106 protein-coding genes and 1 tRNA gene (2 of these 107 running past the window's edge) are annotated in these 112,485 nt (G+C 73.3%); 52 read left to right on the forward strand and 55 right to left on the reverse strand.

The genetic code is table 11. From position 1 onward, the window contains the following. The 4 genes from AC4H2S_RS01360 to kdgD all read right to left on the reverse strand — a co-directional run. Positions 1-918, reverse strand: partial view of a YihY/virulence factor BrkB family protein gene (locus AC4H2S_RS01360; RefSeq protein ID WP_491495157.1) — the 5' portion only. 159 nt of this gene lie to the left of the window's left edge; 918 of the gene's 1,077 nt are visible here — the first part of the coding sequence; it begins with the start codon at positions 916-918; its stop codon lies off the left edge, out of view. 112 nt (positions 919-1,030) lie between these two features. After that, positions 1,031-2,359 carry an enolase C-terminal domain-like protein gene (locus AC4H2S_RS01365; RefSeq protein WP_491495158.1) on the reverse strand — a complete coding sequence of 443 codons (1,329 nt, stop codon included), beginning with the start codon at positions 2,357-2,359 and terminating at the stop codon, positions 1,031-1,033. Beyond that, positions 2,356-3,864 carry an aldehyde dehydrogenase (NADP(+)) gene (locus AC4H2S_RS01370; protein WP_491495159.1) on the reverse strand — a complete coding sequence of 503 codons (1,509 nt, stop codon included), beginning with the start codon at positions 3,862-3,864 and terminating at the stop codon, positions 2,356-2,358. The genes AC4H2S_RS01365 and AC4H2S_RS01370 overlap by 4 nt, the downstream gene beginning before the upstream one ends. A 56-nt stretch (positions 3,865-3,920) precedes the next feature. Beyond that, the gene (gene kdgD, locus AC4H2S_RS01375; protein ID WP_491495160.1) at positions 3,921-4,847 is read right to left on the reverse strand and encodes a 5-dehydro-4-deoxyglucarate dehydratase; all 927 of its coding nucleotides are present in this window, start codon (positions 4,845-4,847) and stop codon (positions 3,921-3,923) included. A 145-nt stretch (positions 4,848-4,992) separates the two neighbouring features. On the opposite strand from kdgD, the gene AC4H2S_RS01380 reads away from it, so the two are divergent. Further along, on the forward strand, positions 4,993-5,802 hold the full coding sequence (locus AC4H2S_RS01380; RefSeq protein WP_491495161.1) for an NAD-dependent epimerase/dehydratase family protein: 810 nt from the start codon (positions 4,993-4,995) through the stop codon (positions 5,800-5,802). A gap of 194 nt (positions 5,803-5,996) precedes the next feature. On the opposite strand, the gene AC4H2S_RS01385 is transcribed toward AC4H2S_RS01380, so the two are convergent. Then, the gene (locus AC4H2S_RS01385; RefSeq protein WP_491495162.1) at positions 5,997-6,917 is read right to left on the reverse strand and encodes a glucose 1-dehydrogenase; all 921 of its coding nucleotides are present in this window, start codon (positions 6,915-6,917) and stop codon (positions 5,997-5,999) included. Between the two features lie 88 nt (positions 6,918-7,005). On the opposite strand from AC4H2S_RS01385, the gene AC4H2S_RS01390 reads away from it, so the two are divergent. The 3 genes from AC4H2S_RS01390 to AC4H2S_RS01400 all read left to right on the forward strand — a co-directional run bounded on the left by AC4H2S_RS01390 (position 7,006) and on the right by AC4H2S_RS01400 (position 9,251). Beyond that, on the forward strand, positions 7,006-7,299 hold the full coding sequence (locus tag AC4H2S_RS01390) for a hypothetical protein (RefSeq protein ID WP_491495163.1): 294 nt from the start codon (positions 7,006-7,008) through the stop codon (positions 7,297-7,299). A gap of 214 nt (positions 7,300-7,513) precedes the next feature. Then, positions 7,514-8,620, forward strand: a complete 1,107-nt coding sequence (locus AC4H2S_RS01395; RefSeq protein ID WP_491495164.1) for a M14 family zinc carboxypeptidase — start codon at positions 7,514-7,516, stop codon at positions 8,618-8,620. Positions 8,621-8,786: 166 nt separating this feature from the next. Next, positions 8,787-9,251, forward strand: a complete 465-nt coding sequence (locus AC4H2S_RS01400) for a GNAT family N-acetyltransferase (RefSeq protein WP_491495165.1) — start codon at positions 8,787-8,789, stop codon at positions 9,249-9,251. Here AC4H2S_RS01400 and AC4H2S_RS01405 read toward each other — a convergent pair. Further along, on the reverse strand, positions 9,223-11,028 hold the full coding sequence (locus tag AC4H2S_RS01405) for a sensor histidine kinase (RefSeq protein WP_491495166.1): 1,806 nt from the start codon (positions 11,026-11,028) through the stop codon (positions 9,223-9,225). The genes AC4H2S_RS01400 and AC4H2S_RS01405 overlap by 29 nt on opposite strands. Before the next feature lie 94 nt (positions 11,029-11,122). Further along, complete coding sequence (locus tag AC4H2S_RS01410) at positions 11,123-12,028, reverse strand: LysR substrate-binding domain-containing protein (RefSeq protein ID WP_491495167.1); 906 nt, start codon at positions 12,026-12,028, stop codon at positions 11,123-11,125. A 112-nt stretch (positions 12,029-12,140) separates the two neighbouring features. Between AC4H2S_RS01410 and AC4H2S_RS01415 the strand changes: the two genes are divergently transcribed. The 7 genes from AC4H2S_RS01415 (at position 12,141) to AC4H2S_RS01445 (ending at position 18,188) form a co-directional block, all read left to right on the forward strand. After that, entirely contained in the window at positions 12,141-13,142 is a 1,002-nt protein-coding gene (locus AC4H2S_RS01415; protein WP_491495168.1) for a Bug family tripartite tricarboxylate transporter substrate binding protein, read from the forward strand. A gap of 118 nt (positions 13,143-13,260) precedes the next feature. Then, the gene (locus tag AC4H2S_RS01420; protein ID WP_491495169.1) at positions 13,261-13,824 is read left to right on the forward strand and encodes a tripartite tricarboxylate transporter TctB family protein; all 564 of its coding nucleotides are present in this window, start codon (positions 13,261-13,263) and stop codon (positions 13,822-13,824) included. Between the two features lie 25 nt (positions 13,825-13,849). After that, positions 13,850-15,385, forward strand: a complete 1,536-nt coding sequence (locus AC4H2S_RS01425; protein ID WP_491495170.1) for a tripartite tricarboxylate transporter permease — start codon at positions 13,850-13,852, stop codon at positions 15,383-15,385. Further along, positions 15,382-15,777, forward strand: a complete 396-nt coding sequence (locus AC4H2S_RS01430) for a universal stress protein (protein WP_491495171.1) — start codon at positions 15,382-15,384, stop codon at positions 15,775-15,777. The genes AC4H2S_RS01425 and AC4H2S_RS01430 overlap by 4 nt, the downstream gene beginning before the upstream one ends. A 2-nt stretch (positions 15,778-15,779) precedes the next feature. Then, positions 15,780-17,045, forward strand: coding sequence for a glucarate dehydratase family protein (locus AC4H2S_RS01435; RefSeq protein ID WP_491495172.1), 1,266 nt, complete (start codon positions 15,780-15,782; stop codon positions 17,043-17,045). A gap of 164 nt (positions 17,046-17,209) precedes the next feature. Further along, complete coding sequence (locus AC4H2S_RS01440) at positions 17,210-17,851, forward strand: SRPBCC family protein (RefSeq protein ID WP_491495173.1); 642 nt, start codon at positions 17,210-17,212, stop codon at positions 17,849-17,851. 1 nt (position 17,852) lies between these two features. Then, the gene (locus tag AC4H2S_RS01445; protein ID WP_491495174.1) at positions 17,853-18,188 is read left to right on the forward strand and encodes an ArsR/SmtB family transcription factor; all 336 of its coding nucleotides are present in this window, start codon (positions 17,853-17,855) and stop codon (positions 18,186-18,188) included. Between the two features lie 299 nt (positions 18,189-18,487). Here AC4H2S_RS01445 and AC4H2S_RS01450 read toward each other — a convergent pair whose 3' ends face one another. Next, positions 18,488-19,159, reverse strand: coding sequence for a FadR/GntR family transcriptional regulator (locus AC4H2S_RS01450; protein ID WP_491495175.1), 672 nt, complete (start codon positions 19,157-19,159; stop codon positions 18,488-18,490). After that, the gene (locus AC4H2S_RS01455; protein ID WP_491495176.1) at positions 19,156-20,331 is read right to left on the reverse strand and encodes an L-talarate/galactarate dehydratase; all 1,176 of its coding nucleotides are present in this window, start codon (positions 20,329-20,331) and stop codon (positions 19,156-19,158) included. Before AC4H2S_RS01455 ends, AC4H2S_RS01450 begins: the two co-directional genes overlap by 4 nt. 85 nt (positions 20,332-20,416) lie before the next feature. Between AC4H2S_RS01455 and AC4H2S_RS01460 the strand changes: the two genes are divergently transcribed. Beyond that, on the forward strand, positions 20,417-21,649 hold the full coding sequence (locus AC4H2S_RS01460; RefSeq protein WP_491495177.1) for an alpha-hydroxy acid oxidase: 1,233 nt from the start codon (positions 20,417-20,419) through the stop codon (positions 21,647-21,649). An 11-nt stretch (positions 21,650-21,660) separates the two neighbouring features. Here AC4H2S_RS01460 and AC4H2S_RS01465 read toward each other — a convergent pair whose 3' ends face one another. Further along, entirely contained in the window at positions 21,661-22,593 is a 933-nt protein-coding gene (locus AC4H2S_RS01465; RefSeq protein WP_491495178.1) for a 2-hydroxyacid dehydrogenase, read from the reverse strand. 77 nt (positions 22,594-22,670) lie between these two features. Between AC4H2S_RS01465 and AC4H2S_RS01470 the strand changes: the two genes are divergently transcribed. The 4 genes from AC4H2S_RS01470 to AC4H2S_RS01485 all read left to right on the forward strand — a co-directional run bounded on the left by AC4H2S_RS01470 (position 22,671) and on the right by AC4H2S_RS01485 (position 27,423). Beyond that, positions 22,671-23,582 (forward strand): AEC family transporter, encoded by a 912-nt coding sequence (locus AC4H2S_RS01470; RefSeq protein WP_491495179.1) that lies wholly within the window; start codon positions 22,671-22,673, stop codon positions 23,580-23,582. 23 nt (positions 23,583-23,605) lie between these two features. Then, positions 23,606-25,033 carry an FAD-binding oxidoreductase gene (locus AC4H2S_RS01475; RefSeq protein ID WP_491495180.1) on the forward strand — a complete coding sequence of 476 codons (1,428 nt, stop codon included), beginning with the start codon at positions 23,606-23,608 and terminating at the stop codon, positions 25,031-25,033. 21 nt (positions 25,034-25,054) lie between these two features. Then, positions 25,055-25,492: a DoxX family protein gene (locus AC4H2S_RS01480; protein WP_491495181.1), complete on the forward strand. Its 438-nt coding sequence runs from the start codon at positions 25,055-25,057 to the stop codon at positions 25,490-25,492. Positions 25,493-25,557: 65 nt separating this feature from the next. Next, the gene (locus AC4H2S_RS01485) at positions 25,558-27,423 is read left to right on the forward strand and encodes a reprolysin-like metallopeptidase (RefSeq protein WP_491495182.1); all 1,866 of its coding nucleotides are present in this window, start codon (positions 25,558-25,560) and stop codon (positions 27,421-27,423) included. 19 nt (positions 27,424-27,442) lie between these two features. On the opposite strand, the gene AC4H2S_RS01490 is transcribed toward AC4H2S_RS01485, so the two are convergent. The 3 genes from AC4H2S_RS01490 to AC4H2S_RS01500 form a co-directional block, all read right to left on the reverse strand. Next, a complete protein-coding gene (locus tag AC4H2S_RS01490) occupies positions 27,443-28,276 on the reverse strand; it encodes a CPBP family intramembrane glutamic endopeptidase (RefSeq protein ID WP_491495183.1) in 834 nt (277 codons plus the stop codon). A 172-nt stretch (positions 28,277-28,448) separates the two neighbouring features. Further along, a complete protein-coding gene (clpB, locus tag AC4H2S_RS01495) occupies positions 28,449-31,034 on the reverse strand; it encodes an ATP-dependent chaperone ClpB (RefSeq protein WP_491495184.1) in 2,586 nt (861 codons plus the stop codon). 138 nt (positions 31,035-31,172) lie between these two features. Next, positions 31,173-31,673 carry a YflT domain-containing protein gene (locus AC4H2S_RS01500; protein WP_491495185.1) on the reverse strand — a complete coding sequence of 167 codons (501 nt, stop codon included), beginning with the start codon at positions 31,671-31,673 and terminating at the stop codon, positions 31,173-31,175. A 236-nt stretch (positions 31,674-31,909) separates the two neighbouring features. Here AC4H2S_RS01500 and AC4H2S_RS01505 point away from each other — a divergent pair, with 236 nt between their 5' ends. Then, complete coding sequence (locus AC4H2S_RS01505; RefSeq protein WP_491495186.1) at positions 31,910-32,707, forward strand: pentapeptide repeat-containing protein; 798 nt, start codon at positions 31,910-31,912, stop codon at positions 32,705-32,707. Positions 32,708-32,713: 6 nt separating this feature from the next. Here AC4H2S_RS01505 and AC4H2S_RS01510 read toward each other — a convergent pair whose 3' ends face one another. Further along, on the reverse strand, positions 32,714-33,136 hold the full coding sequence (locus AC4H2S_RS01510; RefSeq protein WP_491495187.1) for a hypothetical protein: 423 nt from the start codon (positions 33,134-33,136) through the stop codon (positions 32,714-32,716). Positions 33,137-33,222: 86 nt separating this feature from the next. On the opposite strand from AC4H2S_RS01510, the gene AC4H2S_RS01515 reads away from it, so the two are divergent. Further along, positions 33,223-33,846 (forward strand): MerR family transcriptional regulator, encoded by a 624-nt coding sequence (locus tag AC4H2S_RS01515; RefSeq protein ID WP_491495188.1) that lies wholly within the window; start codon positions 33,223-33,225, stop codon positions 33,844-33,846. A gap of 45 nt (positions 33,847-33,891) precedes the next feature. Next, the gene (locus AC4H2S_RS01520) at positions 33,892-34,737 is read left to right on the forward strand and encodes an aldo/keto reductase (protein WP_491495189.1); all 846 of its coding nucleotides are present in this window, start codon (positions 33,892-33,894) and stop codon (positions 34,735-34,737) included. A 131-nt stretch (positions 34,738-34,868) separates the two neighbouring features. On the opposite strand, the gene AC4H2S_RS01525 is transcribed toward AC4H2S_RS01520, so the two are convergent. From AC4H2S_RS01525 to dnaK, 6 genes are all read right to left on the reverse strand, one after another. Further along, positions 34,869-35,114 carry a hypothetical protein gene (locus AC4H2S_RS01525; protein ID WP_491495190.1) on the reverse strand — a complete coding sequence of 82 codons (246 nt, stop codon included), beginning with the start codon at positions 35,112-35,114 and terminating at the stop codon, positions 34,869-34,871. A gap of 72 nt (positions 35,115-35,186) precedes the next feature. Continuing rightward, on the reverse strand, positions 35,187-35,651 hold the full coding sequence (locus AC4H2S_RS01530; protein ID WP_491495191.1) for an SRPBCC domain-containing protein: 465 nt from the start codon (positions 35,649-35,651) through the stop codon (positions 35,187-35,189). 1 nt (position 35,652) lies between these two features. After that, positions 35,653-36,066 carry a heat shock protein transcriptional repressor HspR gene (locus tag AC4H2S_RS01535; protein WP_491495192.1) on the reverse strand — a complete coding sequence of 138 codons (414 nt, stop codon included), beginning with the start codon at positions 36,064-36,066 and terminating at the stop codon, positions 35,653-35,655. Continuing rightward, positions 36,063-37,241, reverse strand: a complete 1,179-nt coding sequence (dnaJ, locus tag AC4H2S_RS01540; RefSeq protein ID WP_491495193.1) for a molecular chaperone DnaJ — start codon at positions 37,239-37,241, stop codon at positions 36,063-36,065. Before dnaJ ends, AC4H2S_RS01535 begins: the two co-directional genes overlap by 4 nt. 114 nt (positions 37,242-37,355) lie before the next feature. Then, positions 37,356-38,027: a nucleotide exchange factor GrpE gene (grpE, locus tag AC4H2S_RS01545; RefSeq protein ID WP_491495194.1), complete on the reverse strand. Its 672-nt coding sequence runs from the start codon at positions 38,025-38,027 to the stop codon at positions 37,356-37,358. Then, a complete protein-coding gene (dnaK, locus tag AC4H2S_RS01550) occupies positions 38,024-39,886 on the reverse strand; it encodes a molecular chaperone DnaK (RefSeq protein ID WP_491495195.1) in 1,863 nt (620 codons plus the stop codon). Before dnaK ends, grpE begins: the two co-directional genes overlap by 4 nt. A gap of 189 nt (positions 39,887-40,075) precedes the next feature. Here dnaK and AC4H2S_RS01555 point away from each other — a divergent pair, with 189 nt between their 5' ends. Then, entirely contained in the window at positions 40,076-40,366 is a 291-nt protein-coding gene (locus tag AC4H2S_RS01555) for a Dabb family protein (RefSeq protein WP_491495196.1), read from the forward strand. A gap of 419 nt (positions 40,367-40,785) precedes the next feature. Here AC4H2S_RS01555 and AC4H2S_RS01560 read toward each other — a convergent pair whose 3' ends face one another. Next, entirely contained in the window at positions 40,786-41,586 is an 801-nt protein-coding gene (locus tag AC4H2S_RS01560; RefSeq protein ID WP_491495197.1) for a GNAT family N-acetyltransferase, read from the reverse strand. Between the two features lie 84 nt (positions 41,587-41,670). On the opposite strand from AC4H2S_RS01560, the gene AC4H2S_RS01565 reads away from it, so the two are divergent. The 3 genes from AC4H2S_RS01565 to AC4H2S_RS01575 all read left to right on the forward strand — a co-directional run bounded on the left by AC4H2S_RS01565 (position 41,671) and on the right by AC4H2S_RS01575 (position 46,170). Beyond that, positions 41,671-42,381 carry an SGNH/GDSL hydrolase family protein gene (locus AC4H2S_RS01565; protein WP_491495198.1) on the forward strand — a complete coding sequence of 237 codons (711 nt, stop codon included), beginning with the start codon at positions 41,671-41,673 and terminating at the stop codon, positions 42,379-42,381. A 264-nt stretch (positions 42,382-42,645) separates the two neighbouring features. Continuing rightward, positions 42,646-44,655: a M4 family metallopeptidase gene (locus AC4H2S_RS01570; protein WP_491495199.1), complete on the forward strand. Its 2,010-nt coding sequence runs from the start codon at positions 42,646-42,648 to the stop codon at positions 44,653-44,655. A 78-nt stretch (positions 44,656-44,733) separates the two neighbouring features. Then, positions 44,734-46,170: a M28 family metallopeptidase gene (locus tag AC4H2S_RS01575; protein ID WP_491495200.1), complete on the forward strand. Its 1,437-nt coding sequence runs from the start codon at positions 44,734-44,736 to the stop codon at positions 46,168-46,170. 48 nt (positions 46,171-46,218) lie between these two features. Here the strand turns inward: AC4H2S_RS01575 and AC4H2S_RS01580 are convergent, their stop codons facing one another. Next, positions 46,219-48,168 (reverse strand): M3 family metallopeptidase, encoded by a 1,950-nt coding sequence (locus tag AC4H2S_RS01580; RefSeq protein ID WP_491495201.1) that lies wholly within the window; start codon positions 48,166-48,168, stop codon positions 46,219-46,221. Positions 48,169-48,401: 233 nt separating this feature from the next. Between AC4H2S_RS01580 and AC4H2S_RS01585 the strand changes: the two genes are divergently transcribed. Beyond that, a complete protein-coding gene (locus tag AC4H2S_RS01585; protein WP_491495202.1) occupies positions 48,402-49,622 on the forward strand; it encodes an MFS transporter in 1,221 nt (406 codons plus the stop codon). Here AC4H2S_RS01585 and AC4H2S_RS01590 read toward each other — a convergent pair. Next, entirely contained in the window at positions 49,609-50,136 is a 528-nt protein-coding gene (locus AC4H2S_RS01590) for a hypothetical protein (protein ID WP_491495203.1), read from the reverse strand. The genes AC4H2S_RS01585 and AC4H2S_RS01590 overlap by 14 nt on opposite strands. 136 nt (positions 50,137-50,272) lie before the next feature. Between AC4H2S_RS01590 and AC4H2S_RS01595 the strand changes: the two genes are divergently transcribed. From AC4H2S_RS01595 to AC4H2S_RS01610, 4 genes are all read left to right on the forward strand, one after another. Continuing rightward, positions 50,273-51,058, forward strand: a complete 786-nt coding sequence (locus tag AC4H2S_RS01595; protein ID WP_491495204.1) for a hypothetical protein — start codon at positions 50,273-50,275, stop codon at positions 51,056-51,058. After that, positions 51,058-51,567 (forward strand): DUF1648 domain-containing protein, encoded by a 510-nt coding sequence (locus AC4H2S_RS01600; RefSeq protein ID WP_491495205.1) that lies wholly within the window; start codon positions 51,058-51,060, stop codon positions 51,565-51,567. The genes AC4H2S_RS01595 and AC4H2S_RS01600 overlap by 1 nt, the downstream gene beginning before the upstream one ends. Positions 51,568-51,630: 63 nt before the next feature. Then, complete coding sequence (locus tag AC4H2S_RS01605; protein ID WP_491495206.1) at positions 51,631-51,930, forward strand: hypothetical protein; 300 nt, start codon at positions 51,631-51,633, stop codon at positions 51,928-51,930. Continuing rightward, positions 51,927-52,919 (forward strand): hypothetical protein, encoded by a 993-nt coding sequence (locus AC4H2S_RS01610; protein ID WP_491495207.1) that lies wholly within the window; start codon positions 51,927-51,929, stop codon positions 52,917-52,919. The genes AC4H2S_RS01605 and AC4H2S_RS01610 overlap by 4 nt, the downstream gene beginning before the upstream one ends. Positions 52,920-52,973: 54 nt before the next feature. Here AC4H2S_RS01610 and AC4H2S_RS01615 read toward each other — a convergent pair whose 3' ends face one another. The 9 genes from AC4H2S_RS01615 to AC4H2S_RS01655 all read right to left on the reverse strand — a co-directional run bounded on the left by AC4H2S_RS01615 (position 52,974) and on the right by AC4H2S_RS01655 (position 64,855). Beyond that, a complete protein-coding gene (locus tag AC4H2S_RS01615) occupies positions 52,974-54,269 on the reverse strand; it encodes an MFS transporter (protein ID WP_491495208.1) in 1,296 nt (431 codons plus the stop codon). A 59-nt stretch (positions 54,270-54,328) separates the two neighbouring features. Then, the gene (locus AC4H2S_RS01620) at positions 54,329-55,231 is read right to left on the reverse strand and encodes a ferredoxin family protein (RefSeq protein ID WP_491495209.1); all 903 of its coding nucleotides are present in this window, start codon (positions 55,229-55,231) and stop codon (positions 54,329-54,331) included. After that, complete coding sequence (locus AC4H2S_RS01625; RefSeq protein WP_491495210.1) at positions 55,228-56,277, reverse strand: JmjC domain-containing protein; 1,050 nt, start codon at positions 56,275-56,277, stop codon at positions 55,228-55,230. Before AC4H2S_RS01625 ends, AC4H2S_RS01620 begins: the two co-directional genes overlap by 4 nt. 68 nt (positions 56,278-56,345) lie before the next feature. Then, complete coding sequence (locus AC4H2S_RS01630) at positions 56,346-56,603, reverse strand: hypothetical protein (protein WP_491495211.1); 258 nt, start codon at positions 56,601-56,603, stop codon at positions 56,346-56,348. Between the two features lie 115 nt (positions 56,604-56,718). After that, positions 56,719-57,798, reverse strand: coding sequence for a hypothetical protein (locus tag AC4H2S_RS01635; protein WP_491495212.1), 1,080 nt, complete (start codon positions 57,796-57,798; stop codon positions 56,719-56,721). A gap of 88 nt (positions 57,799-57,886) precedes the next feature. After that, on the reverse strand, positions 57,887-60,805 hold the full coding sequence (locus tag AC4H2S_RS01640; protein WP_491495213.1) for an ATP-binding protein: 2,919 nt from the start codon (positions 60,803-60,805) through the stop codon (positions 57,887-57,889). Positions 60,806-61,140: 335 nt separating this feature from the next. Beyond that, complete coding sequence (gene hutI / locus AC4H2S_RS01645; protein WP_491495214.1) at positions 61,141-62,331, reverse strand: imidazolonepropionase; 1,191 nt, start codon at positions 62,329-62,331, stop codon at positions 61,141-61,143. After that, positions 62,328-63,641: a formimidoylglutamate deiminase gene (locus AC4H2S_RS01650; RefSeq protein WP_491495215.1), complete on the reverse strand. Its 1,314-nt coding sequence runs from the start codon at positions 63,639-63,641 to the stop codon at positions 62,328-62,330. The genes hutI and AC4H2S_RS01650 overlap by 4 nt, the downstream gene beginning before the upstream one ends. Further along, complete coding sequence (locus AC4H2S_RS01655; protein WP_491495216.1) at positions 63,638-64,855, reverse strand: allantoate amidohydrolase; 1,218 nt, start codon at positions 64,853-64,855, stop codon at positions 63,638-63,640. The genes AC4H2S_RS01650 and AC4H2S_RS01655 overlap by 4 nt, the downstream gene beginning before the upstream one ends. Before the next feature lie 196 nt (positions 64,856-65,051). Here AC4H2S_RS01655 and AC4H2S_RS01660 point away from each other — a divergent pair, with 196 nt between their 5' ends. From AC4H2S_RS01660 to AC4H2S_RS01670, 3 genes are read left to right on the forward strand one after another with little or no spacing between them, the layout of a single operon-like run. Beyond that, entirely contained in the window at positions 65,052-65,669 is a 618-nt protein-coding gene (locus AC4H2S_RS01660; RefSeq protein WP_491495217.1) for a nitroreductase family protein, read from the forward strand. Continuing rightward, entirely contained in the window at positions 65,666-67,000 is a 1,335-nt protein-coding gene (locus tag AC4H2S_RS01665) for a M20/M25/M40 family metallo-hydrolase (RefSeq protein ID WP_491495218.1), read from the forward strand. The genes AC4H2S_RS01660 and AC4H2S_RS01665 overlap by 4 nt, the downstream gene beginning before the upstream one ends. Further along, a complete protein-coding gene (locus tag AC4H2S_RS01670; RefSeq protein WP_491495219.1) occupies positions 66,997-68,478 on the forward strand; it encodes an MFS transporter in 1,482 nt (493 codons plus the stop codon). Before AC4H2S_RS01665 ends, AC4H2S_RS01670 begins: the two co-directional genes overlap by 4 nt. Here AC4H2S_RS01670 and AC4H2S_RS01675 read toward each other — a convergent pair. The 9 genes from AC4H2S_RS01675 to AC4H2S_RS01715 form a co-directional block, all read right to left on the reverse strand. Then, a complete protein-coding gene (locus AC4H2S_RS01675; protein WP_491495220.1) occupies positions 68,468-69,097 on the reverse strand; it encodes a maleylpyruvate isomerase family mycothiol-dependent enzyme in 630 nt (209 codons plus the stop codon). The two genes, AC4H2S_RS01670 and AC4H2S_RS01675, sit on opposite strands and share 11 nt — an antisense overlap. Before the next feature lie 64 nt (positions 69,098-69,161). Continuing rightward, complete coding sequence (locus AC4H2S_RS01680) at positions 69,162-69,416, reverse strand: PspC domain-containing protein (protein WP_491495221.1); 255 nt, start codon at positions 69,414-69,416, stop codon at positions 69,162-69,164. A 107-nt stretch (positions 69,417-69,523) separates the two neighbouring features. Next, the gene (locus tag AC4H2S_RS01685) at positions 69,524-70,753 is read right to left on the reverse strand and encodes a 4-alpha-glucanotransferase (RefSeq protein WP_491495222.1); all 1,230 of its coding nucleotides are present in this window, start codon (positions 70,751-70,753) and stop codon (positions 69,524-69,526) included. 49 nt (positions 70,754-70,802) lie between these two features. Then, positions 70,803-71,489, reverse strand: coding sequence for a response regulator (locus AC4H2S_RS01690; RefSeq protein WP_491495223.1), 687 nt, complete (start codon positions 71,487-71,489; stop codon positions 70,803-70,805). After that, a complete protein-coding gene (locus tag AC4H2S_RS01695) occupies positions 71,462-72,742 on the reverse strand; it encodes a sensor histidine kinase (RefSeq protein ID WP_491495224.1) in 1,281 nt (426 codons plus the stop codon). The genes AC4H2S_RS01690 and AC4H2S_RS01695 overlap by 28 nt, the downstream gene beginning before the upstream one ends. Beyond that, entirely contained in the window at positions 72,739-73,794 is a 1,056-nt protein-coding gene (locus AC4H2S_RS01700; protein WP_491495225.1) for an acyltransferase family protein, read from the reverse strand. Before AC4H2S_RS01700 ends, AC4H2S_RS01695 begins: the two co-directional genes overlap by 4 nt. Then, a complete protein-coding gene (locus tag AC4H2S_RS01705) occupies positions 73,791-74,774 on the reverse strand; it encodes a D-alanine--D-alanine ligase family protein (RefSeq protein ID WP_491495226.1) in 984 nt (327 codons plus the stop codon). Before AC4H2S_RS01705 ends, AC4H2S_RS01700 begins: the two co-directional genes overlap by 4 nt. Beyond that, on the reverse strand, positions 74,771-76,045 hold the full coding sequence (gene alr / locus AC4H2S_RS01710) for an alanine racemase (protein ID WP_491495227.1): 1,275 nt from the start codon (positions 76,043-76,045) through the stop codon (positions 74,771-74,773). The genes AC4H2S_RS01705 and alr overlap by 4 nt, the downstream gene beginning before the upstream one ends. Further along, positions 76,042-76,671 carry a M15 family metallopeptidase gene (locus tag AC4H2S_RS01715; protein WP_491495228.1) on the reverse strand — a complete coding sequence of 210 codons (630 nt, stop codon included), beginning with the start codon at positions 76,669-76,671 and terminating at the stop codon, positions 76,042-76,044. Before AC4H2S_RS01715 ends, alr begins: the two co-directional genes overlap by 4 nt. 135 nt (positions 76,672-76,806) lie before the next feature. On the opposite strand from AC4H2S_RS01715, the gene AC4H2S_RS01720 reads away from it, so the two are divergent. Beyond that, complete coding sequence (locus AC4H2S_RS01720; RefSeq protein WP_491495229.1) at positions 76,807-77,370, forward strand: DnaJ family domain-containing protein; 564 nt, start codon at positions 76,807-76,809, stop codon at positions 77,368-77,370. 27 nt (positions 77,371-77,397) lie between these two features. On the opposite strand, the gene AC4H2S_RS01725 is transcribed toward AC4H2S_RS01720, so the two are convergent. Further along, a complete protein-coding gene (locus tag AC4H2S_RS01725) occupies positions 77,398-77,760 on the reverse strand; it encodes an NADH-quinone oxidoreductase subunit A (RefSeq protein WP_491495230.1) in 363 nt (120 codons plus the stop codon). A 139-nt stretch (positions 77,761-77,899) separates the two neighbouring features. Here AC4H2S_RS01725 and AC4H2S_RS01730 point away from each other — a divergent pair, with 139 nt between their 5' ends. The 3 genes from AC4H2S_RS01730 (at position 77,900) to AC4H2S_RS01740 (ending at position 80,142) form a co-directional block, all read left to right on the forward strand. Next, entirely contained in the window at positions 77,900-78,985 is a 1,086-nt protein-coding gene (locus AC4H2S_RS01730) for an HpcH/HpaI aldolase/citrate lyase family protein (RefSeq protein ID WP_491495231.1), read from the forward strand. 1 nt (position 78,986) lies between these two features. After that, positions 78,987-79,856, forward strand: coding sequence for an HpcH/HpaI aldolase/citrate lyase family protein (locus tag AC4H2S_RS01735; protein WP_491495232.1), 870 nt, complete (start codon positions 78,987-78,989; stop codon positions 79,854-79,856). Between the two features lie 142 nt (positions 79,857-79,998). Then, positions 79,999-80,142, forward strand: a complete 144-nt coding sequence (locus tag AC4H2S_RS01740) for a hypothetical protein (RefSeq protein WP_165355940.1) — start codon at positions 79,999-80,001, stop codon at positions 80,140-80,142. Between the two features lie 284 nt (positions 80,143-80,426). On the opposite strand, the gene AC4H2S_RS01745 is transcribed toward AC4H2S_RS01740, so the two are convergent. Further along, complete coding sequence (locus AC4H2S_RS01745) at positions 80,427-81,455, reverse strand: M48 family metallopeptidase (protein WP_491495233.1); 1,029 nt, start codon at positions 81,453-81,455, stop codon at positions 80,427-80,429. 71 nt (positions 81,456-81,526) lie between these two features. On the opposite strand from AC4H2S_RS01745, the gene AC4H2S_RS01750 reads away from it, so the two are divergent. Beyond that, entirely contained in the window at positions 81,527-82,798 is a 1,272-nt protein-coding gene (locus tag AC4H2S_RS01750; RefSeq protein ID WP_491495234.1) for a phosphotransferase family protein, read from the forward strand. A gap of 143 nt (positions 82,799-82,941) precedes the next feature. Here the strand turns inward: AC4H2S_RS01750 and hutU are convergent, their stop codons facing one another. Continuing rightward, positions 82,942-84,633 carry a urocanate hydratase gene (gene hutU, locus AC4H2S_RS01755; protein WP_491495235.1) on the reverse strand — a complete coding sequence of 564 codons (1,692 nt, stop codon included), beginning with the start codon at positions 84,631-84,633 and terminating at the stop codon, positions 82,942-82,944. Continuing rightward, entirely contained in the window at positions 84,630-86,192 is a 1,563-nt protein-coding gene (hutH, locus tag AC4H2S_RS01760) for a histidine ammonia-lyase (protein ID WP_491495236.1), read from the reverse strand. Before hutH ends, hutU begins: the two co-directional genes overlap by 4 nt. A gap of 172 nt (positions 86,193-86,364) precedes the next feature. On the opposite strand from hutH, the gene AC4H2S_RS01765 reads away from it, so the two are divergent. From AC4H2S_RS01765 to AC4H2S_RS01800, 8 genes are all read left to right on the forward strand, one after another. Then, positions 86,365-86,844 (forward strand): hypothetical protein, encoded by a 480-nt coding sequence (locus AC4H2S_RS01765; RefSeq protein ID WP_491495237.1) that lies wholly within the window; start codon positions 86,365-86,367, stop codon positions 86,842-86,844. A 98-nt stretch (positions 86,845-86,942) separates the two neighbouring features. Continuing rightward, on the forward strand, positions 86,943-87,545 hold the full coding sequence (locus AC4H2S_RS01770; protein ID WP_491495238.1) for a hypothetical protein: 603 nt from the start codon (positions 86,943-86,945) through the stop codon (positions 87,543-87,545). 7 nt (positions 87,546-87,552) lie between these two features. Beyond that, positions 87,553-88,341 (forward strand): IclR family transcriptional regulator, encoded by a 789-nt coding sequence (locus AC4H2S_RS01775; protein ID WP_491495239.1) that lies wholly within the window; start codon positions 87,553-87,555, stop codon positions 88,339-88,341. Then, the gene (locus AC4H2S_RS01780) at positions 88,341-88,985 is read left to right on the forward strand and encodes a hypothetical protein (RefSeq protein WP_491495240.1); all 645 of its coding nucleotides are present in this window, start codon (positions 88,341-88,343) and stop codon (positions 88,983-88,985) included. The genes AC4H2S_RS01775 and AC4H2S_RS01780 overlap by 1 nt, the downstream gene beginning before the upstream one ends. Before the next feature lie 177 nt (positions 88,986-89,162). After that, complete coding sequence (locus AC4H2S_RS01785; protein ID WP_491495241.1) at positions 89,163-92,741, forward strand: (Fe-S)-binding protein; 3,579 nt, start codon at positions 89,163-89,165, stop codon at positions 92,739-92,741. A gap of 170 nt (positions 92,742-92,911) precedes the next feature. Further along, a complete protein-coding gene (locus tag AC4H2S_RS01790) occupies positions 92,912-94,264 on the forward strand; it encodes a calcium-binding protein (RefSeq protein ID WP_491495242.1) in 1,353 nt (450 codons plus the stop codon). A 197-nt stretch (positions 94,265-94,461) separates the two neighbouring features. Further along, positions 94,462-95,004: a toxin-antitoxin system HicB family antitoxin gene (locus tag AC4H2S_RS01795; protein WP_491495243.1), complete on the forward strand. Its 543-nt coding sequence runs from the start codon at positions 94,462-94,464 to the stop codon at positions 95,002-95,004. A 115-nt stretch (positions 95,005-95,119) separates the two neighbouring features. Beyond that, on the forward strand, positions 95,120-95,965 hold the full coding sequence (locus AC4H2S_RS01800) for a DUF4097 family beta strand repeat-containing protein (protein ID WP_491495244.1): 846 nt from the start codon (positions 95,120-95,122) through the stop codon (positions 95,963-95,965). Positions 95,966-96,154: 189 nt separating this feature from the next. Here AC4H2S_RS01800 and AC4H2S_RS01805 read toward each other — a convergent pair whose 3' ends face one another. The 6 genes from AC4H2S_RS01805 to dcd all read right to left on the reverse strand — a co-directional run bounded on the left by AC4H2S_RS01805 (position 96,155) and on the right by dcd (position 101,808). Continuing rightward, the gene (locus tag AC4H2S_RS01805) at positions 96,155-97,093 is read right to left on the reverse strand and encodes a siderophore-interacting protein (protein ID WP_491495245.1); all 939 of its coding nucleotides are present in this window, start codon (positions 97,091-97,093) and stop codon (positions 96,155-96,157) included. Then, positions 97,090-97,977, reverse strand: coding sequence for an ABC transporter ATP-binding protein (locus tag AC4H2S_RS01810; protein ID WP_491495246.1), 888 nt, complete (start codon positions 97,975-97,977; stop codon positions 97,090-97,092). Before AC4H2S_RS01810 ends, AC4H2S_RS01805 begins: the two co-directional genes overlap by 4 nt. Continuing rightward, complete coding sequence (locus AC4H2S_RS01815) at positions 97,974-99,041, reverse strand: FecCD family ABC transporter permease (protein WP_491495247.1); 1,068 nt, start codon at positions 99,039-99,041, stop codon at positions 97,974-97,976. Before AC4H2S_RS01815 ends, AC4H2S_RS01810 begins: the two co-directional genes overlap by 4 nt. Then, a complete protein-coding gene (locus AC4H2S_RS01820) occupies positions 99,038-100,072 on the reverse strand; it encodes a FecCD family ABC transporter permease (RefSeq protein ID WP_491495248.1) in 1,035 nt (344 codons plus the stop codon). The genes AC4H2S_RS01815 and AC4H2S_RS01820 overlap by 4 nt, the downstream gene beginning before the upstream one ends. Positions 100,073-100,074: 2 nt before the next feature. After that, positions 100,075-101,112 (reverse strand): iron-siderophore ABC transporter substrate-binding protein, encoded by a 1,038-nt coding sequence (locus AC4H2S_RS01825; RefSeq protein WP_491495249.1) that lies wholly within the window; start codon positions 101,110-101,112, stop codon positions 100,075-100,077. Positions 101,113-101,232: 120 nt separating this feature from the next. Then, entirely contained in the window at positions 101,233-101,808 is a 576-nt protein-coding gene (gene dcd / locus AC4H2S_RS01830; protein ID WP_491495250.1) for a dCTP deaminase, read from the reverse strand. Between the two features lie 56 nt (positions 101,809-101,864). On the opposite strand from dcd, the gene AC4H2S_RS01835 reads away from it, so the two are divergent. The 3 genes from AC4H2S_RS01835 (at position 101,865) to AC4H2S_RS01845 (ending at position 103,519) form a co-directional block, all read left to right on the forward strand. Continuing rightward, the gene (locus AC4H2S_RS01835; RefSeq protein WP_491495251.1) at positions 101,865-102,638 is read left to right on the forward strand and encodes an SGNH/GDSL hydrolase family protein; all 774 of its coding nucleotides are present in this window, start codon (positions 101,865-101,867) and stop codon (positions 102,636-102,638) included. A 42-nt stretch (positions 102,639-102,680) separates the two neighbouring features. Then, positions 102,681-102,756 (forward strand) — tRNA-Gly (locus AC4H2S_RS01840). Positions 102,757-102,892: 136 nt separating this feature from the next. Beyond that, entirely contained in the window at positions 102,893-103,519 is a 627-nt protein-coding gene (locus AC4H2S_RS01845; RefSeq protein ID WP_491495252.1) for a DUF2461 domain-containing protein, read from the forward strand. 17 nt (positions 103,520-103,536) lie between these two features. Here AC4H2S_RS01845 and AC4H2S_RS01850 read toward each other — a convergent pair whose 3' ends face one another. After that, positions 103,537-103,995: an RrF2 family transcriptional regulator gene (locus tag AC4H2S_RS01850; protein WP_491495253.1), complete on the reverse strand. Its 459-nt coding sequence runs from the start codon at positions 103,993-103,995 to the stop codon at positions 103,537-103,539. A gap of 113 nt (positions 103,996-104,108) precedes the next feature. Further along, entirely contained in the window at positions 104,109-105,008 is a 900-nt protein-coding gene (locus AC4H2S_RS01855) for a sulfite exporter TauE/SafE family protein (protein WP_491495254.1), read from the reverse strand. Between the two features lie 358 nt (positions 105,009-105,366). Here AC4H2S_RS01855 and AC4H2S_RS01860 point away from each other — a divergent pair, with 358 nt between their 5' ends. From AC4H2S_RS01860 to AC4H2S_RS01880, 5 genes are all read left to right on the forward strand, one after another. Continuing rightward, entirely contained in the window at positions 105,367-107,241 is a 1,875-nt protein-coding gene (locus AC4H2S_RS01860) for an acyl-CoA dehydrogenase (protein ID WP_491495255.1), read from the forward strand. 230 nt (positions 107,242-107,471) lie between these two features. Further along, positions 107,472-108,380, forward strand: a complete 909-nt coding sequence (locus tag AC4H2S_RS01865; RefSeq protein WP_491495256.1) for an ABC transporter ATP-binding protein — start codon at positions 107,472-107,474, stop codon at positions 108,378-108,380. Beyond that, entirely contained in the window at positions 108,377-109,189 is an 813-nt protein-coding gene (locus AC4H2S_RS01870; RefSeq protein ID WP_491495257.1) for an ABC transporter permease, read from the forward strand. Before AC4H2S_RS01865 ends, AC4H2S_RS01870 begins: the two co-directional genes overlap by 4 nt. Beyond that, positions 109,126-110,244, forward strand: coding sequence for a sensor histidine kinase (locus AC4H2S_RS01875; protein WP_491495258.1), 1,119 nt, complete (start codon positions 109,126-109,128; stop codon positions 110,242-110,244). The genes AC4H2S_RS01870 and AC4H2S_RS01875 overlap by 64 nt, the downstream gene beginning before the upstream one ends. Continuing rightward, positions 110,241-110,846, forward strand: a complete 606-nt coding sequence (locus tag AC4H2S_RS01880; protein ID WP_491495259.1) for a response regulator — start codon at positions 110,241-110,243, stop codon at positions 110,844-110,846. The genes AC4H2S_RS01875 and AC4H2S_RS01880 overlap by 4 nt, the downstream gene beginning before the upstream one ends. Positions 110,847-110,874: 28 nt before the next feature. Here the strand turns inward: AC4H2S_RS01880 and AC4H2S_RS01885 are convergent, their stop codons facing one another. Both AC4H2S_RS01885 and AC4H2S_RS01890 read right to left on the reverse strand, forming a co-directional pair. Next, positions 110,875-111,087, reverse strand: a complete 213-nt coding sequence (locus AC4H2S_RS01885; RefSeq protein WP_491495260.1) for a DUF6458 family protein — start codon at positions 111,085-111,087, stop codon at positions 110,875-110,877. Between the two features lie 196 nt (positions 111,088-111,283). Further along, positions 111,284-112,485 carry the 3' portion of a hypothetical protein gene (locus AC4H2S_RS01890; protein WP_491495261.1) on the reverse strand. Its footprint extends 451 nt past the window's final position, so the window shows 1,202 of its 1,653 coding nt (coding positions 452-1,653); its start codon lies off the right edge, out of view; it ends in the stop codon at positions 111,284-111,286.

Here is a 112,485-nt window from a genome sequence, read left to right on the forward strand (position 1 = left end):
CTCGGCATCGAGCTCGGCACCGAAGAGCAGCGCCAGGTTGGTGATCCACAGCCACAGCAGGAACGCGATGACGCCGGCCAGCGAGCCGTAGGTCCTGTCGTAGCTGGAGAAGTTGGCGACGTAGAAGCCGAACGCGGCCGACGCCAGCACCCACACGACGATGGCCACGACCGCGCCGATGCTGATCCAGCGGAACTTCGGCTGCTTCACGTTGGGCGTGGCGTAGTAGAGCAGCGCCACGATCAGCACGACCACCGCGAGGAGCACCGGCCACTTCGCGATGCTCCACACCGTGACCGCGGCCGACTCCAGCCCGATCGCGCTACCCACCGCCTCCGCGGCCGGACCGGTCAGCACGAGCCCGACGGCGACGACCGCGGCGAGCACGACGGTCACCAGCGTGATGAGCAGCATCGTCGGGCGCAGCTTCCAGATCGGGCGCCCCTCGTCGATCTCGTAGATCCGGTTCATGCCGCGGCCGAAGGCGCCGACATAGCCCGAGGCCGACCACAGCGCGGTCGCGAGGCCGATGACGAGCGCCAGCCCGGCGCCCTGGCTGCCGGCGAGCTGGGTCAGCGTCGGCTCGAGGGTGTCGGCGGCCGAGGAGGCACCCATGTCGCTCAGGATCTGCAGGAGCGTGTCGACGGTCTTCTGCTGCTGGCCGACGAGGCCGACCAGCGAGAGCATCGCGATCGCGGCCGGGAACAGGGCGAGGATGGAGTAGTAGGTCAGGGCCGCCGCGATGTCGGTGCACTGGTCGTCGAGGAACTCGCGGACGGTCTTGCGCAGGACGTAGCCCCACGTCGGCTTCGCCAGGTCGTCCGGCGAGTCGGGCTTGCCGGGCGCGTCGGGCTCGGGGGCGTCCTGCCGCTCCTCGCTGGTGGGCTCGCCGTCGGCGGAGGCGGATCGTTGCGTCATGACGTCCCAGTGCCCGTGTCGCGCCGGCACATGCGGGCCGTCCGACGCGCGACGCGTGCGGGTGCCGGTGGGGCCCCGCTCGCGCCGCGCTCAGCGTTCGGTCAGCGCTGCGTCACCGCACCAGGCACGGACGCTTGGGGTCGAACTCCCAACCGGGCACGAGGTACTGCATGGCGACGGCGTCGTCGCGGGCGCCGAGCCCGTGCTCGAGGTAGAGCTCGTGCGCCTCGGCGAGCCGGTCGCGGTCGAGCGTGACACCGAGGCCGGGGGCGTCGGGGACCGCGATCGCGCCGTCGCGGATCTGCAGCGGCTCCGTGGTCAGCCCCTGTCCGTCCTGCCAGATCCAGTGGGTGTCGAGGGCGGTGATCTCGCCGGGCGCCGCGGCGCCGACCTGGGTGAACATCGCCAGCGACACGTCGAAGTGGTTGTTGGAGTGCGAGCCCCAGGTCAGGCCGAAGTCGTGGCACAGCTGCGCGACGCGCACCGAGCCCGCCATCGTCCAGAAGTGCGGGTCGGCGAGCGGGATGTCGACGGCGTTGGTGCGCACCGCGTCGGCCATCTGGCGCCAGTCGGTGGCGACCATGTTGGTGGCGGTCCGCAGTCCGGTGCGGCGCTTGAACTGGGCCATCACCTCGCGCCCGGAGTAGCCGCCCTCGGCCCCGCACGGGTCCTCGGCGTAGGCCAGGACGTCGCCCTTGCCCGCAAGCAGCCGGACGGCGTCCTCCAGGAGCCATCCTCCGTTGGGGTCGAGGGTGATCCGCGCGTCGAGGAAGCGCTCGTGCAGCGCGGTCACCGCCGCGACCTCCTCCTCGCCGGGCAGGACGCCGCCCTTGAGCTTGAAGTCGGTGAAGCCGTAGCGCGCCTGTGCGGCCTCGGCGAGGCGTACGACGGCCTCGGGGGTCATCGCCTCCTCGCGGCGGACCTTCTCCCAGTCGTCGGCGGCACCCGACGACGAGTGCTCGCGCAGGTAGGGCAGGTCGGTGCGGTCGGGGTCGCCGACGTAGAACAGGTAGCCCAGCATCGGCACGCTGTCGCGCTGCTGGCCCTCGCCCAGGAGCTCGGCGACCGGCACGCCGAGCGCCTGGCCGGAGAGGTCGAGCAGCGCCGACTCGAGGGCGGTGACCGCGTGGATCGTGGTGCGGAGGTCGAAGGTCTGCTGGCCGCGGCCGCCGGCGTCGCGGTCGCCGTACGCCGTCGCGACGTGGCGCAGCAGCGTGCGGAACATCGCGACGGGCTGGCCGACGAGGATGCCGGCGGCGTCGGCGATGGTCTGCCGGATCGCCTCCCCGCCGGGCACCTCGCCGAGGCCCTCGCGGCCCTCGGAGTCGGTGACGACCACGATGTTGCGGGTGAAGAAGGGGCCGTGGGCGCCGCTGAGGTTGAGCAGCATCGAGTCGTGCCCGGCGACCGGGACGACCTCGACCTTCGCGATCGTGCTCACTCCAGGTCCCCGTCGATCCGGCGGCGCAGGCCCCACGGGTTGTCGTCGCGGACGGCGGCGGGCAGGAGCGCGGCCGGCACGTCCTGGTAGGCGACCGGGCGCTGGAAGCGCTCGAGGGCGAGGCTGCCCACGCTCGTGGTGCGCGAGTCGGACGTCGCGGGGTAGGGGCCGCCGTGGACCATCGCGTGGCCGACCTCGACGCCGGTGGGCCAGCCGTTGAAGAGCACGCGTCCGGCCTTGAGCTCGAGCACCGGAAGCAGTGCGCGGGCGTCGTCGACGTCGGCGTCGGTGGCGTGCACCGTCGCGGTGAGCTGGCCCTCGAGGCCCTCGAGCCGGGGCAGCAGGCTCGTCACGTCGTCGTAGCGCACGACGACGCCGGCGGCGCCGAAGACCTCGTCGGTCACGGTGCTGTCGTCGATCGCCAGCAGGTCGGCGGGAGCCTCGTAGACCACCGGCGCGGGGGCGTGCTCGCCCGCCGCGGATCCCTCGCCGACGACCCGGATGCCCTCGGTGCCGCGCAGGCTCGCGGTGCCGCTGGCGTACGCCTCGGCGATGCCGGGGGTGAGCATCGGCTGGCCGGTGGTCGCGGCCACCGCCTCACCGGCCGCACGGAGGAAGGCGTCGCCCCGCTCGCCGGACGGCAGGAACAGCAGGCCGGGGTTGGTGCAGAACTGGCCGGAGCCGAGCGTCAGGCTGCCGACGTACGCCTGGGCGAGGGCGGCGACGTCGCCGTCGAGGGCGCCGGGGAGCACCACGACCGGGTTGATCGAGGACATCTCGGCGTAGACGGGGATCGGCACCTCGCGCTCCGCGGCGGCGCGGACCAGGGCGAGGCCGCCACCGCGTGAGCCGGTGAAGCCGACCGCGGCGATGCGCGGGTCGGTGACCAGCTCCTGGCCGGTCTCGATGCCGCCGAGCACGAAGGAGAACGTGCCGGCGGGCAGGCCGGACCGCTCGACCGCGCGGGTGATCGCGCGGGCGACGAGCGTGCCGGTGACCGGGTGGGCCGGGTGGCCCTTGACCACGACCGGGCACCCCGCCGCCAGTGCGGACGCGGTGTCGCCGCCGGCGGTGGAGAAGGCGAGCGGGAAGTTGCTCGCGCCGAACACCGCGACCGGGCCGAGCGGCACCATCCGCTGGCGGATGTCGGCGCGCGGCAGCGGCGTACGCTCCGGCAGCGCCGGGTCGATGCGCACGCCGAGGTGGTCGCCCTGCCGGACGACGCCCGCGAACAGGCGCAGCTGGCCGGTCGTGCGGCCCACCTCGCCGGTGATGCGGCCCTCGGGCAGCCCGCTCTCGCGCACCGCCTCGGCGATGATCGCGTCCTTGTCGGACTCGATCTCGATCGCCACCGCCTCGAGGAACGCGCCGCGCTCCTCCGGGGTGGTGGCGCGGTAGCCGGCGAACGCGTGCGCGGCGGCCGTGGTCGCGGCGGCGACGTCGGGGTGCTCGGAGTCGGCGCCGGCGATGATCGAGGTGGCGGTGATCGTGGGGCTGTCGGTCATGGTGTCCTTCGAGATCGGGGTGCGTGGTCGGGGCCCGTCAGGCCGGGCAGGACAGGTCAGGCCTGGGAGCCTGCCACCTTGTCCACGAGGGTCTGCAGCTCGTCGCGCTCGGCGTCGGTGAGGTCGGCCAGCGGCGGGCGGACCGGACCGGCCGGGCGGCCGACGGCGGAGAGGCCGGCCTTGACGATCGACACGGCGTAGCCGGGCTCGCGGTCGCGGATCTTGGTGTAGGGGATGACGAAGTCGTTGAGCATGGCGTAGACGGTCGTCTGGTCCTGGCGGCGCACGGCGTCGTAGAAGTCGAGCGCGAAGCCCGGCACGAAGTTGAAGATGGCCGAGCTGTAGGTCGTCACGCCGAGCTGGAGCAGCGGCAGGGCGAACATCTCGGCCGTGGGCAGGCCGCCGATGTAGATCAGCCGGTCGCCGAGCTGGGCGTACGTGCGGGTCATCTGCTCGATCGAGCCGACGCCGTCCTTGAAGCCGACGAGGTTGTCGTTGCGGGCGCACGCCTGCTCGAGGGCGTCGGTGCCGAGCACGGCGTTGGCGCGGGAGTAGTAGACGACGGCGAGGTCGGTGGCGGCGCACACGGCGCTGATGTGCTCGACCAGGCCGCGCTGGCCGGCCTCGGTGAGGTAGGGCGGCATGAGCAGGATGCCGTCGGCGCCGGCCTCCTCGGCGGCCTTGACCTGGGCGACCGCGTTGACGGTCGAGCCGGTCGCCGGGCCCAGGACGGGCACCTTGCCGGCTGCGCCGGCGATCGCGGCGCGCACGACGCGGTCGGACTCCGCGGCGTCGAGGGAGAAGCCCTCGCCCGTGCCGCCGGCGGCGAAGAGGCCGGCCACGGGGTAGCCGCTGAGCCACTCGAGGTGCTCGCGGTAGGCGGGCTCGTCGAACGCCAGGTCGGCGTCGAAGTGGGTGACCGGGAAGGACAGCAGTCCGCTGCCCAGGGTCTCGGCGAGCTCGGTGGGGCTGTACTTCGTCACGCTGCGTCCTTCGGTCGGCCGTGGCCCGGTGGTCCACGGATGTGGCGGTGCTCACCAACCTAGGAAGCGCGACGATGCCTGTCCAAGCCCGTTTCTGAATCCAGTGATACTCCTGCGGCATGGTGTCGCCGGTTACCGTAACCTCGTGACCCCGGACGCCCTCCTCGTCGGCGCCGGCGACCTCGGCGCCGCCGTCGGTCTCCGCCTCGCCGCCCTCGGCCACGGCGTGCTCGCCCTGCGGCGCGACGCCTCCCGGGTGCCCTCCCCGCTCGTCGGGCGGGCCGTCGACCTCACCCGCGCCGCGCCCGACCTGTCCGCCGTACGCCCCCGCCTGGTCGTGGTCGCCCTCACCGCCCGACCGCGCACCGAGGAGGCCTACCGCGCGACGTACGTCGAGGGGATGGCGCGCGCGCTCGACGCGCTGGCGGAGGCTCCCGAGCGGGCCGTGCTGGTCTCCTCGACCGCGGTGCACGGCAGCCGCGACCTGCCGGAGGTCGAGGACGAGACCGCTCCCCCGGCCCCGGCCGACGGCCCGGGGCGGATGCTCGTGGCCGCCGAGGAGGCGTTCCACGAGCGGATCCCGCACGGGACGGTGCTGCGCCTGTCGGGGCTCTACGGCGGCGCCAGCACGCGGCTGCTGGACCAGGTCCGCGAGGGCCGCGTCGACGACCCGCACCGCTGGACCAACCGCATCCACCGCGAGGACGCCGCGGCCGCCGTGGTGCACCTGTTGACGATGCCGGCCTCGCCGGAGCGGCTCTACCTCGGCACCGACGACGAGCCCGCGCAGCTCGGCGACGTGGCGGCGTTCCTGGCCGAGCGCCTCGGCGCCCCCACCCCTCCCCCGGCCGACCCGGCCCGGGGGCACGGGAAGCGACTCTCCGACGCGCGGCTGCGCGCCACGGGCTGGGCGCCGGCGTACCCCTCCTACCGCGAGGGCTACGCCCGCCCGTAGGTCGAGTCGGCGCGTCCTGACACCCCACGCAGGTCGAGTCGGCGCGTCCTGACACCGGGCACGGGCGCAGCGGCCGCGACATAACGGCGTACTGGGTGGGCGAGTCTGACACCTGGAGGCCTCTGCAACGCCCTCCGAGTGTCGGAGTCCCCGCTCGAGCGGGGACTCCGACGAGAGCACCCGTGAACCCCCGGTCACATGGTGACCGGCTTGCCCCCGGTGACGGCGATGACCTCGCCGGTGATGTAGCTCGACTCGGGGGAGGCGAGGAAGACGAACGCCGTGGCCACCTCGGCGGGCTGCCCCGGGCGCCCGAGCGGCGTGTCCTGGCCGAAGACCTCCACCTTCTCCGCCGGCATCGTCGCCGGGATGAGGGGCGTCCAGATGGGCCCGGGCGCGACGGAGTTGACCCGGATCCCCTTCTCGGCGAGCGACTGGGCGAGGCCGCGGGTGAAGTTGACGATCGCCGCCTTGGTGCTGGCGTAGTCGAGCAGCTCCGGCGACGGGGACGACGACTGCACCGACGAGGTGTTGATGATCGACGCGCCGGGCTTCATGTGCGGCAGCGCCATCTTGCAGAGCCAGAACATGGCGTAGACGTTGGTCCTCATCACCCGGTCGAGCTGCTCGGTCGTGATGTCGGCGAGGCCGCCGGGCTGCGCCATCTGGTAGGCGGCGTTGTTGACGAGGATGTCGATGCGGCCGAGCTCGTCGACGGCCTTGTCGACCAGGGCCTGACATGCCGACTCCTCGACGAGGTCGGTCGGCACCAGCACCGCGCGCCGGCCGGACTCCTCGACGAGGCGACCGGTCTCCCGCGCGTCGTCGTCCTCCCCTTCCAGGTAGGCGATCACCACATCGGCGCCCTCGCGCGCGAAGGCGAGCGCGACCGCGCGGCCGATGCCCGAGTCGCCGCCGGTGATCACGGCGACCTGGTCGAGCAGCCGGTCGTGGCCGACGTACGTCCCCTCGCCGTGGTCGGGCTTCTCGCCCATCTCCGCGGTGACCGAGTCCTCGTCACCGGGCTTCGGCAGCCGCTCACCCTCGGTGTCGGGCTGCTCGTGCAGCTCGGTCGGGTCCTGGCGGGTCTGGTCGGCCTGTCGGTCGTCGCCCATGGTCGTCCTTCCTCTCGGGTTGCCTGGAGTGCCTGGTCGGCATCGCGGTACCCGGCATACGACGGTCGATGCGGGGCACCGGGAGGCCATGTCACCCAAGTACGCGGCGGTGGCGGCGACCGACCGCTGGACCGATCCCGACGGCTTCCGCGCCCCTGCCGGGCTCGTCCACGCCTGGCTGCGGGGGACCAACCAGACGCTCTGCGGCGTCCCGTTGAGCAAGGCGCGGCTGCACCGCTTCCCGCACGTGCAGTGGGTCGACGCCCAGCCGGCCGCGGGACGCGACGCCGACGAGGTCCGCGAGGTCTGCCGCAAGTGCGCCGCCGGAATGGGAGAGAAGCGGGACAGCAAGCGGTGGGAGCGGACCAACCCGCGACCGTGACTCCGCCTCGGCGATAGCCGACACGGGGCGGTCGGTGCAATCCCCCCTACGGAGTGAGCCGAAGGTCTCTGGTGTCGTGTCGGCGCGCCCACCTACGGTGCACGGACCTGTCGATCGCTCGGCTCGCCGGGCACAACTGATGTGGAGAAACATGTCTGCACGACGTTGGACGGCCGTCCTCACCGGACTGGCCCTTCCTCTCGGGATCGTCGCCATGACCACCTCGTCACCCGCGACCGCCATCCCCACCCAGTCGCACTGCGGCACCGAGGCCTCGGGCTCGGGCAACAACGGCTTCGTCAACCACGCCCAGCTCAGCCGCACCCTGGCGAGCATCGAGCGCACCACCAAGGGCGTCGTCGACGTCGAGGTGGTGGGCGAGAGCAACCAGGGTCGGGAGATCTACTCCGCCCGCGTCGGCGAGGGCGACACCGTCGTCCTGGTCGAGTCGCAGATCCACGGCAACGAGAACCACGGCACCGAGGCGCTGCTCGACCTGCTGCGCCGCTGGGGCGGCTCGACCCGGGAGGCGGCCGCGCTCCGCGAGGAGGTCACCATCGTCGCCATCCCGAGGCTCAACGTGGACGGCGGCGAGCGCGACACCCGGCAGAACGAGATGACCTGGGCCGACGTCGTCGCGACCTTCCCGCAGCTCGCGGGCGCCTCTCCGGCGTGGAACTACAACGCCCGCGTCGGCGGGTTCGACGTCAACCGCGACTTCAACCCCGACCTGGACTACGTCCCGCAGGCCGCCGACTTCCCGGGCAACAGCGCGGACACCGGGTGGTACATCACCCCCGAGTCGCAGACCGTCCGCGACGTCTACCGCGGCCTGGAGGCCGAGTTCGGCACGGTCGACTACTTCGTCGACCTCCACAACCAGTGGTCCTGCTACGCCACCGAGGACCTCGAGCAGATGTCGCCGCTGTCGATCTCGGCGAAGTTCATCGACGACCCGAACGAGTTCGGCAGCTGGCCGAAGTTCGACATGGAGGCCTCGATGCGCGCCAACGTCGCGGTCTACGAGGCCCTCCAGGGTCGCGGGGGCTCGGGCTACGGCGCCGTGACGCTCTACCCGCAGGACACCAACCTGCCCGGCACCGCGCTCGGCTCGTTCGCTCTGCGCGGCAGCGCCGTCGTGCTGTTCGAGACGTCCAGCCAGACCCAGTACGACGGCATGAAGCGCAACGGCATGCTGCGCAAGCAGATCGAGATCGGGCTCGGCGGCCTGGTCGACGCCGTCGCCGACGGCTCGATCGCCACGCTCGACCCGTCCGTGTACGACACCATCCCGCAGCGGGTCTACCTGCCCGCCGACTGACCAGGGCCGCCCGCGCCCCACGTGGTGGCCGACTCCGACACCTGGAGGCCTTCGCAACGGCCTCCAGGTGTCGGAGTCCCCGCTCGAGCGGGGACTCCGACAACGACGAGGGCCAGCCCCGGCGGACGTCACCTCGCCGAAACACGGCCCCGCCAGACTGGCGCCCGTGGAGATCACCCGCGCGGACTTCGACGACCCCCGGCTGGCGACGTTCCTCCAGGCGCACCTCGACGACATCGCGCCCACCGCGCCGGCGGAGAGCCGCCACGCCCTCGACCTGGCCGCCCTGCGGAGCGACGACGTACGCCTGTGGGTCGGCACGGACGGCGGGGCCATCGTCGGCACGGTCGCGCTGGCGAGGCTCGAGGAGCGCCACGAGGAGCTCAAGAGCATGCGCACCGAGCCGCGCGTGCGCGGCACGGGCGTCGCGGGCCGGCTGCTGGCCCACGCGCTCGACGACGCCCGGGCACGCGGGGTCGAGCGCGTGTCGCTCGAGACCGGCAGCATGGCGTTCTTCGCGCCCGCACGCCGGTTCTACGCCCGGGCCGGGTTCGTGCCGTGCCCGCCCTTCGGGTCCTACGCCGACGACCCGCTGAGCTGCTTCATGACCCTGGCACTGGGTCCGGGCTGACGTCGCCGGGCCAGGCCGGCAGCACCACCGTCGCCGTGGTGCCACGTCCCCGCTCGGAGTCGATGTCGACCGCGCCGCCGTGCCGAGCGGCGATCCGGGCCACGATCGCGAGGCCGAGGCCGGTGCCCGGGCGGGACAGCGCGGCGGGGTTGGTGGAGCGGAAGAACTCGCGGAACAGCTGCGTGCGGTCGGGCTCGGAGATGCCGATGCCCGTGTCGCTCACCGTGGTGACGACCGAGTCGCCCTGTCCCGCGACGCGCACGGTGACCCGGCCGCCGGGATCGGTGTACTTGATCGCGTTGCTGGCCAGGTTGGTGAGGAGGCGGTGGAGCTCCTCGGGCTCGCCGGGCACGAGCACCGGCTCGTCGGGCAGGTCGGCGTCGCACGTCACCCCGCCGGCGGACGCGGCGGCGTGGCACTCCTCGTAGACGTCGTGCACCACGCGGCGCAGGTCCACCGGGATCGGGTCGAACTCGCGCTGGGGGTCGGAGACCTGGGCCATGGTCAGCATGTCGTCGATGACCGCTCGCATCCGCAGCGCGCCGCGGGTCGCGGCGGCCACCGACCGGCGTCCGTCCTCGTCGAGCCGGTCGGTGTCGAGGAGCTCGAGGTTGGCGCTCATCGAGAAGAGCGGGTTGCGCAGCTCGTGGCCGAGGGTGTTGACCACCTCGACGCGATAGCTGTCGAGGCGCCGCAGCCGGTCGACGACGGCCCGCTCGAGCTCGAGCTGGCGGGCCTTGCCGACGGCCAGGCCGAGGTCGCGGCCGATGTCGTGCGCCGTCTCGACCTCGATGTCGGTCCACGGGCGGGAGGCCGAGACGCGGGTCAGCACGAGGAAGCCGACGCACTCGGGCCCGACCCCCAACGGCACGAAGAGCACCGAGCCGATGCCGATGCGGTCGAGGAAGCCGAGCAGCCGGTCGGCGTCCTCGGGGGCCAGGCCGGGGTGGTCGAGGGCGTCGCGGGAGAAGGGCGCGACGACCTGCTGGGCCCAGTAGGTGCGCGCGAGCCGCACCACCACGTCGTCGATGTCGTCGAACGGCGGCACGTCGTAGGTCTCGTCGACGGCGTACGACGTCGTGGTGGAGCCGGTGCCGTCGGCGTCGAACGCCGTCAGCCACATCCCCACGGCGTCGAAGCAGGCGACGACCGCGGCCCGGCACGCCTCGAGGACCAGCTCCAGGGTCGGCTCGCCGAGCGCCTGGCGCACGATCTGGCGCGCCTGCGCCGCCATCCGCACCTGCTGGCTGAGCTCCTCGCGCTCGAGCGCGAGCAGGACGAGGGTGCGCGCGAGCCCGGCGTACCTCGTCAGCACCTCCATCTTGGCCGGCGACGGCAGCCGGCCGTCGTCGGGGATGTCGACCGACAGCACTCCGCGCAGCCGGCCGTGGTCGTCGTGCACGGGGGCGGCGAGGAGGTCGAGCGGGTGCCAGGCGTCCTCCCCCTCCAGCGGCGTGACGTCGGGGATGTGGCTGTAGGCCAGGGACTCCGCGCTCGCCCGGTCGTGCGGCACGAAGCGCCACACCCCCCACTCGTCGGCGTCCTCGAGCTCGCGCTCGATCGACCCGACCGGCACCCGGGTGCCGACGAAGCCGTCCTCGACCCCGGCCGCGGCGACGACCTCGAAGTGGTCGTCGCGGCGCAGCGTGAGGGAGGACTGGGCGAACCCGGCGAGCGTGGCGACACCCTCGACCAGCACCTGGAGGTGCTGGCGCGTCTGCTCGTCGTCCCAGGCGGGCTCGGGGGCACGCCGGTCCGGTCGCGGCTCGACCGACATCACACCCCCCGTCGTCGCTGTCCTCGGCGCTCGCGCAGCACTCCGACTCTAGGCGTCGAGGAGCTCGAGCGCAGGGATTCCTTGACGCGATCGCTCACCTGTGGGCGGCCATGACCTCGAGCACGCGCCGCACGACCGGCGTGACCCGCTCCCGCGACCAGATCGCGTGCAGCTCGACGGGGCGGTCCGCGTCGGCGTCGCCGCGCGCGTCGCCGGGGGGAGCCAGCTCCTTGAACACCACCCCGTCGACGTGCAGGGACGCCGCCGACGCCGGCGCGAGGGTGACCCCCCGCTCGGCGGAGACGAGCAGCATCGCGGTCAGCACCTGGTGCACGCGCTGGTCGATGCGCGGGTGGGCGTTGGCGAAGAAGCGCACCGACAGCTCATGGAAGTAGCGCGACTGGTCGGGGTTGTAGCCGATGACGGTCTCGCCCTCGAAGTCGTCGGAGGTGAGGGGCCGCGACACCTCGGCCAGCGGGTGCGCCACCGGCACGACGGCCATGAACGGCTCGCGCAGCACGACCCGCGAGCGCAGCAGCCCGGTGTCGAACGGCGGGCGCGCCAGGCCCACGTCGAGCTCGCCGCGCCGGATGCCGTCGACCTGCGCGTTGGTGACCCGCTCGGACAGCACCACCTCCACGTCGGGCAGCTCGGCGGTCAGCCGCCGCAGCAGCGGCCCCAGGATCGAGATGGCCGACACGGCGGTGAAGCCCAGGCGTACGACACCGGCGGCGCCCGCGTCGACCCGCCGGGCGAGGTCGCCCGCGCCCTCGACGAGGTTGAGCAGCCGGTGCGCCTCGTCGAGGAACGCCGCCCCGGCGCCGGTCAGCTCGACGCGCCGGTTGTCCCGCTCGAGCAGGCGCGCGCCGACCGACTTCTCCAGCTTCTGGATCTGCCGCGACAGCGGCGGCTGGGTCATCTGGAGGCGCTCGGCGGCGCGGCCGAAGTGCAGCTCCTCGGCCACCGCGACGAAGGAGCGGACCTGGTCGAGGGTGATCACGAGCCGAGGGTACGATGCGTCGGGCGTATCAGTCCATGCCCAATTGGGCTTGGACCGGCATCATCGCCGAAACCTAGTGTCGGTGGTCACACCCCGAACAAGGAGCACCCCCATGCGCAAGCAGACCCTCAGCCTGGCAGCGCTCGCCGCCGGCGCCGCTCTCGCCCTGACCGCCTGCGGCGGTGTCCAGACGACCGCCGGTGGCGGCAGCGACAGCGGCGACTACCCCACCGGGGCGGTCAACATGCCGGTCGGCGCGTCGGCGGGCGGGTCCTCCGACCTGATCAGCCGCCAGATCTCGCGCGGGCTGTCCGAGGAGCTCGGCGGCTCGTTCCCCGTCATCAACCGCGAGGGCGCCAACGGCGCGCTGGCCGCCGCCGAGGTCGCCAAGGCCGAGCCCGACGGCTCGACCATCTCGGTCCAGAACGCCTCGCTCTTCGCGATCACCCCGCTGGCCGTGCCGGAGGACCAGGTCACCAGCATCGACGACTTCGACGTCGTCCACGGCGTCTCGCGCGACGACTACGTCCTCGTCGCGAGCACGGGCTCGGGCTTCGACTCGATCGACTCCTTCGCCGACGCGAAGGGCAAGGTCACCTACGGCACCACCGGCGTCGGCACCGGCGCCCAGCTCGCCTGCGCGCTCACGTTCAGCGTCAACGACACCCCGGCCGAGGCGATCCCGTTCGACGGCGGCGCCCCCGCACTCACCGCGCTCCTCGGCGACCAGGTCGACACCGCGTGCCTGCAGGTCGGCGAGGCCATCGAGAACATCCGCTCCGGCAAGATCGTCCCGATCGTGGTCTTCGGCCCCGAGCGCGTCGAGTTCCTGCCCGACGTCCCCACCGCTCAGGAGTCGGGCCTCGACGTCGAGGTCGCGCAGTACCGCTTCATGACGGTCCCCAAGGGCACGCCGCAGGACGTCAAGGGCGCCATCGCCGAGGCCATGCAGGCGACGTTCGAGACCGAGGAGTACCAGGACTTCAACGCGCAGAACAACCTCACGCCGATGGAGATCTCCGGCGACGAGGTCGTCGCGCAGCTCGAGGAGGACAAGCAGCGCTACGCCGACCTCGTCGAGGAGTACGACATCGACCTCGGCGACGCCAGCTGATCCCCAGCTGATCCTCAGCTGATCCCCGGCCGGTGCGGGGCCGGTTCCGGGGCCGGCCCGCACCGCCCCAGCCCCACCGAGGGGACCCCCGCCCCTCACGCACGGAGACGAGACCACCATGAGCGAGACCCAGCCCCACCCGACGCCCGGATCCGAGCAGGACGACGCGCGCGAGCGCGACATCCTCGCCGAGATCCAGGCCGAGGTCGCCCGGGACCTCGCCGAGGAGCGTCCGCCCGCCGGTGGACCGGCCTACCAGGTGGTCGCGGCGGCCGCGCTGCTCGTGCTCGGCCTCGTGGCGGCCTACCTCGCCCACGGCTACGGGCTGGGGACGCTGCGGCGGCCCGGCCCCGGACTGTGGCCGTTCATGGTCTCGGTCCTGGTCGCCGTGCTCGCCGTGGTGCTCCTGGTCGTCGGCCGTCGGCTGACCGACACCGAGCGGTTCACCCGCTCGAGCCTGCTCGTCCTCGTGGGCGCCGCGACGTTCGTCGGCCTGGGTGTCCTGCTCCCCGTCATCGGCTTCGAGATCCCGGCCGTGCTGCTCGGCATCGTGTGGCTCCGCTTCCTCGGCGGCGAGTCCTGGCGCAGCACGATCGTCATCTCCGTCCTCACGACGGCGGCGTTCTACGGGCTCTTCCTCTACGCCCTGTCGGTCCCGCTGCCCCACCTGATCGCCTTCTGACCCGAGCGCAGGAAGAGAACCCCCCATGGACTTCAGCGCCTTCCTCGACGGCTTCGGCGTCGTCACCCAGCCCGGCAACCTGCTCTACTGCCTGATCGGCGTCGTCGTCGGCATGCTGATCGGCGTGCTCCCGGGCCTCGGCCCGGCCGCGACGATGGCGATCCTGCTGCCCGTCGTCTACAGCGCGCACGACCCGGTCGCCGCGATCATCATGCTCGCCGGCATCTACTACGGCGCGCAGTACGGCGGCACGATCACGTCGGTGCTCCTGCGCATCCCGGGCGAGGCCAGCTCGGTGGTGACGGTCTTCGACGGCTTCGCCCTGGCCAAGCAGGGCAAGGCCGGCACGGCGCTCGGAATCGCTGCCATCGGCTCGTTCGTCGGCGCGACCATCGCGATCATCGGGCTGACGCTGCTCGGCCCCCTCGTCGCCTCGTTCGCCCTCGACTTCGGCCCGCCGGAGTACGCCGCGCTGGCGCTGCTCGGCGTGCTGCTGGTCGCCACCATCGGCAACGGCAACACCATCAAGGCGCTCGCCGCCGCCGCGGTCGGCCTCCTCCTCGCGACCGTCGGCAGCGACAGCTTCACCAGCGCCGACCGCTACACCTTCGGCAGCCTCAACCTCGAGGACGGCATCGACTTCGTCGTCGTCGCGATGGGCCTCTTCGGCGTCGGCGAGATCCTCTACAACCTCGAGGAGCGCTACGGCAAGCCGCACGTGCCGGCCGCCATCGCCAACATCTGGCCCTCCCGCAAGGACCTCCGCGAGGCCGGCCCCGCCATCGGGCGCGGCTCGATCATCGGCTTCGTCCTGGGCGTGCTGCCCGGCGGTGGCGCCGTGATGGCGTCGCTGGCGGCGTACGCCGCGGAGAAGCGGGTCGCCAAGCAGCCCGAGCGCTTCGGCCGCGGTGCCATCGAGGGCGTCGCCGGGCCGGAGTCGGCCAACAACGCCGCCGCCACCTCGTCGTTCATCCCCCTGCTGACGATCGGCATCCCGGCCAACGCCTCGATGGCGATGCTCTACGCCGCCCTGCTGGTGGTCGGCGTGACCCCCGGCCCGCAGCTCATCGACGAGCGCCCCGACCTCTTCTGGGGCGTGGTCAACTCGATGTACATCGGCAACCTGATCCTGCTGCTGCTCAGCATCCCACTGGTCGGGATCTTCGTCCGGATCCTGCGGGTGCGCCCGGCGATCCTCGCCCCGATCACCGCGCTCATCACGATCCTGGGCGTCTACACGATCCGCAACTCGGTCTTCGACATCTTCTTGATGATCTTCTTCGGCATCGTCGGCTACGTCATGAAGAAGACCGGCTTCGAGCCCGGCCCGATGGTGCTGGCCTTCGTGCTCGGCTCCCTCATCGAGTCGAGCTTCCGCCGCTCGATGCTGATCTTCGACGGCGACGCGACCGGCTTCGTGACCCGCCCGATCTCCGGCACCATCCTCGCCTTCGTCGTCCTGGTCATCGTGTTCCCGCTGATCAAGAGGGCCTTCCGCCGCAGCCCCGCCGCCGAGGCCACCACCCCCGAGACCGTCCACCGAGAGGACTCCCTGCGATGACCATCGTGATCGGCTACGTCCCCACCCCCGTCGGCGAGGCGGCCCTCGAGGCCGGCCTCGCGGAGGCCATGGCCCACGGCGACGACGTCGTGATCCTCAACAGCCCCCGCCGGCGCAGCACCGTCGACGGCGAGCTCATCGACGAGGCCGCCTCCGACGAGTTGGTCGCGCGGGCCGCCGCGGCCGGCGTCACCGCCCGCGTCGACCACTCCGAGCACGGGGACGACATCGTCGAGACCTTCAGCCGGGTCGCCGAGGCGACGTCCGCCCGGCTCGTCGTGATCGGCCTGCGCCGGCGCTCGCCGGTAGGCAAGCTCGTCACCGGCAGCGACGCGCAGCGCCTGCTCCTCGACCTCGACGCGCCGATCCTGGCCGTCAAGCCCGCCCGGTGACCGTGAGCCGCAGCCGCGTCTCCCGCGTCGTCGTCACGCCGGTCGCCTTCGAGGACCCGCCGCTGCTCAACGTGGTCGGCGTCCACCAGCCCTACGCCCTGCGCGCGATCGTCGAGCTGCACACCGACTCCGGCCTGCTCGGGCTCGGTGAGACCTACGCCGACGAGACCCACCTCGGGCGCCTCGAGGCCGTCGCGGCGGCGCTGCCGGGCCACGACCCGTACGACCTGCACGGCCTGCGCCGGCTCGTCACCGACGTGCTGGGCCGCGAGACAGGTGGGGGCGGCGCGTCGTTCGGCGGGATGCTCGACGTCGACTCGGCCGTCGACACCGTCTACTCCCCCTTCGAGGTCGCCTGCCTCGACGTGCAGGGCCACGAGGCCGGCGTGCCGGTCAGCTCGCTCCTCGGCGGTGCCGTTCGCGAGTCCGTGCCGTTCAGCGGCTACCTCTTCTACAAGTGGGCGGGCCACCCGGGCTTCGCCGACGACGCCTGGGGCGAGGCCCTGACCCCCGACCAGATCGTCGCCCAGGCGCGCCGGATGGTCGACGGGTGGGGCTTCTCCTCGCTCAAGCTCAAGGGCGGGGTGTTCGCTCCCGAGGACGAGTGCGAGGCGATCGAGGCGCTGCGCGAGGCGTTCCCGTCGATGCCGCTGCGGCTCGACCCCAACGGGGCCTGGACCGTGGAGACCTCGATCAAGGTGGCCGAGCGGCTGGCCGGGGTCGTGGAGTACCTCGAGGACCCGACCCCCGGCATCGAGGGCATGGCCGCGGTCTCGGCCCGCACCGACGTACCCCTCGCGACCAACATGTGCGTCATCGCGATGGAGCACCTGCCGCCCGCGATCGCCCAGGACGCCGTGCAGGTCGTGCTCTCCGACCACCACCTGTGGGGTGGGCTCAGGAGGTCGGCGCTGCTCGGCGGGATCAGCGAGGTCTGGGGGCTGGGGCTGTCGATGCACAGCAACTCCCACCTCGGCGTCTCGCTCGCCGCGATGGTCCACCTCGCCGCGGCGACGCCCCACCTCACCTACGCCTGCGACACCCACTACCCGTGGAAGACCCGCGACGTCCTCTCCGACGGCGCACTGCCGTTCGTCGACGGGTCCGTGGCCGTGCCGACAGGCCCCGGCCTCGGGGTCTCGCTGGACCGCGACCGGCTCGGCGAGCTCCACGAGCTCTACCTGTCCTGCGGCGTACGCCGCCGCGAGGACACCGTCTACATGCGCTCCATCCAGCCGGGCTTCGAGGTCAACACCGCCCGCTGGTGATCCCGACGTCGGGCGAGTGGGCTCATCCTGGCTGCAAATTGGTGTCGAGGCGGCGCATCTTGGCTGCAAATTGGTGTCGAGTCGGCGCATCCTGACCGAGGCACCACCACGTCATCTCTAGATCGCTCTTGACTTATATAAGCCTTTGCTGAAACGCTCAGGGCATGTTCAACGTAGCCAACCACCTGGGCGCGGTGACCCGCGCCGTCGAGGACAGCACCCACGAGGGGACGCCGGTGAAGGTCGTCGTCGCCTCCCGCACCTACCCGACCGACGTCGACGACCTCTGGCAGGCCGTCACCGACCCCGAACGCATCGCGCGCTGGTTCGCACCGGTGTCCGGTGAGCTACGGCTCGGCGGGCGCTTCCAGGTCGAGGGCAACGCCGGCGGCGAGGTCGCCGCCTGCGACGAGCCGAAGCACTTCTCCATCAGCTGGGAGTTCGGCGACCAGACCACCTGGGTCGACGTCGATCTCGAGGCGGCCGGCGACGCCACGACGCTCACCCTGCGGCACGCCGCCGACGTACGCGACAGCGAGCACTGGGCGACGTACGGCCCGGGCGCGGTCGGCGTCGGCTGGGAGCTCGGCCTGATGGGCCTCGCCGAGCACCTCGCCACCGGCACACCGATCCCCCACGAGCAGGTCGAGGGGTGGGGCGCGTCGGCCGACGGGCTGGCGTTCATGAGCGGCTCTGCAACCGAGTGGGGCGAGGCCGACGCGGCCTGCTCCGACGACCCGGACGCCTCACGCGCGGCGGCCGCCCGCACTGCCGCGTTCTACACCGGCGCCGAGCACCCGGCCTGAGGTGCACGCCTTCGACGTCCTCGGCGACCCAGTGCGCCGCCGGATCCTGGAGCTGCTCGCCGCTGGCGAGACAAGCGCCGGGGTGGTGGCCTCGACGGTGCGCGCCGAGTTCGGCATCAGCCAACCGGCGGTGAGCCAGCACCTGAAGGTGCTGCGCGAGCACGGCTTCGCGACCGTCCGCGCCGAGGGCACCCGCCGGCTCTACGCCGTCGACCCCACCGGACTCCGCGAGGTGGATGCGTGGGTGGAGCAGTTCCGGGTGTTCTGGGAGCACAAGCTCGATGCGCTCGGCACCGAGGTCGCGCGCGGCAAGCGGAGCCGAGGCGGCGCGTCCTGACCGCCTCTCGGGTCGAGTCGGCGCGTCCTCACCGCCCGTTGCGGTCGAGTCGGCGCGTCCTAGCGTCTTTCGTCGTGAGGTTGCGTCGACTCGACCACTCCTGAACGTCAGGACGCGCCGACTCGACACCCCGAGCCCGTCAGGACGCGCCGACTCGACCCCGCCCGAACGTCAGGACGCGCCGACTCGAGCCACCAGAGGCGTCAGGACGCGCCGACTGGGCGCCGCCTTCGCGTCAGTACGCGCCCACTCGAGCCACCAAAGGCGTCAGGACGCGCCGACTCGACCCCGACCGAACGTCAGGTGACGCGGCGGCGGGTGTTGCCGAGGTGCAGCCGCATGGCGGCCCGGGCGGTGTCGACGTCGCCGGCGAGGACGGCCGCGGCGACGTTGTCGTGCTCGCGCCGCACGCGCTCGACGTGGGTGGCGTCGGTCATCGAGTACGGCTCGGCGAGGCGGGTGCGCGGCAGCATGATCATCATCGGCCCGAGCGAGCCGAGCAGGTCGGCGTAGAACCGGTTGCCCGTCGCCCGCGCGATGGCGAGGTGGAAGGCGAAGTCGGCCTCGACGGCGCCGACGTGGCCGGCGCGGGTGAAGCCCGCCATCGCCTGCTCGATCGCGGAGGCGTCGGCGGCCGTGTGGTGCAGCGCGGCCAGCCCGGCCGCCTCGCTCTCGACGCCGATGCGGAAGTCGAGCATCGCCAGCACGTCGGCCTGCGAGCGGATCGCGGACGACTCCACGCTGAACGACGACGCCTCGGGCACCGCGAGCACGAACGACCCGCGGCCCTGCTGGGTCTCGACCAGCCCCTCGGCCCGCAGCCGGGTGACCGCCTCGCGCACGACGGTGCGCGAGACGCCGTACTCGTCGCTGAGCTCGGCCTCCGACGGCAGCTTGGCCCCGGGCGCGAGGTCGCCGGCCAGGATCTTGTCCTTGAGGCCGGCGACCACGCTCGCCGACAGGGTGCTCATGCCGAGAAGGTAGCGGTCTCCACCGTGAGCTCGCGCATCCGCTCGGTGAGCGTGAACCCGAGGCCCGGACGCTCCGGCACGAAGATCCGCCCGTCGCGGATCTCGATGCGCTCCTCGAACAGCGGGTTGAGCCACTCGAAGTGCTCGACCCACGGCTCGGTGGGGTACGTCGCCGCGAGGTGGAGGTGGATCTCCATCGCGTAGTGCGGTGCCAGGTCGAGGCGGTGGTGCGCGGCGAGGGTGGCGAAGCGGAGGAACGGCGTGATGCCGCCGATGCGCGGGGCGTCGGGCTGCACGATCCCGCGGTAGCCGGCGTCGACCAGGCCCATGTGCTCGTCGACGGAGGTCAGCATCTCGCCGGTGGCGATCGGGGTGTCGAAGGTCTGCGACAGGTCGGCGTGGCCGACGTGGTCCCAGGCGTCGAGCGGCTCCTCGATCCAGATCAGGTCGAACTGCTCGAGCTCGCGGCACATCCGGCGCGCGCGGGCACGGTCCCACTGCTGGTTGGCGTCGACCATCAGGGGGCCTGCACCGAGGTGCTCGCGCAGCGCGGCGACGCGACGCAGGTCCTCGCGCCAGTCGGGCTGGCCGACCTTGATCTTGATGCCGCCGATGCCGGACGCGAGGGAGGCGGTCGCCTTCTCCTTGATCTCCTCGACGGAGGCCTGGAGGAAGCCGCCGGACGTGTTGTAGACGCGGCACGAGTCGCGGTGCGCGCCGAGCAGCTTGGCCAGGGGCAGCCCCGCCCTGCGGGCCTTGAGGTCGTAGAGCGCGACGTCGAGCGCGGCGACGGCCTGGGTCGCGACGCCGGAGCGGCCGACGGAGGCGCCGGCCCACATCAGCGACTCGTAGATCTTGGCGATGTCGCTGGGGTCCTGGCCGATCGCGACCTCGACGACCTCCTTGAGGTGGGCGTACTGCGCCTTGCCGCCCGCGCGCTTGCTGTAGCTGAAGCCCATGCCCTCGAAGCCCTGCTCGGTCGTGAGCTCGACGAAGAGCATGACCGTCTCGGTCAGCGGCTTCTGCCGGCCGGTGAGCACCTTGGCGTCGCTGACCGGGTTGGGCAGCGGCAGCACGACGTGGGACAGCGTCACGCTGCGGATCCGGTCGCCGGCGCCGGGCCCGGTGGCAACAGCCGGCGCGGTGGCCGGAGCGGTGGAGGTCTGGGTCATGGGAATTCCTCGGGTCGTCGCAAACTTGTATGATGAGTGTGCAACTCGTTACACAAGTACGTCAAGCCACGGTCAGGAGCACTCGATGACGCAGGTCCGCAGCAGCCGGCAGGTCCCGCGGTGGCGCGACCTCGAGCCTTTCCTCCACCCGCGACCGGTCGAGCGCAACGCCGTGGGCCGTCGGCTGGCGCGGTGCCTGTCGGTCGACGACGTCGAGCGGTTGGCCCGCCGCCGGGTGCCGGGAGCGGTGTGGGACTACGTCGAGGGCGGCTCCGACGGCGAGCACGCGATGCGCCGCAACCGTGAGGCGTTCGACCGCGTCGAGCTGCGCCCGACCGCCTTCGAGCAGGTCGCCGAGCCCGACACCTCGACCACGCTCCTCGGCCGTCCCACCGCCGCGCCGATCGTCCTCGCCCCCACCGGCTACACCCGGCTCAGCCACCACACCGGTGAGCGGGCGGTGGCCGCGGCTGCCGCGCAGGCCGGGCTGCCCTACACGCTCTCGACCTACGCCACCACGTCGATCACCGACGTCGCGGACGCGGCGCCGGGCGGGCGGAACTGGTTCCAGATCTACCTGATGAAGGACCGCGCCGTGACCCGCGCGCACCTCGACGAGGCGCGCGCCCGGGGCTACGAGGCGCTGATGCTGACGATCGACACGACCGTGACCGGCATGAAGCGCAAGGACAAGCACAACGGCTTCGCCATCCCGCCCCAGCTCACCGCGCGCACGGTGGGCGGGATGGCGCGCCACCCGCGCTGGGTCGCCGACATCCTCACCACCGAGCCGCTGCGGTTCGCCACCTTCCCGGAGGGCTCGACGTACGCCCGGTGGGGCATGTCCAACGAGCTGCGCGAGCAGCAGATCCGGCCCGCCGACATCGCCTGGCTGCGCGAGCAGTGGGACGGCCCCGTCGTGGTCAAGGGCGTGCAGTCGGCGCGCGACGCGGTGATCGCCGTCGACGCGGGCGCGCACGCGATCGTGCTGTCCAATCACGGCGGTCGCCAGCTCGACCGCGCGCCCGTGCCGCTCGAGCTGCTGCCCGACGTGGTGGACGCGGTGGACGGGCGGGCGGAGGTGCTGCTCGACTCGGGCGTACGCACCGGGGGCGACGTCGTCGCGGCCGTCGCGCTCGGCGCCACGGCCGTGCTGGTGGGGCGCGCCTACCTCTACGGCCTGATGGTCGGCGGCCAGCGCGGCGTGAGCCACGTGCTCGACCTGCTCATCGAGGAGATGCGCCGCGCGATGAGCATGATGGGAGCGCCGGGCGTCGCCGCCCTCACCCCGGACCACGCGCGGCTGAGGGACCGATGAGGCGGGCCGGCTCAGCCGACCGGGGTCACCAGCTCGCCGCGCTCCAGGAACGCCTCGACGTTGTCGAGCACCAGCCGGGCCATCGCCTCGCGGGTCTCGACCGTGGCGCTGCCGACGTGCGGCAGCAGCACGACGTCGTCGCGCGCGAGCAGCGCCTCGGGCACGTGCGGCTCGTCGGCGAAGACGTCGAGCCCCGCGCCGGCGATCCGGCCCTCCTCCAGCGCCGCGACCAGCGCGTCCTCGTCGACGACCGAGCCGCGGGCCACGTTGACGAGGTGGCCCTCGGGGCCGAGGGCGTCGAGCACGTCGGCGTCCACCAGCTTGTCCGTGCCCGCGCCGCCGGGGGTGAGCACGACCAGCACGTCGCTCGCGCGGGCGAGCGCGACCGGGCTGTCGTGGTAGGTCCACGCGACGTCCTTGGGGCTGCGCGAGTGGTAGTGCACGACCGCGCCGAAGGCCTCCAGCCGCTCGGCGGCGGCCGTGCCGATGCGCCCCAGGCCGAGCACCCCGACGACGGCCCCGCGCACGTCGCGGGTCAACGGCATCCGCTCGCCCCGGGCCCACGCCCCGCTGCGCACGAACCGGTCGGCCGCCGTGATCCCGCGCAGCACGTCGACGACGAGGAAGGCCGCGAGGTCGGCCACCGCGTCGGTGAGGACGTCGGGGGTGTTGGACACGACGATGCCGCGGCGGCGCGCCTCCTCCACGTCGACGTTGTCGTAGCCGACGCCGAAGTTGACGATCGCGCCGAGGTCGGGGAGCGCGTCCATCTCGGCCGCGCCGGCGCGGGCCCCGCCGCCGACCACCGCGACGCGCACGCCCGCGGGGTCGGACAGGCCGTCGAGCGACGGGGCGGCGTGGCGCTCGGCGAGCCACTCGCGCACGAAGGGCATCAGCCCTCCGAGCTGGACGACGCGGACCGGGTGCTGGGTGTCGGAGGTCACCACGCCATCCTTGCGGGGCCACGGTCGCCGCGTCCAAGACGGGCTGGCTATCGCACGATGCACCGGACGGGGGAGCGATGGACCTGCTGACCGGCTTCGCGACCATCCTGGTCGTGATCGCCGCGGGCGCCGGGCTCGCGCACGCCGGGGTCCTCGACCGGCGCTCGCAGCGCACGCTCGGCGAGATCGCGTTCTTCGTCGCCTCCCCCGCGCTGCTGCTCGTCACCATCAGCCGGGTGCACCTGGAGTCGGCGGCGATCAACCTCGCCGCCTCGTCGGTGTCGCTGGGCGTCGTCTTCGCGACGTACGTCGTGGTGGCGCGGCTGCGCTGGCGGCTCTCCACGGGCCCGCTGCTGATCGGTGCGCTGTCGTCGTCGTACGTCAACGCAGGCAACCTCGGCATCGCCATCGCGGCCTACGTGGTCGGCGACATCACCGTGGTCGTGCCGGCGCTGCTGGTGCAGATGCTGCTGGTGCAGCCGCCCTCCCTCGTCGTCCTCGACCGGATCACCGGGCGCGGCAACGGCGTGCGCGCCGTGGCGCGGCGGCTGGTGACCAACCCGCTGACGGTCGCCGCCGTCGTCGGGGTGGTCCTGGCGACCACCGGCTGGACGCTGCCGCAGGTGGTCCTCGACCCGCTCGAGCTGCTCGGCGGCGCGGCGATCCCGCTGCTGCTGATGTCGTACGGCGCCGCGCTGAGGCTGAGCCCCCCGCTCGGCCGGGCGGGCCACAACGGCGAGGTGCTGCTGGCGAGCGTGCTCAAGCTCCTCGTCATGCCGGCCGTCGCCTGGGCCGTTGCAGCGGGACTCGGGCTCGACGGACGCGCCCTGCTGGGCGTGGTGATCACCGCTGCGCTGCCGACCGCCCAGAACATCTTCCTGCACGCCACCCGCTACCGCGTCGGCGAGGATGTCTCCCGCGAGACCATCCTGGTCACCACCGTGGCCTCGCTGCCCGTGGTGCTGCTCATCGCCCTCGTGCTCGGCTGACCCACACCCCCTGAGGAGAACCCGTGACCGACCTGCTCGACCGCCTGCGAGACGCCGTCGGCGAGGCCCACGTGCTGAGCGCCGAGGCCGACGTCGCGCCCTACGTCGTCGACTGGACCGGCGTGCACCGCGGCAGCGCGCTCGCCGTGGTGCGTCCCGGCTCCACCGACGAGGTGGCGGCGGTGCTGCGCGCCTGCCACGAGACGCGTACGCCGGTCGTCCCGCAGGGCGGCAACACCGGGCTGGTCGGCGGCGGCGTGCCCGACTCGTCGGGCCGTCAGGTCGTGCTGTCGCTCGGCCGGATGCGCACCGTGCGCGAGGTCGACCCGGTGGCCGGGACGATCACCGTCGACGCCGGGGTGGTGCTCGCCGACGTGCAGGCCGCGGCCGCCGGGGCCGGGCGGCTGTTCCCGATGTCGCTGGGCTCCGAGGGCAGCTGCACGATCGGCGGCAACCTCGCCACCAACGCCGGCGGCACCGCGGTGCTGCGCTACGGCATGACCCGCGAGCTGGTGCTCGGCCTCGAGGTCGTGCTGCCCGACGGCCGGGTGTGGGACGGCCTGCGCGGGCTGCGCAAGGACAACACCGGCTACGACCTCACCCAGCTGTTCGTGGGCTCGGAGGGCACGCTCGGCGTCATCACGGGCGCGGTGCTGCGGCTGTTCCCCGCCACGCCACGCCACGCCACCGCCTGGGTCGCGGTGCCGTCGGTCTCGGCGGCGGTGTCGCTGCTCGCCCTGGCCCAGGAGCACGCCGGGGTGCACCTGTCGACGTTCGAGATCGCCAACCGCCAGGCCGTCGAGCTCGTCCTCGCCCACCTCCCCGGCGCGAGCGACCCGCTGTCCGGGCCGAGCGCCTGGTACGTCCTGGTGGAGCTCGCCGGGTCGGCCGTGGACGACGGCCTCGAGGAGGCCCTCGAGTCGCTGCTCGGCGCGGCGGTCGAGGCCGGCGCGGCGTCCGACGCGGCGATCGCCGGCAGCCCGGCACAGCGCTCCGCGCTCTGGGCGATGCGGGAGGGCATCTCGGAGGTGCAGAAGGTCGAGGGGGCGACGCTCAAGCACGACGTCACGCTGCCCATCGCCCGGCTCGCGGAGTGGACCGAGGCCACGACACCGCTGCTCCAGGAGGTCTGCCCCGGGGTGCGGCCGGTGACCTACGGCCACGTCGGCGACGGCAACCTCCACTACAACCTCAACGCCCCCCTGGCCGACGGCCGCAGCGACGACGACGCACTGCGCGCCGCGGCGGCCGACCTGACCGCGACGATCTACGACTCGGTGGCCCGCGAGGACGGATCGATCAGCGCCGAGCACGGCCTCGGTCGCACCAAGGCCGCCGCCGCGGCGTCCTACAAGTCGGACGTCGAGGTCGACCTGATGCGCGCGGTCAAGCAGGCCCTCGACCCGGACGGGCTGATGAACCCAGGCGTCCTGCTCCCGCCCGGACCCTAGGCCCCGGCCTAGGGTGGCGCCATGAAGGCACAGACCCTCGGTCGCGTCCTGCTCGGCTCGGCGATGGTGGGCGCCGGGGTGATGCACCTGACCACGCAGCGCGAGGAGTTCCAGGCGCAGGTGCCCGACTGGTTCCCCGTCGACGAGGACCTCACCGTGCTGGGCTCCGGCGTCGTGGAGATCGCGCTGGGTGGCGCGTTCGTCGCGCTGCCCAAGCACCGGCGCACGGTCGGCGCGCTGCTGGCCGCGTTCTTCGTCGCGATCTTCCCCGGCAACATCGCGCAGTACGTCGAGGGCACCGACGCGTTCGGCCTCGACAGCGACCGCGCGCGGCTGGTGCGGCTGTTCTTCCAGCCGCTGCTCGTCGTGTGGGCGCTCTGGGCCGGCGGGCTGCTCGGCCGGCGCCGGCCGGCCGTCGCCGAGCGGGAGCAGCTCGACGAGGTCGAGACGGGCGAATAGCCCGCCCCTTGCGGGTTTGCGGCCCGTCAGACGGGGCACGAAGGGTCCGACTGAGAGGGGGACTCGTGCCCATCACCATGCCCATCACCATGCCCATCCGCAGGAGCACCAGCAGGACGCTCGTCGGCGTCGCCGGCCTCTGCGCCCTGGCGCTGACCGCCACCACGGCGCCCGCCACGACCGCCGCCGCGTCGCAGGACGACCGCCGTCAGGTGGACCTGCTCGACCCGGCCCCGACCGCCCGCACGACGACCGACGGAGGGGCTGCCGGCGGCGAGCGTTCGCGTGCCGTCGACCTCGACGAGGCCGCGCTGGACGGACTGCGCGCCGGTGACCGGATCAGCCTCGCACTGTTCGACGACACCACGATCACCGCGGTCGTCGACGACCGCAGCTCCTCCGACGGCGTGACGTCCTGGACGGGGGCACTCGTCGGCACCGCCGGCACGTTCGCCGCGGTGGAGGTCGACGGCGTGGTCCGGCTGAGTGTCGCGTCCGCAGCGGACGGCGCCTTCGAGATCAGCAGCACCCGCGACGGCGGCTACGAGGTGGCCGAGGTGCCGGCCCCCTCCGACGCCCGCGACGACGCGGTCCGGCCCGCGGAGCAGGCCGCGATGCACGCCGACCACGAGCGCGCACAGGCCCCGGCCGGGAGCAGCGCCGGCGCTCCGGTGTCGGAGGACGCCCCGTCGACCATCGACGTCGCCATCGTCTACCCCGCCTCCCTGCCCGCATCGGCGGGCGGGGACGCCGCGATGCAGGCGCAGTTCGCCCTCGGCATCACGCAGACCAACCAGGCGTTCGCCGCCTCGGGCATCGGCACGCAGATCCGGCTGGTCGGCACCCGGCAGGTCGCCGCGGCCCAGTACTCCTCGCTCAACGCCAACTACCAGGCGCTCAGCCTCGCTGGTGACGGCGTGTTCGACGAGGCCCAGGCGCTCCGCGAGGAGACGCACGCCGACCTGGTCAGCCTGTGGCTCGGTGGCCCCTACCCCTCCGGCAGCTCCTGCGGCCTCGGGTCGCTCGGCGGCACCAACCCGGCCTACGATCCCGAGCGCGCGGCCTGGACGGTCGTGTGGGCCGACAAGTGCGCCACCGGCAACCTGACCTTCGCCCACGAGATCGGCCACAACCTCAGCGCCGACCACGACGCGAGCGCGTCGTTCCCGCCGAGCGGCGGCAAGCCCTACGCCCGCGGCTACGTCGACGCGGCCGGCGGCTTCCTCACGGTCATGGCCTACCCGACCGCCTGCCCGACCTGTGCCCGCATCAACTACTTCTCCAACCCCAACCTGGCCTACAACGGCCGCGCCACCGGCTCCGCGGCCGCCAACAACACGCAGGCCGTCAACGAGCAGATCGCGGCCGTCGCCGACTACCGCCAGTCGCAGATCTATCCCGGCGTGCCCAGCATCGGCGGCAGTCCGCGCTTCAAGGCCATGGCCGCAGCCACCTCGACGCCATGGGCGCCCGCGGTCACGCTCGCGTACCAGTGGCTGCTCGACGGCGTCGCCGTCCCGGGTGCCACCACGAGCACCTTCTCGCCGTCGCGACGCGACATCGGCAAGAGCCTCAGTGTGCAGGTCGTCGGCTCCGCGCCCTTCTACCCGTCGGTGGCGACGGTCTCGGCCCCGGTCATGGTCGGCAAGGCACCGTTCCGCACGAAGCGACCCAAGCTCCGCGGCGTGCCGCGCGCCGGCCGGGTGCTCTCGGTCAAGGTGAAGGGCTGGAAGCCCGCGCCCACCACGAAGAGCGTCAAGGTGCGCTACCAGTGGCTGAAGAACGGCAAGAAGATCAAGGGCGCCACGAAGGCGACCTACCGCGTCCGCGCCAAGGACCGCGGCAAGAAGATCTCCGTGCGCGTCACCGCGAGGAAGAAGGGCTACGAGAAGGCGGCGGAGACCTCGAAGAAGGTGAAGATCCGTCGCTGACGCCTGCTCGCCGGGCGGGTCACAGGGTCGGCAGCCAGTCGACCCGTCCGGCGAGCAGGGCGTACCCCACGAACGCGCCCACGTCGAGCAGCGTGTGGGCCACGACGAACGGCATCACCCGGCCCCAGCGGCGGAAGAGCCAGCCGAAGAGCAGCCCCATCGCGAGGTTGCCGACGAAGCCCCCGAGCCCCTGGTAGAGGTGGTAGCTGCCGCGCAGCAGCGCCGCAAGGCCGATCGCCGCGGTGTCGCCGAAGCCGATCTGGCGCAGCCGCACCTGCACGAAGCCGAGCACCACGAACTCCTCGAGGACGGCGTTCTCCGCCGCCGCGAGCACCAGCACCGGCACCCGCCACCACTCCCCCGGCAGCGACTGCGCCACGACGGTGAGGTTGGTGCCGAGCGCGTAGGTCGCGAGGTAGAACACCACGCCCACCGACCCGACGCCGGCCGCCAGCCAGGCGCCCCGCCCCCAGTCGCGCCACGTGCTCCAGCCGCCGTCGCGCGCCCACACCTCGCGCAGCCGGGTGCCGGAGCGGACCAGCAGGTAGCCCGCCAGCGCGACGGGCACCAGTGCGAAGCCGATCCGCAGCAGCTGGTAGGTCAGGTCGAGCCACGGCCGATCGGGGGCCAGTGAGTTGTTGAGGTTGGCCGCCTGCGACGACAGCGGGCCGGGCGCGGTCAGCGCCGAGACGATGCTGACGACGGAGTAGACCGCGCTGCGGCCCAGCGAGAGCAGCAGGACGAGCGCCAGCTCGGTCCAGAGCAGCGCCTTCGCCAGGTCGGGAACGCCGCCGGGCACGGGGGTGTCCCGCAGCCGCCACCAGGGTCTCGTCGCTCCGGTCGCCGTGCTCACCGTCCCAGCATCCCAGCCCGCCCGAGCCCGCCCGCTGTAACGCCGGGTTAGGTGCTGTACCCACCCGGATATATCCAGGTGGGTACAGGCGCTAACCCGGCGTTACAGGGGGGTACGTCCGCGTCGGCGGGCGGGGGCGGGGGCGGGGCGGGTGGGCGCGGGGCGGGACCGGTCAGGAGGTGAGGACGAGCCCGTCCTCACCGACGTCGACCGTGACCGAGCCGCCGTCGCTGATGGTGCCGGCGATCAGCAGCCGGGCGAGCGGGTCGCCGATGGCCGACTGGATGAGCCGGCGCAGCGGCCGGGCGCCGTAGGCCGGGTCGTAGCCGGTCTCGGCCAGCCAGGCGCGCGCGGCGTCGGTCACCGAGATGCTGATCCGCCGCACCGCGAGCCGCTTCTCCAGCAGCGCGAGCTGAAGGTCGACGATGTGCGCCAGGTCGTCCTTGGTCAGCGCGTCGAACATCACGACCTCGTCGAGCCGGTTGAGGAACTCGGGCTTGAAGTGCGCGCGCACGACGCCCATCACCGACTCCTTCTTCACCGCCGGCTCCATCAGCGGGTCGACCAGGAAGTTGGAGCCGAGGTTGGAGGTGAGGATCAGCAGGGTGTTGCGGAAGTCGACCGTGCGGCCCTGGCCGTCGGTGAGCCGGCCGTCGTCGAGCACCTGCAGCAGGATGTCGAAGACCTCCGGGTGCGCCTTCTCGACCTCGTCGAGCAGCACGACGCTGTAGGGCCGGCGGCGCACCGCCTCGGTCAGCTGGCCGCCCTCGTCGTAGCCGACGTAGCCGGGAGGGGCGCCGACGAGCCGCGAGACCGAGTGCTTCTCGCTGTACTCGCTCATGTCGATGCGCACGATCGCCCGCTCGTCGTCGAAGAGGAAGTCGGCGAGCGCCTTGGCCAGCTCGGTCTTGCCGGTGCCGGTGGGGCCGAGGAAGAGGAACGACCCGGTCGGCCGGTTGGGGTCGGCGATGCCGGCGCGCGAGCGGCGTACGGCGTCGCTGACCGCGCTGACGGCCTCGCGCTGGCCGATCAGGCGCTGGCCGATGACCGACTCCATCTCGAGGAGCTTGGCGGTCTCGCCCTGCAGCATCTTGCCGGTGGGGATGCCGGTCCAGGCCTCGACGACGTCGGCGATCTGCTCGGCGCCGACCTCCTCGCCGACCAGCGGCTCGAGGTCGACCGCCTCGACGCTCTCCACCTCGGCGATCTGCTTCTCGAGCTCGGGGATCTGGCCGTACTGGATCTCCGAGGCACCCGCGAGGTCACCCTCGCGCAGCTTCTTCTCGGCGTCGATCTTGAGCTGGTCGAGGCGACGGCGCAGCTCGCCCTCGCCCTGGAGCTGGCCCTTCTCGCGCTCCCAGCGGGCCTCGAGCCCGCGCAGCTCCTCCTCGTGGTCGGCGAGGTCCTTGCGCAGCGCCGCGAGCCGCTCGACCGACGCGGCGTCGGTCTCCTTCTCGAGCGCGAACTCCTCCATCTTGAGCCGCTCGACCCGGCGACGGAGCTGGTCGATCTCCTCGGGCGAGGACTCGTGCTCCATCCGCAGCCGGGAGGCGGCCTCGTCGATGAGGTCGATGGCCTTGTCGGGCAGCTGGCGCCCGGTGATGTAGCGGTCGGACAGCGTCGCGGCGGCGACGAGCGCGGCGTCGGTGATGCGGACGCCGTGGTGCGCCTCGTACTTCTCCTGGATGCCGCGCAGGATCTGGATGGTGTCCTCGACGCTGGGCTCGCCGACGAAGACCTGTTGGAAGCGACGCTCCAGCGCGGGGTCCTTCTCGATGCGCTCGCGGTACTCGTCGAGCGTGGTGGCGCCGATCATGTGCAGCTCGCCACGCGCCAGCATCGGCTTGAGCATGTTGCCGGCGTCCATCGCGGAGTCGCCGCCGGCGCCCGCGCCGACGACGGTGTGCAGCTCGTCGATGAAGGTGATGACCTGGCCGCCGGCGTCCTTGATCTCCTCGAGCACGGCCTTGAGCCGCTCCTCGAACTCACCGCGGTACTTCGCGCCCGCGACCATCGCCGCGAGGTCGAGGGCCAGCACCCGGCGGCCCTTGAGGGAGTCGGGCACGTCGCCGGCGACCACACGCTGGGCGAGGCCCTCGACCACGGCGGTCTTGCCGACGCCGGGCTCGCCGATGAGCACGGGGTTGTTCTTGGTGCGTCGCGAGAGCACCTGGATGACGCGGCGGATCTCGGCGTCACGGCCGATCACGGGGTCGAGCCGGCCGTCCTCGGCCGCCTGGGTGAGGTCGACGGAGTACTTCTCGAGCGACTCGTACGACGCCTCGGCGCTCTCGCTGGTCACCCGCCGGTTGCCGCGCACGGCCGTGATCGCCTCGCGCAGGCCGGACTCGGTGAGACCGGCGTCGGTGAGCACCTTCTTCGCGCTCGACTCGACGGTCGCGGTGGCGACGAGGAGGTGGTCGGTGGCGACGTACTCGTCCTTCATCGAGCCGGCCAGGTCGAGGGCCGAGGCGAGCACCCTGGTCAGGGCGGCCGACGCGCTGGGCTGCTGCACGGTCGAGCCGGTGGCGCGGGGGAGCTGGCGCTGCACGGCCTCGGCCTGGGCGAGCAGCGTGGCCGGGTCGACGCCCGCCTTCTGCACCAGGCTGCGGGTGGCGCCGTCCTCCTGCTTCAGCAGGGCGACGAGCAGGTGGATGGGCTCGGTGGTCGTGTTGCCGCCGGTCGTCGCGGCGAGCTGGGCAGCCTCGATGACCTCGCGGCTGCGGGTGGTGAACTTGTCGGCACCGAACTGGCTCAACTCTTCCTCCGTCTGCGTCGTGTGGGAACCACTGTGGTCCCGTTGGTTCCAACGCGCCAGAAGTTGAGTCGATTCCCCTCAACTTCAGTTTTTACCCCCCGGCCGTGAGCACGGCCCGCGGGCGGCTCACCGGGTGGCTCAGGCGAACGGGTCGGGCAGCGCCCCCGGCAGGCAGGCCAGCAGCTCGCGCGCCCGCACGGCGTGCTTGTGCTCGACGAGCACCTCGTACTTCGTCGCCACCACCTGCGTCACCGAGGAGAAGTCGCGCTGCCCGCGCGTGAAGGCGTAGCCGATCAGGGCCCAGATGAGGCCGAAGGTGGCACCGATGAACGCCGTGCTGAGCAGCACCTGCCACAGGTTGGCGGTGGTGAACAGCGCGAAGACGAGCCCGATGAACACGCCGAACCACAGCCCGGACAGGATGCCGCCGACGGCGATCTTCGACCAGGTCAGCCTCCCGGTGACCCGCTCGATCCGCTTGAGGTCGGTGCCCACGATCATCATCTGGTCGACGGGGAAGTCGGCGTCGGCGAGGAAGTCGACGCTCCTCTGCGCCTGGGCGTAGTCGTCGTAGACCGCGAGCGACTGCGGGAACTGGAGCTTGAGCGGGGACGAGGGAGTCAGGCCCTGGGTCGACATGTCTCCACGATACGACCGCCTGCGGGCAGTCTGGTCGAATTCTTTACCGAGCAGCTGTTTCATTCTGCGAACAACCGGGCAGAGTGGTGCTATGGACAAGCTGATCTTCGACAACCGAGCGGTCGGCGCGTTGTTCGTCTTCCTCCTCGTGGTCAACGCCTTCGCCATCCAGCACGGGTGGTACACCGGCTGAGGACCCTTCCGCTCCCTCACCACGCGCGTGCGACGATCCCCGGGTGGCGACACCCGGGTTGAGTTCCGACTGCTCGCGCTGCTTCGCACTGTGCTGCGTCCTGCTGCCCTACTCCGCCGACGCCGGCTTCGGCGCCGACAAGCCGGGCGGGCGCCCCTGCCTCAACCTGCTCGAGGATGACGGCTGCCGCATCCACGCGACGCTGCGCGAGGACGGCTGGCCGGGCTGCACCGTCTTCGAGTGCTTCGGCGCCGGCCAGCAGGTCTCGCAGGTGACCTACGCAGGCGTGTCGTGGCGCGAGCCCGGCAACCCGCCGCACCGACTGGCCGAGATGGGCGCGGTGCTCACGGTCATGCGCCAGCTGCACGAGATGCTCGCCCACCTCGTCGAGGTCGCCCGGCGCTCGCCCGACCCGGCCGCCGACGCGGTGCGCACCGAGATCGAGGACCTGACCGGCGCCGACCCGGAGACGATCCTGCTCGCCGACCTCGACTCCCTCCACGACCGGGTCGGCCGGCTGCTGGCCGAGGCCAGCACGCGCGTACGACGACCGTGGCCCGCCGGGCGGGACCACGCGCGGGCCGACCTGGCCGGGCAGCGGGTCACCGGCGACCACCGCGGCTCCACCTTCCGCGGCGCGCTGCTGATCCGGGCGGACCTCCGCGGTGCCGACCTGCGCGACGCCGACCTCCTCGGCGCCGACCTGCGCGATGCCGACGTGCGGGGCTGCGATCTCTCGAGCGCCCTGTTCCTCACCCAGCCCCAGGCCAACGCCGCGATCGGCGACGTCGCGACCACCCTTCCCGACGGCCTGTCGCGCCCGGGCCACTGGCGGGCGTGAGGCGCCTCAGGCGGTCAGCAGGCCGACGCCCAGGCTCGTGAGGCTGACGGCGAGGAGCGCCGCGCCGGCGAGCACCAGCACGACCAGGCCGTTGGGCTGGGTGCGGCCGCGGCCCATCGAGGAGAAGAAGAAGCCGGCGGGCATCAGCAGGGCCGACACGGCCACGCCGGAGCGGGAGAGCCAGTCGAGTGCGCCGGTCTGGGTCGTCGCGTCCGCCAGGACCTGGCACAGCAGGGCGAGGACGAGCAGCACCCCGGCGTGCGCGTGGCCGGCGCGGGCGAACTTCTCCTGGAACGGCGTCACCTCGGCCGCGCCGCGGACGACCTTCAGCAGGTAGAGGCCGCCGGTCTCGACGGTCACCAGCGAGAGCAGCAGGATCCCGGCGAGGATCCGGGACTCGTCGGACAGGACGTAGGGCGCAGACTCCATGACAGCTCCTATTGGATAGTGAACTCTCCAATGATTGGACAGTAAGGTCTCCAATGCAAGCGAGAAAGGGAGGACGTTCCATGTGGATGGCCGAGCTGGCCCAGCGCAGTGGCGTGCCCGTGCCGACCGTGAAGTTCTACCTGCGCGAGCGGCTGCTCCCCCGGGGCGAGGCACGGGGAGCGACCCGCGCGTCGTACGACATGGCGCACGTCAGGCGGCTGCGGCTGATCCGGGCACTGGTCGACGTCGCCGGCTTCGGGCTGGACCGGGTGCGGCAGGTGCTGGCCGTCCTCGACGACTCCCGCACCTCGCTGCACGAGGCCCTCGCCGCCGCCCACCAGCTGCTGTCCCCCGAGCCCGACACCCCGCCGTCGGAGGAGAGCCGCGCGGCGGTGGCATCACTCCTGGCCGCGCGGGGCTCGCGCGCCGACGTCGACGGTCGCCACGCCACGGCCGTCGCCGCGGCGCTCGACGCGATGGCGCGCGCCGGCCAGCCGGTGTCGGCCGAGGGCCTGGCCCGCTACGCGGCGGCGATGGCCGACGTCGCCCGCGCCGAGGTCGGCGGCGTGCTGGACGACGACCGCGACGAGGCGGTGACCTACGCGCTGCTCGGCAGCGTCCTGGCCGAGCCGGTCCTGCTCGGCCTGCGCCGCCTCGCCCACGAGGACGAGTCGCTGCGCCGCTTCAGCGACCTCGCCCCACCCTCCTGAGCGGGACGCCGGAATACCTCTGCTGCCGGACGGGCTGTGCCTGCCATGACTGTTCCCCGTATCCAGCTCCACGACGGCACGTCCATCCCGCAGCTCGGCTTCGGCGTGTTCCAGATCGATCCCGCCGAGACGGCGGAGGCCGTGACGCGTGCCCTCGAGGTGGGCTACCGCCACATCGACACCGCCGAGATGTACGGCAACGAGAAGCAGGTCGGCGAGGCGCTGCGCGCGTCCGGCGTGCCGCGCGAGGAGGTCTTCGTGACCTCCAAGCTCAACAACGGCTTCCACGAGCCCGCGGAGGCCGAGCGCGCCTTCGACAAGACGCTCGCCGACCTCGGCCTCGACCGCATCGACCTGTTCCTCATCCACTGGCCGCTGCCCACGCGCTACGACGGCGACTTCGTCTCGACCTGGCGCACGATGGCGTCCTTCGTCGAGGACGGCCGGGCCGCGTCGGTGGGCGTGTCCAACTTCCAGCCCGCCCACCTGCAGCGCATCGTCGACGAGACCGGTGTCGTGCCGGTCGTCAACCAGGTCGAGGTGCACCCCTACTTCACCAACGACGCCGTCCGCGCCGCCAACGCCTCCCACGGCGTCGCCACCGAGGCGTGGTCGCCGATCGCGCAGGGCGCGGTCCTCGACGACGCGGTGATCACCGAGATCGCCGAGGCGAAGGGCAGGTCGAGTGCCCAGGTCACCCTGCGCTGGCACGTCGAGCGCGGCGACATCGTCTTCCCGAAGTCGGTGAACCCCGAGCGGATGAAGGAGAACTTCGAGATCTTCGACTTCTCGCTCACCGACGACGAGGTGGCCCGGATCTCCGGGCTCGACCGTGGCGAGAAGGGGCGCACCGGCCCCAACCCCGACACGTTCGACTACATCCCCGGCTGAGCGCCGGCGCCCGGGCCTCGACCCGGGTGCACCGTGACGGCAGCTCGCCCGGTCGGGTCGCCACGCTCAGCGTGGCCGCCGGGCCGACGATCGCGAGCTGCCGTCACGGCGGCGGCCCGCCGTGCGGGTCGTCAGGAGTAGCGGTGGCTCTTGGCCGCGTGCCCGCGCTCGCGGGTGCAGGTGCGCCCGCTCATGTTGCGGTGGCCGCACAGCTCCTCGTCGGGGGCCGGGGCGTCCGCGGGCGCGGATCGCGCCGGCTTGGCCGCCGCGGGGGGCGCGACGGGCGCCTTCGGCCTGGCGGGGGCCGCGGCGGAGCGCTTCTGCGCCTCGGCGTAGCGGGCCTCGCGCATCGCCCGCAGGTTGTCCATCTTGCTCATCGCTCACTCACACGGTCGAACCTACGCGGCGGCTCCGACAGCGCGCGAGGAGGGTCCGCGCGACGGCGGCGGTCAGCCCTCCTCGAACCTGGCGGCGAGCTGCGCCAGCGAGGCGTCGAGCCCCTGCTGGTGCGCAGCGACGTCGATGCCCGGGGGCACGTCGGTGGCGTCGATCGCGACGCGCGTGCCCTTGTCGCGGGCGGTGAAGGTCCACGTCATCGTCATCCGGCTCCGGTTGTCCGGGTCGTCGGAGTCGAACTCCACGCCCCACACCACGCGCTCGCCCTCGACCAGCTCGTCGATCGCGACCCGCGAGACGTCGCTGCTCTCGGTGGTCTTGCCGCCGGCGGAGGGCGCCTCGTCGTAGTGGAGCGTCATGGTGAAGCCGCCACCGGCACGCAGGTCGGCGTCGGACAGCTCGCCGGTCATGCCGTCCGGGGGGAGCCACGCGGCGAGCGCGTCGGCGTCGACGAAGGCGGCGTAGACCTCCTCCGGTGTCGCGGCGACGTCGGCGACGGCCCGGTCGATGCGCGGCACGTCAGCGCCCGCCGCGCCAGACGACGAGCGACTGCGCGGTGCCCCGGTGCAGCACGGGGAGCTTGTTGGCGGGGCTGCCGGCGGCCCGGGCGGCGAAGCCCCGGCGCACGGCGTCGAGCTCGGCGACGAGCTCGTCGTTGCGGGCGCGCAGCGCGTCGACCTCGCGCTCGAGGTCCATGATCCGCCGGACCCCCTCGATGCCGATGCCGGCTCGCGTGAGGTCGGCGATCTCGCGCAGCCGCTCGATGTCGCGGTGGGAGTAGCGACGACCGCCGCCCCCCGTGCGTCCCGGGTGGACCAGCCCCATCCGCTCGTAGGCCCGCAGGGTCTGCGGGTGGAGGCCGGTGAGCTCGGCGGCGACGGAGATGACGTAGACAGCAGCGTCCGGGGACGGCGGCTGGAAGACGCCGCTCATGACTCGAAGAGCCCCGAGCGCAGCGGCTTGCCGGCGGTCGCCGCGCGGTAGGCCTCGAGGGCCTCACGGGCGGTCGGGTCGAGCTGCCGCGGTACCTGGACCTCGACGGTGGCGAGCAGGTCGCCCTTGCTGCCGTCACGCTTGGTCGCGCCCTTGCCGCGCACCCGGAAGGTGCGCCCGTTGGGCGTGCCCGGCGGCAGCTTGAGCGTCACCGGCGCCCCGCCGAGGGTCGGGATCTTGACCTCGGCACCCAGGGCAGCCTCGTCGAACGAGACGGGGACGTCGATGGTGAGGTTGTCGTCCTTGCGGCCGAAGACGCGGTGCGGGCTGACCTTGACCCGGACGAACAGGTCGCCGGCGGGCCCGCCGTTGTCGCCCGGCGCCCCCTTGCCCTTGAGCCGGATCCGCGCGCCGTCCTTGACCCCGGCCGGGATCCTGGCCTGGATGGTGCGGGCGGAGGTGCCGCGGCCGCTGCCGTGGCAGGTCGGGCACGGCTCGTCGTAGACCAGCTGGCGACCACCGCAGGCGGGGCAGGTCTCGTTGATGGAGAACGCCCCACCGGTGCCGGACACGATGAAGCCCGCGCCCTCGCACTCGGGGCAGATGTGCGGGCGGGTGCCCGGCTTGCCGCCGGTGCCCTGGCACGTCGGGCAGGCCGTGTCGGAGGTCAGGCGCAGCGAGACGGTCACGCCGTCGAGCGCGTCGGTGAACCCGATCGTGGCCGAGGTCTCGACGTCGGCGCCGCGCCGCGGCCGGGCCTGCTGCGTACGCCCGCGCTGGGCGCCGCCGAACAGGTCGCCGAACATGTCGCCGATCCCGCCGCCGGCGCCCGCGCGGTCGCGGAGCAGGTCGTCGAGGTTGAACCCGCCGCCGCCACCGCTGCCGCCGAAGCCGCCGCCCATGCCGGCGCCGAAGCCGCCGCGGGCCTGCAGCGAGCGGAACTCGTCGTACTTGGCGCGCTTGGCCTCGTCACCGATGACGTCGTAGGCCTCGGCGACGGCCTTGAACTTCTCGTGCTTGGCCTCGTCGCCCGGGTTGGAGTCGGGGTGGTTGGCGCGCGCCAGCTTGCGGTAGGCCTTCTTGATGTCGGCCGCGCTGGCGTCCTGGGCGACGCCGAGGACCTGGTAGAAGTCCTTGGTCGCCCAGTCGTTGCGGAAACCTTCGTTGTCAGCCACGCACCAACCTCCCTTCGTCCTCGACGTGGTCGTGGGCCCCGGTCACGGGCCCTGTCGTCGTTGTCATCGATGTCGTCGACGCCCTCGTCGCCCCGGTCATCGCCCCGGCGCCGGTCAGGCGTCGACGGGATCGACCACGAGCACCTGGGCGGCCCGGACGACCCGGTCGCCCATCTTGTAGCCGCCCTTGGCGACGTGCTTGACGGTCGTCACCTCGACGCCCTCCTCGGCACCGAGGTGGCTCAGCGCCTCGTGCAGCGTCGGGTCGAACGCGTCGCCCGGCTCGCCGAAGCGCACCAGGCCCGCCGCACCGACCACCCGCTCGAGCTGGTCGGCGACCGCCTTGAGGCCACCCTCGAGCTCGCCGTGCTCGCGGGCACGGTCGATGGTGTCGAGGACCTCGATCACCGGGGTCAGCGCCTTGTAGGCCGCGGACTCGGCGACGAACTGCCGGTCGCGGTCGACCCGCTTGCGGTAGTTGGCGTACTCGGCCTGGACGCGCTTGAGGTCGTCGGTGAGGTCGGCCACGGCCTTCCTCAACGAGTCGGCGTCGCCCTCGCCCGCGTCGTCGGAGCCGCCCTCGGGCCGCTCCTCGGCGGTGCCGGGGGCGTCGCCGGCGACGGCGTCATCGGCGACCTGCTCCTCCACCTCGGTCTGGGCGGGCGCCTGGCCCGCTGCGGCACCGAACCCGCCGGAGCCCTCCGGAGAGGGAGCCGCGGCGGGCTCCCCCTCCGGGAGGTCGGTCGCCTCGGTGCCCCGAATGGGCTCGTCGGGGCGCTGCGTCACTTGGAGTCACCCTCGGCGGCGCCGTCGGTCGACTCGTCGACGATCTCGGCGTCGACGACGTCGTCGTCGGACTCACCGGTGGCCCCGGTGCTGCCACCCGCGGCGGCCTCGTCGGCCTCGGCGGCGGCGTACATCGCGGCACCCATCTTCTGGCTGGACTCGCCCAGCTTGGTGATGCCCGCGGTGATCTCCTCGGAGGACGCGTCCTCCTTGGCCAGGGTCTCCTTGAGGGCGTCGACGTCGGCCTGGACCTCGGTCTTGACGTCCTCGGGGAGCTTGTCGGTGTTGTCGGCGAGGAACTTCTCGGTCGTGTAGACGAGCTGGTCGCCCTGGTTGCGGGCCTCGATGGTCTCGCGGCGCCGCGCGTCCTCCTCGGCGTACTGCTCGGCCTCCTTGACCATGCGGTCGATCTCGTCCTTGCTGAGCGCCGAGCCACCGGAGATGGTCATCGACTGCTCACGGCCGGACGCCTGGTCCTTGGCCGAGACGTGCACGATGCCGTTGGCGTCGATGTCGAAGGTGACCTCGATCTTCGGCACGCCGCGGGGGGCCGGCGGGAGGCCGGTCAGCTCGAAGTTGCCGAGCGGCTGGTTCTGCGACCACATCTGGCGCTCGCCCTGCGCGACCTTGATCTCCACCGACGGCTGGTTGTCGTCGGCGGTGGTGAAGATCTCCGACCGCTTGGTGGGGATGGTGGTGTTGCGCTCGATGAGCGTGGTCATCACGCCGCCCTTGGTCTCGATGCCGAGGGAGAGCGGGGTGACGTCGAGGAGCAGCACGTCCTTGACCTCGCCCTTGAGCACGCCGGCCTGGAGCGCGGCGCCGAGCGCCACGACCTCGTCGGGGTTGACGCCCTTGTTGGGCTCCTTGCCACCGAGCAGGTCCTTGACGGCCTCGGCCACGGCGGGCATGCGGGTGGAGCCACCCACGAGCACCACGTGGTCGATGTCCTTGATCGCGACGCCGCCGTCCTTGAGCACCGACTGGAACGGCGCCTTGGTGCGCTCGAGCAGGTCGGCCGTGAGCTTCTGGAACTCGCTGCGGGTCAGCTTCTCCTCGAAGTGCAGCGGGCCGGACTCGCCGTGGGTGATGTAGGGCAGGTGGATCGTGGTCTCGCTGGAGGAGGACAGCTCGATCTTCGCCTTCTCCGCGGCCTCCTGGAGGCGCTGCTTGGCGATCTTGTCGGCCCCGAGGTCGACGCCGTTGGCGTCCTTGAACTTCTTGACCATCCACTCCACGATGCGGTTGTCCCAGTCGTCACCGCCGAGGTGGTTGTCGCCGGAGGTCGCCTTGACCTCGACGACGCCCTCGCCGATCTCGAGCAGGGACACGTCGAACGTGCCGCCGCCGAGGTCGAAGACGAGGATCGTCTGGTCCTCGCCCTTGTCGAGGCCGTAGGCCAGGGCGGCCGCGGTGGGCTCGTTGACGATGCGGCTGACGTTGAGGCCCGCGATCTCGCCGGCCTCCTTGGTGGCCTGGCGCTGGGAGTCGGAGAAGTAGGCCGGCACGGTGATGACCGCGTCGGTCACGGTCTCGCCCAGGTAGGCCTCGGCGTCCCGCTTGAGCTTCTGCAGCACGAAGGCGCTGATCTGCTGCGGGGTGAAGGTCTTGTCGTCGATCTTGACCGACCAGTCCTCGCCCATGTGGCGCTTGACCGACCGGATGGTGCGATCGACGTTGGTGACCGCCTGACGCTTGGCGACCTCGCCCACGAGGACCTCGCCGGACTTGGTGAAGGCGACGACGGACGGGGTCGTCCGGGCACCCTCGGCGTTGGCGATGACGGTGGGCTCGCCACCCTCCAGAACGGCGACGACGGAGTTCGTCGTGCCGAGGTCGATGCCGACCGCTCGAGCCATGGTGTTACCTCCTGCGTGTGGATGACGGTGAGTCTGCGTGCCATCCTGCCGTGTTGTCCACGCAGGAGGCAAAACAGTTGAGTCGCTGTGACTCAAGTCTATTCATGGGGTACAACGCAGGTGGCGCGGGGATGTTCCCGGATCGGCCGAACTGTCGTGTGTGACGTGGATCGCTCTAGCCTTGGCCGCATGATCCGCCACACCGTCGCCTTCCGGCTCCACCACTCCCCCGGCTCCGCGGAGGAGGCCGACTTCCTGGCCGCCGCCCGCGCGCTGGCCGACGTCCCCGGCGTCACGGCGTACGAGCAGCTGCGCCAGACCAGCGCGAAGAACGACTTCACCTTCGGCTTCTCGATGGAGTTCGCCGACCAGGCGGCGTACGACGGCTACAACGAGCACCCGGTGCACACCGCGTTCGTCGCCGAGCGGTGGGTGCCGGAGGTCGCCGACTTCCTCGAGATCGACTACGCCCCCCTCTGACGCCGAGTGGGCGCGTCCTGACCCGCACACGCCGCCGAGTCGGCGCATCCTGACCCGCACACGCCGCCGAGTCGGCGCATCCTGACCCGCATTCCCCCTCGAGTCGGCGCATCCTGACCCGCATTCCCCCTCGAGTAGGCGCATCCTGACGTGGTAGCCACGCAGTTGACGCGCAGGATGCGCCGACTCGACCGGCATTCGGCGCCAGAACGCGCCCACTCGACCGAGATTCAGCGCCAGAACGCGCCGACTCGACCGAGATTCAGCGCCACAACGCGCCCACTCGACCGCGATTCAGCGCCAGAACGCGCCGACTCGACCGGCATTCGGCGCCAGAACGCGCCCACTCGACCGGCATTCGGCGCCACAACGCGCCCACTCGACCGAGATTCAGCGCCACGACGCGCCCACTCGACGAGTCAGCGGGACCAGACGTACGGCGTCGTGGTGGTGACCGCGCGGAGGCCGGAGCGCTCCAGGATGGGGCGCGACATGTCGGTGCAGTCGGAGTGGATGTAGCGGATGCCCCGCTCGACGGCGGAGCGGGCGCGGGCCGCGACGAGGGCGCGGTAGATGCCCCGGCCGCGGAGATCGGGGACGGTCGCGCCGCCCCAGATCCCGGCGAACTCGGTGCCCTCGACCGGGGTGAGGCGGCCCGCGCACACGACCCGGTCGCCGACCTCGGCGACCCAGAGCTCGGAGCGGCCGGACTCCATCTCGGCCAGGGTCGAGCTCAGCGACGGGCCGCGGCCGTTGCCGAAGACCGCCTCCTGCGCGGCGAGCATCCGCGCGACGTCGGCGGCGGCGGTGGGTCCCGGCGCCAGCCGGCGGAGCACGACGGGACCCTGGGGAGTGTCCGCGAGGGGCACCTCGACGTCGAGCAGCGTCGCCTCGCCGATCATCACGGTCTCCTGCGGCTCGGCCTCGAGCCCGTGGGCCACGAGCCGCTCGCCGAGGTCGGCCGGCCGGTCGTGCCCGCGCGACTTCCACTCGAACGACGTGACGTCGGTGTCGTCGCGGAAGTGCGCGACGGTGCGCTCGACCAGCGCGTCGAGGTCGGCGCCCTCGAGTCCGCCGAGGTCGCGGTAGGACACGAAGCCGCCGTGGTCGAAGACCCCCCACCACAGCGGACCCTCGCGTCGTAGGTCGTGCGCGCCGGCCATCTCGGCGTCGGTGCGCAGCTGGTCGTCGTAGGCCGCCAGGAGCGGATCGGTCGTCATGGGCGGCCAGCGTAGGGGTGGAGCCGGGGAAATCTCAGGGGTTTTCCTCTGCGCGGGAACGGCAGGTGGGCGCACACTTGTCCTGTGCTGCGTGTGGGGAACCCGCGCCGGGTCGCCGGCGCCTCGGGAGTCGTGCTGCTGTTCGCTGCCCTCCTGGCGTTCTACGTCGCCGACGTCGCCGACGCCGGCCCGACCCGGTGCCAGCAGCACCGCATCGAGGCCCGCGAGCGGGCGGGCGCGGTGACCGGCGAGGGGCCCCGGGTCCTGGTGATCGGCGACTCCTGGTCCGTCGGCCTCGGCCTGGACCGCCTGGTCGGGTCGTGGCCGACCCGCCTGCCGGGCGAGGTGCACGTCCGCGGGTTCTCCGGCTCCGGCTTCAGCGCCCAGGCCAGCGGCTGCGGCCGCGTGTCGTTCCACGACCGGGCCCCGACCGCGCTCGGCGTGCGCCCGCAGCTCGTCGTCGTCGCGGGCGGGCTCAACGACTACGACCAGCCCGCCCGGGCCATCGACCACGGCTTCCGCGCCCTGATGGCCGACCTGCGCGGGCACCGCGTGCTCGTCGTCGGCCCGGCGACCGCGCCGCTGCGAGCGGGCGCCGTGCCGCGGGTCGACGCCCAGCTGGCCCGGCTCTCCGCGCTCTACGGCGTGCCCTACCTCGCGACCAGCGACCTCGACGTCGACTACCTCGACGACCGGCTGCACCTCACCGCGGCCGGGCACCGCGCGTTCGGCGACGCGGTCGTCGAGCGCCTCGCGGACCTACGCCCGACGCGACCGGCCGTGCTGGCCCGCTGAGCCGCACGCACCCGCCCAGCACCCGCACCGACCCGCCGCCGGCACCCACTCGTGCCCCGCGCCGGTCGATGATCGGTCGCGCGCCGTCGGCTATCGGACACTTCCGCCGAGGATCGGCCGAACGGTGCAGGTTCTCGCGTTGCACGAACGCGCAGATCAGCGCTCATTGACGGGGTGGTCGGCGATTGCGACTTTGTGCAGAGGTCCGCAGCACCCAATCCATCCTCGCGTCCTCCGGGCGCGAACTCACGATTGGACACCCCAGTGAAATCACTCCGCCCGGCCTTCCTGGCCGGTATCGCAGCGTCAGCCGTCGCTGCATCCTTCCTGGCGCCGACCGTCACCTCGGCCGCCGCCTCCCCCGCGGCGGGCGATCCCCGCCTCGAGGCCCAGCAGGCGGCGTCCGCCTGGGTCAAGGGCCACTCCCGCGCGCTCGAGCGGGCCGCGGCGGACGCCTTCGTCCGCACCGGCACGTTCGAGGGGGACAGCGGCATCTACGCCATGGCCTACGAGCGGACCCACGAGGGCCTGCGCGTGGTCGGCGGCGACTTCGTCGTCCTCGCCGACGCCGACGGCCGGGTCGTCGGCTCGTCGGTCGCCCAGGAGGCGCCCGTCGCGATCAGCGACACCACCGCCTCGGTGCCCGCCGCGCGCGCGAGCGCCGTCGCGAAGGGACAGGTCGACGAGGTGGCCGACGCCTCGGCGCCCGAGCTCGTCGTCTGGCACCGCGACTCCGGCACCCGCCTGGCCTACGAGGTCGAGGTGCGGGGCACCGACGCCGGCGAGGCGTCGTGGCAGAAGGTCTGGGTCGACGCCGAGGACGGCAGCGTCCTCGAGGCGCGCGAGCAGATCGCCCACGGCACGGGCACGGCGGCCTACTCCGGTCCCAATCCGCTGCCCATCGCGACGAGCGGCTCGGGCAGCAGCTACTCGATGACCGACCCGACGGCGACCACGCTGCGCTGCCAGGACGCCGCCACCAACGCTACGTTCACCGGCAGCGACGACGTGTGGGGCAACGGCAACGCGACCAACCGCGAGACCGGCTGCGTCGACGCGCTCTACGCCGCCCAGCAGATGAAGGCGATGATGTCGTCCTGGCTGGGCCGCAACGGCATGAACGGCTCGGGCGGGTGGGTGCCGATCCGCGTCGGCCTCAACGACATCAACGCCTACTACGACGGCACGCAGGTCCAGATCGGCAAGAACCAGGCCGGCGCCTGGATCTCCGCGATGGACGTGGTGGCCCACGAGTTCGGCCACGGCGTCGACGACAAGACGCCGGGCGGCATCTCCGGCGGCGGCACCCAGGAGTTCATCGGTGACGCGCTCGCCGCGGCCACCGAGTACTACGACGGCCAGTCCGCGCCGTACGACTCCCCCGACCACACCGTCGGCGAGGAGGTCAACCTCGTCGGGCAGGGCCCGATCCGTGACGGCTCCAACCCGGCCAACGTCGGCGACCCGTCCTGCTACACCAGCTCCATCCCCTCCGCGGAGGTCCACGCGGCCGCCGGCCCCGGCGACCACTGGTTCTACCTGCTCTCGCGCGGCGGCGTGTCGAAGTGCGACGGCACCTCGACGACCGGCCTCGGCGAGCAGGCGGCCATCAAGGTCCTCTACAACGCGATGCTGATGAACACCAGCTCGTCGAACTACCTCAAGTACCGCACCTGGACGCTCACCGCGGCCAAGAACCTGGACAGCACCTGCGCCCAGTTCAACGCCGTCAAGAACGCCTGGGACGCGGTCAACGTGCCCGCCCAGACCGCCGACCCGACCTGCGGTGGCGGCACCACGCCTCCCCCGCCGACCGGCGGCAACCTCCTGGCCAACCCGGGCTTCGAGTCCGGCGCGACCAGCTGGACGGGCAACACCGGCGTGATCACCACCAATGCCAGCCGTCCGGCCCGCACCGGCTCCTCCAAGGCCTGGCTCGGCGGCAACGGCCGGACCAGCACCGAGACGATCAACCAGACGGTGACCATCCCGGCCACCGCCACGGCCGCCACGCTGTCCTACTGGATCCGCACCGACACCGCCGAGAGCGGCTCGACGGCGTACGACCGGATGCGGGTGCAGGTCGTCGACGGGTCGACGGCCACCACGCTGCGCACCTTCACCAACGTGGGCACCAGCACGACCTACACGCAGTACTCGCACAGCCTCACCTCCTACAAGGGCAGGACGGTCACCATCCGCTTCACGATGACCGAGGACGCCTCGCTCCAGACCAGCTTCGTGGTCGACGACACCGCGCTGAACGTCTCCTGACGCCAGCCACTCCGTGACGGGGCGGGGCAGCGGCTGCTGCCCCGCCCCGTTCCCCTGTCCAGCCCTCCGGGAGATCCCATGCGCTCGCTCCGTACGCCCGTCCTGTCCGCCGTGGCCACCGCCGCCCTCGTCGCCGGGGCGCTCGTGGGCGGCACCCCGCCCGCGGTCGCGGCCCCCTCGCCCGACCTCAGCATCGCCAACGTCACCGCCCACCTCCAGCAGCTGCAGTCGATCGCCACCGCCAACGGCGGAAACCGGGCCACCGGCCGCCCCGGCTACAAGGCCTCGCTCGACTGGGTGCGGGCCCGGCTCGACGCCGCCGGCTACACGACCCAGGTGCAGCAGCTCTCGACCTCCTCGGGCACGTCCTACAACCTCGTGGCCGACTGGCCGGGCGGCGACCCCGAGCACGTGGTGATGACCGGCGCCCACCTCGACAGCGTCGCCGCGGGCCCCGGCATCAACGACAACGGCACCGGCTCGGCCGCGGTGCTCGAGGCCGCCCTCGCCTGGGCGGCGAGCGGCACCACCTCCCGCAACCACCTGCGGTTCGCCTGGTGGGGCGCGGAGGAGCAGGGCCTGCTCGGCAGCAACCTCTACATGCGCACCCTGCCGGCCGCCGACAAGGACCGCATCGAGCTCTACATGAACTTCGACATGGTCGGCTCGCCCAACCCCGGCTACTTCGTCTACGACGACAACCCCGCCGGCAACGGCGCCCGCGACGCGATGACGGCCTACTACACGTCGAAGGGCATCGCGTGGGAGTACGTCGACGTGCAGGGCCGCTCGGACCACGCGTCGTTCCGCGCCCAGGGCATCCCCACGACGGGCATGTACTCGGGCGGCGAGACGATCAAGACCGCCGCGCAGGCCGCGAAGTGGGGTGGCACCGCCGGCCGGGCGTTCGACCCCTGCTACCACCGCTCGTGCGACACCACGGCCAACGTCAACAGCACCGCGCTCGACCGCAACCTCGACATGATCGGCCACATGGTGTGGGTCCACGCCGACAAGGACTACGGCACGACCCCGCCGCCGACGACTCCTCCCACCGGCACCAACCTGCTCGCCAACCCGGGCTTCGAGTCCGGTGCGAGCGCGTGGTCCGGCACGACGGAGGCGATCACCAGCAGCACCGCGCGCCCGGCCCGCACCGGCACGTGGAAAGCGTGGCTCGGCGGCAACGGCCGGACGTCCTCGGAGAACGTCTCCCAGCAGGTGAGCATCCCGGCGGCGGCCACCGCGGCGTCGCTGGCCTACTGGCTCCGCACCGACACCGCCGAGTCCGGCTCGACGGCGTACGACATGCTCAGGGTGCAGGTGATCAGCGCCGGCACGACGACGACGCTGCGCACCTTCAGCAACGCGGGCGCGGGCGGGAGCTATGCGCAGTTCTCCCACAGCCTGCTCGCCTACCGCGGCAGAACCGTCACCGTGCGGTTCCTGATGAGCGAGGACGCGTCACTGCAGACCAGCGTCGTGCTGGACGACACCTCGGTGACGACGAGCTGAGGCGGCCCCGCAGGTGAGGGCCGGTCCTGCCCCTCCCGGTCGCCGGGCTCACTCGGCGAGCCAGGCAGCCCAGCTGTCGAAGGAGTAGGGCCGGCCCAGGAAGTCGGCGACGAGGTCGGCGGCGTCCTTGCGCCCGCCCATCGCCAGCACCTTGTCGCGGTAGGCATGCGCGACACCGGCGGCGAAGAGGTCGTCGGGGTCGAACGCGGAGAACAGGTCCTTGGCGATCACCAGCGACCACATGTAGGTGTAGTAGCCCGACGAGTAGCCGTCGAGGTGGCCGAAGGCGCAGTGCATGTGCGCGCCCTCGAGCGGCGGGATCACCGAGTAGCGGCGCTGCAGCTCGTCGCCGTAGGCGGTGAGGTCATCGTGCGGGCCCGCGTGGAACCAGTAGGACCGGGCGGCGTACGACATCTGCTGCACGGCGTAGAGGCCCTTGCCGAAGTGGTCGGCGCGGCGCATCGCCGCGACCAGCTCGGCCGGGATCGTCTCCCCCGCCTCGTTGCGGGCGAAGGTGGCCAGCACGTCGGCGTCCCACGCCCACTCCTCGAGCATCTGGCTCGGCGCCTCGACGAAGTCCCACTCCGTGGCGACACCGGAGAAGCGCGCCCACTCGCCCTGGCCGGCGAGGACGTGGTGGACCAGGTGGCCGAACTCGTGGAAGAGGGTGACCACCTCGTCGTGCTCCATCAGGCCGCGGGCGAAGTTGCACACCAGCACGCCCTCGGGCAGCTGCTCGCCGGCGATGCCCTTGACGAGGTCGAACTGGGCGGCGTGCTTGAACTTTCCCTCGCGCGGGTGCAGGTCGAGGTGGATGCGCCCGATCCGGGTGCCGCCGAGCCCGACGTCGTAGCTGGCCACCTCCTCGTGCCAGGTGCCGGCCTCCTCGCGGGGGACGGGCGTCCACGTCAGGCCGAACAGCCGCCCGGTCACGTCGAGCAGGCCCTGCCGCACCTGCTCGAACGCGAAGTAGGTGCGCACGACCTGCCCGTCGACGTCGTACTGCTCGCGGCGCACGAGCTCGGAGTAGTAGCGCGAGTCGTAGCCGGTGACCGTGTCGGCGGTGGGGTCGTCGGCGCGCTTGCGCTCGAGCAGGACGGCGACCTCCTGGGCCGCCCGCTCCTTGGCGGCGTCGCCGATCCGGTCGATGAAGTCGGCGACCGCCTGGCCGCTCCCGATCATCTTGACCTCGGTGTCGTAGTCGGGCCACGAGTCGTAGCCGAGCAGCTGCGCGGTCTCCCGGCGCACGGCCAGCAGGTCCTGCAGGACCTGGTCGTTGGCGGGCCACGCCACGTTGCTGTGCGCGAGGGCGAGGTCGTGGCGGGCCTCGGCATCGGCGCCGAAGGTGAGGAAGGGGACGAGGTCGGGGTAGTCGGTGGTGAGGGTGACCAGGCCGTCCTCGTCGGGGGCGTGGGCGGCGCGGTAGTCGTCGGGGAGGCCGGCGAGCCGGTCCGGCGCGATCCGGACCGAGCGGACGTCGTCGCGGATGGTGCGGCCGAAGTCCTGCGACAGCTTCACGGCCTGCTCGCTGAGCGCCCGGAGCCGGTCACGGGTGGCGTCGTCGCGGTCGACGCCCGCGCGCCGGAAGTCGCGCAGCGTGTGCTCGAGGACGCGTCGGGCGTCGGCGTCGAGGGCACTGAGGTCGGAGGTCGTCGCCAGCCGGTCGAACACGGCGTAGAGGTCGCGGTCGAGGCCGAGCTCGGTGACGTACTTCTGGACCTCCTGGCCGAGGTCGTCGGCCCGGTCGCGGACCGCGGCGTCGGGGTGCACCTCGGCCCAGAGCGCCACGGCCTCGGCGTTGGAGATCGCGGTCTCGGCCTTGTTCCACGCGACGAGCACGACGGGGAGGTCGGACGAGCCGGCCTTGACCAGCCCGACCTGGCGCCGGGCCTCCTCGAGCTGGTCGTGGCAGCGCCGCGTCACCCAGTCGAGCCAGTCCCCGTCGCCGGGGAGGGTGAGCGGGGCGGGCGGGGCGGGGGTCAGGGGATCGGTTGCCACCGGGCGAGCCTAGGCGCGCCCCCTGCCGGGTTCCACCACCCGGGCCGGAGGCGTACGTCTGGGCGCACCTTCGGGGCCGACTTGGAGGGGGAGTCTGACACCTGGAGGGGGCTGCAACGGCCTCCAAGTGACGGAGTCCCCGCTCGAGCGGGGACTCCGACGAGGGACGCGACACGACCGGGGTGCCGCCGGGGCCGGGTCGCGCCGGGGGCCGTGGGCCGTAGCGTGTGCGGGTGAGCACCTCGGGGGACGTCGCCTTCCGCTTCCGCGACATCTGGCTGGTGGCCTACGGTCCCTCGATCGTCTCGGCCGTCGGCCACGGCGCGGTCCTGCCGGTGCTGGCGCTGCGGGCCCGTGACCTCGGTGCCGACGTCAGCACCGCGGCCGCCATCGTCGCGCTCACCGGCGTCGGCATGCTGCTGGCCAGCCTCCCGTCGGGCGCGCTGGTGGCCCGGGTGGGCGAGCGCCGGGCCCTCGTGGGCGCGGGGCTCCTCGACGCCGCCGCGATGGCGTTCGCCGCCCTCACCGACTCGGTCGCCGGCCTCGCCCTCGGGGTGCTGCTCAGCGGCGTGTGCTGGACGCTGTTCCTCATCGCCCGGCAGGGCTTCACGATCGACGTCGTCCCCGCGACCCACCGGGCCCGGGCGATGTCGCTGCTCGGCGGCTCCTACCGGGTGGGCGTGCTCGTCGGCCCCCTCATCGGCGCCGGCCTGATCGAGCTCACCGACCTGACCAGCGTGTTCTGGCTCGGCGCGACCATGTCGGTGCTGGCCGCGCTGCTCGCCGCCACGATGCCCGACCTGGGCGGGGAGAAGCGCGCGGCGGCGCGGGCGCGCGGCCACGTGTCGGTGTGGACCGTGATCACCGCGCACCGCCGCCTGCTGGCGACCCTCGGCACGGCCGTCGTGGTCCTCGGCGCGAGCCGGTCGCTGCGGCTCAGCCTCCTGCCGCTGTGGGCCGACCACATCGGGCTCTCGGCCTCGACGACGTCGCTGATCTTCGCGGGCGCGGCGGCCCTCGACGTGGCGTTCATGTGGCCGGGCGGCTGGCTGATGGACACCCGCGGCCGGATGGTGGTCGCCGTGCCGGTGGTGCTGTCGATGGCGCTCGCGTGCCTGCTGCTGCCCCTCGCCACCAACGCCGTCGGGGTCGCGCTGGTGATGGCCCTGATCGCGTGCGGCAACGGCCTCGGCTCGGGCATCGTGATGACGCTCGGCGCGGACGCCGCACCCGAGGACGGCCGGGCGCAGTTCCTCGGCGCGTGGCGGCTGTGCGGCGACATCGGCAACGCCGGCGGGCCGCTGCTGGTCAGCGCGGTCGCCGCCGTCGCTCCCCTCGCCGCGGCGTGCGTGAGCGTCGGGCTGCTGGGCCTGGCCGGCACCGGGTGGGTGGGCTACTGGACCCGCAGGGTGGACCTGGCGCGGCTCGACGCCGCGCCGGTCAGCCGACCGTGACCGTGACCTCGTTGGACACGACGTCGGAGTCGGTGTCGACCACCCGGAACTGGTTGGGCCCGGTGCGGCTGGTCTGGACGTAGGTCGCGAAGGTGCCGCCGCTGACCGACATCGTCACCGGGAAGTCCGACCACGTGCCGTTCTCCATCCGCTGCACCTGGAGGATCGCGCCCTCGCCGGCCGGGTAGGTGCCGGTGAGGTCGATCTGCTGCATGGGGCTCACCGACTGCTGGTTGGCCGTGAGCGAGATGCCCTCCGCGGGCGCCTCCGAGGTCGACTCCTCACCCGGGCTGGGCTCGGACTCCTCCGCGCTCGTCTCGGTGCTGGTCTCGGTGGGCTTGGGCAGGCGGAAGGTGGCCGAGGAGCTCGGCGTCCCGGCGGCATCGGTGTCGTCGCCGATGCCGGTCGCCTTGACCCCGACGAGGACGGCCAACCCGCCGAGCAGGCCGATGGCCACGGCGACGCCGACCAGGGCGATGAGCCCGGTCAGGACGGGGCGGTTCTCGGTGTCCATGTCGGTGGGGAGGGACCTTTCGCGCGGGGTGCGGGGCCTCGTGGTTGTCGGGGCCATTGTCCGGGACGGGCGGTGCCCGGCCAAGTCGGCCGGTGCGTCGGGGGGCGGGCCACCCCGTGTCGGACAGGATGGGCACATGCAGTCACCGTTGCGACACGGCAAGGCCGCCATCGGCACGACCCTAGCGGGCGGGGCGCTGGCCGCGCTGTCCTCGGCTCCCGAGCGCGCCTCCCGCCTGCTGCGCCACCGCTACCCCACGGTCGCCGTGACCGGCATGACGGGCGTGGGCAAGACCCGCCTGGCCGACCGGCTGTCCCGCCGCGCGAGCGCGGAGTCGGGCGGCCCGGAGGTCGGCTCGGCCGTCATGGAGCGTCGTACGCGCCGCAACGCCCGGCTGCGCGGCTACCGCTTCCGCGTCGTCCCCGGGGAGAACGCCGCCACCCGGCTCGGCGCGCTCGACGAGGTCTTCCACGACGAGCCGGTCGACGGGGTCCTGCACGTGGTCGCGTGGGGCCACGCCACCCCGCGCCGCACCGCCGGCACCACCGGCGCGGCGCTCGCCTCCCGCGAGGAGCAGCTCGCCGCCGAGCTCGACGACTGGGCCATCACCGCCCACCGCATCGCCAGCATGGCGGTGCGGCGCGACCGCCCGACCTGGCTCGTCGTCGCGGTCACCAAGGCCGACCTCTTCCCCGACGACATCGACGAGGCCGTGCGCTACTACTCTCCCGGCAGCGGCTCCCCCTTCGCCGAGCGCCTCGACGAGCTGCGCGCCCTGGCCGGCGGCGCGAAGCTGTCGATCGACGTGCTGCCCGTGTGCTCCCAGGGCGGCGACAAGCGCTCACCCATGCCGGAGAAGGCGTGCAGCGACCTGCTCGGCCGCCTCGAGCTGCGGATGGCGCAGCTGAGCGGGCACGTCTGATGGGTGCGGGCCGTCGCGCCCTCCTCGTCGTCTGCGCGTCGTACGTCGTGGCGCTGGCGTGGGCCGCCGTCGTCCTGCCGGACCGGGTGCCGGCGCACTTCGACGCCGGCGGCCGGGTGGACGAGTGGGCCTCGCGCACCGTGCTGCTCGTGTCGTTCATCGGCATCGGCGTCGTCGTGCTGGCCGGCATCCCGGCCCTGACCCGGGCGCTGACCGCCGGTGACGGCACGTGGGTCAACATGCCGCAGGCGTCCAAGGACTACTGGTTCGCCCCGGAGCGGCGCGCCGAGTTCGCCGTGCGCTTCCAGGACGACATGGAGGCCATCACCGCTCTCACCGGGGCCCTGCTGGTGGCCGCGCTGGCCCTCACCACGTGGGTCGGCTCCACCGGGCGGGACGCGGCGCCCTGGTGGGCGTTCGTCGTGCTGGTGGGCGGCTACCTCGTGCTGACGGCACTCTGGACGGTGCGCCTGCTGCGGGCCTACCGGCCACCGGTCCAGACCGGCTGAGCTCGTCGCCCACAGGTGCGCGACTCGTGGTTTCGACACCGGCGCTCAGGGCACAAGGCCCCCATGAGGCCGATCGCGATCAACCAGCGGGCGCTGCGCGGCGCCAAGGAGGAGCTCGACTCCGCGCGTGAGGCGTTGCGCGACGCGCTGGGCGACATCGACCACCCCGCCGACGACTTCCCGTGGCGCGACCTGGTGGTCGAGGGCGTGCGCGCCCTGGTCGACGACGCCGAGCAGGTCGCGAAGGGGTGCCGCTCCCTCGCCGGCGCGATCGACGACTCGGTCGTCGACTTCGACGAGCTCGACGTCATGGTCGGGGAGGCCGCCGCCGTCGCCGCCAGGCTCGACCGGGTCACGCCATGACCAGGATCGTGGCCGACCGGATCGAGACCCAGCAGGACCGGTTCCAGTTCGGCGACCCGATCGGCTGCCGCTACCACTGGCTCGAGCCCGGCGAGGTCGACTCCTACGGCGACTCCGTGCGCCGGCTCTCGGCCAAGGTCGAGCTCGCCGTCGACGCCCTCGAGCGCACCTCGATGCTCTCCGAGGAGGTCTTCGCCGGGGAGGCTGCCGACACCCTCCGCGACCGCGCCGCCCGCCGGCACGGGGAGTCGGCGAGCGTGCGCGACAACCTCCGCGGCGTCGGTCGGGCGATCAACGCCTACGCCGACGTCCTGCGCCGCCACCGCGAGGGCCTCGAGCAGCTGCGCACGTTCGCGGTGAGCAAGGGCCTCGAGGTCCGCGACCACCGCATCTGGCCGCCGATCGCGACCCTGCCCGGTGACGCCACCCAGCGCCAGGCCGACGCGTGGGAGGCCGACTGGAAGGCCTACCAGGCCTGCTTCGAGGCCAAGCTCGAGCTGCGCGACGCCCGCCGCGCGGGCGCCCGCGAGCTGGTGCGGGCGCTCGGCGAGCACGCCGGGGTGCACCCCGACAAGGACACGGCGAGGGTCGTCGCCGCCGGCCCCCGTGCCGTCACGTTCGGCGAGCTGCGCCGCGAGGCCGCCGAGGAGGCCCGGCAGGCCGTCGAGGCCGGAGACGCCGCGGAGGCGGCCCGCGGCACCGTCGACGCGCTCAAGCGGCGCGAGCAGTCCGCGCTCGAGAGCCTCGAGCGGCTCGTGCTCGCCGAGGCACCCCACGAGCAGATCGACGCGCAGGCCGCGAAGGTCCAGGCGCTGCACCGCGAGCTGGGCGACGCCCGGGTCGAGGCCCGCGACGCCGAGGCCACCGCCGACCGCGAGCAGGCGCAGGCCATCCGCGCGGCGCGCGACCTCAGGGCCGCGGAGGAGGGCCGGCCGCGCCTGGTCGCCGAGAGCCGGCCCGCGACCGACCTCGGGGACCGGCTCGGCTGACGGTCGGGTCGGGCGCGGCGAGGCCCGTCGCCAAGCCCGCCGCCAGGCCCGTCGCTAGGCCGGCGGGGTCGTGTCCGCCCGGCGACGCTCGCGCTCGGCGACCGCGTACGCGTCGGTGCGTGAGTCGTAGGACCAGAAGTCGCGCAGCGCGACCGCGGTGAGCAGGACCCCGCCGACGCACGCGACGCCGCCGCTGACGATGGCCCCCCGCACCGACCAGGCGTCGGCCACGAAGCCGGCGCGGGTCTCACCGACCATCGGGCCGACCGAGTAGGACAGCATCTCGATGCCGGCGAGGCGCCCGCGCATGGTGTCGGGGATCGTCTGGTTCCACACCGTCGAGCGGAAGACCGCCGAGACCATGTCGGCCGCGCCCGCCATCGCCAGGAACAGGCACGCCAGCCAGAACGACGGCATCAGCCCGGCGAGCGCGATGCAGCCGCCGTAGAGGCTGGCGGCGATCACGATCGCGCGGCCGTGGTGGTGCACCCGCCCGATCCACCCGCTGAGAGCGGTGGCGACGAGGGCGCCGACGGTCTCGGCCGAGTAGAGCAGGCCCAGCAGCTCGGGCCGGTCGAACACCTCGTGCGCCAGGGCGGGGAACAGCACCACCGGGATCGCCAGCATCATCGCGGCGATGTCGACGACGTAGGTGCCGAGCAGGTCGCGGCGGCGCAGCGCATAGGTGAGGCCCTCGTGCACGCCGCGCAGGCTCGGCGGCGTGGTCTCACCGTCGTGCGGGTAGGGCCGCATGGCAGCGAAGAGCAGCGTGGCGACCGCGTAGCCCGCCATCCCCGCGACGAAGCACCAGCCGACGCCGACGTAGGCCATCAGCAGTCCGCCGATGAGCGGGCCGAGCAGCACGCCGAGCTGCATCGCGAAGCTGCTGAGCGCGTTGGCGGCGGCGATCTGGTCGTGCCGCACGGTGCGCGGCTCGAGCGCCTCCCGCGACGGGCGCTGCAGGGAGCTCGCGGCCGCGTAGAGGGCGGCGACGACGAAGATCAGCCAGATCCTGGGGTGCGCGGAGAACGCGTTCCAGGCGAACACCGCCATCAGCACGACCTGGACGACGCCCGTCGCCACGAGCAGTCGGCGCCGGTCGACGTGGTCGGCCAGCGCACCGCCGTAGAGCCCGAACACGACCAGCGGCCCGATCTCGACCAGGCCCACGAGCCCGACGAGGAGGTTGGACCCGGTGAGGTCGTAGATCGCGAACGGCACGGCGACGTAGGCGACCATGCTGCCGAGGTAGAAGACGCTGCCGGCGGTGAACAGCAGCCGGAAGTCGCGCGACTCGCGCAGCGGGGTCACGTCCATCCGCATCGAGCGGAGCCGGTCGGTCCAGGTCACGAGGGACCAGTCTCCCCGCCCGCGGCGTGCCGGCGCACCCGACTTTGCGTCCGTGGACGTCAGGAGGCGGCGCGGACCTCGACGACCTCGTGGCGGGGCACGGCGCTCTCGCGGCGGGCCGAGCAGGTGAGCAGGTGGGTCGTCTCGCCCGGCACCCGTCGCACGACGACGTCGACCGGGTCGTGACCGCGCACCCCGAACCGGGCGGTCGTCAGGTCGCCGTCCACGCGGACGGCGCCCGGGCGTACGTCGTCGAGGCCGACGAGGCCGTGCTCGTGGCGGAGCGCGACATCGGCCGCCTGGACCGCCATCGGCAGGTCGGACCGGCCGCGCAGGTGCTCGAGCAGCACCTCGCCGGCCGCCGTGGCAGCGGCGACACGCTGCGCGGACACGGGGTCGAGGCCGCCGTAGTAGAGCCCTCGCGGCAGCACGACGAGGTTGCCGGCGAACCGGTCGCCCCCGACGTGGGACACCTCCCACACGCCGTCGGCATGGGGCCCGTCGGCCAGCGCCTGGGCGACGGGTCGACCGCGCTCGGCGCAGCACGCGTCGTGGCGGCCGTGGGTGCAGACGGCGAGCACCGGGGCCGGCTCGGCCGGGAGGCCGACACTCTGCCCGCGGCCGAGGGCGGCGAGGTCGAGGTCGCGCACGTCCCGCACGCGGTCGAGGTCGGCAGCCTCGGCCCAGGAGCCCGGCCCGGCGGCCCTGGCGGCGACGACCCGGGTGCGGCCACCGGGGGCGCTGCGACCGGGTCGGCGGACCAGGAGCACGCGCACGCGGTGGCGCCGGGACTGCTCCTGCAGGTGGGCGCCGAGCCCGTCGGGGAGCCGCGCGTCGCGCAGCGCGTCCGCGCCCCACGGCCCGGGGTGCTCGACCAGCAGGAAGCTGCGCACGGTGGAGGCGGTGCCGGCGAGCTGGTCGCCGCGATCGCGGCTGGCCGGGGCGCACCGGAAGGCGGTCACCGCACGACCTCGAGCAGCCCTTCCCGGACGAGCCGGCGGCACAGCACGAGGGCGCTCTCGGGGTCGAGCGGGGCGAGGTCGCCCGGCGTGAGCTCCGCGTGGGCCGCGACGTGCTCGAGGGCGGGACGGACCCGCACCGGCACCCGGACGACGCGGTCGCCGATCAGCACCCGGACCACGTCACCGTCGTCGACCAGCACGCAGGGGTGTCCGCGCCTGCGGCGCAGCCGGGTGCCGGCGTCGATCGTCGCCAGCGACGCGCGGTCGAGCAGGGCGCCCGCCAGCCGCGGCGGGCGGCTGCTGACGAAGCGCTCGGCCTGGCCGGCGGCGAGCGCGGCGGGGTCGAGGTGGCGTACGGCGTCGGCGACCGCGGCGAGGTGACCGGACAGTCCCTCGGACAGGCGGGCCGGGTCGTCGAGGTAGCCGGCGGGCAGGTGGACGTCGGGCACGTCGGCGAGCAGCCGCTCGACCTCGCGCGTGACGAGCGCACGCCAGGTCAGCTGGTTGATGCCGATGGTGAGGTGGAGCGAGACCGACTCCTGCGCACGGGCGGCGTGAGGGGTGCCGGTCGGGAGGTAGGCCACGACCCCCGGCTCGAGCAGCAGGTCGCCCGGCCCACCCTCGCCGTGCACCTCCCACATCTTCGTGCCGTGGGTCTGCATCACGAACACGTCGTGGGAGTCGGAGTGCACCGCGAAGCCCTGCGCCCCGGGTGGGGTGAGGTAGGCGTTGGCCTGGCAGGGGTGGCCGAGCTCGAGCTCGAGCTCGGCGACGAGGTCGCCGACGGGCGAGAAGTAGCGCTGGAGTCCCTGCAGCACGATCGTCGCGCCCTCGTCGTGCAGGCGCATCAGCCTCACCGGGTCGACGAGGCCGGTCAGCGGCCTGCCGGCGAGGCTGCCGCCGCGGGTGAAGGACGACTCCGGCAGCACGGAGCCGTTGCGGGCGACCCGCACGGCGGGGGTGCGGATCGCGGTCTCGGTGAGCAGGTGGTCGACGTCGGCGAGCGAGAGCACCTCGGCGCCGTAGGCCGGATCGGTGCGGTGCACGTGGACAGAGGACGCCCAGACCTTGTCGAGGAAGGTCTGGGCGTCACCCGTGAGGCGGTCGAGAGCGCTCAGAGCGCGGTCCCGTCGGTGCCGTCGGCGTCGGTCGAGTCGCCGTCGGTGCCGTCGGTGCCGTCGGCGTCCGTGCCGTCGGCGTCCGTGCCGTCGGCGTCCGTGGAGTCGCCGTCGGTGGCGTCGGTCGAGTCACCATCGGTGCCGTCGGCGTCCGTGCCGTCGGCGTCGGTCGTGGGGCCGGCTGCCACGCCGGTGGGGTCGACGCCCTCGGTGCTCATCTCGTCGTCGCCGAGGGGGTTGTCAGGAGTCGTCATGGGTTCCTCCCAGTCGCACCGTGACGGACGGTCCGTCCCGGCTCTGTGTCGAGTCTGGCGCTCGGGCTGCCCACCGTTCCACACCCCGGTGGACGGGGTCGTGCCTGCCGACGCCTCAGTACCGCTGGTTCTGCCAGAGCAGGCCCGCCGCGGCGTACTCGGTGGGGTTGCAGTAGCCGCCGTAGGTGCGGAAGCGCGAGGGCGAGACGAGCTCCGTGGCGCAGTCGGCCGCGTGCTCGAGCGGCTCCCACCGGGGCGACATCGGGGGGGTCGGCACCGAGGGGTCGGGGTTGTTGTCGGGGACGAACACCTCGGCGGAGCGGGTCCTCAGCGTGGACCAGTCCTCCTGGGTCCCGCCCCAGTTGTAGAACTGCTTCATGTGCGCGCACTCGTGGATCGCGATGGCGAGCCTGCTCTCCTCCGGCTCGTACGGGATCGCCGCGAGCGACGCGGTGTCGATCGTGATGCCGTACTGCCAGTGGAAGACGGCATCGTTTTCGCCGGTGAGGCCGGTGGTGTCGATCGTGATGTTGGCGTTGGGGCACAGCGAGGCGATGGGCGCGTAGAAGCGGGCCTTGTCACCGGTGTACATCGCCTGGTTCTCGAACCAGACGCTCACCGGCTTGGAGGCCACGCTGCGGCGCGCGCGCCGCGGGCCCTTGGTGATCTTCTTGGTCTTGAGGCGGTAGTCGACCCTCTGCACCGGGATCCCGGCGGGCACCACGTGGGCCGGGATCCGGGCGGTGACGAGCTGGCGGCCGATGGTGCCGCGGACCCCCTTGACCTTTCGCCACTTGCTGCCGTCGACCCGCGCCTGGACGAAGACCTTCGTGGGCTTGATGGGCTTGACGCCCCGGTAGGTCTTCCACGCCGCCTGCACCTGGACGCCGGTGCCGGAGCCGCGGACGGCCGTGGCGAAGCCGAAGCCGTCGAGGCGGTTGTACTTCTTGCCCCAGAAGGCGAAGAGCGGCCGCCGCGCGGCCCTGGCGGACGACGTGCGTGCCGAGCCGGGTGCGGCCACGACGAGCGGCGCCGGTGGGGGCAGGGGCTGCACGTCGCGGGTCGTCAGGGCCACGTCGGGAGGCGTGGCGTCGTCGGCGCCGGGGGCGGCCGCGACGGGGCCGGCGACGAATGCCGTGGAGAGGGCCACCGCCGCTGCTGCCAGTGCGGTGGTGAGACGTCGGCCTGCTCGCATGTGGGTGGCTCCGTGGTGTGTGAGGTGTCGGGGTCGCCCGTTGCCTACCCGCCGGGGCCGGAGGGCAAACGCGCGGCGCGCGGTCGGGTCACAGCATCCCGCGGCGCCGGGCGACGGCCGCGGCCTCGGTGCGCGAGGCGGCGTCGAGCTTGGCCAGGATGTTGGAGACGTGGACCGAGACGGTCTTGGTGCTGATGAACAGCTGCTTGCCGATCTCGCCGTTGGACCTCCCCTCCGCGACGAGGGCGAGGATCTCCCCCTCCCGCGGTGTCAGGCTCGCCGCGTGCTCGGAGGTCGCCGGGGTGGCGGTGGAGCCCTGCGCGGTGAGCTCGTCGAGCATCGGCTGGGCGCCGATCGCCCGTGCCGCCTCGCGCGCCAGGTCGGCGACCTGCCTCGCGCCGTCGGCGTCGCCGGCGGCGCGCAGCACCCCGGCCAGCCGCACCCGGGTCTGCGCCAGCTCGGGGACGCTGCCGTAGCCGACGGCGGCCTCCTCGGCCGCCCGCCAGGCCGCTACGAGCTCGTCGGCCGACGGCGGGTCGACCTGGGCCAGCCAGCGCCACCGCAGGTGCTCGGCGGTGCGGCGCGCGACCCACATCCGGTACTCGGGGCCCTGGCTGTCGTCGTAGGGGGCATAGAAGTCGATCACCCGGCCGCTCTCGGACACCAGCCGCTCGACGTCGCGCGCGGCGCACTCGCGCTCGTCGGCCGACTGGCGGTGGGCGGCAGCCGCGTACGCGCTGAGCGCGAGCGTCGCGAGCCGCAGCCGGGCCTGGAACCACTGGTGCCACAGCGGCACGACGGCGGTGACCACGTCGTCGTAGGCCGCCAGCGCCAGCGCCCCGTCGCCGGCGGCCGCGGCGCGCATGATCTCGGCCGCCGCCGAGGAGATCGCGGTCAGCCCGTCGCTGCTCCAGTGGTCGCGCAGCCGCTCCAGCGCCTCGGCCTTGGAGCCGCCGCGCACGCCGATGGTGATGTACATCTGGTGCGCGAAGTAGGCCCACTCCGAGACCATGGGCGGGTTCTGCCCGCTCACGTCGAGGAGCTCCCAGGCCTCGTCGAGCAGGCCCTGGTGGGTGAGCACGACGGCGAGCAGCAGGCGCGCCTCGGCGGGGTAGGGCGACCAGGTCAGCCCGCCGACCTGGCTGCGGTCGATCACCTCGCGGTAGACCTCGACCGCCTCGGCGAGGCGCCCGCTGTCGTGGTGGGTGCGGCCGAGCAGGTAGAGCGCCCGCAGCTCGGCCTGGATCAGGCCGGCGCGACGCGCCCGGTCGGCCGCCGCCCGCCACCCGACGACCGCGCTGGACCCACCCTCGGGGTCGAGGCCGGCGACGGTGGCGTGGAGCTCGACGGCCAGGCTGGCGAGGTCGTGGCGCTCGGCGAGCTCGAGGGCCGGCAGCGCGACCGCCCGCGCCTGGTCGTCGTGCCAGCCGACCAGGCTCTGGGCGTGCACCAGCAGGGCCCGGGCCAGCAGCTTGGGCGGCCCCGTGCGCAGCAGCTCCACGGCCTCGGCGGCGGTCTCGCTGGGCGACTCGGGGCTGTCGGTGAGCAGCAGCGCGGAGGCAAGCGCCGTCAGCAGCTGGCCACGGTCGACGTCGGCGCCCTCGGCGGGCAGGGCGGCCAGCCGGGCGCGGAGCACCTTGACGGCCTTCGACACCCGGCCCGAGGCGATCAGCGCCTCGGCGCAGCGGCGCGCCAGGGCGAAGCCGTCGATCCCGGGCACCGGCTCGTGGGAGGTGTCGACGAGCTCGAGCGCGTCGAGGAAGTGGGTGGCCGCCTCGGCGGGACCGCCGACGGCCAGCGCCTCCTCGCCCGCCTCGATCGAGGCACGGACCGCGACGGGACGGTCGTCGGCCCGGCGGGCGTGCTGGGCGAGCTCGGCCGCCGTGCCGACCGCGAAGCCCTCGCCGAGGGCGGCGACGAAGTCGGCATGCAGCCGCATCCGCTCGCCGGGCAGCAGGTCGTCGTAGACCGCCTCGCCGAGCAGGGCGTGCCGGAAGGCGTAGGTGTCGCCGCGGGAGGCGATCAGCACGTGGGCCTCGACGGCGGCGCGCAGCGCGGCCTCGAGCTCGGCGGCGCCGAGGTCGGAGACGGCGGCGAGCAGGCCGTGGCTGACCTGGCGCCCGGCGACGGACACGATGCGCACGACCTGGCGCGTCGTCTCGTCGAGGCGGTCGAGGTGGACGAGCAGCACGTCGGCGAGCTCGCCGGGCACCTGCCCGGACCACGCCGCACCCACGAGCTCCTCGATGAAGAACGGGTTGCCCTCGGCACGGTCGACGATGGAGGTGTACTCCGCCTCGGACAGCGTCGAGGGGTGCAGCGCGCGGACGAGGAGGCGTACGTCGTCGGCGGCGAGCGGCTCGAGCTGGAGGCGGTCGACGCCGCGCAGGCGCATCCACTCCGCCACCTGGCGGCGCAGCGGGTGGCGGCGGTGCAGGTCGTCGGCGCGGTAGGACACGACCAGCGCGACGCCGGGCACAGGGCGGGAGAAGAGGAAGCTGAGCATGTCGCGCGTGGACTCGTCGGCCCAGTGCGCGTCCTCGACGATCACGAGGACCGGGGTCGGCTCGGCGACGGCGGTGAGGAGGTGGCTGAACGCGTCGTAGACGTTGCCCCGGTCGAGCGCCTGGTCGCCCGAGGCGGTCTCGCTGCTGCGGATGCGCCGGCCGGGCTGGAGGCGGGCGAGCGTGGGGTGCACCTCGAGGACGCGGCCGGTGACGTCGGGGTGGTCGGCCACGAGGCGGCCGAGGATCTCGGAGAAGGGGAGGTAGGGCAGCGAGCTGTCGGCGAGGTCGAGGCAGTGCCCCGCGACGACCTGCCAGTCGGCGTCGAGGGCGGCGTCGCGCAGCGCCATCAGCAGCCGGGTCTTGCCGACTCCCGCGTCGCCGGCGACGAGCATCGACCGGACCGTGCGACCGGTCCCGGACGTGCGGATGCCGAGCTGGGCGGTCAGCTGCTCCAGCTCGGCATCGCGTCCGATGAGATCGGTGGTCCGCAGGGCCGGCACGGACGTCATTGTGTCGTGCCCGTCCGACATCCGCGGGTCGATCGCGGCGCGGGTCACTTCCCGGTGTCGTCGGCGCGGACGCGGGTCCAGCGGCGCTGGCCGTAGTCCTTGCGGATCCTGTCCTGTCGGTAGATGATCTCGGCGCTCAGGAAGCTGTCGGTGGTGAACATGTCCTACTCCTCGTCTCCCGACCCCGTCTGGGTCGATGTGTCGAGGTTGCGCCCGTGAGGTAGCACCGGACATCGGGCGCGTGCCCTATCCGGGGGCCGCCGGCTACCTCAGATGCCCCGCCCGGCGGCGTACGGCGCCCGCCTGAGGTAGCCGGAGACCGCGGATCACCTAGGGACGACCACCGGGCGGCCGGCCTGCCACACCCCGGCGACGAGCGGGACGCCCGGGCGGTAGGCGAGGTGGACGTGGGAGGGCGCGTCGAGCAGGACGAGGTCGGCGGCCTTGCCGGGGGCGAGCACGCCGACGTCGTCGCGGTCGAGGGCCGCCGCCCCCATGGCGGTGGCCGCGTGGAGCGCCTCGGCGGGAGCCATCCGCATCTCCCGGACGGCGAGCGCGATGCAGAGCGCCATCGAGGAGGTGAAGCACGACCCCGGGTTGCAGTCGCTGGCCAGCGCGACGCGGACGCCGGCGTCGAGCAGGCGCCGGGCGTCGGGGTAGGGCTGCCGGGTGGAGAACTCCACGCCGGGCAGCAGCGTGGCGATGGTGCCCGACCCCGCCAGCGCGGAGACGTCGTCGTCGGAGAGGAAGGTGCAGTGGTCGACGGCGGCCAGGCCGAGCTCGCAGGCCAGCCGCACGCCGCCGCCGTACGTCAGCTGGTTGGCGTGGAGCCGGCCGCGCAGGCCGCTGTCGGACCCCGCCGTCAGGATGGCGCGTGCCTGGTCGACGTCGAAGGCGCCGTCCTCGCAGAACACGTCGATCCACCGGGCGTGCGGTGCCGCCGCCGCGAGCATGGGGCCGGTGACGAGGTCGACGTAGTCCTCGGGGGTGGTGCCGTCGGGGACGACGTGGGCACCGAGGAACGTCGTCTCCTCGGTGAACTGGCGGGCCACCGCGAGACTGCGCGCCTCGTCGTGCACCGACAACCCGTAGCCGCTCTTGATCTCGACGGAGGTGGTGCCCTGCGCCCGCATCTCGGCGACGAGCCGGGCGACGTGGGAGGTGAGCTGGTCGTCGGTGGCCGCACGCGTCCTCGCGACCGTGGTGCGGATGCCGCCGGCCGTGTAGGGCTCCCCGGTCATCCGCGCCTCGAACTCTGCGGAGCGGTCGCCGGCGAAGACGAGGTGGCTGTGGGAGTCGACGAAGCCGGGGATGACCGCGCGCCCACCGGCGTCGACCTGCACGTCGGCCGCGGGCGCCTCGGATGCCGGGCCCACCCAGGCCACCCGGCTGCCCTCGACCACGACGGCGGCGTCGTGGACGAGGCCGAGCAGGCCGCCCTGCCCGGCGCGGGCCGGATCGTTGGTGACGAGCTCGCCGATGCCGGTGATCACGCTCGCGAGCGGTCCGGTCGTCATCGATCCTCCCCCCAGATCGCGGCGACCGCCGCCTCGAGCTCGAGGCCGATGTCGTAGCGCTCGCCCTCCTCGACGATCCAGCGGCCGTCGGCCATGACCCGCTGCACGTCCTCGGCGGACGCCGCGAACACGATCGCCCCCTCGTCGCGGCCCGCGCCGGCCGTGCGGGGGCTGGCCGGGTCGACGACGACGAGGTCGGCGCGCTGCCCCACGGCGATCGCGCCCGCGTCGGGCCAGCCGAGCGACGCGTGCCCGGTCACCGTGGCGGCGTCGATCAGCTCGGTGGCGCTCCAGTGGCCGCGCTGCTGGGTGGCGAGCCGCTCGTCGAGCTCGACGGCGCGCATCTCCTCGAAGAGGTCGATCACCGCGTGGCTGTCCGAGCCGAGGGTCAGCCGGGCGCCCGCGTCGTGCAGGCGCCGCGACGGCCCGATGCCGTCGCCGAGGTCGCGCTCGGTGGTCGGGCAGAAGGCGGCGAACGCCCCCGCCCCGCCGATCAGCGCGATGTCGTCAGCGGTGAGGTGGGTGGCGTGGACCACGCTCGTCGTGGGCCGCAGCAGCCCGTGCTCGTCGAGCAGGCGGGCGGGGGTGAGCCCGTACGCCTCGAGGCAGGCCTGGTTCTCGGCGACCTGCTCGGACAGGTGGACGTGGAAGGGCCGCCCACCGACCCAGTCGGCCACGGTGCCGAGCGCGTGGTCGGGCACGGCGCGCACCGAGTGGACGGCGGCGCCGACCCGGGCGTGGGGGTCGACGTCGAGCGCGTCGACCCGCGAGGCCCACGCCTGGGCCGAGTCGTCGGTGTAGCGCAGCTGGGCGCCCTGCGGCGCGGCGCCGAAGCCGGCCGACAGGTACAGCGTGTCGAGCAGGGTGATGCGCACGCCCGCGAGCCGCGCGGCCTCGACCAGCGCCCGGCCCATCTCGTTGGGGTCGCCGTAGCGGGCGCCGTCGGGCCGGTGGTGCACGTAGTGGAACTCCCCCACGCACGTGATCCCGGCCGCCGCCATCTCGCGGAACGTCGCCCGGGCGAGGGCGAGGTAGGTGTCGGGGTCGAGCCGCGCGGCGACGGCGTACATCTGGTCGCGCCAGGTCCAGAACGTGCCGCGCTCGCGCTGCGTGCGCCCGCGCAGGGCCCGGTGGAAGGCGTGGCTGTGGGTGTTGGCGAGCCCGGGCACCACGAGGCCCCGCACGGGGACGGCGCGCCGCGGGTCGGCGTCGGGGGTGACGGAGGTGAAGCGGCCGTCCTCGACCTCGACGAGCACGTCGTCGAGGAAGCGGTCGCCGACCCAGGCGCGCTCGAGGAGGTAGGCCGTCACGCGGGGGCTCCGGTGAGCTCGGCCAGCACGTCGGCGAGCGCCTCGACCCCGGCGAGGCAGTCGGCGGTCTCGGCGTGCTCGTCGGGCGAGTGCGAGACGCCCGTGGGGTTGCGGACGAAGACCATGGCCGTGGGGATGCCGGCGTCCGACAGGATGCCTGCGTCGTGGCCGGCCTGGGTGGGGATGACGGGCCGGTCGCCGAGCCCGGCGAGGCGCGCGGCGAGGTCGGGGTCGAAGGCGACCGAGCCGGAGACCGACTCGGCGGTGACCTCGAGGGACGTGCCGTCGCGGTCGGCGCGGTCGTGCGCCTGCCGCCCGATGGCGTCCACGAGCTCAGCGAGCGCGTCGTCCGACGAGGCGCGCGCATCGAGCCAGGCGGTCACCAGCGACGGGATCGCGTTGGTGCCGTTGGGCTCGACGGCGAGGCTGCCGAAGGTGGCGCGCTGACCGGCCAGGCGGGCCTGCTTGTTGGCGGCCAGCGCCGTCATCGCGTAGGTCAGCATCGGGTCGTGCCGGTCCTCCATCCGGGTCGTGCCGGCGTGGTTGGCCTGCCCGGCGAAGTCGAAGCGCCACCGCCCGTGCGGCCAGATCTCGCTGGCCAGGCCGACGGCGACGTCGCGGTCGACGAGGTCACGGCCCTGCTCGACGTGCAGCTCGACGAAGGTGCTCACGCGCTCCAGCGACAGCAGCCCCTGCGACGGGTCGAGCCCGGCGTCGGCGACCGCATCGGCGAGGAGCACCCCGTCGCGGTCGCGCAACTCGCGCGCCTCGTCCCAGGTCGTCGCCCCGGTGACCAGCCGGGAGCCGAGGCAGGCGCGGCCGAAGCGCGAGCCCTCCTCCTCGACGAAGACGCCCAGACCGAGGGGCCGGTCCGGCGCGAAGCCCCGGGCGCGCAGCACGTCGACGGCCGCCAGCGCCGACACCACGCCCAGCGGTCCGTCGTACGCCCCGCCGTCGAGCACCGAGTCGAGGTGCGAGCCGGTGAGGACGCCCTCCGCGCCGGACGCACCTGCGGGCTCCCACCAGGCGACCTGGTTGCCCACGCCGTCGGTCTCGACGGCGAGTCCGCGCGCCGCGCACTCCTCGGCGAACCAGGCCCGCAGCTCCGACTCGGCGGAGGTCCAGGGCTGGCGGAAGTAGCCGCCCGACGACGCGGACCGCCCGACCGGTGCGAGGTCGCGCCACATCTGCTCGAAGTCCGACGGTGCTGCCATGCGAGCAGTCCACCGGGATCGCCGCACGCGGTCAACGCACGACCCCGGCGATTCGTCTCGGATCCCAGACGTGCGGGCGGGGCGCGCGCTGCTGTAACGCCGGGTTAGCAGCTGTACCCACTGGGATAGATCATGGTGGGTACAGCTGGTAACCCGGCGTTACAGCGGCAGGCGGCGAGGGTGAGAGCCTGCCCCCATGGAGTTCCGCGACGTCGTCCGCCGCCGGCGCATGGTGCGCCGCTACGCCGACCGGCCCGTCCACCCGGCGGCCGTCGAGCGGATGCTCGAGCACGCCCAGCGCGCGCCCAACGCCGGGTTCACCCAGGGGTGGGCGTTCCTGGTGCTGGACACCCCCGACGACGTGGCGCTCTTCTGGGCGGCGACAGGGGCGGACCCGGACGTCCGCAACGCCTGGCTCGACGGCATGCGCACCGCGCCGGTCGTCATCGTGCCGCTGACCAGCAAGGCGGCCTACCTCGACCGCTACGCCCAGCCCGACAAGGGATGGGCCGACCGCGACGAGGCGCGCTGGCCCGTGCCGTACTGGTGGGTCGACGCCGGCATGGCGTCGCTGCTCGTCCTCCAGACGGCCGTCGACGAGGGCCTCGGCGCCTGCTTCTTCGGGATCCCCGGCGAGCACCTGGCGTCCTTCCGCGCGGCGTTCGGCATCCCCGTCGACCACGCGCCGGTCGGCGCGATCACCGTCGGGCACCGTGAGGACGACGACGCGGGGGCGCCCGGGTCGCCGGCGCGTCGGAGGCGACGGACCGATCTGGTCCACCGCGGGCGGTGGGGCACTACGGTCACCCCATGACCGACCGCGTCGTCGCCGCCCTGCAGGCGCTCGTCCGCATCCCCACCGTCTCCGACCGCGACCCGGCTCGCGTCGACACCGACGCCTTCGACCGGCTGCTCGCCGAGCTCGCGACGCAGTTCCCGCTGCTCCACGACCGGCTCGGGCTCACCCGCGTCGGCAGCCACGGCCTGCTCCTCCACTGGGCCGGGGCGAGCGCGGAGCGCCCGGTCGTGCTGATGGCCCACCTCGACGTCGTGCCGGTCGACGCGGACGCCCCGTGGCAGCACGACCCGTTCGGCGGCGAGATCCACGACTCCCCCGCGGGTCCGGCGATCTGGGGGCGCGGCACGCTCGACGACAAGGGCTGCGTCGCGGCGATCTGCGAGGCCGTCGAGCAGCTGCTCGAGACCGACCACGTGCCGGCCCAGGACGTGTGGCTGTCCTTCGGCTGCGACGAGGAGGTCAGCGGCACCGCGGCCGCGGAGGCCGTCGACGTGCTGCGCCGGCGCGGCGTGACGCCGTGGCTGGTCCTCGACGAGGGCGGCGCGATCGCGGGCGGCGCGTTCCCCGGCGTGAAGGCGCCCCTGGGCGTCATCGGCGTGACCGAGAAGGGCACCACCTCGCTCGAGCTGGTGGCCGAGGGGCGCGGCGGCCACGCCTCGACGCCGGCACGCAACGGCCCGACCGCCCGCATCGCCCGGGCCATCCTGCGGGTCGAGAAGTCGCCGTTCCCGGCGTCCGCGCCGGCCCCGACGCTCGAGCTGGCGCGCCGGCTGGCACCCCACGTGCCGCTTCCGCTGCGTCCCCTGCTGGGCCGCGCCGACCGGCTCGCACCGGTGATCACGCGGGCGCTCCTCGCCGCCGGCCCGGAGGCCGCGGCGATGACCCGCACGACCGTCGCCACCACCACCCTCAGCGGCTCCCCCGCCCTCAACGTCATCGCCTCGACGGCCCGCGCGGGGCTCAACATCCGCGTCATGGTCGGCGACACCGTCGCGGGCGTCGTGGAGCACGTGCGCCGCGCGGTCGACGACGACTCGATCCGCATCGAGGTGGTCGAGTCCGGCGAGCCGTCGCCGGTCTCCCCGATGGACGAGGCGTTCGAGCTCCTCGAGGACTGCATCGGGGAGGTGTTCCCCGACGCCGTCGCGACGCCCTACGTGATGATGGCGGCCACCGACTCGCGGCACTTCACCGCGATCAGCGACCACGTCTACCGCTTCGCCCCGTTCCGGATGTCCAAGGCCCAGCGCGAGGCCATCCACTCCTACGACGAGCACCTCGGCGTCGCCGACCTCGTCGACGGCTCCCGCTGGTATCGGCTGCTGATCGAGAGGCTTCCGGCATGAGCACCGAGATCCCGCCCGGCCCGCTCAAGGCCCCGGCCGCGCACACGGCGGTCAAGGGCCTGGCCACCGTCGTCGGCTTCCTGGTGCTGGTCGAGCTCGCCAGCGGGATCCTGCAGGGCTACTACACGCCCATCTACCCGCAGATCGCCGAGCACCTCTCCATCAGCGAGGGGGACATCAACTGGTTCGAGGCGGCGCAGCTCATCGTCAGCGCGCTCTGCATCCCGCTCCTCGCGCGGCTCGGCGACCTCGTCGGCCACAAGCGGGTGCTCCTGATCTCGACGGCCGCGACCGCGATCGGCTCGTGGTGGCTGGCGTTCGCCCCCGGCTTCGGCAGCTTCCTCCTCGGCTGGGCCGTCCAGGGCGCGTACGTCGTGTGGCTGCCGCTGGAGATCGCGATCATCCACCGGCGCACGCGCGACTCCGGCCGTCAGGAGCTGCTGACCCGCCGCGGCGCCGCCGTCCTGGTCGGCTCGCTCGAGCTGGCGGTGATCGTGGGCGCGCTGAGCAGCGGGCTGCTCGTCGACACCCTCGACATGAACGTCCTGCTCGCCCTGCCCGCCGTCGTGGTCACCGCGGTGTTCTTCGTGATCCTCGCCGGCATCGAGCAGGCGCCGGGCGACGACACCGGCGGCGGCCTCGACTGGACCGGCCTGGGGCTGATCACCCTCGCCCTCGGCGTGCTGATGGGCGGCCTGGTGTGGCTGCGCCTCGACGGCGCCGGGTCGCTGCTCGGCTGGTCGACGATCCTGCTGTCGCTGCTCGTCTTCGCCGCCTTCTGGCGCTTCGAGCAGCAGCACCCCGAGCCGATCGTCGACGTGCGGCTGCTGGCCGGACCGGCGCAGTGGCCCGTGCAGGTGACGGCGTTCCTCTTCGGCATCCCGGTGCTCGGCGGCCAGATCCCGCTGTCGACGTACGCCCAGGCCGACCCCGTCGAGCGCGGCTACGGGCTCGGTGCAGAGCCGGCGTTCATCTCCACCCTCATCGGCCTCTACGTCGTCACGCTCGCGATCGGCGCCTTCACGCTGCCGCTGACCACCCGGCTGCTCGGCGGCGTGCGCCGCGCGCTCGTGGTCGCGTGCCTGCTGGTCGGCGGCGGCTACCTGCTGTGGCTGCCGTTCCACGACGAGACGTGGCAGGCGCTGCTCAACATGGGCGTCGCCGGCCTCGGGTCGGGCGCGCTGGTGGCGGCGCTGCCGGCGGCCGCGGCTGCCGCGGCGCCACCCGAGCGCACCGGGATCGCCACGGGCATGACCAACGGCACCAAGACCGTCGGCGGCGCGATCGCCTCGGCGATCTTCGCGATCGCGCTCACGGCGACCGGCTCGCTCGACGCGACCTCCGAGCAGGTGGCGCCGTTCAGCGGCTACCTCACCGTGTGGGCGGTGTGTGCCGGAGCGTCGTTCCTGGCCGCGCTCGCCCTGCTGGCCGCCCCGAAGCACGCCTTCGGCGACGCTCCCGCGCCGCTCACCCGCTGAGGGCGCCCCTGAGCCGGGCCACCCCGGGGCCGGTCAGGTCGTCGAGCGCCTGCTCCCGCCCGGAGACGACCATGAGCAGCGACACCAGCGGCCCCCGGACCTCCGGGCCCTCGCCGTGCGACCAGTCGGCGTCGTCGGCGACCAGCCGGAGGCCGGCTGCGCGCTGCTTGCCGCCGCCCAGTCCCACCGGCGTCCTGAGCTGGTGGGCGAGGGCCCGGACCACGGTCTCCTCGGGGTAGGCACGGGTGAGGCCGAGCGGGCGCCGGACGTCCTCGCCGTGCGCGACCTCCTCGACCAGCCGGCTGTCGAGCGGGGCCGGCGGCGTGGTCGTGCGCCCGACGACCTCGCGCAGCCGCTGGAGCGTCTCGGCGGGCGTCGCGCCCTTCTCGCGCGCGACCCCCTGGTCGTTCTGCCGGTCGAAGTCGAAGCGCGCCCGCACCATCGCGAGCACGATCCCGACCCGGGTCGTCCTGGCGTTGTCGACGAGGTGGGCGGCGACGTCGTGCACCGTCCACCCGCCGCACAGCGACGGCACCTCCCACTGCTCGTCGCTCAGTCCGGACAGGTCGTCGACCAGTGCCGCGCGCTCGGCGCGCACCAGGTCCCACACATCGCTCATCCGTCCAGCCTCTCAGGAGGCGGGGACATCGGGTCGCGCGCTGCGTGAGAGGCCGCCGGGAGGGTCAGCGGGGCGGGAGCGACCCCCGGGCGGCGGCGGCCTCGATGCTGTCCTCGGACGGCATCAGCAGCCACAGCAGCGGGTAGATGAGGATCTGGCTGCCCGGGATCGCGAAGAGCGTCACGACGAACAGCAGGCGGGTGATCCACGGCGTGAGGCCGAGGCGCCGGCCGACGCCGGCGCAGACGCCGGCGATGATCGCGCGGTCGGTCGAGCGGACCAGACCCTGGCGGGCGAAGGACGTACGGATCTTCTCCATGCCTCCAGCATGCGTCATCCGCGCCCGCCGGACCATCGGGAACGACCCCGGTCCGACCCCGGGCGTGCGCCCCTGGTCACCCGGCCCGACCCCGAGGACGACGGGGGTCAGCGGACGCGACCGGACTCCTCGCTCACCTCGCGCAGGCGCCGCGCCAGGTCGTCGGTGAGCATGCCGGGCTGGAGGCGCCACGACCAGGTGGCCGCGGAGCCGGGGGTGTTCATCCGGGCCTCGCCGCCCAGCGACAGCACGTCCTGGGCCTGCACCATCGCGAGCGCGCAGGGGGCGTGGTGGGCGAGCCGGATCATCGCCCACGCAGGGTCCGGGTCGGTGATGCCGGCCGCGCTCCAGGCGCGCTCGGCCTCGCGGCGCCGTCGGGCCGGCAGGGTGTCCCACCAGCCCACGACGGTGTCGTTGTCGTGGGTGCCGGTGTAGACGACCTGGTCGTGGCGCAGGTTCTCCGGCTCGTGGGAGCGGTCCTCGCCGTCGGGGTCGAAGGCGAACTGCAGGACCGCCATCCCCGGGAAGCCCAGGGCCTCGCGGAGCTCCTCGACGGGGGCGTCGATGACCCCGAGGTCCTCGGCGACGACGGGCAGCGGCCCGAGCTCGGCGGACGCGGCGTCGAAGACCGCCCGCCCCGGGCCCGGCTGCCAGCTGCCGTGCTCCGCCGTCTCGTGGTCGGCCGGCACCGCCCAGAAGCCCGCGAAGCCGCGGAAGTGGTCGATGCGGACGAGGTCGTGGAGCGCGAGGCTCCGGCGCAGCCGCTCCACCCACCACCGGTAGCCGTCGGCCGCCATGGCCGTCCAGTCGTAGAGCGGGTTGCCCCACAGCTGGCCGGTGTCGGTGAAGGCGTCGGGCGGTACGCCGGCGACGGCGTCGTGACGGAACAGCTCGGGCCACGTCGCCGTGTCCGCGCTGCCGGCGGCGACGTAGATCGGGATGTCGCCCAGCACCCGGACCCCGTGGTCGGCGGCGAAGGAGCGCAGCGCCTGCCACTCGCGCTGGAAGCGCACCTGGTCGGCGAGATCGCCGCCGTGCGCCGTCCACGACCCGGTCCAGTAGGCGTTCTCGTCGGCGAACGCCCGCACCTCGTCGTCGCCCACCGGCGCACCCGGGTCCTCGAGCAGCCCCGGCCAGGCGGCGAAGGCGGACGGGGAGGCGTACGGCGACCCGTGCGCGTCGGGGACGGTGAGGGGGAGCACCTGCCACACCGACTGGCCGGCGGCGGCCAGCCACCGCACGAAGTCGCGGGCCGGCTCCCCGAGCCGGCCGCCGGGCAGCGAGGTCACGTGGAGCTGGACTCCTGCGGCACGGTCGTGGAGGCCCTGGATCGCCATGGGCAGCAGCCTGCCATGGCGCACCGAGGACCGGGAGCGCCCGCGTGCCTCAGCGCGCCTCGACCAGGCCGTGCTCGTGCGCGAACACCACGATCTGCACCCGGTCGCGCAGCGACAGCTTGCGCAGCACCGAGCCGACGTGGGTCTTGACCGTCGACTCCGAGGCGAAGATCTCCGCGGCGATCTCGGTGTTGGACATCCCGCGCGCCACCGCGGCGAAGACCTCGCGCTCCTTGTCCGTCAGGGCGAGGTAGGCCGCCGGCGCGGGTGCCCGGGCGACGAACTGGCCGCGCAGGAGCAGGGACAGGTCGGCCGGGGCGAGCACCGCGTTGCCGGCGTGGACCGTGCGGATCGCGTCGCGCAGCATCAGCGGGGTGGTGTCCTTGAGCAGGAAGCCGCTGGCGCCGTAGCGGATGGCCGTCGCCGCACGGTCGTCGAGGTTGAAGGTCGTCAGCACCACCACGCGCAGCGGGTGCTCGCGCCGCGACACGCGGTCGGGCGCGAACAGCTGGCGGGTGGCCTCGACGCCGTCCATCTCCGGCATCCGGATGTCCATCAGCACCACGTCGGGCTGGAGCTCGTCGCAGACCGCGACGGCCTCGAAGCCGTCGCCGGCGACGCCGACGACCTCCATCCCCTCCTGGGCGTCGATGATCGTGCGCACGCCCTCCCGGAAGAGCTCCTGGTCGTCGACCAGCACGACCCGGATCACGATGCGCTCCGCACGGGCAGCCACGCGGTGGCGGTGAACGTCTGCCCGCCCGCCTCGTCGCGCCGGCGTACGTCGAGGCGGCCGCCGACCGCCTCCAGCCGGCGCCGCATGCCGTCGATGCCCCGGCCGGGCGCCTGCCCCGGGCCCGCGGCGGACGGGGCGTCCGGGGTCGACGCGGTGCGGATCGGCTGCGTGGCGTCGGAGGCGGCGGGGTCCACGACGTTGCGGACCTCGAGGCGCAGCTCGCCCTCCCAGTGCCGCTCCACGGTGACCGGGGTGTCGCGGCGGCCGTGCCTGATCGCGTTGGTCAGCATCTCCTGCAGGACGCGGTAGGCGACCGTCTCGAGCTCGGGCGGCAGCGGCTGCGGCTGGCCGACGACGCTGGAGACGACCTCGTGCCCGCTGGAGCGGACGTTGTCGACCAGGCTGTCGAGGCTGGCGCTGCGCCCGGGCGCGGTGGCGCCCTGGGTGGTGGTCAGCACCTGGCGGACGTCCTGCAGCGAGGTGCGCGCCGACGTGGCGATGGTGGCCATCGTCTGCTTCAGCCGGTCGGTGTCGGCGTCCTCGAGGTACTGCGCCGACTCGGCCTGGGCCAGGATCACCGCGAGCGAGTGGCCGACCACGTCGTGCACGTCGCGGGCCAGGCGGCCCTGCTCCTCCCGCAGGCGGGCGATCTCGCGGGCCTGCTCGGACTCGCGGTGCGCCTGGGCAGCGTCCTCCTCGGCGGCGACCTGGGAGATCTCCGACCTCCTGGCCCGCGACATGAACCGCAGCGCCAGCCCGGCGAGCCACGGGACACCGAGCACGGACATCCCGGTCACCGCCGCGGCGATCTGCCAGGTGTCGCCGTAGGAGTAGATCTCCGAGACGATCGCCCCGAGGCCGACCTGGTCGACCAGTCCAGAGAGCTGCGGTGCCGCCATCACCACGAAGACGATGAGCCCCGCAGCAGGGATCGAGAGCGCGCTGAGCCAGACCGTCGGGAGCGCCCCCCAGCGCGCGGTGCCGAAGGCCACGACCGCGATGGCGACCTGGGCGACCATCACGTCGCTGCCCGTGAGGAGCTGGAGACCGCAGAGCCCCCAGACCAGCAGCAGCGCGACCGCCGGCGCTCGCCTGGACAGGCCCGCGGCGACGGCCATGCCGACGGCGACCAGGAGCAGCGACTGGGGCGGTGAGAAGAAGTGCTCGGCGGTCATCGTCTCGACCAGACCGACGATCAGCACCAGGACACCGACCGCGACGTCGGGGGCCCAGGTCCGCCACGCCCGGGTCATGCCGCCACCGCGACCGGCCGGCGTCGCGTCCGGAGCGGCTGCTCGACCGCGTACCAGCTGAATCCCGCGAGCGGCAGGGTCAACACCGCCGCCCACAGCCCGGCCTGCTCGAGGTGGGGCCTCATCCAGACGGTCAGCGGGTAGTTCCACAGGTACGCCGAGTAGGAGACGGTGCCGAGCCAGACCAGGGCGCGCAGCGCCGGGCCGGTGACGTCTGCCCAGGAACGCCAGCAGAGCAGCAGCACCGCGGTGAGCGAGGCGATGGCCGGTCCTCCTGCCAGGTAGGTGAGCGCGTGACCGCGCAATGGAACCACGCTGAGGAGGGTAAGACCGGCCAGCGCGGCGGCCGGCGCCCAGGTGGCCACACCGGCCGGGATCCGCACGCCGGCGAGCCTGCCGACGCCGACCCGTGCGGCGGCACCGACCACGAAGCACAGCCCCCACGAGGTGGGGAGGGAGTAGGCCAGGTCCGCGTCCTCGCGCAGCCAGAGCAGCGTCGCGACGCAGGCGAGCACGGACGTCGCACCGGCGGCCAGCAGGGCCAGGGGCATCCGTCCGCGGGTGGCGGCCAGCACGACGACGGCCGGCCACACCAGGTAGAACTGCTCCTCCGTCGCGAGCGTCCAGAGGTGGAAGGTCGCGTCGCTGGCGTGACCGAAGGGCAGGTTGCCCGTCCACGTCAGGACCACCAGGACGGTGCGGCCGAGCTCGTCGCGGTCACCCAGGGGATCGAGCAGCAACGTCACCACGAGGACCCCGGCCACCAGGAACAGCAGCGCCGGCACCAGCCGGCGCGCCCGGCGCAGGTAGAAGCGGCGCAGGTCCACCCGGCCGGTGCGATCGGCCTCGTCGAGGAGCAGCCCCGTGATCAGGTAGCCGCTGAGCGCGAAGAACATCACCACCCCCACGACGCCCGCGCCGGGGAACGCCGCCGGCCACGCGTGGCGCAGCATCACCAGGCCGACGGCGATCCCGCGGAGGAGGTCGATGCCCTCGACCCGCCTCGCCGTCGCGTCCGTCGTCCCCGCCGTCCCCGCCGTCCCCGCCGTCACGCCGTTCCCGGACCCGGGAGCACGTCGCGGACGAGGCGGTCGAGCAGGTCGCCGTACGTCATCCCGGCCGCGGCGAACATCCGCGGCACCTGCGACTGCTCGGTGAAGCCGGGCATGGTGTTGACCTCGTTGAGCACCGGGCCGTCGCCGGTCACGAAGAAGTCGACCCGCGCCACGCCCGCGCAGCCGAGGGCGTCGTAGACCGTGAGCGCGGCCTCCTCGAGGGCGGTGCGCTCGGCGTCCGACAGCGCGGCGGGCACGCGGAAGTCGGCGCCGCCGCCGTACTTCGCCGCGTAGTCGAACCACCCGTCCACCACGACCTCGAGGGCCGGCGACACGACGCGGGTGCCGTCCGCACCGCCGAGGACGGCGACGTCGACCTCCCGGCCCGCGACGACGTCCTCGACGAGCACGCGGTCGTCGAGGGCGAACGCCGCCGCGAGCGCGTCGGCCAGCCCCGACGGGTCGCCGACCAGGCTCACGCCGTGGCTCGAGCCGGCCGCGACGGGCTTGACGACGACCGGGTGGGTCCACGCGTACGACCCGGCGGAGGCCGCGGTGAGCAGCACGCCGGGCGCGGTGGCGATGCCGAGCGCCCCGGCGACGAGCTTGGTCGCCCACTTGTCCATCGCCAGCGCCCCGGCCCCGACGCCGGAGCCGACGTAGGCGACCCCGGCGAGCTCGCAGAGCGCGGCGAGCGAGCCGTCCTCGCCGCGGGGACCGTGCACCACGGGCAGCACGGCGGCACATGACTGAAGGACTGTCACGGCCTCGCCGAGACCGAGGGCGTGGTCGCCGCTGGCCCAGCGGCCGTCGAGCCCGATGGTCAGCCGCACGACGTCGTAGGCCGTCGGGTCGAGTGCGGCCGCGACCGCGGCGGCGGAGGCGAGGGAGACCTCGTGCTCGCAGCTCTGGCCGCCGCCGACGACGGCGACCCGGATGCGGGTGCGGGCGGCCTGCGAGGTGGTGCGGGTGGTCACGGGATGCTCCTGAGCCGGGGGGACGAGAGGGGGGACGAGACGTGGGGCGAGAGGCTGCGGGTGGGGCTGGCGCCGGGGTCGACGGCGCCATCGGCGCCGTCGGCGGCGGGGTGGATGGCGGGATGGATGGAGGGGCGGACGCTGCGGCGCACGCGGGGACCGATCCCGGTGACGATCTCGTGCGGGAGGGTGTCGGCCCAGCGGGCCCAGTCGCCGACGGTCGGCTCGCCGGCGGCGCCGGGGCCCAGCACGGTGGCGGTGTCGCCGGGCTCGGCGTGGTCGGCGCCGAGGTCGACGACGACCTGGTCCATCGAGATCCGCCCGACGACCGGTCGCCGGCGCCCGCGCAGCAGCACCTCGGCGCGACCGGAGGCGGCGCGCGGCAGCCCGTCGGCGTAGCCGAGCGGCAGCAGCGCCAGGTGGGTCGCCGCGGGCGCGATCCAGGTGTGCCCGTAGCCGACGCCCGCGCCGGCGCGGACGCGACGGACGCCGACCACGGGCGCGGTGAGGGTCAGCCCCGAGCGCAGGACGGTGGTGCCGGTGGGGTCGATCCCGACGAGGCCGGCGCCCACCCGGACGGTCGTGTGGTGGCTGCGGACGTCCAGCAGGGTCGCCGCCGTGGCCGCGAGGTGGCGGCGGGCGGGGCGGAGCCCGGCGCCCCGCGCCGTCTCCACCCCCCACGCGAAGCGCCGCCGGCCCAGCGCGTTGCACCCGTCGGCCGGGTCGTCGGCGCAGCCGAGGTGTCCCATCACCCCGACCACGCGGACGAGTCCCGCCCGCTCCGCCCGGCGGGCGGCCCGGCACAGGTCGGGCCACGCCGACGGCTCCGCACCGTCGCGGGCCATGCCGGTGTCGAGGTGCAGGTGGATGCGGGCCGAGCGCTGGTGCGGCGCGGACCGCTGGGCGCGGACGACGGCGTCGAGGTGCTCGCGCGAGGGCACGGCGATCTCGACCTCACCGGCCAGCGCGTCGGCGTACGCGGCGTCGACGGGGTTGAGCCAGCTGAGGACGGGCGCGGTCAGGCCGGCCGTACGCAGGGCGAGCGCCTCCTCGATGCTGGTGACACCGAGCGAGGTCGCCCCGTGCGCCAGCGCCGTGCGGGCCACACCGGCCGCGCCGTGCCCGAAGCCGTCGGCCTTCACCACCGCCATCACCTCGGCCGCGGTGCGCGAGGCGATCAGGCGGGTGTTGGCGGCGACGGCCGACAGGTCGACGTCCAGGGTGGGCGCTGCGCCGGGGACCGCGGTGGGGGCCACGGCCAGCGCGCTCACGCGGCTGCCTCGTCGCCGACGCGGGCCGGGCCGTAGGTCGCGGCGCCGGCGCCGGTGACGAGCGCCCAGTAGCGGTCGCCGAAGCTCCAGTGCCACCACTCGGTGGGGTAGTTGACCAGCCCGGCGCCGCCGAGCACGCGCGCCAGCAGGTCGCGGTGCGCGCGGGCGTCGGCCCCGATGCCGGCCGCGGCGAAGTAGCAGGCGCCGTCGGACTGCTCCGGCGTCGCGTCGATGGGCGTGCCGAGGTCGAGGTCGTCGCCGCAGGCGTCGACCAGCGTCAGGTCCACCGCCGCGCCGGCCACGTGCGGCGCGACGTCCACCGGCGCGACGAAGCGGCTGGTGAGCCGCCGCACCTCGTCGGGGCCGGCCTCCGGATGGGCGGCGCGGACCTCCCTGGCGTAGGCGGCGACGATCGCGCGCTGGTCGGCCACCGACCGGTGCCCCTCGACGACCCGGATCGCGATGCCGGGCGGGAGGTCGCGCCGGGCGTGGGCCAGCCGGTCGGCCAGGCCCCGCCTGACCAGCGCCCGGGCCGGCCCGAACGACGCGTCGAGGCGGACCAGGGGCTCGCCGGACTCATGCACGGGCACGGCGGCGACACGGGGGTCGGACAGGAGGATCACCATGACCCAACGTTCGCGGTCAGGGCCGTCCCCCCGCCTCCATCTGAGGTGCCGGGCTGCTGTCCTCGAGGACGAGATCGGTCCGGGACCGCCCGCCGACGGGTGCCTCGGCGTGACCGGCGACCGTAGACTCGACGCATGTCCGAGAACGACGACTTCGACGTCGCGGACCCCGGGTCGGGACGCCGCGAGCGCGAGCGCGACGACCGCACGGGGCGTTCTGCCTCCGCTGCCCGGATCGCCCAGCAGTCGACGTGGGTCGACCTGCAGGTGCGCCAGGCGATGGAGCGCGGCGAGTTCGACGACCTGCCGGGCACGGGCAAGCCGATCGAGGATCTCGGTGCCGAGCACGACCCCGACTGGTGGGTCAAGAAGCTCGTCGAGCGCGAGAACATCGCGATCCTCCCGCCGGCCATCGCGCTGCGCAAGGAGGACGCCGAGCTCGACGCCCGGCTCGACGCGATCTCGGTCGAGCGCGAGGTGCGGCGCGAGCTCGACGACTTCAACCGCCGCGTGGTGGAGACCCGCCGTCAGCTGCAGGGCGGTCCGCCGGTGGTCACCGCACTGCGCGACGTGGACGCGGAGGTCGAGGCGTGGAACGAGCGTCGGGCGTCCCGCATCGAGGCGCAGCGGGCCGCGGCCCGTGCTGCCGCGCCGCCGCCCCAGCAGCGCTCGTGGTGGCGCCGCCGCCGCACCCGCTGACCGCTGGCGGGCCCGCTGCCGGCGGGCTCAGTCCCAGTCGAGGCCGCCGCGACGCCACTCGTAGGCGTAGGCCAGCGACAGGTTGAGGATGAACAGCACGACCGCCAGGTAGCCGAAGGTGCCGAGCTGGTCGAAGTGCACCGCCCACGGCACGAGGAACATGATCTCGACGTCGAAGATGATGAACGTCATCGCGACGGGGTAGTAGCGCACCGGGATCGTGCGGCCGCTGCGGCCCGGGTCGGACACCGGGTCGATGCCGCACTCGTAGGAGTCGAGGCGCGCGCGGTTGTAGCGCTTGGGACCGACCACCGAGCTCATCAGCACCGAGCCGACCGCGAAGAGTCCGGCGATCGCCGACAGGACCACCACGGGCAGGTAGAGCTCCACAGCTCGCTCCTCTTGTCGGGCCGGATGCGTGGCCCCAAGTCCTAGCAGCAACGGGCAAGACGATGGCGTGCCCGTGCCCTGCCCGGCAGGGAGACATGGGTCATATCGGGCTGCTCCGGCGCAGCGGTAGTTTGCGCCCATGACACGCCCCGCCAAGGACTTCTTCGCGCCGCTCGCCGTCGGCGCACCCACGCCGCCGCGCGAGATCCCCGCCCGGCCGAGCCGCGCGATCCACTTCTTCGACCCCGGCAACGAGAAGATGGCCGCCAAGGTGCCCGGCATGGTGGGCACGGTCGACGTGCTGCTCGGCAACCTGGAGGACGCCGTCAAGGCGGAGAACAAGGAGAAGTCGCGCCAGGGCCTGGTCGACATCGCCCGCGCGACCGACTTCGGGCCGACCCAGCTGTGGACCCGGATCAACTCGCTCGACAGCCCGTGGGTGCTCGACGACCTGACCACCCTCGTGCCCGCCATCGGCGACAAGCTCGACGTCATCATGGTGCCGAAGGTCCAGGGCGCCGAGGACATCCACTACGTCGACCGGCTGCTCGCCCAGCTCGAGGCGAAGGCCGGGCTCGACCGGCCGATCCTCGTCCACGCGATCCTCGAGACCGCGCGCGGCGTGGCCAACATCGAGGAGATCTGCGGCGCCAGCCCCCGGATGCAGGGCCTGTCCCTCGGGCCGGCCGACCTCGCCGCCGACCGCCGCATGAAGACCACCCGCGTCGGAGGCGGCCACCCGGGCTACCTCGTGCGCCAGGACGCCCCGCGCGACGCCGCCGGCCAGGCGCAGCACGACGCCGAGCGGGCGACGTACCAGCAGGACCTGTGGCACTACACGATCGCCCGGATGGTCGACGCGTGCGCGATGCACGGGATCTACCCCTACTACGGGCCGTTCGGCGACATCGCGGACACGGTGGGCTGCGAGGACCAGTTCCGCAACGCCTTCCTCCTCGGCTGCGTCGGCGCGTGGAGCCTGCACCCCGCGCAGATCGCGATCGCCAACCGCGTCTTCTCCCCCAGCGTCGAGGACGTCGCGCACGCGCGGCGCGTGATCGCCGCGATGGGCGACGGCACGGGCGCGGTGATGATCGACGGCAAGATGGAGGACGACGCCTCCGTCAAGCAGTGCCAGGTCATGGTCGCCCTCGCCGAGGAGCTGGCCGCGATCGACCCGGAGCTGAGGAAGCAGTACGACGCGATCGTGGTCGAGGAGGCCTGAGATGAACGAGTTCACCCCCCTGCGCAGCGTCCTCTACATGCCCAGCTCCAACGAGCGGGCGCTGGAGAAGGCGCGGACGATCCCGTGCGACGGCCTGATCCTCGACCTCGAGGACGCCGTCTCGCCCGACGCCAAGGAGTCGGCCCGCGAGGCCGCCGCCGCGGCCGCGGCCAGCGGCGACTACGGCAGGCGCACCGTCACCATCCGGGTCAACGCGATCGGCACCCAGTGGCACGACGCCGACCTCGCGGCGGCCAGCCAGGCGGGGCCCGACGCGATCGTCGTGCCGAAGGTGGAGAGCGCCGACGAGGTGGCCCGGCTGGTCGCCGCGATGGAGAAGGCCGGCGCGCCCGACCACACCCGGCTGTGGGCGATGGTCGAGACGCCCGTCGCGATCCTCGACGCGCTCGCCATCGCCCGGTCCTCCGAGCGGCTCGGCGCGTTCGTGATCGGCACCAACGACCTCGTCAAGGAGCTCTACGCCGAGCACGTCCCCGGGCGCGCCCCGATCCTGCCGAGCCTGCACACCGCGCTGCTCGCCGGACGGGCCGCGGGCATCGCGGTGCTCGACGGCGTCTACAACGACGTCAAGGACACCGACGGCTTCCTCGCCGAGTGCGAGCAGGGACGCCAGATGGGCTTCGACGGCAAGACCCTCGTCCACCCCGGGCAGGTCGAGGGGGCCAACCGCGCCTTCGCGCCGAGCCCCGCGGCCGTCGAGGACGCGCGCGAGCTGATCGCCGCGTTCGAGGCCGGCGCCGGTGCCGGCGTGGTGACCCTCAACGGCCGGATGATCGAGAACCTCCACGTCGAGTCGGCCCGTCGGACGCTGTCGATCCACGAGGCGATCGAGGCGCTCGGCACCGACTGAGGCCCGGCGCCGAAGGGTGGACAGGGTCTTGACATCGCCTCACCCACACGGATGAGGCGAATTGTCCAACGCGCCGCGGACCCGCAAGAGTGACCGCGCCCTGCCCACCGTGGGCCTGTCGCATCACCTAGGAGGCACCCCCATGATCGTCCTCGGACTCATCCTTCTCATCCTCGGGCTCCTGCTCCCCCAGAGCATCCTGACCACCATCGGAATCATCCTGATCGTGGTCGGTCTGGTGCTGAACTTCGTGCCGATCGGCGGCTCCAGCCGACGGGTCTGGTAGCACTCCGCCACCCCGCGAGGACCCCGGACACCCTTGGTGTCCGGGGTCCTGCCGCGTCCCGGGGTCGCTCCCTCCGCCCGCCGTTCTCGTGCGTCATCCGTCCGCCGTTCCCCTGCGTCATCCGAACCCGCACCCATCGGCTCCGATCCGTAGGACGCACCGGGCCGCCTCGGACGTACGCGCCGCGGCCCCACCTCGACGCGCGCTCTCCTCGAGCCCGCGCTCGCCGCCGACCCGGCGACCGGCGACCCGGCGCCGCAGGGCCCGCCCGGACGGGGCTGAGCTCAGGCGCTCTCGTTGCCGCGGCGGAAGCGGTCGTTGAGCCAGGTGCTGGCCGTGCCCATCCAGCCGGCGAGGTCGTGGACCAGGCGGCCGAGGGTGTCCTGGGTCCGCTCGAACGACGCGGTGTAGCTCGCGGCCGCCTCCTGCGCGGCCTCGCTCACCGAGGCGGTGTCGTCGTCCTCGCGGCGCGGGTAGTTGCCCGCGAGGATCGTCGTGTACGCGCCGGAGTCGGTCCAGCGGCGCAGCTCGGTGGCCCGGACGACGGCGAACGGGTGGCTCTGCTGCTGCAGCAGCGACAGCTTGATGAGCGACTCGCGCACGTCGCCGCCCTCGTCGTACTCCGCTCCCTGCTGGAGGAACGACGTGACGTCGAGCTCCTCCAGGGTGCCGCCGCTGGCGAGCTTCATGTGCGTGCGCAGCGCCGCGGTCGGGTCCTGGCTGGCGAGCAGGCCGGCGCGGTCGGCCGACAGCTCGGCCTTGCGCGACCACTCGAGCAGCCCGACGGTGACCATCCGGATGCCGATCGCGCCGCCGGGCACGGCATTGAGCAGGCCGCCCAGACCGAGCAGGCGCACCAGGAGCGTGCGGTAGACCGCGTGTCCGCTGACGGCGTGGCCGAGCTCGTGGCCGATGACGAAGCGGAGCTCGTCGTCGTCGAGGTGGTGCACCAGGCCCGACGACAGCACGATGATCGGCCGGTCCATGCCGATCGTGACGGCGCCGAGCGTCGGGTCGGCCTGGACGTACATCTCCGGCAGGTCGCTGACGTCGAGGCTGCGCCCGACCTCCGCGAGCAGCCGGTGCAGCCGGGCGAACTGCCGCTCGTCGACGCGCACCGCGGAGCCCAGCAGCGTCAGCCGCCAGGCCCGCTCGCGGAACACGCCCGACATGGTCTTGAGCAGCACGTCGAAGCCCTTGAGCCTGCGCAGGGCGACCAGTGCACCCTTGTCGGCGGGGTGCTCCCACGCCCGCGAGCTGATGTCCGTGAGCACGACGCGCGCACGCGCCGGCTTCTTCTCCCCCGATGCCATGGAGGGATCCTGACGTACGCGCGCGGGAAAGTCATGGGATCCGGCAACGTCGCGCGTGCCACGATGCGGCGGTGACCCGTCCGCCGCGCACGATTCACGTCGCCCTCACCGACGGGGAGCGGGTGTGGGTGGACGACGACGGACGGCTGCCCACCTTCGTCCACGATCCGGAGGCAGGTGGGCCGAGCCCGACGGCCACCGCCAGCCGGTTGCTCACCGACGCCGTGCACCTCGCGCCGGTGGTCGTCCTCGACGAGGTCAACCGCCTGCACGTCGTCCGCGCGCGCAGCGGCGCACCTGAGCGGGGGCACTGGATCGAGCCTGACCACCTCGGCGAGGAGGTGCGCGTCCAGGTCGAGCGGGCGGTCCGTGAGCACTGGGGCACGCCGCCCGCACACCGGCCGGACTGGTATCGCCCCGGATGGTCCGACGAGGTCGAGGCCTGGATCGACGCCGCGCTGGTGGACACCGGCCGGTCGCGCACCGGCCCGCTCCAGACCCATCGCGTCTGGAGCATCTCGGCGGTCCACGTCGTCCCGACCGACCGAGGTCCCGTGTGGTTCAAGGCCAGCTGCGCGCACTTCGCGGCCGAGGCTGCCATCGTGGCGACGCTCGCCGCCCACCTCCCACACCTGGTCCCGGAGGTGGTCGCCGTCGAGGACAGGAGGTGCTGGCTCCTGACCGAGCCGTTGCCGGGGGTCGAGGACGACGGCGCGCCGGCAGAGGCCGCCATGACCCTCGCGCCGCTGTGGGCCGCTGCCCAGATCGCTTCGCTGGACTGGCTCGACGAGCTGCGCGGGGCGGGCGCTCCTCGCCGAGGCGCGGAGGAGACCCTGACGGCCTGGCGCGGCGCACTGGCGACCAACCACGAGCTCGACGCGCTGACCACGGACGAGCGCGGCGCCCTCGTCGAAGCGGTCCCGCTCGTCGAGGCGCGGGTGCGCGAGCTCTGGGCCTGCGGCTTCCCCGACACCCTCGCCCACGGTGACCTGCACTCGGGCAACGTCGCCTTCGACGGCTCGGGCGTGCGGGTCTTCGACTGGAGCGACGGCTGCATCACGCACCCCTTCCTCGACGGCACCCACCTCGCGCACTGGCTCGCCGAGGCGGACGGGACCCAGGCGGAGGACCGGGTGCGCACCGTCCTGCTTCCGTGGCGCGACGCGTTCCCCGAGGCCGACTTCGACCGCGCGGTCGAGCTGGCACCGCTGGTCGACCTGGTCTTCCAGACCGTCACGTTCGATCGGCTGGGCGATGGGATCGAGGCCGGCACCCGCGACTTCGACGGCGCCGTGCTGATGCTGACGCGCAAGCTCCTCGAGTCGGTCACGACCGACGAGTAGCCGCGGGCAGACGACGACCCGACGCGTCGTACGGCCACTAGGACACCCTCGTCCCCGCTGGGACACCCGGATCCGGGTGGTTGAGCGGGGACGTCACCGCTCGAGCCGGGGCGAGGACGCGCCGGGACCCCGGGGCCAGCCGGTCAGTCGCGCATCGGGACCCGCACCCCGCGCTCGTCGGCGACCTCAACGGCGCGGTCGTAGCCCGCGTCGACGTGGCGGATCACGCCCATGCCCGGGTCGTTGGTGAGCACCCGCTCGATCTTCTCGGCGGCCAACGGGGAGCCGTCGGCGACCGTGACCTGGCCGGCGTGGAGGGAGCGGCCGATGCCGACGCCGCCGCCGTGGTGGAAGGAGACCCAGGTCGCGCCGGAGGCGGTGTTGACCAGGGCGTTGAGGATCGCCCAGTCGGCGATGGCGTCGGAGCCGTCCAGCATCGCCTCGGTCTCGCGGTAGGGCGAGGCCACCGACCCGCAGTCGAGGTGGTCGCGGCCGATCACGATCGGCGCCGTCAGCTCGCCGCTGGCGACCATCTCGTTGAACCTCGCGCCCGCCTTCGCGCGGTCGCCGTAGCCCAGCCAGCAGATCCGCGCGGGCAGCCCCTGGAACTGCACGCGCTCGGACGCCATGTCGAGCCACCGGTGCAGCCGGGCGTACTCCGGCTTCTCGTCGGCGGGGAAGAGCTCCTTGATCGCCCGATCGGTTGCCGCGATGTCGGCGGGGTCACCGGAGAGCGCCGCCCAGCGGAACGGGCCCTTGCCCTCGCAGAACAGGGGCCGGATGTAGGCGGGCACGAAGCCGGGGAACGCGAACGCCCGGTCGTAGCCGCCCTTGCGCGCCTCGTCGCGGATCGAGTTGCCGTAGTCGAAGACCTCGGCGCCGGCGTCCTGGAGCTCGACCATCGCCCGCACGTGGCGCGCCATCGACTCCTGGCTGCGCTTGGTGAACCCGCGCGGGTCGTCGGTGCGCTCGCGCTCCCAGTCGTCGTACGCCGTCCCGGACGGAAGGTAGTAGAGCGGGTCGTGCGCCGAGGTCTGGTCGGTGACGACGTCGAGGCGGACCGAGCCGTCGAGGTGGCGCTCGAGCAGCTCGGGCAGCACGTCGGCGGCGTTGCCGAGCAGACCGATCGACAGGGCGCGGCGCTCGTCGCGGGCCTCCAGCGCCAGCTCGACGGCGTGGTCGAGGTCGCGCGCCTGGACGTCGAGGTAGCGCGTCTCCAGGCGCCGGTCGATGCGGTGCTGGTCGCACTCGACGCAGATGGCGACGCCGTCGTTCATGGTGACGGCGAGCGGCTGCGCGCCGCCCATGCCGCCGAGTCCGGCGGTGACCGTGATCGTTCCGGCGAGGGTGCCGCCGAACTTCTTGTCCGCGATCGCGGCGAACGTCTCGAAGGTGCCCTGGAGGATCCCCTGGGTGCCGATGTAGATCCACGAGCCGGCGGTCATCTGGCCGTACATGGTCAGCCCGAGGTCCTCGAGGCGGCGGAACTCCTCCCAGTCGGCCCAGTCGCCGACGAGGTTGGAGTTGGCGATCAGCACCCGCGGCGCCCACGTGTGGGTACGCATCACGCCGACGGGCTTGCCCGACTGCACCAGCAGCGTCTCGTCGTCCTCGAGGTCGCGCAGGGTGGCGACGATGGCGTCGTAGGCCTCCCAGCTGCGCGCCGCCTTGCCGGTGCCGCCGTAGACGACGAGGTCCTCGGGGCGCTCGGCGTTGTCGGGGTCGAGGTTGTTCATCAGCATCCGCAGCGGCGCCTCGGTCTGCCACGACTTCGCGCTCAGCTCGGTGCCGGTGGCGGCGTGGATGGGCAGGCGGGGGTTGGTCTCGGCGTTCACTTCAGGTCTCCGATCACGGACTCGGCGGCGGCGAGCACCGCACCGGACTGCACGAGGTCGACGGTGGCCTCGATCTCGGGCGAGAGGTGGCGGTCGGGCCCGGGGCCCTCGATGCCGGCCTCGCGCAGGCGTCGTACGACGGCACCGGTGGCCGACGACGGCTCGAGCGGCGCGCGCATGTCGAGCGCGCGGGCCGCGGTGAGCACCTCGACGGCGACCACCCGCGACAGCCCGTCGACGGCGCGGCGCAGCTTGCGGGCGGCGTTCCACCCCATCGAGACGTGGTCCTCCTGCATCGCGCTGGAGGGGATCGAGTCGACCGAGGCGGGGACGGCGAGCCGCTTGAGCTCGGAGACGATCGAGGCCTGGGTGTACTGCGCGATCATGTGGCCGCTGTCGACGCCCGGGTCGGCGGCGAGGAACGGCGGCAGCCCGTGGCTGCGCGCGCGGTCGAGGAACCGGTCGGTGCGGCGCTCGCTGATCGAGGCGACGTCGGCCGCGACGATCGCGAGGAAGTCGAGGACGTAGCCGACGGGCGCGCCGTGGAAGTTGCCGTTGGACTCGACCCGGTCGCCGACCACCACCGGGTTGTCGATCGCGCTGGCGAGCTCGCGGCCGGCGACGGTGGCGGCGTGCTCGACGGTGTCGCGGGCGGCGCCGTGCACCTGGGGCGAGCACCGCAGCGAGTACGCGTCCTGGACCCGGTTGCACTCCACGGTGTTGCCGGGACCGGTGCGGTGCGAGGCGACGATCGCGGAGTCGGCCATCAGCGCGGTGAGGTTGGCCGCGGACAGCGCCTGCCCCGGGTGCGGGCGGATCGCCTGGAGCTCGGGCGCGAAGACCCGGTCGGTGCCCAGCTGCGCCTCGACGCTCATCGCGGCGGCCACGTCGGCGGTGCGCAGCAGCATCCGCAGGTCGGTGATCGCCAGCACGAGCATGCCGAGCATGCCGTCGGTGCCGTTGATGAGGGCCAATCCCTCCTTGGCCTCGAGCTCGACCGGCTCGAGGCCGGCGGCGGCGAGCGCGTCGGCCGCCGGCACCAGCGCACCGGACGCGTCGCGCACCTCGCCCTCACCCATCAGCGCCAGTGCGCAGTGCGACAGGGGCGCGAGGTCGCCGGAGCAGCCGAGCGAGCCGTACTCGCGCACGACCGGGGTGATGCCGTGCGAGAGCAGGTCGGCCATGAGCCGGGCGGTCTGGCTGCGGATGCCGGTGCGACCCGTCGCGAGCGTCGACAGCCGCAGCAGCATGAGGGCACGCACCACCTCGCGCTCCACCTCCGGACCGGAGCCGGCGGCGTGGGAGCGGACGAGCGAGCGCTGGAGCTGGGCGCGCATCTCGGTGGGGATGTGGCGCGTGGCCAGCGCCCCGAAGCCGGTGCTCACGCCGTAGGTGGGGGTCTCGGCGGCGGCCAGCGCCTCGACCACGCCCCGGGCGTGGTCGATCGCGGCCAGCGCGTCGTCGCCCAGCGTGACGGGCGCGCCGTCGCGGGCGACGCTGACGAGCTGCTCGAACGAGACGGGACCGACCCCGACCTCGATGGGCTGGATGGTCTGCATGAGCACCATGCAACACGCGCAGCCGGGCCCGCGCCAGCACTCCGCGCACGTCTGATGTCTCGGATCCCAGACCGATGCCCTCACCCGAACGGGGGGAACCCGCCCGCTCGCGTTGTGGCACGGTGGACGCCGTGGCGAGCCGTCCGGGCCGCCGGAGCAAGGAGGTCCCCCGATGGATACGACGACGTGGATCATCGTCCTGGTCGTGGTGCTGGTCGTGGCGGCGCTCGTCGCCTGGCTGGTCACGCAGCAGCGCAAGAAGCAGCAGCACGAGCAGGCCGAACGACTGCGGTCCGAGGCGCGCGAGCACGCCACCCAGATCCCCGAGTCGCAGGTGCGCGCCAAGGAGGCGGAGGTCGAGGCCGAGCGGGCACGCCTCGAGGCCGAGCGGGCGCAGACGAAGGCGCAGGAGGCCCAGGTCGCCGCGACCCAGCAGCAGGCCGTGCACGAGGACCGGCTCCGCACCGCCGACGAGGTCGACCCCCACGTCGACACGCGCTCCGACGACTACACGCCCGGGACGACCACACCCGGGACGACCACGCACGACGACACCGCCACCCACGACCCGGACACCGTGCTCGACGCCGACGACCCCCGTCGCACCGACGGCAGCACGGGCGGCAGCACGGGCGGGACGCACTCCGCCTGATCCACTCCGCCTGATCCGGTCGGTGGTGCCACGGGAGTGCTGGACAACGCCGTGGGCACTGACAGACTGAGGCCCCCCTGTTCCGTGAGAGGTGCCTCGTGACCACGCTCGTCGTCATCATCATCGTCCTCGTCGTGGTGCTCGCCGCCGCGGCCCTCGTCATCCAGCGCAAGAACAAGCAGGCCAACATCGAGCGTGCCGACAGCCTGCGCCAGCAGGCGGCGGGCCAGGCGCAGGCCACCATCGCCCCCGCCCAGGCGCGCGCGGCCGCTGCCGAGGCGCAGGCCGCGGAGGTGCGCGCCAAGGCCGACCAGGCGGAGGCCGAGGCCCACGAGGCCCGCGTGGCAGCCCAGCAGGCCGAGGCCCAGCACGAGTCGCAGGTACGCGCCGCCGACCGGCTCGACCCCCGGGTCGACACCCGGTCCGACGACTACGCGCCGCAGGTCCCCGGCACCGCCGACCAGCAGCCGACCGCCCCGGCCGACGTCAACACCGACGTCGCTGCCGACGCCACCGTCGACCAGCAGCCCGCCGCCGCAGCGGGCGCCGAGGCCGCACCGGCCGACGCCAGTGCCGACCAGTCGGCCGAGCAGCCACCGCTCCCGCGCCGCACGCCGGGCGCCCAGGAAATGCCGGGCAAGCCGATCGAGTCGACCGACGGCGGGGGCGGCTGGTTCACCCGGGACTCCGACCGGTCCTGACCCCGCGGTGAGCCAGGTCCCTGCGGCGACGCGCGCCCTGCGGGTCCTCCGGTTCCTGGCCACCCAGGCCGACCCGGTCCCGCTCGACCGGATCGTGCGGGCGTGCGACCTGCCGCGCAGCACGGCCTACCACCTGCTCAACACGATGATCGACGAGGGCTTCGTCGTGCACCTGCCCGACGAGCACCGCTACGGCCTCGGCGTCGCTGCGTTCGAGGTGGGCAGCGGGTTCACCCGGCAGGAGCCGCTGGCCCGCCTGGCCCGGCGCCCGCTGGCCGAGCTGGTCGACCGCACCGGGCACGGAGCCCACCTCGCCGTGCTGCACGGGCGCGACGTGCTCTACGTCGTCGAGGAGCGCGCACCGGGTCGACCGCCGCTCGTCACCGACGTGGGCGTCCGGCTGCCCGCCCACCTGACCGCCTCGGGACGCGCGGTGCTCGCCGCCCTGCCGGCCAGCCAGGTGCGCGCGCTCTACCCCGACCGGACGGCGTTCGTCGACCGCCACGGCAAGGGGCCGGCGTCGTTGAGCGCCCTGCGTGCCGTGCTGTCGGAGACCCGCCGGCGCGGGCACGCCACGGAGGACGGCGAGGTGACGCCCGGGCTGGGGAGCGTCGCCGCGCCGGTGCTCGACCACAACGGGCACCCCGTGGCCGGGGTCGCCGTCACCTTCCCCAGCGACGCCGGCCCCGACGTCGAGACGATCGCCGCGGCCGTCACCGACACCGCCGCCCGGCTGACCAGACGCGTCAGCGGTCGCCCCTCCCCAGGGCCCTCGGCCGGTGCTAGCGTCGATTGATGCCGGCTCGCCGTCTCTCCTCGCGCCTGCTTCTCACCGCGGTCATGGCGCCGATGCTCGCCGTCGCCGCGCTCCCGCCGGCACCCGCGGCCGAGGCCGACCTGCCGGCGCGGGTCACTGTCCACGACAGTCGGACCTCGAGCCCGTCCGTGGACATCTCGCGGGTCACGCTGCGAGGCGCCCCCCAGTTCGAGGAAACTCAGATCGTGGAGGTCGAGGTGCCGGGCGGGTTCCGACCCTGGCACCACCTCACGATCTGGTTCGACGTCGACGGGGACGCCGAGCCGGAGGGCCGCTTCGACGCGCGGTTGAGAAAGCCCGGACCGAGGCACCGCTCCTACCTCCGCGTCGACCAGCAGTTCCGGATCGGCGGTGGCTGGGACGGCCCTGGGACCCGGGTCTACTGCCGAGAGGATCAGGACTTCATGCCGGTGGGGGACGTGCGGCCCGGTGATCCCGTCGCCTACGTCGCCCTCACCCTGTGGGAATGCCTCCAGCTCCCGTACCCGTCCGGCGATGACGACGGTGCCTGGCGCACGGCGGTGCGGGTGGCCAAGGACGGCCGGAGCGACACGGCGCCCAGCGGACGCGGATGGAGCCCACCGGTCCTGGGCTGGTGCGGACGTCGACCCCGATGTGGGTGAGCTGGCCGCGGAACCGGCACACCGCGGCGTAGGAGTTGCCGGAGCTGAGGCCCCCACCACCGCTTGGCTGCAAGTTACTAGCGGGTAGGATCATTGTCACTCCGTAGCGCCCTGCCGTCGGCATGTGCGGCGGCCTAGGCTGCGGCTCTCTACGCCCTACCGAGGAGCAGCCCCTCCATGCAGATGTTCGCGATCGTCGTCTCGTTCGCACTGACCGTCGCCGCAGTCGCCATGCTGGTCCCGGCCGTACGCCGGATGCTGCGCGTGATCCGCACGAGCCAGCCCGCGCCGGGCCGCAGCGACAACCCGGCCGGCCGCACCGCGACGATGCTCAAGGAGACGTTCCTCCACACCCGGATGCTCCAGTGGCACTGGATCGGCATCATGCACTGGTTCGTCTACATGGCGTTCCTGCTGCTCAGCACCGCCGTGCTGGCGGCCTACTTCCAGCTCTTCAAGCCCGACTTCGCCTACCCGGTCATCGGCCACTGGTACCCGTTCGAGTGGCTCATGGAGGTCATCGGTGCCCTGAGCACGATCGGCATCGTCTTCCTGATCGTCTACCGGCAGCGGCACCACCCGCGCAACGAGGGCCGCCGGAGCCGCTTCTTCGGCTCGACCTTCTGGCAGGCCTACTTCGTCGAGGCGCTCGCACTGCTCGAGGGCTCGGCGATCCTCTTCGTCCGCGCCGCGGAGTGGCGCCTCGACGAGGAGGCCGGCCGCGCCCACTACCCGTTCTCGTCGTGGCTCGGCGACCTGCTCTACCCGAGCTCGGTCGGCTCGCTCGAGAACCTCATCTACGTCATCGCGATGTTCAAGATCGCGCTCGCGATGGTCTGGCTGATGGTGATCGCCCGCAACATCACCATGGGCATCGCCTGGCACCGCTTCACGACGTGGTTCAACATCTGGTTCAAGCGCGAGGCCGACGGCAGCACGGCGCTCGGCGCGATGAAGCCGCTGACCTCCGACGGCAAGGCGATCACCCTCGACGACATCGACGACCTCGACGAGGACTCCGCGCTGGGCGTGGGCTCGATCGACGACTTCTCGTGGAAGGGCATTCTCGACTTCACCACCTGCACCGAGTGCGGTCGCTGCCAGTCGCAGTGCCCCGCCTGGAACACCGAGAAGCCGCTCTCGCCCAAGCTGCTCATCACGAGCCTGCGCGACCACGCGTACGGCAAGGCGGACGGCAACGAGGCGCACGCCGAGCGCCAGCTCGTCGGGGTCGGCTCCAAGGGCGAGACCGCGGGCGCCGGCACCGACGTCCTCGACTACTTCTACAACCCCGCCGACGGCGACTTCGTCATCGACGAGGACGTGCTGTGGAGCTGCACGTCGTGCGGCGCGTGCGTCCAGCAGTGCCCCGTCGACATCGAGCACGTCGACCACATCATGGACATGCGGCGCTACCAGCTGCTCGTGGAGTCCAACTTCCCCGCCGAGCTCAACCAGCTGTTCAAGGGCCTGGAGAACAAGGGCAACCCGTGGAACATGTCCGCCACCGCGCGGATGGACTGGGCCAAGGGCCTCGACTTCGACGTGCCGGTCGTCGGGGAGGACCTGGAGTCCCTCGAATCGGTCGACTGGCTGTTCTGGGTCGGCTGCGCCGGCGCGTACGAGGACCGCGCGAAGAAGACGACCCGCGCGGTCGCCGAGCTGCTCGACATGGCCGGCATCTCCTTCGGCGTGCTCGGCAACGGCGAGACCTGCACCGGCGACCCCGCCCGCCGCGCCGGCAACGAGTTCGTCTTCCAGGGCCTCGCCCAGCAGAACGTCGAGACCTTCAAGGAGTACAAGGTCAAGAAGGTCGTCTCGACCTGCGCCCACTGCTTCAACACGCTCAAGAACGAGTACAAGGACTTCGGCATCGAGCTCGAGGTCGTGCACCACACCCAGCTGCTCAACCGCCTCGTGCGGGAGGGCAAGCTGACCCCGGTCAAGGACGGTGCGGGCGCCGCGAAGCGCTCGATCACCTACCACGACCCGTGCTACCTCGGTCGCCACAACCAGGTCTACTCGCCGCCGCGCGAGCTGCTGCAGGTGCTGCCCGGCGCGGAGTACGTCGAGATGGAGCGCCACTCCGAGAAGTCCTTCTGCTGCGGCGCCGGTGGCGCGCGCATGTGGATGGAGGAGAACCTCGGCGAGCGGATCAACGTCAACCGCACCAAGGAGGCCGTCGGCACCGGTGCCGACCAGATCGCGGTGGGCTGCCCGTTCTGCCGGGTCATGCTCTCCGACGGGCTCACGGCCCAGCAGGCCAACGGCGAGGCCCGCGAGGAGGTCGAGGTCCTCGACGTCGCGCAGATGCTGCTGGCCTCGGTGAAGGGCGAGCAGGCGACCAAGGCCGCGCCCGGGTCGGCGCCCGCCGCAGCCCCCGCCGCTGCTCCCGCCGGCGCGACGGGCACCGACGTCGCCACCAAGGACGAGCCGGAGGCCGGCGACGTCACCCTCACCGACGCCACGGTCACCGACACCGCCGACGTGGGCCCGGCCGCCAAGGCGTCCGGCGGCACGTCGCTCTTCGACACCCCCGCCGACGCCCCCGCCGCCAAGGCGTCCGGCGGCTCGTCGCTCTTCGACACCCCGGCCGACGCCGCCGCCAGCTCGACGACGGAGGCGACCACCGAGGCGACCGCCAAGACCGCCAAGGCTGCCGACCCGTTCGCCGGCGGCTCGCTCTTCGACACCCCGACAGCCGAGCCGGCCGCCGAGGAGAGCGCGCCCCAGGCCGAGAAGCCCGCCGAGTCCAGCGCCGCGGCTCCTCCCACCGCCGACCTCGGCAGCGGCGGGTCGCTCTTCGACCTGGGTACGCCCGAGCCGACGCCGACCCCCGCCGCGGCGGAGCCCGAGCCGACGACCGCGACCGCCGGCAGCACGGGTGGGGCGGCGGCCGACTCGGCCGTCGAGACGCCGCCTGCCACGGGCCTGGGCAGCGGCGGGTCGCTCTTCGACATCGCCGCACCCGAGCCTGCCTCGGCCGCGCCGGCAGCGACGTCGGCCGCAGCTCCCGCCGCTCCCGCCCCCGAGGAGGCCCCTGTCGCGAAGGAGGCCCCCGCCGACAGCGGCACGCCGGCCCCCCGGGCCAGCTCGGCGGCCCCGGCCACCGACACCGACCTGTCGAGCCTCGGGTCGCTGTTCGACCTGGAGGCACCGGCGAGCGAGGAGCCGGCCGCTGCCGCGGAGCCGGAGGCTGCGCCGGAGCCCGCGTCCGCCTCCGCCGAGCCCGAGCCGGTGACGGCCGAGCAGCCTGCGCCGACCGCCTCCGCGGAGGCCGAGCCTGCGCCCGTGGCGGCGGGCGACCAGGCCAGCGACGCGGTGTCCACGCCTGCCACGGACGTCGACCTGTCGAGCCTCGGCTCGCTCTTCGACGTGGAGGCACCCGCGCCCACGTCCGCGGCGCCAGCCCCCGCGGCTGCGTCCGCGCCGGAGCCGGAGCCGGAGGCAGCAGCATCCGTCGAGCCCGAGCCCGCCCCGAGCGCTCCGCCGAGCGGCGCGGACCTCAGCCAGGCGGCGCTGTTCGGCGACGCGGAGGCCGACGGCCCGGGAGCCGGGGACACCCCCGACCCGGTCGCGACCGAGGACGAGGCGACCCCCGTCGCGGACGAGGCCCCGACCGAGGAGGCCCCGACCGAGGAGGCCCCGACCGACGGCACCGGCGCCGGCACGGACGAGACGCCGACCGACGGACCCGGACACACGCCGCGTACCGACGTCGACATCAACGGATCGGGCTCGCTCTTCGATCTCTGAGCGCATTCCGGCGGTGCGCCGGAAGGAGGACCGGGGCGACGTGACCCGGGACTCGACTCGTGCCGCGCCGCGCCGCGCGGGAGCGCCAGGTGCGGGCGCCACCGTGACAACTTGCGGGGGGTCGCAGGCATCACACCAGTGCCCGCGACGTCGACCACCGGAGGGCACCCATGAGCCGTAGGACGCCACTGACCGCCGCGGCCCTGTTGGCGCTCACCCTGCTCGGGCCGACCGGCGCGACGGCGTCGGGCGCCGGCGAGGCCTGCCGGGGCGAGGCTGTCACCATCGTCGGGGCCGGGCAGCTCATCACCGGCACGGAAGCTCGCGACGTCGTCGTCACCAACGGCGCGACGCGCGTCCTGGCGCTGGGCGGCGACGACGTGATCTGCCTGACGGGCATGTCGCCGTCGGGGAACACCACGATCGACGCGGGGGCCGGCGACGACGTCGTGGACGGCACGGCCTGGCGCGGCTCGGTCCAGGCCGACCTCGGCGACGGAGCGGACCGCTTCGAGGGAGGCGGCGGCGAGAACGTCGTCGATGCCGGGCCCGCTGACACCGCGCGGGACGTCATCATCGGCGGCGACACACGCGACGTGGTGGACAGCGGCGTTCCCGGTGAGCCCAACGCCGACGTCATCGACCTGGGCGCCGGCGACGACGCCCTCGACTATGCAGGCGTCATGGCGCCCGGCGGATCGATCGCCGGTGGCGACGGCGTGGACGAGTTCTACCCCTCGACCTCGCGGTCCGGGGCGACGACGATCGACAACGCTTCTGGGACGCTCGTGGTCGACCAGCAGGTCATCGCGCGCTGGTCGGGTCTGGAGACGTTCTACACCGGGACGATCGGCGGCGCCCCCCTCCACTTCGTCGGCACCGCGGCCGACGAGGCCCTCGTCGCGAGGGCGTCCGGCCCCGTCGACGCGAGCTTCGGCGCCGGGGACGACGCCCTCGTGGCGGACGAGGCACCGCGTGCCGGGAGCTCGATCGAGGGCGGTGCTGGCCGCGACGGGTTCTACGTCACGACCGAGAGCGGCCTCCTGGACCTCGACCTGAGGCGCGGCCGGCTGGTCGCGGACGCCGGGGCGCGGCGCACGATCCCGGTCACCGACGTCGAGGACGCCTCGTTGTATGCCCACCGCGTCGTCCTCGCCGGCACCCGCGACGGCAACAGCCTGAGGTTCGGCGCGTGCGACGCCACCGTCCGCGGCCGGGGCGGAGCGGACACGGTCCAGCCGGACGTCGAGTCCATGTTCGAGACCGTCTTCTGCCCTCGCTTCCCGAAGGCGCGGGTCGACGGCGGCGGCGGCGACGACCACCTCCGGGGCACGCGGGGGCGCGACGTGCTTCGCGGCGGCAGCGGTGACGACCTGCTCGACGGACGGCAGGGCCGTGACCGACTCCACGGCGACGCGGGGCGCGACGAGCTGCGGGCCGGGAGGGGGCGCGATCGCGCCGACGGAGGAAGCGGGCCCGACGACACCTGCCGCGCCGAGCGCGAGCGCCGCTGCGAACGCTGACGACACCTCAGCGGACCGGTGCGCCTCCGACCTCTGACCCGCCTACGTCAGGGCACCGCGGCGGGCGTCACGCCGTCAGCTGGCCGCCCACGTCTGCCAGACGGCCTGCGGCGGCGGTGCCGCGCGGCGTCACCGCGAAGCCACAGTGACATCACGTTCCCTTGACATGACATCATGATGATGTCAGTGTGGTGCGCATGGACATCACCCCCTACGTCGACGGTCTCCGCCGCGACCTCGTCGCCGCGGCCGAGGCCGGCAGCGACGAGCTGCGGCAGGCGGCCGAGCGGCTGGCCTACGCGCTCGACCCGAGCGCACGGCTCGCGCTGATGGAGGCCATCTCCCACGCCGCGGCGGAGATCACCGCCGAGCTCCCCGACGGCAGCGTGGACGTCCGGCTGGTGGGCCGAGAGCTCGACTTCGTCGTCGAGGTCGCCCCGCCCGCCGCGATCCCCGCACCCCCTCCGCCGCCCGCCGCGCCGGCGCCGCCGGAGGAGGACGACGGCGACCTTGCCCGGATCACGCTCCGCATCCCGGAGGCCGTCAAGGCGCGGGCCGAGGAGAAGGCCGCAGCCGCCGGGCAGAGCCTCAACACCTGGATGGTCGGCCTCGTGCGCAGCGCGACCAACGAGCACGCCATCAACGTCGACATCGACCTGAGCAGCGTCCCCTTCGTGGGCTACGACCCGTTCGCGGGCCACCGCAAGCAGGGCAACCGCCGGATGACCGGCTGGCTCTGACCTGACGGGCCCACCCGGCCCGCCCATCCCACCCCACGTCACCCCACGTCCCACCTCACCACCAGCGGACCGGCAGCAGCCGGCCCGGCGGACGACCACACCCTCTGGAGACCTCATGAGCAACCAGCTCGACCGCGCCTTCGACACCCCCGAGCCCATCGACCTCGTCGTCGAGAACGGCCGCGGCCTGGTCCGCGTGAGCGCCACCGGCACCACCCGGACGACCGTGAGCATCACGGGCGAGCGGGCCGAGGAGTACGACGTCCAGCACGTCGTCGCCGGTGAGCGGCCCCTCGTCTCGATCGTCCCGCCGCGCTCCGGCGGCGGCCTGTTCAGCCGCGACGCGCGCGCCGAGATCGTCGTGGAGCTGCCCGTCGCCAGCAGGCTGCGCGCCAAGGTCGGCAGCAGTGACCTCGTCGCCGAGGGACGCTTCGACGACACCCGCATCGACAGCGGCTCGGGGGACGTCTCGCTCGACGTCGTCGAGGGGGACACCGTCGTCCAGTCCGGCTCGGGCGACCTGCTCGCCGGGCACCTGGTCGGCGACGCGCGGCTCCGGTCGGGCTCCGGCGACATCGTCGTGCGCCGGGCCGAGTCATCGCTGGTCGTCACCACCGGGAGCGGCGACGTCCGCGTCGACGCCGCGCGCGACGATCTCGCGGTCAAGACCGGCTCGGGGGACGCCCGCGTGGAGTCGCTGGGCGGGGAGGCGGTCTTCACCTCGGGATCGGGCGACCTGGTCGTCGCCGAGGTGGCCTCGGGCCGCGTCACGGCCAAGACCGCCAGCGGCGACGTCCGCATCGGCGTCACCGACGGCACCCCGGTGTGGACCGACGTGCGCACGGCGAGCGGTCGCCTCAGCTCGACTCTGCCGAGCACCGGGGAGCCCGCCCCCGACCAGCCCTACCTCGAGGTCCGCGCCACGACCGCCTCGGGCGACGTGACCCTCCACCCGAGCTGATCCCGGACCCAGACCCCAGCCCCGACGAGCCGAAAGGAGAAGGCCGTGCACGACTCGTTCACCGACATCGAGCTGATCGCCCGCCACCGCATCGCGGAGCGCGTGCGCTACTCCCCCCGCGCGCCCCGTACGCACCGCTGACCCACCGCCCCGCCGCCTGCGACACCGTCGCCGCGGCGGGGTGTCACGTCAGGACTTCATCGCCACGCCGCGACGCCAGTAGCCCATGAAGGCCACCTGGCTGCGGTCGAAGCCGAGCTCCTTGACCAGGTGGCGGCGCAGGCCGGTGACGATCCTCGACTCACCCGCGATCCACGCGTAGGTGCCACCCGCGCCGGTGATGCCGCCGGGGACCTCCTCGCCCGAGGAGGAGTAGTAGGGCGTCTCCCAGAGGTCGGGGTCGACCTCGTCGGGCGCGACCTCCACCTTGTCGCCGGGGATGCCGAGGTGCGCGACGACCGCGTCGTGCAGCCCGACTCCGAGCTCGCCGCCGTCGCGGGCCAGCCACACGACCTCGACCCCGGCCGGACGGCGTACGTCCTGCACGTCGGCCGCGCACGGCACCTCCATGAACACGGTGCCGCGGGCATCGGCCGGCAGCTGCTCGAGCACGGTGCAGACCGCCGGCACCGCGGTCTCGTCGGCCACGAGCAGCAGCTCGGCGCCGGGGGCGGGAGTGAACTCGATCCCGCCGTAGGGGTGGCCGCGGCGCGGAGCGAGCAGCGCGATCCGGTCGCCGACCGTCGCGCGCGAGGCCCACAGCGAGCCGGGCCCGACGAGGTCGCCCTCGAGGTGCAGCACCATGTCGACGACGAAGGTGGTCTCCGCCCCGGAGCCCCGCACGTCGCGGATCGTGTAGGTGCGCATGTGGCCGCGCTCGGAGGCGGGGCGCTCCAGCCACGTCGCCCACCAGCCCTCGTCGGCGCCCTCGGTCGAGGTGATCGCCCCGGTCTCCGGGTCGGGGAGGATCAGCTTGATCCGCTGGTCCCAGCGCGGGCCGTCGACGCCGAAGTCGGCGAGGTCGGGGCTCGCGAGGTGGACCCGGACGAACGTCGGCGAGAGCCGCTCGACGGCCACGACCTCGACCTCGGTGAGGATCATGGGCAGGACGGAGGCGGTCACGGTCATCGGGTCTCCCGGCTGGGGTGGGCTGGCGGGCTGATCGGGCTGATCGGGCTGGACTCGGTGGACTCGGCGGGGCGGCGGGGCTGGTGCCGCCCGACGGGCACGACGAGGGGCGTGTGCGCGACCGGGTCGTCGATCACCCGGCTCTCGAGGCCGAAGACGGAGCGCACGACCTCCTCGGTGACGACCTCGCGGGGCGTGCCCTCGGCGACGATCCGGCCGGTGTGCAGCGCGACGAGGTGGTCGGCGTAGCGCGCCGACAGGTTGAGGTCGTGGAGCACCATCACGATCGTGGTGCCGCGCCGGGCGTTGAGCTCGGCGAGGAGGTCGAGCATCTCGACCTGGTGGGCGACGTCGAGGTAGGTCGTGGGCTCGTCGAGCAGCAGCAGGTCGGTGCCCTGCGCCAGCGCCATCGCGATCCACACCCGCTGGCGCTGCCCGCCGGACAGCTCGTCGACGACCCGGTCGGCGAGGCCGAGGGTGTCGGTGAGGGTCAGCGCCTCCGCCACGGCCTCGTCGTCGGCGGTGGTCCAGCGCCCGAACGGGCCGTGGTGCGGGTGGCGGCCGCGTCCGACGAGGTCGGCGACGGTCACGCCCTCGGGCGCGACGGGGTTCTGCGGCAGCAGCCCGAGCGTGCGGGCGACCTGCTTGGTCGGGAGCCGGTGGATGGCCTCGCCGTCGAGCAGCACCGACCCCGACCTGGGACGGAGCAGCCGGGCGAGCCCGCGCAGCAGCGTCGACTTGCCGCACGCGTTGGCGCCGACGATGACGGTGATGCGGCCGTGCGGGACCTGCAGGTCGAGGTCGCGCACGACGGCGGTGTCGGTGTAGCCGAGCGTGAGGTCGCTCGCCTCCAGGCGGACGTGCGGGGCAGTGGCGACGGTCATGCCGCCCTCCTTCCGGTGCGGCCGCGGGCGAGCAGCCAGAGCAGGAACGGCGCACCGAAGGCGCCGGTCACGACGCCCACGGGCAGGTTGAGGTCGGGGAAGGCGTAGGCGCCCGCGTAGTCGCCGACCAGGACGATGACCGCGCCGACGAGACCGGCGGCGACCAGCGTCGTACGCCCCCCGTTGAGGGCGCGGGCGATCGGGCCGGACAGGAACGCCACGAAGGCGATCGGGCCGGCGGCCGCGACGCCGACGGCGACCAGCAGCACGCCGAGGAGCATCAGCACGTCGCTGCGACCGCGGCCCACGCCGAGACCGGCCGCGGCGTCCTCGCCGAGCTCGCTCGCGCGCAGCGACCGCGCGGCCCAGGCCGTCGCCGGCAGCAGCACCGCCAGGGCGATGGCCAACAGGCCGATGGTCTGCCAGGCGACGCCGTTGACGCTGCCGGTCAGCCAGCGCAGCACCAGCTGCACGTCGTACTCGTCGACGCGGGTGAAGACGTACTGGATGACCGACTGCATCGCTGCGGCCATGCCGATGCCGGCCAGCACGAGCCGGAAGCCGCCGTGGTCTCCGGCGACGGCGCGCACGACGAGGGCGACGCCGAGGGCGCCGGCGATCGCGGCCGCGGACACGGTCCACCCGGACCAGCCGGCCAGCGCGATGACGGAGATGGCCGCGGCGCTCGCGCCGAGGCTGATGCCGACGATGTCGGGGCTGGCGAGCGGGTTGCGGAGCGTGGTCTGGAAGATCGCGCCGCCCACGCCGAAGGCGGCGCCGACCAGCACCGCCAGCACGGCCCGCGGCAGCTTGGACTCCATCACGATGTAGGTGGCGCCGGGGATCTGCTCGCCCCCGAGGATGCGGAGGAAGTCGGGGATCGTGACGGTGTAGTCGCCCAGCAGCACGCGGGCGGCGAACGCGGCGAGCAGGACGACGAACAGACCGCCGAGCAGGCGGCGGTGGTGTCGCACCGGGGCGCGGCGCGCGCGTCGTACGACATCGGCGGCGTCCGGCGCTGCCGGCTGCGCGGTGGCGGGGCTGCGGTCGAGGGTCACGCTCACAGGGCCCTCCCCGTGCGGCGGATGAGGGCGATGAAGACGGGCACTCCCACGACGGCGGCCATGATGCCGACCTGCACCTCCGACGGCGGCAGCACGACGCGGCCGACCGTGTCGGCGACGACGACGAGGACGGCACCGCCGAGCATGGAGAACGGCAGCAGCCTGCGGTGGTCGGGGCCGACGAGGGCCCGCACGACGTGGGGCACGACGAGGCCGACGAACGCGATCGGCCCGGCGAGGGCGGTCGCGGTGCCGGCGAGCAGGACGATCGCGACCGCGATGACGAGGCGGTCGCGCGTGGTGTGGCGTCCCAGGCCGCGGGCGAGGTCGTCGCCGAGCGCGAGGGTGTTGAGCAGGCGGGCGCCGAGCAGCGCCAGCAGCGCGCCGACGACGAGGAACGGCAGGCCGGCGAGCAGCACGTCGGTGCCGCGGCCGGCGACGGTGCCGACCTGCCAGAAGCGGAAGGACTCCATGGTCTTGCGGTCGGCCAGCAGCAGGCCGGTGGTCCAGCTGGCCAGGCCGGCGCTGAGCGCTGCGCCGGTGATGGCGAGCTTCATCGGGGTGGCCCCGTCGCGGCCCATCGAGGCGATGCCGTGGACGACAGCGGCGGCGAGGGCCGCGCCGACGAAGGCGAGCGGCAGGAACTGCCCCATCGCGGATGCGCCGAAGGCCGTCATCCCGACGACCATCGCGAAGGTGGCGCCGGCGTTGACGCCGAGGATGCCCGGGTCGGCCAGCGGGTTGCGGGTCAGGCCCTGCATCAGCGCACCCGCGAGGCCGAGCGCGGCGCCGACGGCGAGGCCGAGCAGTGTGCGGTCCAGGCGCGCCTCGACGACGGCGTGCAGGGGGTGCGAGGCGTCCCACACCGCAGCGAGCGGCACGGCCCTGGCCCCGACCAGCAGCGACAGCGCGCCGGCACCGGCCAGCGCCACGATCGAGATCGCGACGCTGACCGGCAGGGCGGGACGACGTCCGCGGCCTCCCCCCGGGGGCCTGAGGACGTCCTCCCGCGTCGGGACGAGGGCGGTCATTCCTAGCCCTCGAGCGCCTCGACCACGTGGGGCAGGAAGTCGCTCACGATGACCGGGATGGAGAGGGGCGTGGGGTTGGTCGAGGCCATCGCGTTCTGCTTGTCGGTCTCGGCGTACCAGTGGCCCGCCGCGATCGCGGGGATCTGGCCGAGCAGCTTGTCGTTCTCGATGGTCTCGACCGTGTCGGGCGAGTCGACCCAGGTGACGAACACGTCGGAGTCGAGGTCGGCGGCCTTCTCCGCCGACACGGTGCCGTAGAACTCGCCGGGCTTGATCGCGTCGGCGACGGCGGGGGCGTCGACCATGCCGAAGTCGCGCAGGATCGAGACCCGCGGGTCCTCCGGGGCGTACATGCCGACCGTGGACAGGTCGGTGGCGGCGAGGTAGCCGTAGATCAGCTCGGCACCCTGCAGCTCGGGGTTGTCCTCGGCGGCCTGCTCGATGGTGGCCTCGGTGTCGGCGGCGACCTCGTCGGCCAGCGCCGTACGGCCGAGGGCCTCGCCGACCATCTCGAGGGAGGTCTGCCAGTCGGTGGTCCAGGGCGCCTCGGGGTAGGCGACGACCGGGGCGATCTTGGAGAGCTTGGCGTACTCCGCCTCGGTGATGCCCGAGTTGGTCGCCAGGATCAGGTCGGGCGCGAGCTCGGCGATCTCGTCGACCGGCGCACCGTCGGCGTCGTCGTAGCGCACCGGCGCCTCCGCGCCCGCCTCCTCGACGGCCGCGTCGAACCAGTCGGTGGAGCCGCCGTCGTTGCCGCCCCAGGTGATCTTGGTGGCGCCGACGGGGACGACGCCGAGCGCGAGCGCGTGGTCGTGGTCGGTCCAGCCCAGCGTCGCGACCCGCGTCGGCTCCGACTCGATGGTCGTCTCGCCGAGCGCGTGCTCGATGGTCACCGGGAAGGCGTCGGGGTCGACGCTCGTGGTCGAGCTGGGCTCCGCGTCGGACGCGCTGCTGCTGCTGGTGGACCCGGTGCTGCAGCCGGCGAGGGCTGCCGCCAGGACGGTGACCGCGGCCAGGGGCGCGGCGAGGGAACGCTTCATCAGGACTCCGTGTCTCGGTAAGGCAAGGCTAACTTAGGTCAGCCTAACCCCATCCCGCGCGATTAAGGCAACGCGGTCATGTCCTAATCCACCCCTCGGACCCCCAGGGCCCGGCGGCAGTCAGATCGACGTGCGGTGGAAGCCCTGGAACGACCGGCTCGGCGTCGGGCCGCGCTGACCCTGGTAGCGGGAGCCGTACTTCTCCGAGCCGTAGGGGTGCTCGCTCGGCGAGGACAGCCGGAAGAAGCAGAACTGTCCGATCTTCATGCCCGGGTAGAGCTTGATCGGCAGCGTGGCGACGTTGGCCAGCTCGAGGGTCACGTGGCCCGAGAAGCCGGGGTCGACGAAGCCCGCCGTCGCGTGGGTGAGCAGGCCGAGCCGGCCCAGCGACGACTTGCCCTCGACCCGCGCGGCGATGTCGTCGGGGAGGGACACCACCTCGTAGGTCGAGCCGAGCACGAACTCGCCCGGGTGCAGGATGAACGGCTCCTCGCCCTCCGGCTCGACCTCGCGGGTGAGCTCGGACTGGTCGGCCGCCGGGTCGATGTGGGGGTAGCGATGGTTCTCGAAGACGCGGAAGAAGCGGTCGAGGCGTACATCGATGCTCGAGGGCTGCATCATCTGCGGGTCCCACGGCTCGAGGGCGATCCGGCCGGCGTCGATCTCAGCGGTGATGTCGCGATCAGAGAGCAGCACCCGGCCGACCCTAGGCCACCCGTCAGGCGCTGGGGAGGGGGTCGCACAATGGCTCGGTGACCTTCCACCGCTACGTCGCCCTGGGCGACTCCTTCACCGAGGGCGTCGGCGACCCCGACCCCACCCGGCCCAACGGCCTGCGGGGCTGGGCCGACCGGGTCGCCGAGGTGCTCGCGCAGCAGACCGACGACTTCGGCTACGCCAACCTCGCGATCCGCGGCCGCAAGCTCGGCGCCATCATCGACGAGCAGCTCGACGCGGCCGTCGCGCTCGAGCCCGACCTGGTCACGATCCACGGCGGCGGCAACGACGTGCTACGACCCCGCGTCGACCTCGACGCCCTCGCCCGCACGTACGACGCGGCGATCGCGACGCTCGCCGCGACCGGCGCCCGCGTGGTCATGTTCACGATCGTCGACCCGGGCAGCGGCGGCATCTACGGACCCGTCCGCGGGCGGATGGCGATCTTCAACGAGTGGGTGCGCGAGATCGCCGACCGGCACGGCGCCACGATCGTCGACATGTGGCGCATGCGCGACATCGAGATCGGCAGCGTGATGGACACCGACCGGATGCACCTCAACAGCTCGGGCCACACCCACATGGCGCACGCCGTGCTCGAGGCGATCGGCGTCGAGCACGGCCTCGAGCCGGTCACGGTCGAGCCCCTGCCCGTCCTCGGCCGCCGCGAGACATGGGCCGCCAACGCCCAGTGGACCCGCGAGTTCCTCGTGCCCTGGGTGCACCGGCGCCTCACCGGGCGCTCGTCCGGCGACACCGTCGCGCCCAAGCACCCCGCCCTCTCCCGGGTCGGGTCGGACACCGCCTAGCCCGGTCCGGTAGCATCTGGCCCGCTGTCCCCGGACGGCACTGCGGATGTAGCTCAGCTGGTAGAGCGCGACCTTCCCAAGGTCGATGTCGCGAGTTCGAATCTCGTCATCCGCTCCACATCTCACCCTTCATAGCGCGCCGAGCGCGACGCTCGGCCGACGTCGATGTCGCGAGTTCGAATCTCGTCATCCGCTCCACATCTCGTCTGACCGCCCCGCGGTCGGGTGAGGCCCGTGGGCTAACGTCGGCCGGCGTGAGCTTCACCGGATTCCCCGTCGCCGCGCTCGACTTCTACGACGACCTGGAGATGGACAACACCAAGTCGTACTGGGAGGCCAACAAGCACGTCTACAAGGAGTCGGTCGAGGCGCCGATGAAGGCGCTGATGGCCGCCCTGGAGCCGGAGTTCGGCACCGCCAAGGTGTTCCGGCCCTACCGCGACGTGCGCTTCGCCAAGGACAAGACGCCCTACAAGACCCACCAGGGCGCGTTCGTCGCGGCCGGCCCGCGCACCGGCTGGTACTTCGAGATCTCGCCGCGCGGCACCCGTGTCGGCGCCGGGTTCTACGACGCCGACGGACCCACGCTCGCGGCGATCCGCGACGCGATGGCCGACGACAAGACCGGCTCGGCCCTCGACCGGCTGCTGCGCAAACTGGAGCGCGACGGCTTCGAGGTCGGCGGCGAGCAGCTCAAGACCTCACCCCGCGGCTACGACGCCGACCACCCGCGCATCCACCTGCTGCGGCGCAAGCAGCTGTTCGTGGGCCGGTCCTACGGCTTCGAGGCCGACGCCATCGGCGCCGGTCTCGTCGACCGGGTCCGTGAGGACTGGCGCGCCCTGCGCCCTCTGGTCAGCTGGCTGCGCGCCGTCGACTGAGCGTCAGGCACGCGGCCTCAGTGCGGCTGCCAGGCGTCGTCGTCCTGGGTGAGCGCGGCGACGGCGTCGGGCAGCGTGCCGTCGGCGAGCTGCTGGATCGTGACCTGCTCGAAGACCATCCGCAGCGAGTGGCGGGCGGCGATCCACACGTGCTGCAGCACCTTCGCGCTGTCGTCGTACTCCACCGCCTCGGGACGCAGGCCGTAGACCGAGACCAGCGGGCCGTCGACGGCACGGATCACGTCGGCGACGGTGACTGACTCGGGCTTGCGGGCGAAGCGCCACCCGCCGGACTGCCCGCGCTGCGACACCACAATGTCAGCGCGTCGGAGGTCGGCGAGGATCGCCTGGAGGAAGCCGTGCGGGATGCCCTGGGCCTTGCCGAGCTGCTCGGCACTGACGGCGGTCCCGTCGGCGCGCACCGCGATCTCGATCAGGGCCCGGAGGGCATAGTCGGCTTTGGCGGAGACGCGCATATGCCCAGTTTGTCAGATATGTCGGCAGAGACAGTGCTCTTGCCCGACCTGCGGCACCGGAGGACGTACGCCGGCGCCTCGGGGGTGGGCACCGGCGTACGTCCGTCGGGGGGTCAGGCCGTCGTGGGCTCGAGGTCCGCCTCGGCCAGTGCGGCCCTGGACAGCCGCTCCTGCTTGACGGCCCAGACGATCGCGGAGACCCAGAGGACGAAGATGACCGCGGCGGTGCCGGCGGTGGCGACACCCGGGACGCCGAGGGAGTCGAGCAGCGTCTTGGAGTTGGTCAAGATGATCAGGCCGCCGGCCGCGGTGCCGAGCACGCGGGCCGGGAGCTTCTTGACCAGCCAGGCGGCGATGGGGGCGGCGATCACGCCACCGGCGAGGAGCGCACCGGCGTAGCCCCAGTTGATCCCGGCGGCGCCGAGCCCGAGGAGGAAGCCGAGCGAGCCGCCGACCGCGACGACGAACTCCGAGGTGTCGATCGAGCCGACGACCTTGCGGGGCTCGAGGCGGCCGCTGGAGAGCAGCGAGGTCGTGCCGACGGGGCCCCACCCGCCGCCGCCGACGGCGTCGAGCGTGCCGGCGACCAGGCCCATCGGGGCGAGGAACGCCGCCGAGGGGTGGCCCTTGAACGTCGGGCGGGCGCCGCCGAGGCGCAGGAAGCGGTAGACGACGTAGAAGCCGAGGCTGAGCAGGATGATCGCGACGATCGGCTTGGCGACGGCCGCGTCCATGTTGGACAGCAGCGTCGCGCCGGCGAAGGCGCCCACGAAGCCGGGCACCGCCAGGATCGACACCGTGCGCCAGTCGACGTTGCCGAGCTTGTGGTGCGAGGCGCCGGACACGAGCGAGGTGCCGATCTCGGAGAAGTGGACGGCGGCCGAGGCCGCTGCCGGCGCCACGCCGGCCGCGAGGAGGAGCGTCGAGGACGTCACGCCGTAGGCCATGCCCAGGGAGCCGTCGATGAGCTGGGCGATGAGGCCCACGACGCCGAGCACGATGAGCTTGCGCATGCGCAGCTCCTTCCGGTTCTGAGGACGGCAGCGACGCGGTCGCGGGCCAGGTCGAGCGGGTCTGGTTTGTCAGGTGAAAGACTAGACATACATGGAGTGATAGACAAAATCGACATGGTGCGGCGGCGTGTCGCTCTTCCGCTGCCCGTCCGGGCCCACTTCAGCGCCCCTTCCGCGTGCCTTCCCGCGACGCTCCGACCTGTCCGCGCCCCGTTCGCGACCTGTCCGCGCCCCGTCCGCCGCGCCCGCAACGTGACGTTCGCCCGATCGTGTTGCGCGGGGACGCCCGGCGAGGCATCATCTTGTTACCGGCGAGTAGGCACTCGCCCCCGATCCCGCGACCTGACAGGTGGAAGCTGTGAGCCACTACAAGACCAACCTCCGAGACATCGAGTTCAACCTCTTCGAGATGCTCGGCCGTGACGAGGTCCTCGGCACCGGACCCTTCAGCGAGATCGACGCCGAGAGCGCCCGCGAGATCCTGCGCGAGGTCGAGCGCCTCTCCCGCGAGGACCTCGCCTCGTCCTACGAGGCCAGCGACCGCAACCCGCCGGTCTTCGACCCCGCCACCCACACCGCGCCGGTGCCCGAGTCGTTCAAGCAGAGCTACCAGGCCTGGATGGACTCGGAGTTCTGGCGCCTGCAGGTCCACGAGGAGCTGGGCGGCACGCCGGCCCCCTCGTCGCTGGTCTGGGCCCTCGGCGAGATGGTGCTCGGCGCCAACGCCCCCGTGTGGATGTACGCCGCCGGGCCGGCGTTCGCCAACGTGGTCCACCGCAACGGCAACGACCGCGACAAGGCCGTCGCCCAGTACATGGTCGACCGGCAGTGGGGCTGCACGATGGTGCTCACCGAGCCCGACGCGGGCTCCGACGTCGGCGCCGGCCGCGCCAAGGCCGTCCCCAACGAGGACGGCTCGTGGAACATCACCGGCGTCAAGCGCTTCATCACCAGCGCCACCCACGACATGAGCGAGAACATCATGCACCTCGTCCTCGCGCGCCCCGAGGGCGTCGAGGGCGTCGGCGGCCCGGGCACGAAGGGCCTCTCGCTCTTCTGGATGCCCGAGCAGCACTTCGACCTCGAGACCGGCGAGCTCACCGGCGAGCGCAACGGCGTCTACGTCACCAACGTCGAGCACAAGATGGGCATCAAGGTGTCCAACACCTGCGAGGTCACCTTCGGCGACCCGCAGGTCGGCGGCGGCGAGCCGGCGAAGGGCTGGCTGCTCGGCGAGGTCCACGACGGCATCGCCCAGATGTTCCAGGTCATCGAGAACGCCCGCATGCTGGTCGGCACCAAGGCCATCGCGACGCTCTCGACCGGCTACCTCAACGCGCTCGACTACGCCAAGGAGCGCGTGCAGGGGGCCGACCTCACCCAGGCCGCCGACAAGACCGCCCCGCGCGTCACGATCACCCACCACCCCGACGTCCGCCGCTCGCTGATGACCCAGAAGTCGTTCGCCGAGGCGATGCGCGCGCTGGTGCTCTACACCGCCACCTGGCAGGACGAGGTCATGCTCGCCGAGCACGCGGGCACCGCCGACAGCGACGAGGCCCGCCTCGCCGCCGCGGTCAACGACCTGCTCCTCCCGATCGTCAAGGGCTACGGCTCCGAGCGCTCGTGGGTGCTGCTGGGCACCGAGTCGCTGCAGACGTTCGGCGGCTCGGGCTTCCTGCAGGAGTACCCGATCGAGCAGTACGTCCGCGACGCCAAGATCGACACCCTCTACGAGGGCACCACCGCGATCCAGGGCCAGGACTTCTTCTTCCGCAAGATCGTCAAGGACCAGGGCCGGGCGCTGGGCCACCTGGCCAAGGAGATCGAGGGCTTCCTCGCCTCCGAGGCCGGCAACGGTCGCCTCAAGAACGAGCGGGCGCTGCTCACCACCGCGCTCGAGGACGCCAACGCGATCGTCGGCCACATGATCAACGACCTGATGTCGTCGGCCGAGGAGCAGCGCAACATCTACAAGGTCGGGCTCAACACCTCGCGCCTGCTGATGGCGCTCGGCGACGTCGTCTGCGGCTGGCTGCTGCTGCGCCAGGCCGAGGTCGCGCTGGACAAGCTGTCCGGTGAGGTCTCGGAGAAGGACAAGGCGTTCTACGAGGGCAAGGTCGCGGCCGCGCAGTTCTTCGCACAGACCAACCTGCCCCGGGTCAGCGCCGAGCGCGCGATCGCCGAGGCCACCACCCTCGAGCTGATGGACCTCGACGAGGCGTCGTTCTGACCGTCGTCTCCTGACCGGCTGCGGCGCCGCCGCCGACGGTTCATCAAGGTATGTCGCTCAACCGGCACTTCCCTCGGTCAGCTGATCGAGGGAAGTGCCGGTTCGTCTGCATACCTTGGTGAACCACCTCCAGACGCCGTGGTGCACCGACGCGGCGGATGACAGGTGTCACGGGGAGGTCGTGACACCTGGGCGAGGGGTGGACGCGTCCACGCCGACAGGCTGGACGCATGATCACCCCAGCCATCCACGCCACCGGGCTCCGCAAGTCCTTCCGCTCCAGCGACGGCACCCGGGTCGTCGCGGTCGACGACGTCGACCTCACGGTCCACCCCGGCGAGATCGTGGCCTTCCTCGGCCCCAACGGCGCGGGCAAGACCACGACGGTCGACCTGCTGCTCGGCCTCACCTCGGCCGACGCCGGCACGCTCGAGGTCTACGGCATCTCCCCCGCCCGGGCCGTACGCCAAGGGCGGGTGTCGGCGGTCATGCAGACCGGCGGCCTGCTCAACGACTTCACCGTCGAGGAGACCGTGCGCGCGATCGCCGCCCTGCACGGCCGGACCGACCGCGTCGAGGTCGTCCTCGAGCGGGCCCGGCTGGACGGTATCGCCGGCCGCCGGGTCGAGGCATGCTCCGGCGGCGAGCAGCAGCGGCTCAAGTTCGCCCTGGCACTGCTGCCCGACCCCGACCTCGTCATCCTCGACGAGCCGACCACCGGCATGGACGTCGGCGCGCGGCGGGAGTTCTGGCAGGCGATGCGCGCCGACGCCGCGCTCGGGCGCACGATCGTCTTCGCCACCCACTACCTCGCCGAGGCCGACGAGTTCGCCGAGCGCACCGTGCTGATCAACCGGGGCCGGATCGTCCACGACGCCCCGACCGCCGAGGTGCGTGCGGCGTACGGCGGGCACACCCTCACCTTCCGGCCGCCGCCCGAGGCCGTCGGCACCGGCGGCGTGGACGGCGACTGGCTGGCGAAGGCACGCCTGGCCCTCGTGCCCCTCGGCGTCACCGACCTCGAGGTGTCGGCCGCCAGCCTGGAGGCCGCCTTCCTCGCCCTCACCGCCGACCCCGAACCTGAACCCAACCCCGACCCCGCCCTCGCCGCAGCCCAGCTCGAAGGAGCCACTCGATGAGCACCACGGCCGCCACACCCGCCGCCGGCCGGACCCGCGACGCCGACGGCGTACGCCCCGCCCGGCGTCCGGTGATGCGCACCTACGCCCACCTCGACCTGCGGCGCCAGCTGCGCGACCGCATCGGCATGTTCTTCGTCGTCGGCCTGCCGACGTTCATGTACCTCGTCTTCGGCCTCGGCTCGGACGATCCCGTCGGGAGCGGGAACGTCGCGATGATCGTGATGATCTCGATGGCCGCCTACGGCGCCGTCACCGCGACCACCACCGTCGCCGGCAGCGCGGCGACCGAGCAGGTGATGGGGTGGGGTCGGCAGCTCGGGCTGACCCCGATGCGCCCGGTCGCCTTCGTGGTCGCCAAGGCAGCCGTCGCGATGGCGGTGGCCGCCGTGCCGGTCGTCGCGATCTTCGCCATCGGCGCGGCGACCGGCGCCCGCGGTACCGTCTCGGACTGGGTGCTGGCCGGTGCGCTCGTGTGGCTCGGCTCCGCGCTCTTCGCGATCTACGGCCTGGCGGTCTGCCTGGTCTTCCGCGGCCCCAACGCGTCCGGCATCGCCTCGGGGATGGTCGTGGTGCTGGCCTTCCTCGGCAACGTCTTCGTGCCGATGAGCGGCGTCATGCTCGACCTGGGCCGGCTCACCCCGTTCTACGGCTACCTCGCCCTGGCCCGGTTCCCGCTCACCGAGGGCTGGCTGCTCGAGGGGGGTCGCGACCCGTTGTGGCTGCCGATCGCTAACGTGCTGGCGTGGACGGTGATCTTCGCGCTGATGGCCCTGTGGGGCGTACGCCGCAGTCGGGCGCGCACGTGATCGCCGCCGCGCACACCCCGGCCCTGCCGGACAACCCCTGGGAGAAGTGGGGGTGGGCGTTCGCGGCCATCTGGCTGGTCTTCCTCGTCTTCCCGATCACCTCCGTCGCGGCCGCCGACGTGTCGGTCGCGGTCAAGGTGGGCGCCTGGCTGTGCATCGCCGGGTTCGCCGTCGCCAACGTGATGGGCTACTCCTGGCGCTGGAGCACGTGGCCGTGCCTCGGCGTGATGGTGGCCATGGCCCTGGCGACGCTCCCCGTGATCGGCATCGGCGTCATCTCGTTCACGCCCTACCTCGCGATCCTCTCCGCCCTCGAGCTGCCCACCCCGTGGTGGAAGTGGGCGGTGGGCCTGTGGGCGGCGTTCCCGCTCCTGTCGCTGCTGCAGATCGACGACTTCCCGCCCTTCTTCTTCCTCGTGCTCTGGCCGATCATGATCGGCGCCGTCATGCTGCGCATCTTCGGCGAGCGCGAGGAGCTCTCCTACCGCGCCCTGGGCGAGCACGCGGTGGTCGCCGAGCGCGAACGGGTGGCCCGCGACGTCCACGACGTGCTCGGCCACTCCCTCACGGCGCTGTCGGTCAAGGCCGAGCTCGCCGCCCGGCTGATCGACCTCGACCCGGCCCGGGCCAAGCAGGAGCTGGAGTCGATCCAGACCACCGCCCGGCAGGCGCTCGCCGAGGTGCGCGCGACCGTCGGCGGCCTGCGCGCCGGCAACCTCGACGACGAGCTGGCGGCCGCCCCGCTGGTGCTGGCCGATGCCGGCATCACCACGACGATCGACGGCTCCGTCGCCGACACCGACCCGCGGCACCGCGCGCTGCTGGCCTGGGTGCTGCGCGAGTCGGTCACCAACGTCGTACGCCACGCGCGGGCGCGCACCGTGGTCATCGAGCTCGGCCCACGGGGCATCGCCGTCACCGACGACGGCGGTGGCTACGACGGAAGCGAGGGCAACGGCCTGCGCGGGATGCGGGAGCGCGTCGCCGGCGCGGGAGGCGCCCTCGCCGTCGGCCCGGCCGGACCGGGCACCCGGGTGGAGGTGACCCTGCCGTGATCCGGCTGCTGCTGGCCGACGACCAGGCGCTCGTGCGCGGCGCCCTGGCGGCGCTGCTCGACCTCGAGTCGGACCTCGAGGTCGTCGCCCAGGTCGGCCGCGGCGACGAGGTGGTCGAGGCCGCCCGCGCCTCCGACGCCGCGGTCTGCCTGCTCGACATCGAGATGCCCGGCGTCAACGGCATCGAGGCCGCCGCAGCGCTGCGGCGCGAGCTGCCCGGCGTACGGTCGCTCATCGTGACCACCTTCGGCCGGCCGGGCTACGTCCGCCGGGCGATCGAGGCCGGCGCCTCGGGGTTCGTCGTCAAGGACACCCCGGCCCGGCAGCTCGCCGACGCGGTGCGCCGCGTGCACGCCGGCCTGCGGGTGATCGATCCCGACCTCGCCGCCGAGTCGCTGGTCGACGGCCCGAGCCCGCTGACCGGACGCGAGCGCGAGCTGCTCACGCACGCCCTCGACGGCTCACCGGTCGCCACCATCGCCGCGCGCGTGCACCTCTCGGAGGGCACCGTGCGCAACCACCTGTCGGCAGCGATCGGCAAGACCGGGGCGACCACCCGCAGCGAGGCGGCCCGGATCGCCCACGAGCGCGGCTGGCTCTGAGGCCGTCGGCGGCGGGCGCGTCGACGCCTCACACGTCGCGGCGCTCCTCCACGTGGGTGGTCCTCGAGCGCTGGTTGTTCATGACCAGGGCGAGCACGAGCGCCAGGACGCCGGCGACCACCAGGATCCAGCCCACGGTCGTGGGATCGACGACCTCCTGGAGGGAGTCGGGGAACTCCTTGACGGCGAACAGCAGGATCAGGCCGATGACGAGCAGCAGGATGCCGAATCCGATACCCATGACGACTCCTTCGTGAGGGTGGCCCGCGGGGCGCGGGCACGGCCGGCTCGGGTGCGGCCGCTCCCGGCAGCGTAGGGGCGAGTGGCGCCGCACCGGTGGACCCCGACCCGTCGGGGTGGGCGGGCCACGGCGCGGCGAGGGCCGGACCCCGAGCGGATCCGGCCCTCGCACACGTGCGCGTCAGCTGGTCAGCTGGTCAGCGCACCTTGCCGACCTTGATCGTGATCGACTTGGTGGTGGAGGCGGCCTTGGCGGTCACCTTCACCGAGATCTTCTTGCCCTTCATCGCCCGGGTGAGCTTGAGCTTGGACTTGGTCGCCTTCTTGATCTTCTTCTTGCCCGCCAGCCACTGGAACTTGTAGGTCACCGGCGTGCTGGCGCGGAAGAGCTTGTCCAGCCCCGACAGCGTGAGGGTCTTGCCGACCTTGGGCTTCCCGCTGACGTCGACGCCCGCGAGGATCGCCGCGAGGGCCGCGGGGGCGCTGACGGTGGGCGATGTGGGCGGCGTGGGCGGCGTGGGCGGCACCGGTGCGGCCGGAGCGGTGACGGGGGCGGTCGGAGCCGACTCGGCGTGGCCGTAGTCGTAGTCGTCGGCACCGGCGGTGACCAGCACGGTGATCCGCTTCCCGACGTCCTCCGCGGTCGGCACGTAGGTGGACCCGTACGCGCCGTGGATGAACTCGCCGTCGCGCAGCCAGTCGTAGTAGACCTCGGTGGGGGCAGGCGCCCAGCTGCCGATCGAGGCGGTCAGCGTGGCCCCCACAACGGGTGCGCCGGTGATGCTCGGCGCGATCAGGTTGGCCACGACGGGGACGACCGGGTCGTGCTCTCCCTCGACCAGGACCGCGTCGACGCCGGACTTGCTGTCGTCGACACCGAGCACGACGTCGGTGGCCGTGGCGACGGTGGCCTGGTCGTCCCAGTACTCCTCGACGTAGCGGCCGCCGACCTCTCCGCCGAAGCGCACCCGGTACGTGTCCGCGGCGAGCCCTTCGATCGTGTAGGTGCCGCCCGCGCCGATCTCGCCGGAGCCGACGTCGAGCCAGTCGTCCCCGACCTCGACGAGCGCGGTGACGTAGCCGTCGACCTCGCTCCCGTTGCCGCCGGTGACCACACCGGAGATCTCCGAGTCGAGCTCCAGCTGGGCGTCGATGCTGCCCCTGGTGGCGCCGTCGCCGAGGACGACCCTCTGGGCGACGTGCTCGTTGGGCTGGTCGTCGTAGTACTCGGTGGCGTACGTCGTGGTGTCGGCGCCGAAGATCCCGTCGAACTCGACGACGTAGGTGCCGCCGGCCAGACCGCCGAGCTCGTAGGTCCCCTCGGTGGTGGTGGCGAAGCCCACGTAGCGGTAGTCCGTGTCGCTGCCGGTGCCGACGACCTGGTAGGCCGAGACGACGA

The sequence above is a fragment of the Nocardioides sp. Z13_37 genome (assembly GCF_058355585.1).

What these genes read in the sequence shown, in the direction of transcription:
- AC4H2S_RS01370 (WP_491495159.1), bottom strand. Translation starts at nt 3,864, where the DNA reads ATGACCGACAGCCCCACGATCACCGCCACCTCGATCATCGCCGGCGCC.
- AC4H2S_RS01385 (WP_491495162.1), bottom strand. Translation starts at nt 6,917, where the DNA reads ATGGGCGACGACCGACAGGCCGACCAGACCCGCCAGGACCCGACCGAG.
- AC4H2S_RS01390 (WP_491495163.1), top strand. Translation starts at nt 7,006, where the DNA reads ATGTCACCCAAGTACGCGGCGGTGGCGGCGACCGACCGCTGGACCGAT.
- AC4H2S_RS01395 (WP_491495164.1), top strand. Translation starts at nt 7,514, where the DNA reads ATGACCACCTCGTCACCCGCGACCGCCATCCCCACCCAGTCGCACTGC.
- AC4H2S_RS01405 (WP_491495166.1), bottom strand. Translation starts at nt 11,028, where the DNA reads ATGTCGGTCGAGCCGCGACCGGACCGGCGTGCCCCCGAGCCCGCCTGG.
- AC4H2S_RS01415 (WP_491495168.1), top strand. Translation starts at nt 12,141, where the DNA reads ATGCGCAAGCAGACCCTCAGCCTGGCAGCGCTCGCCGCCGGCGCCGCT.
- AC4H2S_RS01420 (WP_491495169.1), top strand. Translation starts at nt 13,261, where the DNA reads ATGAGCGAGACCCAGCCCCACCCGACGCCCGGATCCGAGCAGGACGAC.
- AC4H2S_RS01425 (WP_491495170.1), top strand. Translation starts at nt 13,850, where the DNA reads ATGGACTTCAGCGCCTTCCTCGACGGCTTCGGCGTCGTCACCCAGCCC.
- AC4H2S_RS01430 (WP_491495171.1), top strand. Translation starts at nt 15,382, where the DNA reads ATGACCATCGTGATCGGCTACGTCCCCACCCCCGTCGGCGAGGCGGCC.
- AC4H2S_RS01440 (WP_491495173.1), top strand. Translation starts at nt 17,210, where the DNA reads ATGTTCAACGTAGCCAACCACCTGGGCGCGGTGACCCGCGCCGTCGAG.
- AC4H2S_RS01450 (WP_491495175.1), bottom strand. Translation starts at nt 19,159, where the DNA reads ATGAGCACCCTGTCGGCGAGCGTGGTCGCCGGCCTCAAGGACAAGATC.
- AC4H2S_RS01455 (WP_491495176.1), bottom strand. Translation starts at nt 20,331, where the DNA reads ATGACCCAGACCTCCACCGCTCCGGCCACCGCGCCGGCTGTTGCCACC.
- AC4H2S_RS01460 (WP_491495177.1), top strand. Translation starts at nt 20,417, where the DNA reads ATGACGCAGGTCCGCAGCAGCCGGCAGGTCCCGCGGTGGCGCGACCTC.
- AC4H2S_RS01470 (WP_491495179.1), top strand. Translation starts at nt 22,671, where the DNA reads ATGGACCTGCTGACCGGCTTCGCGACCATCCTGGTCGTGATCGCCGCG.
- AC4H2S_RS01480 (WP_491495181.1), top strand. Translation starts at nt 25,055, where the DNA reads ATGAAGGCACAGACCCTCGGTCGCGTCCTGCTCGGCTCGGCGATGGTG.
- AC4H2S_RS01500 (WP_491495185.1), bottom strand. Translation starts at nt 31,673, where the DNA reads ATGTCGACCCAGGGCCTGACTCCCTCGTCCCCGCTCAAGCTCCAGTTC.
- AC4H2S_RS01510 (WP_491495187.1), bottom strand. Translation starts at nt 33,136, where the DNA reads ATGGAGTCTGCGCCCTACGTCCTGTCCGACGAGTCCCGGATCCTCGCC.
- AC4H2S_RS01515 (WP_491495188.1), top strand. Translation starts at nt 33,223, where the DNA reads ATGGCCGAGCTGGCCCAGCGCAGTGGCGTGCCCGTGCCGACCGTGAAG.
- AC4H2S_RS01520 (WP_491495189.1), top strand. Translation starts at nt 33,892, where the DNA reads ATGACTGTTCCCCGTATCCAGCTCCACGACGGCACGTCCATCCCGCAG.
- AC4H2S_RS01525 (WP_491495190.1), bottom strand. Translation starts at nt 35,114, where the DNA reads ATGAGCAAGATGGACAACCTGCGGGCGATGCGCGAGGCCCGCTACGCC.
- AC4H2S_RS01535 (WP_491495192.1), bottom strand. Translation starts at nt 36,066, where the DNA reads ATGAGCGGCGTCTTCCAGCCGCCGTCCCCGGACGCTGCTGTCTACGTC.
- dnaK (WP_491495195.1), bottom strand. Translation starts at nt 39,886, where the DNA reads ATGGCTCGAGCGGTCGGCATCGACCTCGGCACGACGAACTCCGTCGTC.
- AC4H2S_RS01555 (WP_491495196.1), top strand. Translation starts at nt 40,076, where the DNA reads ATGATCCGCCACACCGTCGCCTTCCGGCTCCACCACTCCCCCGGCTCC.
- AC4H2S_RS01560 (WP_491495197.1), bottom strand. Translation starts at nt 41,586, where the DNA reads ATGACGACCGATCCGCTCCTGGCGGCCTACGACGACCAGCTGCGCACC.
- AC4H2S_RS01575 (WP_491495200.1), top strand. Translation starts at nt 44,734, where the DNA reads ATGCGCTCGCTCCGTACGCCCGTCCTGTCCGCCGTGGCCACCGCCGCC.
- AC4H2S_RS01590 (WP_491495203.1), bottom strand. Translation starts at nt 50,136, where the DNA reads ATGGACACCGAGAACCGCCCCGTCCTGACCGGGCTCATCGCCCTGGTC.
- AC4H2S_RS01595 (WP_491495204.1), top strand. Translation starts at nt 50,273, where the DNA reads ATGCAGTCACCGTTGCGACACGGCAAGGCCGCCATCGGCACGACCCTA.
- AC4H2S_RS01600 (WP_491495205.1), top strand. Translation starts at nt 51,058, where the DNA reads ATGGGTGCGGGCCGTCGCGCCCTCCTCGTCGTCTGCGCGTCGTACGTC.
- AC4H2S_RS01605 (WP_491495206.1), top strand. Translation starts at nt 51,631, where the DNA reads ATGAGGCCGATCGCGATCAACCAGCGGGCGCTGCGCGGCGCCAAGGAG.
- AC4H2S_RS01610 (WP_491495207.1), top strand. Translation starts at nt 51,927, where the DNA reads ATGACCAGGATCGTGGCCGACCGGATCGAGACCCAGCAGGACCGGTTC.
- AC4H2S_RS01630 (WP_491495211.1), bottom strand. Translation starts at nt 56,603, where the DNA reads ATGACGACTCCTGACAACCCCCTCGGCGACGACGAGATGAGCACCGAG.
- AC4H2S_RS01635 (WP_491495212.1), bottom strand. Translation starts at nt 57,798, where the DNA reads ATGCGAGCAGGCCGACGTCTCACCACCGCACTGGCAGCAGCGGCGGTG.
- hutI (WP_491495214.1), bottom strand. Translation starts at nt 62,331, where the DNA reads ATGACGACCGGACCGCTCGCGAGCGTGATCACCGGCATCGGCGAGCTC.
- AC4H2S_RS01655 (WP_491495216.1), bottom strand. Translation starts at nt 64,855, where the DNA reads ATGGCAGCACCGTCGGACTTCGAGCAGATGTGGCGCGACCTCGCACCG.
- AC4H2S_RS01660 (WP_491495217.1), top strand. Translation starts at nt 65,052, where the DNA reads ATGGAGTTCCGCGACGTCGTCCGCCGCCGGCGCATGGTGCGCCGCTAC.
- AC4H2S_RS01665 (WP_491495218.1), top strand. Translation starts at nt 65,666, where the DNA reads ATGACCGACCGCGTCGTCGCCGCCCTGCAGGCGCTCGTCCGCATCCCC.
- AC4H2S_RS01670 (WP_491495219.1), top strand. Translation starts at nt 66,997, where the DNA reads ATGAGCACCGAGATCCCGCCCGGCCCGCTCAAGGCCCCGGCCGCGCAC.
- AC4H2S_RS01675 (WP_491495220.1), bottom strand. Translation starts at nt 69,097, where the DNA reads ATGAGCGATGTGTGGGACCTGGTGCGCGCCGAGCGCGCGGCACTGGTC.
- AC4H2S_RS01680 (WP_491495221.1), bottom strand. Translation starts at nt 69,416, where the DNA reads ATGGAGAAGATCCGTACGTCCTTCGCCCGCCAGGGTCTGGTCCGCTCG.
- AC4H2S_RS01685 (WP_491495222.1), bottom strand. Translation starts at nt 70,753, where the DNA reads ATGGCGATCCAGGGCCTCCACGACCGTGCCGCAGGAGTCCAGCTCCAC.
- AC4H2S_RS01695 (WP_491495224.1), bottom strand. Translation starts at nt 72,742, where the DNA reads ATGACCCGGGCGTGGCGGACCTGGGCCCCCGACGTCGCGGTCGGTGTC.
- AC4H2S_RS01715 (WP_491495228.1), bottom strand. Translation starts at nt 76,671, where the DNA reads ATGGTGATCCTCCTGTCCGACCCCCGTGTCGCCGCCGTGCCCGTGCAT.
- AC4H2S_RS01720 (WP_491495229.1), top strand. Translation starts at nt 76,807, where the DNA reads ATGTCCGAGAACGACGACTTCGACGTCGCGGACCCCGGGTCGGGACGC.
- AC4H2S_RS01730 (WP_491495231.1), top strand. Translation starts at nt 77,900, where the DNA reads ATGACACGCCCCGCCAAGGACTTCTTCGCGCCGCTCGCCGTCGGCGCA.
- AC4H2S_RS01735 (WP_491495232.1), top strand. Translation starts at nt 78,987, where the DNA reads ATGAACGAGTTCACCCCCCTGCGCAGCGTCCTCTACATGCCCAGCTCC.
- AC4H2S_RS01740 (WP_165355940.1), top strand. Translation starts at nt 79,999, where the DNA reads ATGATCGTCCTCGGACTCATCCTTCTCATCCTCGGGCTCCTGCTCCCC.
- AC4H2S_RS01745 (WP_491495233.1), bottom strand. Translation starts at nt 81,455, where the DNA reads ATGGCATCGGGGGAGAAGAAGCCGGCGCGTGCGCGCGTCGTGCTCACG.
- hutH (WP_491495236.1), bottom strand. Translation starts at nt 86,192, where the DNA reads ATGCAGACCATCCAGCCCATCGAGGTCGGGGTCGGTCCCGTCTCGTTC.
- AC4H2S_RS01765 (WP_491495237.1), top strand. Translation starts at nt 86,365, where the DNA reads ATGGATACGACGACGTGGATCATCGTCCTGGTCGTGGTGCTGGTCGTG.
- AC4H2S_RS01780 (WP_491495240.1), top strand. Translation starts at nt 88,341, where the DNA reads ATGCCGGCTCGCCGTCTCTCCTCGCGCCTGCTTCTCACCGCGGTCATG.
- AC4H2S_RS01785 (WP_491495241.1), top strand. Translation starts at nt 89,163, where the DNA reads ATGCAGATGTTCGCGATCGTCGTCTCGTTCGCACTGACCGTCGCCGCA.
- AC4H2S_RS01790 (WP_491495242.1), top strand. Translation starts at nt 92,912, where the DNA reads ATGAGCCGTAGGACGCCACTGACCGCCGCGGCCCTGTTGGCGCTCACC.
- AC4H2S_RS01795 (WP_491495243.1), top strand. Translation starts at nt 94,462, where the DNA reads ATGGACATCACCCCCTACGTCGACGGTCTCCGCCGCGACCTCGTCGCC.
- AC4H2S_RS01800 (WP_491495244.1), top strand. Translation starts at nt 95,120, where the DNA reads ATGAGCAACCAGCTCGACCGCGCCTTCGACACCCCCGAGCCCATCGAC.
- AC4H2S_RS01805 (WP_491495245.1), bottom strand. Translation starts at nt 97,093, where the DNA reads ATGACCGTGACCGCCTCCGTCCTGCCCATGATCCTCACCGAGGTCGAG.
- AC4H2S_RS01810 (WP_491495246.1), bottom strand. Translation starts at nt 97,977, where the DNA reads ATGACCGTCGCCACTGCCCCGCACGTCCGCCTGGAGGCGAGCGACCTC.
- AC4H2S_RS01820 (WP_491495248.1), bottom strand. Translation starts at nt 100,072, where the DNA reads ATGACCGCCCTCGTCCCGACGCGGGAGGACGTCCTCAGGCCCCCGGGG.
- AC4H2S_RS01825 (WP_491495249.1), bottom strand. Translation starts at nt 101,112, where the DNA reads ATGAAGCGTTCCCTCGCCGCGCCCCTGGCCGCGGTCACCGTCCTGGCG.
- AC4H2S_RS01850 (WP_491495253.1), bottom strand. Translation starts at nt 103,995, where the DNA reads ATGCGCGTCTCCGCCAAAGCCGACTATGCCCTCCGGGCCCTGATCGAG.
- AC4H2S_RS01855 (WP_491495254.1), bottom strand. Translation starts at nt 105,008, where the DNA reads ATGCGCAAGCTCATCGTGCTCGGCGTCGTGGGCCTCATCGCCCAGCTC.
- AC4H2S_RS01865 (WP_491495256.1), top strand. Translation starts at nt 107,472, where the DNA reads ATGATCACCCCAGCCATCCACGCCACCGGGCTCCGCAAGTCCTTCCGC.
- AC4H2S_RS01870 (WP_491495257.1), top strand. Translation starts at nt 108,377, where the DNA reads ATGAGCACCACGGCCGCCACACCCGCCGCCGGCCGGACCCGCGACGCC.
- AC4H2S_RS01885 (WP_491495260.1), bottom strand. Translation starts at nt 111,087, where the DNA reads ATGGGTATCGGATTCGGCATCCTGCTGCTCGTCATCGGCCTGATCCTG.